At 34.4% G+C, this 115,343-nt stretch carries 116 protein-coding genes and 1 tRNA gene (2 of these 117 only partly in view); 61 read left to right on the top strand and 56 right to left on the bottom strand.

Translation table 11 applies throughout. The features are described 5' to 3' along the window. Window positions 1–61 carry the end of a membrane lipoprotein lipid attachment site-containing protein gene (locus EKM00_RS03935; RefSeq protein WP_126452286.1) on the top strand. Its footprint begins 356 nt before the window's first position, so the window shows 61 of its 417 coding nt (coding positions 357–417); its start codon lies beyond the left edge, outside the window; its stop codon occupies window positions 59–61. 297 nt (window positions 62–358) lie between these two features. Here EKM00_RS03935 and EKM00_RS03930 read toward each other — a convergent pair whose 3' ends face one another. Then, on the bottom strand, window positions 359–1,102 hold the full coding sequence (locus EKM00_RS03930) for a lysophospholipid acyltransferase family protein (protein ID WP_126515306.1): 744 nt from the start codon (window positions 1,100–1,102) through the stop codon (window positions 359–361). A gap of 260 nt (window positions 1,103–1,362) precedes the next feature. On the opposite strand from EKM00_RS03930, the gene trpS reads away from it, so the two are divergent. Beyond that, window positions 1,363–2,337 carry a tryptophan--tRNA ligase gene (gene trpS, locus EKM00_RS03925; protein WP_126515305.1) on the top strand — a complete coding sequence of 325 codons (975 nt, stop codon included), beginning with the start codon at window positions 1,363–1,365 and terminating at the stop codon, window positions 2,335–2,337. An 88-nt stretch (window positions 2,338–2,425) separates the two neighbouring features. Here trpS and dprA read toward each other — a convergent pair whose 3' ends face one another. Further along, window positions 2,426–3,526, bottom strand: a complete 1,101-nt coding sequence (gene dprA, locus EKM00_RS03920) for a DNA-processing protein DprA (RefSeq protein WP_126515304.1) — start codon at window positions 3,524–3,526, stop codon at window positions 2,426–2,428. A 102-nt stretch (window positions 3,527–3,628) separates the two neighbouring features. On the opposite strand from dprA, the gene EKM00_RS03915 reads away from it, so the two are divergent. Next, a complete protein-coding gene (locus EKM00_RS03915) occupies window positions 3,629–4,573 on the top strand; it encodes an SPOR domain-containing protein (RefSeq protein ID WP_126452294.1) in 945 nt (314 codons plus the stop codon). Between the two features lie 55 nt (window positions 4,574–4,628). Here the strand turns inward: EKM00_RS03915 and EKM00_RS03910 are convergent, their stop codons facing one another. The 7 genes from EKM00_RS03910 to EKM00_RS03880 all read right to left on the bottom strand — a co-directional run bounded on the left by EKM00_RS03910 (window position 4,629) and on the right by EKM00_RS03880 (window position 15,363). After that, window positions 4,629–6,896, bottom strand: a complete 2,268-nt coding sequence (locus EKM00_RS03910) for a helix-turn-helix domain-containing protein (RefSeq protein ID WP_126515303.1) — start codon at window positions 6,894–6,896, stop codon at window positions 4,629–4,631. A gap of 285 nt (window positions 6,897–7,181) precedes the next feature. Further along, window positions 7,182–7,748: an OmpH family outer membrane protein gene (locus EKM00_RS03905; protein ID WP_126515393.1), complete on the bottom strand. Its 567-nt coding sequence runs from the start codon at window positions 7,746–7,748 to the stop codon at window positions 7,182–7,184. Between the two features lie 315 nt (window positions 7,749–8,063). Further along, window positions 8,064–8,912 (bottom strand): class I SAM-dependent methyltransferase, encoded by an 849-nt coding sequence (locus EKM00_RS03900; protein WP_126515302.1) that lies wholly within the window; start codon window positions 8,910–8,912, stop codon window positions 8,064–8,066. Between the two features lie 110 nt (window positions 8,913–9,022). Then, entirely contained in the window at window positions 9,023–9,487 is a 465-nt protein-coding gene (locus EKM00_RS03895; RefSeq protein WP_126515301.1) for a hypothetical protein, read from the bottom strand. 144 nt (window positions 9,488–9,631) lie between these two features. Further along, complete coding sequence (mnmG, locus tag EKM00_RS03890; protein WP_126515300.1) at window positions 9,632–11,503, bottom strand: tRNA uridine-5-carboxymethylaminomethyl(34) synthesis enzyme MnmG; 1,872 nt, start codon at window positions 11,501–11,503, stop codon at window positions 9,632–9,634. Between the two features lie 153 nt (window positions 11,504–11,656). Then, window positions 11,657–12,064 carry an rRNA maturation RNase YbeY gene (gene ybeY / locus EKM00_RS03885; protein ID WP_126515299.1) on the bottom strand — a complete coding sequence of 136 codons (408 nt, stop codon included), beginning with the start codon at window positions 12,062–12,064 and terminating at the stop codon, window positions 11,657–11,659. Next, window positions 12,061–15,363: a hypothetical protein gene (locus tag EKM00_RS03880; RefSeq protein ID WP_126515298.1), complete on the bottom strand. Its 3,303-nt coding sequence runs from the start codon at window positions 15,361–15,363 to the stop codon at window positions 12,061–12,063. Before EKM00_RS03880 ends, ybeY begins: the two co-directional genes overlap by 4 nt. Before the next feature lie 308 nt (window positions 15,364–15,671). On the opposite strand from EKM00_RS03880, the gene gltX reads away from it, so the two are divergent. Next, window positions 15,672–17,183 (top strand): glutamate--tRNA ligase, encoded by a 1,512-nt coding sequence (gene gltX / locus EKM00_RS03875; RefSeq protein WP_126515297.1) that lies wholly within the window; start codon window positions 15,672–15,674, stop codon window positions 17,181–17,183. Between the two features lie 309 nt (window positions 17,184–17,492). On the opposite strand, the gene EKM00_RS14695 is transcribed toward gltX, so the two are convergent. Continuing rightward, window positions 17,493–17,630, bottom strand: a complete 138-nt coding sequence (locus tag EKM00_RS14695) for a hypothetical protein (protein ID WP_158614876.1) — start codon at window positions 17,628–17,630, stop codon at window positions 17,493–17,495. A 340-nt stretch (window positions 17,631–17,970) separates the two neighbouring features. On the opposite strand from EKM00_RS14695, the gene EKM00_RS03870 reads away from it, so the two are divergent. Further along, window positions 17,971–18,966 carry an SPFH domain-containing protein gene (locus EKM00_RS03870; RefSeq protein ID WP_233592232.1) on the top strand — a complete coding sequence of 332 codons (996 nt, stop codon included), beginning with the start codon at window positions 17,971–17,973 and terminating at the stop codon, window positions 18,964–18,966. Between the two features lie 30 nt (window positions 18,967–18,996). Here the strand turns inward: EKM00_RS03870 and EKM00_RS03865 are convergent, their stop codons facing one another. From EKM00_RS03865 to EKM00_RS03850, 4 genes are all read right to left on the bottom strand, one after another. Further along, window positions 18,997–19,248 carry a DUF6327 family protein gene (locus EKM00_RS03865; protein ID WP_126452308.1) on the bottom strand — a complete coding sequence of 84 codons (252 nt, stop codon included), beginning with the start codon at window positions 19,246–19,248 and terminating at the stop codon, window positions 18,997–18,999. A gap of 3 nt (window positions 19,249–19,251) precedes the next feature. Further along, a complete protein-coding gene (locus EKM00_RS03860) occupies window positions 19,252–19,602 on the bottom strand; it encodes a competence protein (protein WP_126515296.1) in 351 nt (116 codons plus the stop codon). Window positions 19,603–19,641: 39 nt separating this feature from the next. Then, the gene (locus tag EKM00_RS03855) at window positions 19,642–19,971 is read right to left on the bottom strand and encodes a YtxH domain-containing protein (RefSeq protein ID WP_126515295.1); all 330 of its coding nucleotides are present in this window, start codon (window positions 19,969–19,971) and stop codon (window positions 19,642–19,644) included. A 305-nt stretch (window positions 19,972–20,276) separates the two neighbouring features. After that, window positions 20,277–22,379, bottom strand: coding sequence for a glutamine--tRNA ligase/YqeY domain fusion protein (locus EKM00_RS03850; protein ID WP_126515294.1), 2,103 nt, complete (start codon window positions 22,377–22,379; stop codon window positions 20,277–20,279). 125 nt (window positions 22,380–22,504) lie between these two features. On the opposite strand from EKM00_RS03850, the gene folB reads away from it, so the two are divergent. Both folB and EKM00_RS03840 read left to right on the top strand, forming a co-directional pair. Then, on the top strand, window positions 22,505–22,864 hold the full coding sequence (folB, locus tag EKM00_RS03845) for a dihydroneopterin aldolase (protein ID WP_126515293.1): 360 nt from the start codon (window positions 22,505–22,507) through the stop codon (window positions 22,862–22,864). Window positions 22,865–22,946: 82 nt separating this feature from the next. Then, window positions 22,947–23,017 (top strand) — tRNA-Cys (locus EKM00_RS03840). Between the two features lie 373 nt (window positions 23,018–23,390). On the opposite strand, the gene EKM00_RS03835 is transcribed toward EKM00_RS03840, so the two are convergent. Genes EKM00_RS03835 through rnr form a run of 3 tightly spaced genes read right to left on the bottom strand, consistent with a single transcriptional unit; the run spans window position 23,391 to window position 27,048 of the window. After that, window positions 23,391–24,068, bottom strand: coding sequence for a LysE family translocator (locus tag EKM00_RS03835; RefSeq protein WP_126515292.1), 678 nt, complete (start codon window positions 24,066–24,068; stop codon window positions 23,391–23,393). A gap of 41 nt (window positions 24,069–24,109) precedes the next feature. Continuing rightward, window positions 24,110–24,853: a head GIN domain-containing protein gene (locus EKM00_RS03830; RefSeq protein WP_126515291.1), complete on the bottom strand. Its 744-nt coding sequence runs from the start codon at window positions 24,851–24,853 to the stop codon at window positions 24,110–24,112. Between the two features lie 5 nt (window positions 24,854–24,858). Further along, window positions 24,859–27,048 (bottom strand): ribonuclease R, encoded by a 2,190-nt coding sequence (gene rnr, locus EKM00_RS03825; protein ID WP_126515290.1) that lies wholly within the window; start codon window positions 27,046–27,048, stop codon window positions 24,859–24,861. A gap of 108 nt (window positions 27,049–27,156) precedes the next feature. Here rnr and EKM00_RS03820 point away from each other — a divergent pair, with 108 nt between their 5' ends. Continuing rightward, window positions 27,157–27,390: a DUF2007 domain-containing protein gene (locus tag EKM00_RS03820; protein ID WP_126454931.1), complete on the top strand. Its 234-nt coding sequence runs from the start codon at window positions 27,157–27,159 to the stop codon at window positions 27,388–27,390. A 718-nt stretch (window positions 27,391–28,108) separates the two neighbouring features. Next, window positions 28,109–28,537 carry a ribose 5-phosphate isomerase B gene (gene rpiB, locus EKM00_RS03815; RefSeq protein ID WP_126515289.1) on the top strand — a complete coding sequence of 143 codons (429 nt, stop codon included), beginning with the start codon at window positions 28,109–28,111 and terminating at the stop codon, window positions 28,535–28,537. Here the strand turns inward: rpiB and EKM00_RS03810 are convergent. Next, window positions 28,534–28,812, bottom strand: coding sequence for a DUF1294 domain-containing protein (locus tag EKM00_RS03810; RefSeq protein ID WP_126515288.1), 279 nt, complete (start codon window positions 28,810–28,812; stop codon window positions 28,534–28,536). The two genes, rpiB and EKM00_RS03810, sit on opposite strands and share 4 nt — an antisense overlap. 64 nt (window positions 28,813–28,876) lie before the next feature. Here EKM00_RS03810 and EKM00_RS03805 point away from each other — a divergent pair, with 64 nt between their 5' ends. Further along, window positions 28,877–31,000 carry a Tex family protein gene (locus EKM00_RS03805; RefSeq protein WP_126515287.1) on the top strand — a complete coding sequence of 708 codons (2,124 nt, stop codon included), beginning with the start codon at window positions 28,877–28,879 and terminating at the stop codon, window positions 30,998–31,000. A gap of 39 nt (window positions 31,001–31,039) precedes the next feature. Here the strand turns inward: EKM00_RS03805 and tatA are convergent, their stop codons facing one another. Continuing rightward, on the bottom strand, window positions 31,040–31,213 hold the full coding sequence (gene tatA, locus EKM00_RS03800) for a twin-arginine translocase TatA/TatE family subunit (RefSeq protein ID WP_126515286.1): 174 nt from the start codon (window positions 31,211–31,213) through the stop codon (window positions 31,040–31,042). Window positions 31,214–31,427: 214 nt separating this feature from the next. Between tatA and EKM00_RS03795 the strand changes: the two genes are divergently transcribed. The 7 genes from EKM00_RS03795 to rfbD all read left to right on the top strand — a co-directional run bounded on the left by EKM00_RS03795 (window position 31,428) and on the right by rfbD (window position 38,499). Beyond that, window positions 31,428–31,949, top strand: a complete 522-nt coding sequence (locus tag EKM00_RS03795; RefSeq protein WP_126515285.1) for a peptidase — start codon at window positions 31,428–31,430, stop codon at window positions 31,947–31,949. Window positions 31,950–32,016: 67 nt separating this feature from the next. Then, complete coding sequence (locus EKM00_RS03790) at window positions 32,017–33,504, top strand: GH3 family domain-containing protein (protein WP_126515284.1); 1,488 nt, start codon at window positions 32,017–32,019, stop codon at window positions 33,502–33,504. A 36-nt stretch (window positions 33,505–33,540) separates the two neighbouring features. Then, window positions 33,541–35,220 (top strand): DUF6909 family protein, encoded by a 1,680-nt coding sequence (locus EKM00_RS03785; RefSeq protein ID WP_126515283.1) that lies wholly within the window; start codon window positions 33,541–33,543, stop codon window positions 35,218–35,220. Window positions 35,221–35,228: 8 nt separating this feature from the next. Beyond that, entirely contained in the window at window positions 35,229–36,221 is a 993-nt protein-coding gene (locus EKM00_RS03780; RefSeq protein ID WP_126454948.1) for a hypothetical protein, read from the top strand. A gap of 18 nt (window positions 36,222–36,239) precedes the next feature. Next, entirely contained in the window at window positions 36,240–37,097 is an 858-nt protein-coding gene (gene rfbA, locus EKM00_RS03775; protein ID WP_126454950.1) for a glucose-1-phosphate thymidylyltransferase RfbA, read from the top strand. Window positions 37,098–37,105: 8 nt separating this feature from the next. Next, window positions 37,106–37,657, top strand: a complete 552-nt coding sequence (gene rfbC, locus EKM00_RS03770) for a dTDP-4-dehydrorhamnose 3,5-epimerase (protein WP_126515282.1) — start codon at window positions 37,106–37,108, stop codon at window positions 37,655–37,657. Then, window positions 37,651–38,499 carry a dTDP-4-dehydrorhamnose reductase gene (rfbD, locus tag EKM00_RS03765; RefSeq protein ID WP_126515281.1) on the top strand — a complete coding sequence of 283 codons (849 nt, stop codon included), beginning with the start codon at window positions 37,651–37,653 and terminating at the stop codon, window positions 38,497–38,499. Before rfbC ends, rfbD begins: the two co-directional genes overlap by 7 nt. 11 nt (window positions 38,500–38,510) lie before the next feature. Here the strand turns inward: rfbD and EKM00_RS03760 are convergent, their stop codons facing one another. After that, entirely contained in the window at window positions 38,511–39,746 is a 1,236-nt protein-coding gene (locus EKM00_RS03760; RefSeq protein ID WP_158614875.1) for an O-antigen ligase family protein, read from the bottom strand. Continuing rightward, the gene (locus EKM00_RS03755; protein ID WP_126515279.1) at window positions 39,743–40,978 is read right to left on the bottom strand and encodes a glycosyltransferase family 4 protein; all 1,236 of its coding nucleotides are present in this window, start codon (window positions 40,976–40,978) and stop codon (window positions 39,743–39,745) included. Before EKM00_RS03755 ends, EKM00_RS03760 begins: the two co-directional genes overlap by 4 nt. A 117-nt stretch (window positions 40,979–41,095) precedes the next feature. Here EKM00_RS03755 and EKM00_RS03750 point away from each other — a divergent pair, with 117 nt between their 5' ends. Next, window positions 41,096–41,626, top strand: coding sequence for a hypothetical protein (locus tag EKM00_RS03750; RefSeq protein ID WP_126454960.1), 531 nt, complete (start codon window positions 41,096–41,098; stop codon window positions 41,624–41,626). A gap of 58 nt (window positions 41,627–41,684) precedes the next feature. Then, entirely contained in the window at window positions 41,685–42,776 is a 1,092-nt protein-coding gene (locus tag EKM00_RS03745) for a glycosyltransferase family 4 protein (RefSeq protein ID WP_126515278.1), read from the top strand. Window positions 42,777–42,803: 27 nt separating this feature from the next. Here EKM00_RS03745 and EKM00_RS03740 read toward each other — a convergent pair whose 3' ends face one another. The 3 genes from EKM00_RS03740 to EKM00_RS03730 are packed head-to-tail and all read right to left on the bottom strand — an operon-like array spanning window position 42,804 to window position 45,334. Next, entirely contained in the window at window positions 42,804–43,970 is a 1,167-nt protein-coding gene (locus EKM00_RS03740) for an O-antigen ligase family protein (RefSeq protein WP_126515277.1), read from the bottom strand. A 13-nt stretch (window positions 43,971–43,983) separates the two neighbouring features. Continuing rightward, the gene (locus EKM00_RS03735; RefSeq protein ID WP_126454966.1) at window positions 43,984–44,721 is read right to left on the bottom strand and encodes an FkbM family methyltransferase; all 738 of its coding nucleotides are present in this window, start codon (window positions 44,719–44,721) and stop codon (window positions 43,984–43,986) included. Then, complete coding sequence (locus EKM00_RS03730) at window positions 44,714–45,334, bottom strand: lipopolysaccharide biosynthesis protein (RefSeq protein ID WP_233592231.1); 621 nt, start codon at window positions 45,332–45,334, stop codon at window positions 44,714–44,716. Before EKM00_RS03730 ends, EKM00_RS03735 begins: the two co-directional genes overlap by 8 nt. Window positions 45,335–46,309: 975 nt before the next feature. On the opposite strand from EKM00_RS03730, the gene EKM00_RS03725 reads away from it, so the two are divergent. From EKM00_RS03725 to EKM00_RS03715, 3 genes are all read left to right on the top strand, one after another. After that, window positions 46,310–47,293, top strand: coding sequence for a UDP-glucuronic acid decarboxylase family protein (locus tag EKM00_RS03725; protein ID WP_126454970.1), 984 nt, complete (start codon window positions 46,310–46,312; stop codon window positions 47,291–47,293). Window positions 47,294–47,517: 224 nt separating this feature from the next. Beyond that, window positions 47,518–48,885: an undecaprenyl-phosphate glucose phosphotransferase gene (locus tag EKM00_RS03720; protein WP_126454972.1), complete on the top strand. Its 1,368-nt coding sequence runs from the start codon at window positions 47,518–47,520 to the stop codon at window positions 48,883–48,885. Between the two features lie 2 nt (window positions 48,886–48,887). Beyond that, window positions 48,888–49,670 (top strand): glycosyltransferase family 2 protein, encoded by a 783-nt coding sequence (locus EKM00_RS03715; RefSeq protein ID WP_126515275.1) that lies wholly within the window; start codon window positions 48,888–48,890, stop codon window positions 49,668–49,670. Here the strand turns inward: EKM00_RS03715 and EKM00_RS03710 are convergent. Next, window positions 49,654–50,964 carry a phenylacetate--CoA ligase family protein gene (locus EKM00_RS03710; protein ID WP_126515274.1) on the bottom strand — a complete coding sequence of 437 codons (1,311 nt, stop codon included), beginning with the start codon at window positions 50,962–50,964 and terminating at the stop codon, window positions 49,654–49,656. The genes EKM00_RS03715 and EKM00_RS03710 overlap by 17 nt on opposite strands. A gap of 132 nt (window positions 50,965–51,096) precedes the next feature. Here EKM00_RS03710 and purD point away from each other — a divergent pair, with 132 nt between their 5' ends. After that, the gene (purD, locus tag EKM00_RS03705; RefSeq protein ID WP_126515273.1) at window positions 51,097–52,371 is read left to right on the top strand and encodes a phosphoribosylamine--glycine ligase; all 1,275 of its coding nucleotides are present in this window, start codon (window positions 51,097–51,099) and stop codon (window positions 52,369–52,371) included. Between the two features lie 27 nt (window positions 52,372–52,398). Here the strand turns inward: purD and EKM00_RS03700 are convergent, their stop codons facing one another. Next, window positions 52,399–52,629 (bottom strand): DUF6341 family protein, encoded by a 231-nt coding sequence (locus EKM00_RS03700; RefSeq protein WP_126454980.1) that lies wholly within the window; start codon window positions 52,627–52,629, stop codon window positions 52,399–52,401. A 143-nt stretch (window positions 52,630–52,772) separates the two neighbouring features. Here EKM00_RS03700 and EKM00_RS03695 point away from each other — a divergent pair, with 143 nt between their 5' ends. Beyond that, a complete protein-coding gene (locus EKM00_RS03695) occupies window positions 52,773–53,702 on the top strand; it encodes a DUF6427 family protein (RefSeq protein WP_126515272.1) in 930 nt (309 codons plus the stop codon). On the opposite strand, the gene upp is transcribed toward EKM00_RS03695, so the two are convergent. Then, the gene (upp, locus tag EKM00_RS03690) at window positions 53,697–54,350 is read right to left on the bottom strand and encodes a uracil phosphoribosyltransferase (RefSeq protein ID WP_126454984.1); all 654 of its coding nucleotides are present in this window, start codon (window positions 54,348–54,350) and stop codon (window positions 53,697–53,699) included. The genes EKM00_RS03695 and upp overlap by 6 nt on opposite strands. A gap of 86 nt (window positions 54,351–54,436) precedes the next feature. Between upp and EKM00_RS03685 the strand changes: the two genes are divergently transcribed. Then, the gene (locus tag EKM00_RS03685) at window positions 54,437–55,042 is read left to right on the top strand and encodes a DUF4254 domain-containing protein (protein WP_126457775.1); all 606 of its coding nucleotides are present in this window, start codon (window positions 54,437–54,439) and stop codon (window positions 55,040–55,042) included. Window positions 55,043–55,085: 43 nt separating this feature from the next. Further along, the gene (locus EKM00_RS03680) at window positions 55,086–56,093 is read left to right on the top strand and encodes a glycosyltransferase family 9 protein (protein WP_126515271.1); all 1,008 of its coding nucleotides are present in this window, start codon (window positions 55,086–55,088) and stop codon (window positions 56,091–56,093) included. A 144-nt stretch (window positions 56,094–56,237) separates the two neighbouring features. Here the strand turns inward: EKM00_RS03680 and EKM00_RS03675 are convergent, their stop codons facing one another. The 3 genes from EKM00_RS03675 to EKM00_RS03665 all read right to left on the bottom strand — a co-directional run bounded on the left by EKM00_RS03675 (window position 56,238) and on the right by EKM00_RS03665 (window position 58,235). Further along, the gene (locus EKM00_RS03675; protein ID WP_126515270.1) at window positions 56,238–56,426 is read right to left on the bottom strand and encodes a type II toxin-antitoxin system RelE/ParE family toxin; all 189 of its coding nucleotides are present in this window, start codon (window positions 56,424–56,426) and stop codon (window positions 56,238–56,240) included. Next, window positions 56,419–56,673, bottom strand: a complete 255-nt coding sequence (locus EKM00_RS03670; RefSeq protein WP_126454990.1) for a type II toxin-antitoxin system ParD family antitoxin — start codon at window positions 56,671–56,673, stop codon at window positions 56,419–56,421. The genes EKM00_RS03675 and EKM00_RS03670 overlap by 8 nt, the downstream gene beginning before the upstream one ends. A 509-nt stretch (window positions 56,674–57,182) precedes the next feature. Next, window positions 57,183–58,235 carry a ferredoxin--NADP reductase gene (locus EKM00_RS03665; RefSeq protein ID WP_126454992.1) on the bottom strand — a complete coding sequence of 351 codons (1,053 nt, stop codon included), beginning with the start codon at window positions 58,233–58,235 and terminating at the stop codon, window positions 57,183–57,185. A 150-nt stretch (window positions 58,236–58,385) separates the two neighbouring features. On the opposite strand from EKM00_RS03665, the gene EKM00_RS03660 reads away from it, so the two are divergent. The 22 genes from EKM00_RS03660 to EKM00_RS03555 all read left to right on the top strand — a co-directional run bounded on the left by EKM00_RS03660 (window position 58,386) and on the right by EKM00_RS03555 (window position 79,169). Next, window positions 58,386–58,727 (top strand): PadR family transcriptional regulator, encoded by a 342-nt coding sequence (locus EKM00_RS03660; protein WP_126515269.1) that lies wholly within the window; start codon window positions 58,386–58,388, stop codon window positions 58,725–58,727. A 10-nt stretch (window positions 58,728–58,737) separates the two neighbouring features. Continuing rightward, the gene (locus tag EKM00_RS03655; protein ID WP_126515268.1) at window positions 58,738–59,439 is read left to right on the top strand and encodes a hypothetical protein; all 702 of its coding nucleotides are present in this window, start codon (window positions 58,738–58,740) and stop codon (window positions 59,437–59,439) included. A gap of 47 nt (window positions 59,440–59,486) precedes the next feature. Beyond that, a complete protein-coding gene (locus EKM00_RS03650) occupies window positions 59,487–60,956 on the top strand; it encodes a DUF5687 family protein (RefSeq protein WP_126515267.1) in 1,470 nt (489 codons plus the stop codon). 50 nt (window positions 60,957–61,006) lie between these two features. After that, window positions 61,007–61,702: an ABC transporter ATP-binding protein gene (locus EKM00_RS03645; protein ID WP_126454999.1), complete on the top strand. Its 696-nt coding sequence runs from the start codon at window positions 61,007–61,009 to the stop codon at window positions 61,700–61,702. Window positions 61,703–62,026: 324 nt separating this feature from the next. Then, on the top strand, window positions 62,027–64,651 hold the full coding sequence (porW, locus tag EKM00_RS03640) for a type IX secretion system periplasmic lipoprotein PorW/SprE (RefSeq protein WP_370453917.1): 2,625 nt from the start codon (window positions 62,027–62,029) through the stop codon (window positions 64,649–64,651). Window positions 64,652–64,653: 2 nt separating this feature from the next. After that, window positions 64,654–65,064, top strand: coding sequence for a bactofilin family protein (locus EKM00_RS03635; protein WP_126455001.1), 411 nt, complete (start codon window positions 64,654–64,656; stop codon window positions 65,062–65,064). Next, the gene (locus tag EKM00_RS03630) at window positions 65,030–65,257 is read left to right on the top strand and encodes an AtpZ/AtpI family protein (RefSeq protein WP_126455003.1); all 228 of its coding nucleotides are present in this window, start codon (window positions 65,030–65,032) and stop codon (window positions 65,255–65,257) included. The genes EKM00_RS03635 and EKM00_RS03630 overlap by 35 nt, the downstream gene beginning before the upstream one ends. A 101-nt stretch (window positions 65,258–65,358) precedes the next feature. Continuing rightward, on the top strand, window positions 65,359–65,751 hold the full coding sequence (locus tag EKM00_RS03625) for a hypothetical protein (RefSeq protein ID WP_126515266.1): 393 nt from the start codon (window positions 65,359–65,361) through the stop codon (window positions 65,749–65,751). A gap of 120 nt (window positions 65,752–65,871) precedes the next feature. Then, window positions 65,872–67,008, top strand: coding sequence for a F0F1 ATP synthase subunit A (gene atpB / locus EKM00_RS03620; RefSeq protein WP_126515265.1), 1,137 nt, complete (start codon window positions 65,872–65,874; stop codon window positions 67,006–67,008). 106 nt (window positions 67,009–67,114) lie between these two features. Beyond that, window positions 67,115–67,306 (top strand): ATP synthase F0 subunit C, encoded by a 192-nt coding sequence (gene atpE / locus EKM00_RS03615; protein WP_073353856.1) that lies wholly within the window; start codon window positions 67,115–67,117, stop codon window positions 67,304–67,306. A 117-nt stretch (window positions 67,307–67,423) separates the two neighbouring features. Next, window positions 67,424–67,924, top strand: coding sequence for a F0F1 ATP synthase subunit B (locus EKM00_RS03610; protein WP_126455009.1), 501 nt, complete (start codon window positions 67,424–67,426; stop codon window positions 67,922–67,924). 5 nt (window positions 67,925–67,929) lie between these two features. Then, the gene (gene atpH, locus EKM00_RS03605; RefSeq protein ID WP_126455011.1) at window positions 67,930–68,463 is read left to right on the top strand and encodes an ATP synthase F1 subunit delta; all 534 of its coding nucleotides are present in this window, start codon (window positions 67,930–67,932) and stop codon (window positions 68,461–68,463) included. Window positions 68,464–68,501: 38 nt separating this feature from the next. Next, window positions 68,502–70,079 (top strand): F0F1 ATP synthase subunit alpha, encoded by a 1,578-nt coding sequence (gene atpA / locus EKM00_RS03600; RefSeq protein WP_126457785.1) that lies wholly within the window; start codon window positions 68,502–68,504, stop codon window positions 70,077–70,079. A 98-nt stretch (window positions 70,080–70,177) separates the two neighbouring features. Further along, complete coding sequence (atpG, locus tag EKM00_RS03595; RefSeq protein ID WP_126515264.1) at window positions 70,178–71,038, top strand: ATP synthase F1 subunit gamma; 861 nt, start codon at window positions 70,178–70,180, stop codon at window positions 71,036–71,038. Between the two features lie 89 nt (window positions 71,039–71,127). Beyond that, on the top strand, window positions 71,128–71,571 hold the full coding sequence (locus EKM00_RS03590) for a GNAT family N-acetyltransferase (RefSeq protein WP_126515263.1): 444 nt from the start codon (window positions 71,128–71,130) through the stop codon (window positions 71,569–71,571). A 10-nt stretch (window positions 71,572–71,581) separates the two neighbouring features. Further along, the gene (locus tag EKM00_RS03585; RefSeq protein WP_126515262.1) at window positions 71,582–72,043 is read left to right on the top strand and encodes a hypothetical protein; all 462 of its coding nucleotides are present in this window, start codon (window positions 71,582–71,584) and stop codon (window positions 72,041–72,043) included. A 121-nt stretch (window positions 72,044–72,164) separates the two neighbouring features. Continuing rightward, entirely contained in the window at window positions 72,165–73,631 is a 1,467-nt protein-coding gene (locus EKM00_RS03580; protein WP_126515261.1) for a lipopolysaccharide biosynthesis protein, read from the top strand. A gap of 179 nt (window positions 73,632–73,810) precedes the next feature. Continuing rightward, window positions 73,811–74,245, top strand: coding sequence for a dUTP diphosphatase (gene dut, locus EKM00_RS03575; RefSeq protein ID WP_126515260.1), 435 nt, complete (start codon window positions 73,811–73,813; stop codon window positions 74,243–74,245). A gap of 84 nt (window positions 74,246–74,329) precedes the next feature. Next, window positions 74,330–75,340 (top strand): sugar phosphate nucleotidyltransferase, encoded by a 1,011-nt coding sequence (locus EKM00_RS03570; protein WP_126515259.1) that lies wholly within the window; start codon window positions 74,330–74,332, stop codon window positions 75,338–75,340. Window positions 75,341–75,757: 417 nt separating this feature from the next. Further along, window positions 75,758–77,107, top strand: a complete 1,350-nt coding sequence (locus tag EKM00_RS03565) for a tetratricopeptide repeat protein (protein WP_126515258.1) — start codon at window positions 75,758–75,760, stop codon at window positions 77,105–77,107. Further along, window positions 77,107–77,892, top strand: coding sequence for a DUF4292 domain-containing protein (locus EKM00_RS03560; RefSeq protein WP_126457815.1), 786 nt, complete (start codon window positions 77,107–77,109; stop codon window positions 77,890–77,892). The genes EKM00_RS03565 and EKM00_RS03560 overlap by 1 nt, the downstream gene beginning before the upstream one ends. 23 nt (window positions 77,893–77,915) lie before the next feature. Further along, entirely contained in the window at window positions 77,916–79,169 is a 1,254-nt protein-coding gene (locus EKM00_RS03555; protein ID WP_126455028.1) for a murein hydrolase activator EnvC family protein, read from the top strand. Between the two features lie 202 nt (window positions 79,170–79,371). Here the strand turns inward: EKM00_RS03555 and EKM00_RS03550 are convergent, their stop codons facing one another. Further along, a complete protein-coding gene (locus tag EKM00_RS03550; protein ID WP_126515257.1) occupies window positions 79,372–80,220 on the bottom strand; it encodes a polysaccharide deacetylase family protein in 849 nt (282 codons plus the stop codon). Between the two features lie 15 nt (window positions 80,221–80,235). Next, a complete protein-coding gene (locus EKM00_RS03545; RefSeq protein WP_126455771.1) occupies window positions 80,236–81,264 on the bottom strand; it encodes a hypothetical protein in 1,029 nt (342 codons plus the stop codon). Window positions 81,265–81,604: 340 nt separating this feature from the next. Here EKM00_RS03545 and EKM00_RS03540 point away from each other — a divergent pair, with 340 nt between their 5' ends. After that, window positions 81,605–83,683, top strand: coding sequence for a TonB-dependent receptor family protein (locus EKM00_RS03540; RefSeq protein ID WP_126515256.1), 2,079 nt, complete (start codon window positions 81,605–81,607; stop codon window positions 83,681–83,683). A gap of 19 nt (window positions 83,684–83,702) precedes the next feature. On the opposite strand, the gene EKM00_RS03535 is transcribed toward EKM00_RS03540, so the two are convergent. The 3 genes from EKM00_RS03535 to EKM00_RS03525 form a co-directional block, all read right to left on the bottom strand. Beyond that, window positions 83,703–84,146: a c-type cytochrome gene (locus EKM00_RS03535; protein ID WP_126515255.1), complete on the bottom strand. Its 444-nt coding sequence runs from the start codon at window positions 84,144–84,146 to the stop codon at window positions 83,703–83,705. Window positions 84,147–84,149: 3 nt separating this feature from the next. Continuing rightward, the gene (locus tag EKM00_RS03530; protein ID WP_126515254.1) at window positions 84,150–85,274 is read right to left on the bottom strand and encodes a PQQ-dependent sugar dehydrogenase; all 1,125 of its coding nucleotides are present in this window, start codon (window positions 85,272–85,274) and stop codon (window positions 84,150–84,152) included. 258 nt (window positions 85,275–85,532) lie between these two features. Then, window positions 85,533–86,006: a CHRD domain-containing protein gene (locus EKM00_RS03525; RefSeq protein ID WP_126455780.1), complete on the bottom strand. Its 474-nt coding sequence runs from the start codon at window positions 86,004–86,006 to the stop codon at window positions 85,533–85,535. Window positions 86,007–86,511: 505 nt separating this feature from the next. On the opposite strand from EKM00_RS03525, the gene EKM00_RS03520 reads away from it, so the two are divergent. Further along, window positions 86,512–86,931 carry a DUF2452 domain-containing protein gene (locus EKM00_RS03520; protein ID WP_126515253.1) on the top strand — a complete coding sequence of 140 codons (420 nt, stop codon included), beginning with the start codon at window positions 86,512–86,514 and terminating at the stop codon, window positions 86,929–86,931. A gap of 248 nt (window positions 86,932–87,179) precedes the next feature. Here EKM00_RS03520 and EKM00_RS14880 read toward each other — a convergent pair whose 3' ends face one another. The 8 genes from EKM00_RS14880 to EKM00_RS03485 form a co-directional block, all read right to left on the bottom strand. Continuing rightward, window positions 87,180–87,287 carry a hypothetical protein gene (locus EKM00_RS14880; RefSeq protein WP_233592235.1) on the bottom strand — a complete coding sequence of 36 codons (108 nt, stop codon included), beginning with the start codon at window positions 87,285–87,287 and terminating at the stop codon, window positions 87,180–87,182. Between the two features lie 92 nt (window positions 87,288–87,379). After that, complete coding sequence (locus EKM00_RS14875) at window positions 87,380–87,526, bottom strand: hypothetical protein (protein WP_158614874.1); 147 nt, start codon at window positions 87,524–87,526, stop codon at window positions 87,380–87,382. Between the two features lie 48 nt (window positions 87,527–87,574). Continuing rightward, entirely contained in the window at window positions 87,575–88,084 is a 510-nt protein-coding gene (locus EKM00_RS03510) for a DUF2480 family protein (protein ID WP_126515252.1), read from the bottom strand. A 90-nt stretch (window positions 88,085–88,174) separates the two neighbouring features. After that, complete coding sequence (locus tag EKM00_RS03505) at window positions 88,175–88,498, bottom strand: SUF system Fe-S cluster assembly protein (protein WP_066075681.1); 324 nt, start codon at window positions 88,496–88,498, stop codon at window positions 88,175–88,177. Between the two features lie 127 nt (window positions 88,499–88,625). Further along, on the bottom strand, window positions 88,626–89,033 hold the full coding sequence (locus EKM00_RS03500; protein ID WP_126457831.1) for a GxxExxY protein: 408 nt from the start codon (window positions 89,031–89,033) through the stop codon (window positions 88,626–88,628). A gap of 197 nt (window positions 89,034–89,230) precedes the next feature. Beyond that, entirely contained in the window at window positions 89,231–89,650 is a 420-nt protein-coding gene (locus EKM00_RS03495) for a SufE family protein (protein WP_126515251.1), read from the bottom strand. A gap of 23 nt (window positions 89,651–89,673) precedes the next feature. Then, the gene (locus tag EKM00_RS03490) at window positions 89,674–90,105 is read right to left on the bottom strand and encodes a hypothetical protein (protein WP_126515250.1); all 432 of its coding nucleotides are present in this window, start codon (window positions 90,103–90,105) and stop codon (window positions 89,674–89,676) included. Between the two features lie 106 nt (window positions 90,106–90,211). Further along, window positions 90,212–91,426, bottom strand: a complete 1,215-nt coding sequence (locus tag EKM00_RS03485; RefSeq protein ID WP_126515249.1) for an aminotransferase class V-fold PLP-dependent enzyme — start codon at window positions 91,424–91,426, stop codon at window positions 90,212–90,214. Window positions 91,427–91,663: 237 nt separating this feature from the next. Here EKM00_RS03485 and EKM00_RS03480 point away from each other — a divergent pair, with 237 nt between their 5' ends. After that, window positions 91,664–93,013 carry a serine hydrolase domain-containing protein gene (locus tag EKM00_RS03480; protein WP_126515248.1) on the top strand — a complete coding sequence of 450 codons (1,350 nt, stop codon included), beginning with the start codon at window positions 91,664–91,666 and terminating at the stop codon, window positions 93,011–93,013. A 90-nt stretch (window positions 93,014–93,103) separates the two neighbouring features. On the opposite strand, the gene sufD is transcribed toward EKM00_RS03480, so the two are convergent. From sufD to EKM00_RS03440, 9 genes are all read right to left on the bottom strand, one after another. After that, entirely contained in the window at window positions 93,104–94,420 is a 1,317-nt protein-coding gene (gene sufD / locus EKM00_RS03475) for a Fe-S cluster assembly protein SufD (RefSeq protein WP_126515247.1), read from the bottom strand. A gap of 97 nt (window positions 94,421–94,517) precedes the next feature. Then, window positions 94,518–94,697, bottom strand: a complete 180-nt coding sequence (locus EKM00_RS15050) for a four helix bundle protein (protein ID WP_255416579.1) — start codon at window positions 94,695–94,697, stop codon at window positions 94,518–94,520. After that, complete coding sequence (locus EKM00_RS03470) at window positions 94,637–94,894, bottom strand: four helix bundle protein (RefSeq protein ID WP_255416577.1); 258 nt, start codon at window positions 94,892–94,894, stop codon at window positions 94,637–94,639. The genes EKM00_RS15050 and EKM00_RS03470 overlap by 61 nt, the downstream gene beginning before the upstream one ends. Window positions 94,895–94,943: 49 nt before the next feature. Further along, entirely contained in the window at window positions 94,944–95,696 is a 753-nt protein-coding gene (gene sufC / locus EKM00_RS03465) for a Fe-S cluster assembly ATPase SufC (RefSeq protein WP_126455797.1), read from the bottom strand. A 44-nt stretch (window positions 95,697–95,740) separates the two neighbouring features. Continuing rightward, on the bottom strand, window positions 95,741–95,980 hold the full coding sequence (locus EKM00_RS03460; RefSeq protein ID WP_126457846.1) for a Txe/YoeB family addiction module toxin: 240 nt from the start codon (window positions 95,978–95,980) through the stop codon (window positions 95,741–95,743). After that, on the bottom strand, window positions 95,971–96,174 hold the full coding sequence (locus EKM00_RS03455) for a DUF2683 family protein (RefSeq protein WP_126457848.1): 204 nt from the start codon (window positions 96,172–96,174) through the stop codon (window positions 95,971–95,973). Before EKM00_RS03455 ends, EKM00_RS03460 begins: the two co-directional genes overlap by 10 nt. Window positions 96,175–96,193: 19 nt before the next feature. Next, window positions 96,194–97,642: a Fe-S cluster assembly protein SufB gene (gene sufB / locus EKM00_RS03450; protein ID WP_126457852.1), complete on the bottom strand. Its 1,449-nt coding sequence runs from the start codon at window positions 97,640–97,642 to the stop codon at window positions 96,194–96,196. Between the two features lie 155 nt (window positions 97,643–97,797). Further along, the gene (locus EKM00_RS03445) at window positions 97,798–98,055 is read right to left on the bottom strand and encodes a four helix bundle protein (protein ID WP_126552925.1); all 258 of its coding nucleotides are present in this window, start codon (window positions 98,053–98,055) and stop codon (window positions 97,798–97,800) included. Between the two features lie 43 nt (window positions 98,056–98,098). Beyond that, window positions 98,099–98,428, bottom strand: coding sequence for a HesB/IscA family protein (locus EKM00_RS03440; RefSeq protein WP_126455801.1), 330 nt, complete (start codon window positions 98,426–98,428; stop codon window positions 98,099–98,101). 167 nt (window positions 98,429–98,595) lie between these two features. On the opposite strand from EKM00_RS03440, the gene EKM00_RS03435 reads away from it, so the two are divergent. From EKM00_RS03435 to EKM00_RS03425, 3 genes are all read left to right on the top strand, one after another. Then, window positions 98,596–99,456, top strand: coding sequence for an MBL fold metallo-hydrolase (locus EKM00_RS03435; protein WP_126515246.1), 861 nt, complete (start codon window positions 98,596–98,598; stop codon window positions 99,454–99,456). A 76-nt stretch (window positions 99,457–99,532) separates the two neighbouring features. Continuing rightward, window positions 99,533–101,164, top strand: coding sequence for a S8 family peptidase (locus EKM00_RS03430; protein WP_126515245.1), 1,632 nt, complete (start codon window positions 99,533–99,535; stop codon window positions 101,162–101,164). A 62-nt stretch (window positions 101,165–101,226) separates the two neighbouring features. Beyond that, window positions 101,227–103,101: a M1 family metallopeptidase gene (locus EKM00_RS03425; protein WP_126457856.1), complete on the top strand. Its 1,875-nt coding sequence runs from the start codon at window positions 101,227–101,229 to the stop codon at window positions 103,099–103,101. Window positions 103,102–103,174: 73 nt separating this feature from the next. Here the strand turns inward: EKM00_RS03425 and EKM00_RS03420 are convergent, their stop codons facing one another. After that, window positions 103,175–104,113, bottom strand: a complete 939-nt coding sequence (locus EKM00_RS03420; RefSeq protein ID WP_126515244.1) for an L-threonine 3-dehydrogenase — start codon at window positions 104,111–104,113, stop codon at window positions 103,175–103,177. A 312-nt stretch (window positions 104,114–104,425) separates the two neighbouring features. On the opposite strand from EKM00_RS03420, the gene EKM00_RS03415 reads away from it, so the two are divergent. Both EKM00_RS03415 and mfd read left to right on the top strand, forming a co-directional pair. Next, window positions 104,426–105,031, top strand: coding sequence for a hypothetical protein (locus tag EKM00_RS03415; RefSeq protein ID WP_126515243.1), 606 nt, complete (start codon window positions 104,426–104,428; stop codon window positions 105,029–105,031). Next, window positions 105,024–108,392 (top strand): transcription-repair coupling factor, encoded by a 3,369-nt coding sequence (gene mfd, locus EKM00_RS03410; RefSeq protein ID WP_126515242.1) that lies wholly within the window; start codon window positions 105,024–105,026, stop codon window positions 108,390–108,392. The genes EKM00_RS03415 and mfd overlap by 8 nt, the downstream gene beginning before the upstream one ends. Before the next feature lie 43 nt (window positions 108,393–108,435). Here the strand turns inward: mfd and EKM00_RS03405 are convergent, their stop codons facing one another. The 3 genes from EKM00_RS03405 to EKM00_RS03395 form a co-directional block, all read right to left on the bottom strand. After that, window positions 108,436–109,092 (bottom strand): aspartate kinase, encoded by a 657-nt coding sequence (locus tag EKM00_RS03405; RefSeq protein WP_126451909.1) that lies wholly within the window; start codon window positions 109,090–109,092, stop codon window positions 108,436–108,438. 109 nt (window positions 109,093–109,201) lie between these two features. Then, entirely contained in the window at window positions 109,202–109,561 is a 360-nt protein-coding gene (locus EKM00_RS03400; protein WP_126451910.1) for a YraN family protein, read from the bottom strand. 165 nt (window positions 109,562–109,726) lie between these two features. Beyond that, entirely contained in the window at window positions 109,727–110,728 is a 1,002-nt protein-coding gene (locus tag EKM00_RS03395) for a S66 peptidase family protein (protein ID WP_126457871.1), read from the bottom strand. A gap of 162 nt (window positions 110,729–110,890) precedes the next feature. Between EKM00_RS03395 and EKM00_RS03390 the strand changes: the two genes are divergently transcribed. The 5 genes from EKM00_RS03390 to serS form a co-directional block, all read left to right on the top strand. Next, a complete protein-coding gene (locus tag EKM00_RS03390) occupies window positions 110,891–112,003 on the top strand; it encodes an endonuclease/exonuclease/phosphatase family protein (protein ID WP_126515241.1) in 1,113 nt (370 codons plus the stop codon). A gap of 89 nt (window positions 112,004–112,092) precedes the next feature. Further along, a complete protein-coding gene (locus tag EKM00_RS03385) occupies window positions 112,093–112,632 on the top strand; it encodes a 3-hydroxyanthranilate 3,4-dioxygenase (protein WP_126451913.1) in 540 nt (179 codons plus the stop codon). A gap of 451 nt (window positions 112,633–113,083) precedes the next feature. Further along, window positions 113,084–113,254, top strand: coding sequence for a hypothetical protein (locus EKM00_RS14775; RefSeq protein WP_199734592.1), 171 nt, complete (start codon window positions 113,084–113,086; stop codon window positions 113,252–113,254). Window positions 113,255–113,358: 104 nt separating this feature from the next. Next, a complete protein-coding gene (locus EKM00_RS03380; protein ID WP_126451914.1) occupies window positions 113,359–113,898 on the top strand; it encodes a DMP19 family protein in 540 nt (179 codons plus the stop codon). A gap of 226 nt (window positions 113,899–114,124) precedes the next feature. Next, a protein-coding gene (gene serS / locus EKM00_RS03375; RefSeq protein WP_126451915.1) for a serine--tRNA ligase crosses the window boundary here: on the top strand, window positions 114,125–115,343 show its 5' portion. It continues 53 nt past the right edge of the window; the window shows 1,219 of its 1,272 coding nt (coding positions 1–1,219); it begins with the start codon at window positions 114,125–114,127; the stop codon falls past the right edge of the window.

Here is a 115,343-nt window from a genome sequence, read left to right as displayed (position 1 = left end):
AGAGGATGCTAATGGAGAAAATATCTTTGAAGAAGTAGAAGTTCCAGTCGTTATGAATTAATTCTTGAATAAAATTGTTGCGGTTAGACCAATAAATTATTGACTGTAAAAAGCTATTAGGAGTTTACTTGATACATTCGAGTAGTTATCCGGATGCCGAAGAAAATTTACAGATTTGAAGCAAATCCATTTTAGCACTAATGTGAGTACCGGCTTTAAATACCGAATTGTAAAATCATTTCAGATTAATTTTGAACCTATGGTAAAGTATCAAATAAATACTTTTTCAAACAACTCTAGAGACTTTAAACCGCTATTTATTGAGTTGTATTCCAGGATCAGTTACAGTTTTTAAAATTTATTTAGAGTCGAAAGCAACTAATTGTTCGTAAATGATTTCGCGTACTTCTTCTCGAATTTGTTTCCTGTCTGCCCCTGTTTTTCCCAAAGTTTCCACATGAGAATGTATTTTTACCCGCATAAATCCTGGACTTCCTCCCCAAAAAGCATATGGAAATCTTTTTTTATTGTCTCCAAAAGTAATGGGAACAATGGGTATTTGATGCTCAATTGCCAATCGGAAAGCACCATCTTTGAAAGTGTCCAGCAAGACTGATTCATCACATGGAACGCCACCTTCTGGAAAAATACAGATACTCAGTCCTTGATTAATTCTTTTTTGAGCGCGATTAAAGACTTCCATTTTACTTTTTGAAGAATTTCTATCCACCAAAATACAGGTTCTTTTATAGAAAAAGCCAAACAACGGAATTTTTGAAAGTTCTTTTTTACCTACAAAAACAAACGGATTTCTTGTCAGGACAAGCATCAGCATAATATCAGCCATGGAGGTATGATTCGCAACAATCATGTAACTTTTTTGGTACTCCATTGCTTGTGTTCTATCTATTTTATAATGAAAACCCATGCCAAAAAGAATGAATTTTGCCCAAATACGAGCCATCTTAAAAAAATAAGGATACCCGTTTTCAGTCAAAATAGACAGCACCAGAAAAGGAAACATCACCAATATAGGAATGGTCATCAAAATATAAAACCATATACGCCATAGCGCCCAGAAAATAATTTTTAATGCTCTCATAAGTTCAAAAGTAAGAAATCGGATGTTATGATACTCAAAAAATATTCTTGCGTTTTTCAACATATAAGTATTATAAGTTCTAATTTACTGCTCAATTATAATATCTTCGTTTAACCATCAAGGTTTTATTGACTTAAATGTCTGATATGGTTAAAAGAAATTACTAACACGATTTAAAGTAACTTGATTTTTATAATTTGCAAATTTGCGGTAAAAAATAAAAAACTTTGCGAACTTTGCGGTAATAGTTAAAAATCATAATGGCAAAAATACTTACAGGCGTTCAAAGTACCGGAACTCCGCATTTAGGAAACTTACTTGGTGCAATCATTCCCGCAATAGCACTATCAAATAAACCGGAAAACGAATCGTTTCTTTTCATTGCTGATTTACATTCAATCACGCAAATAAAAAACGGCGAAACTTTAAGAACAAATACTTACAGTACTGCTGCTGCTTGGCTTGCCTGTGGTTTGAATGTAGATAAAGTCGTTTTCTACAGACAATCAGATGTGCCACAAACAGCAGAATTATCCTGGTATTTAAGCTGTTTTTTTCCTTTTCAACGCTTGACATTAGCGCATTCTTTCAAAGATAAAGCGGATAGACTGGAAGATGTCAACGCTGGTTTATTTTCGTATCCAATGCTGATGGCGGCAGATATTTTATTATACGACGCCGAGTTTGTACCCGTAGGAAAAGACCAATTGCAGCACGTTGAAATCACGCGTGATGTAGCGTCCCGTTTCAACCACCAAATGGGAGAGACTTTTGTACTTCCCGTAGCAAAAATTCAGGAAGACAGCATGCTGATTCCCGGAACTAACGGCGGAAAAATGAGTAAATCAGCTAATAATATTATCAATATATTCTTGGATGATAAGTCCTTACGCAAACAAGTTATGAGCATTGAAACCGACAGCACGCCGCTGGAAGATCCTAAAAATCCAGAAACTTGTAATGCATTTGCCATTTATAAATTATTGGCAAATGAAGAACAAATAGCCACTATGACTGCCAATTACTTAAATGGAAATTACGGTTACGGTCACGCCAAACAAGCGTTGTTTGAGTTGATTATAGAAACTTTCAAAACCGAAAGAGAAAAATACAATTACTATATGAATAACCTTCCTGAAGTAGATGCTTTACTTAAGAAAGGAGCCGAAAAAGCAGGAGTTGTTGCTAATGAGGTTTTGGCAAAAGTGAGAGAGAAATTAGGATTTGAGGTTTAAACAATCCATTTTTAAAACATATAAGTCATATAAGTTTCTTTAAGTTTAATACTATTTTATTAAAGCTTTCATGACTTATATGTTAAAATCAAATCGCCTCAAACAATTTCCCTGGCAAAGGTCGAATCACCCCTTTTAATTCCATATTCAAGAGCATTCCTGAGATTTTATAAATAGGGAAATCACAACGCAAAGCAATAATATCCATCAGTTCTTTTCCCGTTTTAAGGAGGTAATCGTATACTTTTTGCTCGTCATCATCTAGGCTTACAAACAATTGTTTCTGTACGGGTTTAGATTCCTTCTGAATGTCCCAATTCAAAATATAAACCAAATCAGCGGCACTAGTCAATACATTTGCTTTTTGAGTCTTTATGAGGTTGTTGCAGCCTTGGCTATACTTATCTGTAACACGACCCGGAACCGCAAAAACATCACGATTGTAATCATTCGCCATGTTTGCAGTGATTAACGATCCACCTCTATCGGCAGATTCAATTACAATGGTCGCTTCAGACATTCCTGCAACGATCCTGTTTCTTCGCACGAAATTTTCTTTATCCGGATTGGAGGAACTCCAAAACTCAGTCATAAAACCACCGTTTTGCTCGACTTTAGCAACATATTTTTTATGGGTTTTCGGGTAAATTTGGTTTAAACCATGAGCAACAACACCAATGGTTTGTAGGTTATTTTCCATTGCCAATTGATGCGCCACAATATCGACACCGTAGGCAAATCCACTTACGATTATAGGATCGAGTGGAGCCAAATCTTCGATCAGTTTTCTACAAAATTCAGTACCGTACGAGGTAATTTGGCGCGTTCCTACAATGCTGATTATTCTTCTGTTTTTTAAATTGATATTTCCAGATGTGAATAATAAAAGTGGTCCGTCAATACAATGTTTCAACCGATCTGGATATTCTTCGTCCTGAAAATAAACCGCATTGATTTCATTTGCTTTTATAAACTCCAGTTCCTGAGTCGCTTTTTCGAAAACTGATTTATCTTTTAAATTTTTCAGCAAAACAGATCCTACTCCATCAATAGCAGCGAGTTGCGATGCTTTTGTATTAAAAACCGCTTCTGCTGTTCCAAAATGGGTAAGCAGTTTTTTGGCTATGATGTCGCCCACGCCCTCTATTCTTTGCAATGCCAATAAATAAAATAAATCCTGCTCTTTCATGCTAATTATTTGAAGGTGAAATGTATAAATTTTTATGCGGATTGTTAATAAAAATTGTAAATAAAATTTTGATACCTATTTTCGTTGTATAACTTTGTGAGTATGAAAATCGAACTATACATCGCGCAGCTTTTATACCGTTATCAATGTGTAACCGTTCCGGGTTTCGGAGCTTTTTTGACCGAAATTCAATCGGCTAAACTAAACGAAAGTACAAATTCATTTTCTCCTCCCAAAAAAAAGATCGCTTTCAATGCTAATTTGAAAAACAATGATGGTTTATTAGCCAATCATATCGCTTTAGCAGAGAAAACGTCTTATGAATATGCCGTTAGTGCCATTCAATATGAAGTTTTTACTTGGAAAAAAACATTAGAAGAAAATGAGCTTTTTTCTATCAAAAATGTAGGTGATCTTCATTTGAACGCGGATAAAAATATAGTTTTCACTCCATACGACCAAACGAATTACTTAACCAGCTCTTTTGGGTTGGCTCCCTTTGTTTCACCACTTGTAAAAAGAGCAATCTTCGAAAAAGAAGTAGAAACAATTGAAGAAAAAGCAACCATCACTATGGTTCCTGAAACCAGAACAGCAAATCCATATTTAAAATACGCCGCTATTTTTGTGTTAGGATTAGGACTTGCGGGAAGTGTTGGTTATCCAATGTATCAAAATCAAATTGCCTCAGAAACGATTCTTGTTGAAACTGCCGTTCAAAAACAAGTTCAAAATAAAATTCAGCAAGCCACATTCTTCATCGAAAGTCCGGTTCCTGCTGTTACACTATCCGTAAAATCGACTATCGAAGCAAAAATGCCGTATCACATTATGGCCGGAGTGTACAGGGAAGAAAAAAATGCGGATAAAACACTGCGGATTTTAAATCGCTTAGGATATGATGCCAAGCGAATCGCTCCTAACCGAAACGGTTATTTTCCGGTTTTGTATGGCAGTTACGCCACATTTTCTGAAGCAGAAAAAGCAAAAAAAGAAATCAATGAAAAGCACAATCCAGAAGCTTGGATATTGATTCAATCACTATAACTAAAAAACCCTATTCTTACCGAATAGGGTTTTTTAGTTTTAAGGCTATTCGTTTTTAATTCAAACTTGCTTTGTACATCCTCGCTTCTTCCCAGGAGAATTTATGACCGTATTTTTCCATCAAAGCATTCAGTGATTCTTCTTTATATCCTGCAAAAGCAGCTGCTAAATACTGCATTTTATCCTCCGATAAAACCTCTGTAATTGAAACTGCTTTGGTTTGTATCAGCTTTATAAAATGGGTGTAAATCGTTTGTTTGGTCAGCACTCTGATAGTTGCAATATCCGCAATTGATTTCTTTTCGACCCACAATTCATAGGTTTCCTGCACCGTTGTTTTTTTAGGTACCGTTGTTTTTGCTTTTTTCGAAGTATAACGCTCTATGTCTTTATCATCGGCAATCAAGGTTATATTTAATTCCTTAAATTGATTTTGTATGGCTTCGGTCTTGCGGATGATGTAATTTTTTATTTCTGAAGAGGTCAATTTTTCTTTCGAAATGGCTTCTCCTGCCACAACGGTTTCTATCAATAATTTGGCCTTCATTAAGCGTAAAACGGCTTTGGTTTGCAATTCTTCCAGCACGATTAATTCATCATAAAACGTTTTTACTTTTTTGATGCGCTTTACTTCTTCAATTTTCCAAAGAATCTCAAAAACCAGCTCGTCCATTGGTTTTAGGAAATAACTGAAAGCGGCTTGAATGCGTTCCGATACATGATTCAAATCGACCGTTTCCTGACCAAAAAGGGTATTCAACTGCGAAATGAATTTTTTGGATGGATCTAAAAGCTGTTCAATGATTTCTGTTTGCTTTTTGGCCCAAACGGCGTGTTTGGATTTCTCTGAAATTTCTGATTTTTCGTTATAACTGAATTTATGATTGCGCCATTCCTGAGCCAAATCGTTCCAATCAAAGGTGTTTGTCAGATAGTTATGGATGAAATTTTTGGTTTCAAAATGCAAGGCATTCTCTAAAAACGAATCCGAAGCTTTATTCAATGAGTAATCCATGACATCCTGATCGTTTGAAATGCCATTCATACGCAACGGAGATAGTAAAATAAGCCCTTCTAGTGAGCGCAAACGAGATAATGCCACATAAGCCTGTCCGGGTAGAAAAACTTGCGAAACATCAAGTGCTGCTTTATCAAAGGTTAGTCCCTGGCTTTTATGCACCGTAATCGCCCATGCTAATTTGATGGGATAGTGCACAAAAGTTCCCAAAACCTCTTCATCAATTTCTTTAGTGGTTTCGTCTACTTTGTATCGAATGTTTTGCCATTCATATCTTTCAACTTCTATAGTTTTATTTTCTTCCGGAAAATGAACCAGAATTTCTTTACTCGAAAGGGATTTGATAACGCCCATTTTTCCGTTGAAATAATGTTTATCAAAGGATAAATCATTTTTTACAAACATGATTTGCGCGCCCACTTTTAACTGCAATTGTTGTTCCACGGGAAATATCTTATCCGGAAAATCTCCGGTAATCTCCGGCTTATAAACCACCAGCTTTCCCTCCAGATCTTGTAAAGCCTGCGCGTTCATCGTATCGGCTTTGTTGTTGTGCGTGGTTAATGTGATGTATCCTTTATTTGCTTTTAAATCGAAATCGGGTTTTACATATTGGTTTAGGGTTTGAATGTCCTGCTGTGAAATCTCATTGTTGCGCAGGTTATTCAAAACTGAAATAAATGTATCGTCAGTCTGGCGAAAAATCTTGGACAATTCAATGTATAAAGGCGGATTTTGTTGCACGACGTGCGAATGAAAAAAAAATTTTCCTTTGTAATAGGTTTTCAGCGTACGCCATTCTTCGTCCCGAATGACCGGCGGTAACTGCAATAAATCACCAATATATAAGACTTGAACACCTCCAAAAGCGGTGTTGCGCTTACGTACTGTTTGCATCATATAATCCATCGCATCCAGCAAATCCGCACGAAGCATACTGACTTCATCGATAATCAATAATTCCATATTGCGAATCACCGATTTCTTCAAACCACTCATTTTGAAATGCCTGCGCAAGGTAGCTTTGGTTTCAAATTTAGTACTTTCGGAAAATTGAGGTGATGAATTATCTGGAATAAATCCTCCAAACGGCAACTGAAACATGGAGTGAATCGTAACACCTCCTGCATTTAGCGCGGCAATTCCTGTTGGTGCCACCACAACGGTGTTTTTGTGCGTGGTTTGGATAATTTCCCGTAAAAGGGTGGTTTTTCCCGTTCCTGCTTTACCGGTCAGGAAAATGGATCGATGGGTTTGATTGATGAATCGTAAGGTATAAGCGGCGGCTTCTGAAATGGTTTGCATTGGGCGTGTGTATATAAAGCTAAAGTATTGAAAATTAAGAACACTATTGGAATAATTGGAAAACAATTACGATTATAACTCGACTGCTTTTTAGCCCGGATAGCAGCGAAAATCGGAGAAATCTAGAAAAAACACTTGCTACACGAGAGATTACTTCACTATACTTTATTTCAATTGGAGTTCAGTGAACTACGTTTATCGCGGATAGCCGGATATGGTTTCAAAAAAAAAGCCTTCAATCTAACTATAGACGAAGGCAATCTTTTGAATTAATAATAAAAAAATTTATTTTTTATCCGCTGCTGTTTCTTCCGTTTTTGCAGGAGCTTTATATTTATCGTTCAAGGCTTTGATAATTTCTTTTGTGATATCAAATTTATCTTCTGCGTATAAAATTGAGGCTGCGTCACCGGTTCCATAGATGTAGGCATATCCTTTTTCTTTACCGTAGGATTTAATAAATTTTTTCACACCACTTACCAGAGAATCCATTTCTTTCCCGCTTTCTTGCTGCAATTCCTGAGACAACGCTTGTTGTGCGTAGCTCAATTGTTGTTCTTTTTTTTGCAGTTCAGCTCCTTTTTGTTGTGCCCAAGCCTGCCCGTTAGCTTGTGCCTGAGCTTGGAAACCTGCTGCTTCTTGCTTGAATCGATTAATTTCAGCCTCTAGCTGTCTTCCTTTTTCTTCTGCTTTTGTCTTGTATTTTGCTTCAAGATCTTTGGCCTCTGTATATTCCTTCATTAATTCAGAAGTATCTACGTAAGCAGTTTTCACTTCCTTAATTTCTGCTGGTTTGTTACAAGCAACAATTGAAATTGATAATGCGATAATTATTAATGCTTTTTTACTCATGTTTTTAATATTTATTTTTTGGTATTGCGTTGCCAGTTCGCTAACGCTCGTGTCGTGAATCTTCGATTTCATTTTGATGGATTTCTAGTTTTGAGTATTGGTGACAAAAATATAAAAAAATAGATAGTATTGACATAAAGTTTGAAAAATGCTGCTTTTTTATGATATAAGATTTTATTATTGTGATTCACAAATGCATAATCTATGACTATTAAAAACGAGCTTCATATCTTTTAAATAAACGAATTAGTTTAAAAATCTGATATCATCTTCGATTTCATTAAAAAACACGCTTAAATACACTTAAAATGATTTTTAGGTATTTTTTAGGATGTAAATGTGTGAAGAATACTCAGAATTCTTCTTCGCTTCCCAATTTGATTGCAATCCAACAAAAAAGGCTTTTATATAATTCATTTTTCCGGTTTTGTATTTTTCCGAAAGCAAAGCAACATAAAACGAATCAAATTTCATGGGAAGCACTTGTACCAATTTCATTTCTTCTTTCTCGAAAAGCATTTTTATAGCCGTTTTAGAAAAATGCCAAAAATGAATTGGCACATCATAAGCGGCCCAAAACGTTCCGTAATGTTTTGCATCGAAGGATTTAAAATTTGGAACAGCAATAATTAAAGTTCCATTAGGTTTTAATAATCGTTTGAGTTCTTTGATTTGGTTTTCCAAATTAGGAACGTGTTCCAAAACATGCCACATCGAAATCACATCCAAAGAATGATTATCTAACTCACTGGTTTCGCCAACAAATGAAACGCCTTTCTTTTTGGCAATTGCTTTTGCTTTTTCACTTGGCTCTACTCCTATGGCATGCCAACCGTTTTCTTTGGCCACAGATAAAAAATCCCCTGTTCCGGCACCTATATCTAAAATACTCCCTTTGTTGGATTGTAATGAATTAATTAAATTCAATTTATTTTTAAGTGCAATAGTTTTTATAAAATGATATGCTTTTTCAAACAGAGATCGTTTGCTATCGGTGTGCGAAATATAATCCACGCTTTCGTAATACTTGCCTAAATTTTCTAAACTGGGTTGTGGAGACGTAATCAGCATATCTAATTTGGCGTCATGATACAAGTCAAAAACCTCCTGAGAAACAGAATAATCTTTAACGGTTAAAAAAGGCTGTTGGTTTGAAATGTTCATTTTAGTTTTCAGTGGTCAGTTTTCAGTATCCAGTTTAATATGATTTCTGAAAATGACAATTATAAATTTAATAATAGTTTAATGCTGGGAAATTAATTTTAGATTTTTCCTTAACGCTTCCAATTTATTTTTACAGCAGATATTTTTTTATTCTCAATTCTTGTTCCGTTGCATATACTAAAGCCATTTTTTATATAAAACAATAAAGGAGATTTATAAGGTTCTTTATTTTTCTTAATATCGTTTTCATGATCAACAACCCAGCCGTTCAAATTATTTTTTCTTTTTTTTAATTCTTTAAGCAACAATGAACCTTTACCCTTTCCCTGAATTTGATCATCTATAATTATTGCAAACCAAACTTCATCCTCTCTCAAAAAGGTAAATGCCCATCCTTTAATTTCATTTGCGTCATCAATTAGCAAATAATGTTTTATATTTAACAAACTATTTAAATAAATGTCAAATTCTTCTGTTTTTTTATAACTTAATTTCTCTGGATATTCATTATTCCAAAGTTGACATAACGCTTCTTTCTGTTCTAATGATAAAACTTCTTTTTCAACAATCTCCATGTATTATAAAAATTTAATTCAAGCACCTCAATAAAAACAGCACTTCCCACCGTAGTTTCACGTGGAACAATTTTTAGTAACCGGTATTCCGTTTTTACCACTACCAAGAAACTGACTACCGAGAAACTGACTACAAATCACTTTCTAACGCCCCATATAAATCAACAATACTGAAACATCACTTGGCGAAACGCCACTGATTCTTGAAGCTTGAGAGATGGTTACAGGGCGAATCTTGCTTAGTTTTTGTCTGGCCTCAATTGACATGGACTTAATTTTATCATAATCAAAATTTTCAGGGATTTTAACATCTTCTAAACGAAGTAACTTATCAGCATTATTTCTTTCTTTTTCTATGTAACCAGAATATTTCACTTGGATTTCGGCTTGTTCTAAAATTTCTTGATCCACATCATTGGCGGCAACATAAGCTGCTACTTTCTCGAATTTCATCATGTCCTCTAAATCAATTTGCGGACGAGAAAACACTTTGAACATCTTATCCCCTTGCGAAATCAGCGCCGTCTCTTTTGCTTCTAAAACTGGATTTGCTTCCGCAACCGAAACACTCGTTTCTTTGAAAAAGGCAACCATTTTTTCAGATTCATTTAGTTTGTGTTCCATTCTGCGCAAACGTGCTTCTGAGGCCAAACCTATTTCATGTGACATGGGAGTTAATCTAAAATCGGCATTGTCCTGACGCAACAGCGTTCTGTATTCTGCTCGAGACGTAAACATTCTGTATGGTTCTTCAGTTCCTTTCGTAATTAAATCATCAATTAAAACTCCGATATAGGCTTCGTCTCTTTTTAAAATTAAGGGTGCTTTTTCATGCACTTTCAAATGCGCATTTATTCCGGCCATCAGTCCTTGAGAAGCTGCTTCCTCATATCCTGTAGTACCGTTTATTTGACCAGCGAAATACAATCCTTCAATAAGTTTTGTTTCCAAAGTATGCTTCAATTGTGTTGGCGGGAAATAATCATATTCAATTGCATACCCCGGACGAAAGAATTTTACTTTTTCAAATCCTACAACAGAACTCAATGCCTTGAATTGAATATCCTCAGGAAGCGACGTTGAAAATCCATTCACATAAACTTCACAGGTATTCCATCCTTCTGGTTCTACAAACAGTTGATGTCTTTCTTTATCCGCAAAACGATTAATTTTATCTTCAATCGACGGACAATATCTTGGCCCAAGACTTTTTATTCTACCGTTAAACATTGGCGAACGATCAAAACCTTCTCTCAAGATATCGTGAACTTCAAGAGAAGTATAGGTCATATGACACGATTTTTGATGAATCAACGGTGAGGTCACATCTGAATAGGAAAATTTATCCGGCTTCGCATCTCCTTTTTCTTCATTCATTTTTGAATAATCCAAAGATCGTCCATCAACTCTTGGAGGCGTTCCTGTTTTCATTCGTCCTGATTGAAACCCAGCAGCAACTAAGTCTTCAGTAATTCCATGTGCAGCACTCTCGCCTGCTCTTCCACCACCAAATTGTTTTTCGCCAATATGAATCAATCCATTCAGGAAAGTACCATTTGTCAACACAACCGACTTAGACCGAATCTCTACTCCAAGCGAAGTTCGGATTCCTTTTATTTTTCCGTTTTCAATAATCAAACCTTTCACCATTTCCTGATAAAAGTCAAGATTTGGAGTTCCTTCAAGCATCATTCTCCACTCCTCGGCAAAACGCATTCGATCACTTTGAACACGCGGAGACCACATTGCAGGGCCTTTGGATTTGTTCAGCATCTTGAACTGGATTGCAGTTCTATCTGAAACAATTCCCGAGTACCCACCAAGCGCATCAATCTCACGCACAATTTGTCCTTTGGCAATTCCGCCCATCGCTGGGTTACATGACATTTGGGCAATATTCTGCAAACTCATTGTTACCAACAAAGTTTTTGAACCCAGATTTGCGGCAGCGGCAGCAGCCTCAGAACCGGCGTGTCCTGCGCCCACAACTATCACATCATATTCATTTAAAAACATCTTCTTTTATAATTTAATCCGTATTAAGGATTGTGATTTTCAAATTCATCATATTGTTCCACGTGAAACATTGCTTCATTAATCTATAGATCTAAACTAAATGTTCCACGTGAAACACTTTAGATTAAAATAAAGAAAACACTATTATTTCACCTAAAACATAGCGATTTTTTCATCTTCTTTACTACGCATTAAAAGCTCCTCCGACTCTCCTTTGTCTTTGTAGCCACAGTAATGTAAAATTCCGTGAACTAAAACGCGCTTTAATTCTTGCTCAAAAGAGACATTGAAATCAGCAGCATTGTCTTTCACTCTTTCGACAGAAACAAAAATGTCACCGTGCAACTCATTACCCATAGAATAATCAAAGCTAATGATGTCCGTAAATGTATCATGATCGAGATACTCAACATTGATTTTGTGCAAATACTCATCATCACAAAAGATATAATTTATCTCTCCTTCTTTCTTGTTCTCGGAGGTAATAACATTTCCCAACCAAGCAACTGTAGCTTCTTCGTTGTCTAAATTAAAGTCGGTTTCGTAATTAAAATTGATCATTTTTTATTAAAATATTCTTGAACTTTTTGATTAAAATTCGAGCGTAAAGGTAAGGATTGTCTATTTAATATTTCTATGCTATTCAAATAATCTAATAAAGCTGCCGGAAGCACATTAGATGGGTTCTTAAACTCCTTTTTATTGGTTTCGGATTGGCGTTTGTTTTCTTCACCTTGTTGCTGAATAGCGGAATTTAATTTCAACAATTCCTGTTTCACATTCAATATCTTTTGAAGCGTTTCGTTCTTAAAACCTTTGTTTAATAATTGCTTTTCAATTTGCTTCATTTGTTCCAAAGCGCTTTGTCCATTACCAACCAATCCTTGTTTATTTAATTCGTTTTGCAATGCTTCCCTTAATTGCTTTTGTTCTTTGTAAATTTCCATTATAGCTTGTGCATCACCTTCTCCGCCCTCACCCTTTTGTCCCGGTTTTCCTTGATTTCCTTGTTTACCATTTTGTCCTTTTGGACCGTCCCTATACTTATCTCCTTTCTTAATTCCGTCTTTCATTTTCTCGCCAAGTCCTTCTTGTTTTTTAATAATATCCGGCAATTGCATTCCTTGTCCTTGACCTGGCTTCGGTTTCCCAGAACCCATTCCTGACATTTGCATTTGCATATTGTAAAGCATGTCACTGAGAAAATCTGCTAGTTTGTTAGCCGATGAAATCGAATATTGTTGGTGAGACAAACCTTTTGGAACTTGAGCGTCGGTTAAACTAGATAACGATTTGTCGACGTTGTAAACTACATTACCAATTTCTTTGGTAATATCCTCCGCAATTTTAGGATTACGCAAGGACATCGCAAATAAACTATCGTCAACATGCTTGAACTGTTGCTTTAAATCCTGTTGAATTTTTATGTTTTTATTGAACGCTGGAGACCCTGATTTATGCCTTTTGAACTGATTCATCAAATCTTCCTGTGACAAAGAAAAAGCTAATAAATTATCTACGATTTGTCGCAACATGACAACATCTTCCTGCAACTGTTCCATATCTCCTTTATCCAAAGTTTGCGCCATTTTTTGCGCCATCTCTTTCATCTTTTTAGAAGCACTTTTTTGGTTTGGTTTGGCTTTATCCTTTTTATCTTTCTTCAATTCCTCAGAAGCTTTCTTTAAATCATCATCAATGCTTTTTTCTATAGCATCATCTTTTGGTAAATCCAATGGTGATTTTAATTCCTTATTTTCTTTTTCCAAATCATTTAAATCTAATTGAATTTTATCAAACTCCGCATTAATATCTTCCTGTTTATCCAGTTTATTTTCATTATCATCATCAGATAATTTGTCTAGTTTTTTAGAAAGCTTGTCCAGTTTTTCACCTAACTGTTCCGCTTTCTTTTCAACATAAAATCTCTTAGTCAACTCTACCAACTGTTCTAAATTCTTAGTCTGGTTTTTACTGTTTTGTTTAAAATTATCCAACTTGGTCAACAACTCTTCATTCTGGATTTTATCGTTCAGTTCTTTCAACTCGTCTAAAAGCTTTTGGTTTTTTTCCAATTCTTTTTCCGATTTGTCCATTCGGTTTTGAAGCACTTCTTTTAATTCATCTTTTTTATCCGTTTTGAATTGCTCCAAATTGTCATTCATTTTTTTTGTAAATTCTTTCATCATCTCGTCCTGTTTCATTTGACGCTTGATAAAATCATTTACTTTTTGCTGATCTTTGAAATCCAAATTTTCTTTCTCTTTTCCGGTTTTTTGCAACTTTTCTATATCGAACATTTGCTTGTCCTGGTTTTTTAAAGACTTCTCTAAACTGTTAATGTTGTCGTTTTGCTGCTGCAAAATTTGATCTTCCTTTTCTTCATCTGTGGAAACACGATTAGAGAAAACCGAAGACTTCGTACTTTTAAAATTGTGAATCGCATCGTTATCAAAAACTTCAAAATAATACTCATAAGAAACCCCTTGCTCCACCGGAAGATTACTTGGAAACGAAAACACGAATTGGTCAAAAGCACTTTTCTTAATAGCAATTGTTCCACGTTTTGCGGTTTGTGGTTTCTCTATTTCGTAGTAAACAATCTGAAGTTTAGACAATCCATAATCATCCGTAATTTGGCCTAAAACATAGTTCTTAGCAATCTTCAAACTGTCCGGCGTATTATTCACATTGATCGTTGGGAACTGATCTTTGATAACTGTAAGCTGATAATTGAGTTTTTCGTGGTTTTTTACCTTATCATTTGAAGTAAATATTTGATAATCTGTATTTTGAAGTATATTTTTGGATAAAATAAAGGAGTTTTCTGTTTTCGAAAAAGAAGATTTGGAAATTCCGCTCATCCACGCAATATTTTGGGTCGCTTGAGTTTCTATTTTCCAAGTTACACGCGTTCCTTCAGGAATAACAGCATTTCCAGTTCCATTTATAGTTTCTGCTTTTTTATTCAAATATGAAGGAAAGTTCAATTGCATTTCGAAATTAGCAATCAAAGGAACGGTTATCACTTTCAATTCATAATCCGGAGAAGAAATAGCATTTCCCTCCACGTGAAACAAAATATTTCCTGAAGGCTTTGCCATCTTAAATTGAAATTCTCCAGCTTTCAATGATTCCATGAAATAACTTTCATCACCAATGAAAATCATTACATTCTCCGGAGCTATCTTTCCTTCAGTTTTAATGCGAAGGATAAAATCCTTTCCTTGCTCGGTTTGTAAATTCGAATTTAAAACTACAAATTTAAAAGCAGCCGGTGGCAGAAAATCCGAATTGAAATGCACTACTCTATTCAAACTTTGAGAAATCATGCTGCTGTTTCCAGAAAAATAAAAGAAAGAAAATGACAAAATTGGAATTAAAGCCAAAGGAAAATACTTTCTGTTAACATTATAATTTATGGCGTTACCAAAAGGAATTGGTTGCAATGCATTGGCTTTTTGTTCAATCGAAGCAGCTAATAACTCCGATTTACTTTGATGAATATCCGAATCCGCCAATTGCAGGAAATTAGTCAACTTATCACTCACTTCCGTAAAATGATTTCCAATAATTTCCGAAGCCTGATTGTAATCGATTCCTTTTTGAAGTTTGAATAATTTAAAAATGGGAAACAAAATAAAACGGAACAGCAAATAGACTTCTACTCCAATGAAAGTCCAAAATAAAATGGTTCTTCCTATTGGCTTGAGCCAAAGAAAATATTCGACAAAAAGCGTAAAAAGGAAATACAACAATCCTAAACCGACAAAGAAAATAGTTCCCCGTATCAATTCGTTGGTATAAAACTTCCTGATGAAAGCTTCTAATTTTAGATAAATAAATTCCTGAGTTTCCAAAATTTATGCTTTGTTTGTTGTAACCAATAAAAGTAATAATTTATATGCTGGCAATTATCCAAATTCCAAAATATCTGAATCAAAGATTGAAGTCTCTTGGCAAACAGAATCAACGTTTTTACCGCTAATTCGCTAATTTTTATAAAAAAATCTATATTAAATAAACCACTTGATGTAGAATTGCACTAATTAACATCCTAAAATACAAAATTTAGTTTTTCTAAAAATAAATTTGCGGATTTGCGGTTCTTTTAAAAACTGATGTGTTTGCCTACTTGAATTTGTATCTTTGCAAAAAAAACACAGCAATGTCTAGACAAGTTCGGGTGCGTTTTGCACCAAGTCCAACGGGACCTTTACATATTGGCGGCGTTCGTACCGCATTATTCAATTATTTGTTTGCCAAAAAAAACAATGGTGTCTTCTTCCTGAGAATTGAAGATACAGACCAAAATCGTTTTGTTCCCGGAGCCGAAGAATATATCATGGAAGCGCTAGAATGGTTAGGAATTGCACCCGATGAGACTATTGGTAAAAATGAAAAATTTGGTCCATACCGTCAAAGCGAAAGAAAAGAATTGTACCAACAATATGCTGCTGAATTAATCAATTCTGAAAATGCGTATTATGCTTTTGATACAGCCGAAGCATTGGATTCAGCAAGAAAATTAGAAGAAGATCAAGGGAAAACTTTTATTTACAATCATACTAACAGAGAAAAACTAGATACTTCTCTAGTAATTTCTGCAGATGAAACTGCTAAAAGAATTGCTGATGGAGAGCATTATGTCATCCGTTTTAAAACTCCAGTGAATGAAACCTTGCATCTGAATGACATAATTCGTGGCGATGTGAAATTTGAAACGAATCTTTTAGACGATAAAGTACTGTTCAAAAGCGACGGAATGCCAACGTACCATTTGGCTAATATTGTCGATGATCATTTAATGGAAACATCACATGTAATTCGCGGTGAAGAATGGTTACCATCAATGCCTTTGCACGTTTTGTTGTACAGAGCATTTGGTTGGGAAGCACCAGAATTTGCACATTTACCATTGATTATGAAACCTGTTGGGAACGGAAAATTATCCAAGCGTGACGGTGACAAAATGGGATTTCCTGTATTTCCATTAGATTGGAAAACTACAGAAGGCATTTCATCGGGTTACAGAGAAAAAGGATTTTTCCCGGAAGCCGTAATCAACTTTTTAGCATTATTAGGTTGGAACGATGGAACGGATAAAGAATTATTCTCGCTGGAAGAATTAGTGGAAGCATTTGACTTGAACAGAGTTCATAAAGCTGGAGCTAAATTTGATCCAGAAAAAAACAAATGGTTCAATCACCAGTATTTAATCAAGCAGGAAGATGCAACTTTGGCGAAAGCCTATACTCCTATTTTAGCTGAAAAAGGTTTCTCGACTACGCTCGAATTGACAAAGTTGACCAAAATAGTTTCTTTAATCAAAGAACGTGCGGATTTCGTTTCAGAATTTTGGGAAATGAGCGATTTCTTTTTTGTGGCTCCAACAGCCTATGATGAGAAAGCAAGCAAAAATTGGAAAGCAGAAACTCCAGCATTGATGCAAGAATTAATTTCTGTTATAGAAGAAATCACCGATTTCACTTCGATGAATATCGAAACGATTGTAAAAGATTGGATGACGAAAAATGAAATTGGAATGGGAAAAGTAATGCAACCGTTTCGTTTGAGTTTGGTTGGCGCACTAAAAGGCCCTCACCTATTTGATATCGTTGAAGTAATAGGAAAAGACGAAACGATTAACAGAATTAAAAAAGCAATTGCTACTCTTTAAAACTAATAAAGCTTCTAGCCTTTTGAAGGCTAGAAGCTTTATATTTTATACAATTCACAAGTAAAAATTTTACAAATAAATTATCATATTTCCATTCAGTATTCCAGTATTTCCTTTAAAATGGACTCCTAAATCTTGTTGTTTAAGTTTTCAAGCTTGTTATTGACTCCATATTGATAAGAAATATTAGCTCTGAAATGACGAATTCCAAAAGTTATTCTAACAATTGGATAACAATTAAAATTTGAAATTTCCCGAATATCTTTAGCTAATAAAGTTATTCCGCAAATAAAATTGTTTTCCTCCGTGTTATTTGTATTTAATTTTCCATTTTCCTTGTAACACGGGTCCAAATTCAATGCTCAAATGATTTTTAATAAGCCTGTAACTCAATTGTAAAGACACTTGAGCTGACGACAATTTATAGGTAACATCTTCATGGGCCATAATCAAAGTTTTCGTAGCAACAGAAAATTATTTTAGCTAAACTAAATTGAATACACCAAGTCCAAATTATTATAGAAAATTCCCCGCATAGAAATTCCCGCATTTTAACTTAATTCAAGTTTAGTTTGAAAGTTATTTGTGTTCAGGGCAAATTGGTTGACTCCAATACTAATCCCTACTCTATTGGAATCCTGTTATTTGTATTAGGCAAAAGTACTTATTGAAATGAAAACACAAACTAAATCAAACAAAATATTTCTTATATTATTTGAAATTTACAAGGCCAAACCTAAAGATTTTTTGTAAATTGTCAACTCTTTATTTAACTAAAAAAAACATTATGAACATTCCATTAATAGTACTCTTAGTAGTTGGATTTTTTATTTTACTTTCCTCTTTTTTTACTGTCAAACAGCAAACGGCTGCAGTAGTAGAACGATTTGGAAGGTTTTTAAACATTAGACAATCAGGTTTACATCTAAAAATTCCTTTAATCGACCGAATTGCAGGTCGCGTTAATCTTAAAATACAGCAATTAGACGTTATAATTGAAACAAAAACCAAAGACAATGTTTTTGTGAAACTAAAAGTTTCGGTTCAATTTATGGTTATCAAAGAAACCGTTTATGATGCTTTTTACAAACTGGAATATCCACACGATCAAATTACGTCTTATGTGTTTGATGTGGTTCGTGCCGAAGTTCCAAAGTTAAGACTGGATGATGTTTTTGAAAGAAAAGACGATATCGCCATTGCCGTAAAAAGAGAATTGAATGAAGCCATGACTACGTATGGTTATACGATTATCAATACATTGGTAACGGATATCGATCCGGATATTCAAGTGAAAAATGCGATGAACAGAATTAATGCAGCCGATAGAGAAAAAACTGTTGCAGGATTTGAAGCCGAAGCCTCCAGAATTAGGATTGTAGCTAAAGCCGAAGCCGAAGCCGAAAGCAAACGATTACAAGGACAAGGTATTGCGAACCAAAGAAGAGAAATTGCCAAAGGTTTGGTAGAGAGTGTAGATGTTTTGAACAGAGTTGGTATCAACTCACAAGAAGCTTCGGCTCTGATTGTAGTAACACAACATTATGATACGCTGCAAGCTATTGGTGCTGACACAAATTCAAATCTAATTTTATTACCAAATTCTCCACAAGCAGGAAGTGACATGCTTAATAATATGATTGCCTCGTTTAGCGCTTCCAATCAAGTGGGTGAAATGATGAAAAAAACTAATAGGAAAGAAGTTGCAAGAAAAGAAAACAAAAGAGATCATCCGTTACCGGAAACTCCTGAAACTCCTGAAACTCCTGAAACGGGAGAATAAATTAAATTTAAATTGTAAAAAAGAGGCTAATCAGCCTCTTTTTATTTTTTTTATCCACTTGATCACAAATGGCAATATAATCGTCAATATGGACCCGTACGAACCTGAAAATGCATTCAAGGATGATCCTATGACACCACTCACAATATTTGAGGGGGTTATACTATCTTTTGTTTTTTGAAAACCATACGCTAATTTTTGATAACTGATTTCTTTTTCAATCCTTAAAATTTCCAGTTCTCTTTCAATTTGAGCATAGGATGAATATTTTTTGATTTCCATAAATTAGTCGTTAAAAAAGATTTCTGAAAATTTCTCTAAAATGGGTCCTTCAATAATTCTATCTTTAATAGTAAATAAAAGCATTGTCAGTACAAGATAAATTCCACCAACTATTAAAAACCCATAGGCATAACTATCTAAAGCTATTCCAATTGCAAATGCTGCAGCAACCGAACAAAACAATAAAACCATACTAAAGCAAAGTAAAATCAAAGATATTTTTATGATCATTGTCGTTGATTTCATTGCAAGCTTAAAGCCTCTTAACTTATAATAAGCAGCTGTAGCTTCCAAATATTCTTTAGCCTGTTCTTGAATATTTTCTGTGTTTTCTTTTAGTTCTTCAAAAGCCATGTACTTATTTTTAGATTTTAATAATAAATTAAATCAAAATTACTTTTGAAGTTTGGCATTTTGAGATTTTAATTCCGCCAATTTTTCTTCTAAGAAAGAAATGACATCATCCGTCTTGTGACTCATATTAGACACCAGCTCCTCATAAGTTCCTTCCAGATCATACTTAGCAAGCGAAAACTTATCTTTCAATTCTAAAGATGCACTATCAAATCTGCTTTTTAATTCATTTTTAGCATCCTCAAAACCATCTTTAAATTTTTCTCTAGTTCTAGATCCTTTATCCGGAGCAAATAAAATTCCTATTCCTGCACCAATGGCTACACCTGTTAAAAGAGCCAATATTGTATTTCCTGTATTATTCGACATGATTCTTACTTTTATATGTTCGTTTTATAAAGATACATATTTATAAACAACAACCCGTTAACAACTCGTTAAAGTGTAGTTATACAAGACCAAAAGCAAATAAAAGCAAGCTCTTGTGTGTTTTTTTAAATTCTATAAAAGATGTTGTTTATGCTATAAAAGACGTTTAAAATCAATATATGGATGTTGTTCCCAATTGGATAAAAATATTAAAAAAAGTATTTCTATAAAAAATTACTATACCAATCAAAAATCCTCTAAAAAGAGGATTTTTGATTGGTAAACTCTATTTTAGCAATATGTTCTTAAAATGTAAGATCATTTAATACCTGTAGCACTTTATCGTTTTTTTCATTATTTTTCATTTCTGAAAGTTGTGATTGAAAAAGACTAAAATTACCGCCGTCCTTTTGTAAGTTTTCGATAACTAAAATTCGAACCGCTGCCAATTGGCTTTTCAATGACATCGAATATAATTTTGTTAAAGACTCTTCGTCAATATCTTTTATATTAACCTTATCAGAATGCAGTAAAATCAAATTAGAAAACAATAACGAGTTATTATCATTCTTAATATTTTTGACAATAGTCTGAATAATTAAACTGTAATTATCTATACTTTTTATATTAGTCACAATGTTGTTTAAAATCAAATTGGCATTGTTTTCATCCTTTTCTTTTACATATTTATTGATTTCTTTTTGCGTGTTCATCAATAAATTTTCTTCTTTTTTGCCTTTTTCTTCCCAAGCATCTTTTAATCCAACGGTTTTATTAAAGACAATTTTGCCTTCAGTTGAATCTTTATCCACATTGAAGTAACCCAATCGTTGAAACTGAAATTTATCCCCGGATTGTACCGTTGCCAAACTTGGTTCTACAAATCCTTTTACAATTTGTAACGAACCAGGATTCATAAATTCCAGGAAATTTTTCTCTTTATGACTGTCTGGCGCTTCATCGATAAACAAGCGATCATAGAGCCGAACTTCCGTCTCTAGAGCATGTTGTATAGAGACCCAATGCAGGGTTCCGGCCACTTTTCGTTGACTGGCTTCGCTCCCGCTCCCGCTCCTGCTGTCTTCATCATACGTTACATGAATTTCAGTAATATTACCCGCAGCATCTTTTACAACACGCTCCCCTTTAATAATATAGGCATTTTTAAGACGTACTTCTCTTCCTAAGCTCAATCGGAAAAATTTGGCAGGAGCCTCTTCTAGAAAGTCTTCTCTTTCAATAAATAATTCTCTTGAAAAAGGAACTTTCCTCAATCCTGCACTTTCATCTTCCTGATTGTTTTCAGCATCAAGCCATTCTTCTTTGTCATCCGGATAATTTGTGATGACTAATTTTATAGGATCTAAAACCGCCATAACTCTTGGAGCCGTTTTATTCAAGTCTTCACGCAGGCAAAATTCCAAAAGTGAAAAATCAATTATATTTTCTCTTTTGGCAACACCAATACTATCACAAAACTTACGAATAGAAGCTGCGGTATATCCTCTTCTTCGCAATCCTGAAATTGTTGGCATTCTAGGATCATCCCAACCGTTTACAATATTTTCTTGTACTAATTGCAACAGTTTTCGTTTGCTCATTACCGTGTAGTTCAAGTTCAAACGGGCAAATTCATATTGTTGTGGTCGTACTTTTGAGTCATCATAAATTTGGTCTAAAAACCAGTTGTATAATTCTCGGTGCATTACAAATTCAAGCGTACAAATAGAATGCGAAATTTGCTCGATATAATCGCTTTCTCCGTGTGCATAATCATACATTGGATAAATATTCCATTGATTGCCTGTCCTGTGATGGTGACGGTGTAAAATACGATACATCAATGGATCTCGCATCAACATATTAGTAGATGCCATATCAATTTTCGCACGTAAAACATGACTTCCTTCCGGAAAATCTCCATTTTTCATTCCTTCAAATAAAATGAGATTTTCTTCTATCGTACGGTTTCTGAAAGGCCCATCTACACCTGCTTGTGTTGGCGTACCTTTTTGCAATGCCATCTTTTCCGAGGATTGGCTGTCTATATATGCTTTTCCCTTTTTAATCATCAAAATTGCCCAGTCATACAATTGCTGAAAATAATCAGAAGAATACAATTCCTCGGTCCAGTCAAATCCCAACCATTTTAAATCTTCTTTGATGGCGTCTACATATTCCTGCTCTTCTTTAGCAGGATTGGTATCATCAAAACGCAAGTTAACCGGTGCATTGTACTTTAATCCTAAACCAAAATTCAAGCAAATTGATTTAGCATGACCAATATGTAAATAGCCATTAGGCTCCGGCGGAAAACGAAAACTTAATTTATCTTTAGGAAAACCGTTAGATAAACTGTCTTCAATGATTTGTTCTATAAAATGGAGCGATTTTTCTTCAGTTGACATTTTTTTGTTTTATTTTAGCAAAGATAAAAAAAGTTTGAGGTTAAAGGTTTAAAGTTTCCATAGAAACCTTTGAAAAATTAGCGATTCCTCTTTACATTATACGCTTTACACAAAAAAATAAAATAATGGGAATTATAAAACTTAAAAATATCCGCACCTACTCCTACCATGGTTGCTTGATCGAGGAAGGAAAAATTGGGTCAGACTATATTGTAAATTTAGAAGTTAAGACTGATTTGAGAAAATCCAGTATTACAGATGATTTGAAAGACACGGTGGATTATGTGCTCTTAAATCATATCGTTGTAGAAGAAATGGCGATTCGTTCAGACTTATTAGAACATGTGGCACACCGAATCTTAACGCGAATCTTTGAAGAAATTCCGGAAATTTCCAGAATTATTGTGGCGGTTTCTAAACTAAACCCTCCTATTGGTGGTGATGTTGAAGCAGTTACTATTGAATTGGAAGAATATAGAAGCTAAATTAAAAATATTTTTTAAAACTTTTAAACTTTAAACTTTTAAACTTTAAACTTTTTGAGTACTTTTGCCGTCCCTTCAACAGGGCGTCGTGGCCGAGTGGCTAGGCTGGGCTCTGCAAAAGCTCCTACTCCGGTTCGAATCCGGACGATGCCTCTAAAACCTTCAAAGCAATTTGGAGGTTTTTTTTATGTCTAATTTTTAAGAAAAATTAAATAAATATAGGGTTCGAATCCGTCCTGAAGCTTCGAGAAATGCCTCTAAAACCTTCAAAGCAATTTGGAGGTTTTTTTTATGTCTAATTTTTAGGAAAAATTAAAGAAGTTTTCATTTTTAAACCATTAAGAAATTAAGAAAAATTAAGTGTACAGTATTTATGCAACTTAATTTATTAATTGTTTTAAAATAATTTCAGTTAATAATTTAGTGACTATAAACTTAAATGGCTTATGTGTTTAAAATAAAAAAAGCCCTGAATCTAAATCAATTAGAGTTAAGGATTTTACTGTTTTATAAAATTAAAAATTACTTAATTATCTATTTTATCAAATGCTTTTTTTACTAATTCTTTTTCTTCCGGAAACCAACCTTGGGTGATCAAAACCATCCCAAAAACCATCATTACAATACTAATTCCTTTTTTAATTGTAAGAATGTTATTAGGGGTAAGTTTTGTTTTTAACTGTTTTGCTAATGCAATTTTGATACAATCTATAAATAAATACGTTCCAATAACTGCAATAAAAAAAGTTATCATTCTGGATGTTTGCATTTCTAGTTTTGGCCCCACTGAAATAATGATAGCCAACCAAAAACCAAGTACACCTATATTGATAATATTTAACAAAAAACCTTTTATAAAAAGACTTAAATAATTTTTTTTGACTATTTCCTTATCTATAATATCTGTATTTATTTTCTCTTCTTTTTTTAATTGCAGGAAAGAAACTATACCATAAGCAAGCATCAACACACCTCCAAAAATAAAAAGTGCCGGTTGGTCTTTTAAACTTTGAATCAGCCGGTAGCTTCCCAAATAAGCAATTCCTATAAAAATAATATCTCCTAAAATCACGCCTAAATCAAATACTAAAGCCGCCCTAAATCCTTTTATAATACTTGTTTCCAGTAAAATAAAAAAAACAGGACCAATCATAAAACTTAAAAAAATTCCCCAAGGAATACCCGCTAGAATGTCATTTATCATTAAACATCTAAATTTATTAGTATTAAAAGTAAACCAAAATACTAATTCTTTTCTAAGATAGTGCCACCTATGAAAACATTTTTATTAATCTGTTTTGGTTTTCCATAAATAAAAATAGAACCACCTGCTTTTACTTTTGCATCCACTAAGGTTGAGGCATGAATTTCTGATTGTCCACCTGCAGCAACGCTTATCGTTGTTTGTGAAGTCAGTAAATCCTTAGCATTAAGAATTCCACCAGAAGTAATAGTTACATCTTGATTTTTGGCTCTTCCTGATACTGAAACTATTCCTCCAGCGAATGCTTTTATAACTAGTTTTTCAGTATCAATTTCTAACTTTATTTCACCTCCGGATTTTGCATTCAAATCTAATACTGTTTGTTTAAAATCAGAGTCACTTGATACATAACTTCCTTCGCTTACAGCAATACTCTGCAAAGTTTTAAAATATAACTTAACTTTAATATCATCTCCAGATAATAATTTAGGGAAAGGCATTCTGATTTTTAATTCACCGTTTTTATTCACCGTTTCCACTTCATCTGCGCGAGCACCGGTTATGATAATTTTGTTTTCTGAGGCTGCAATTAATTTGACACTAATTTTATCAAATACTTTTACTTCATCAAAATCTCCTAAATTTCTGGTTATCTGAGCATTTGTTATTTGACTTAAAAATACAAAAGCAATAATCACTAATTTTTTACTCCTATTTCTAATATTTATTTTTTGGTATTGCTTCGCCAGTTCGTTAGCACTCGTGTCGTGAATCTTTGATTTCATTTCTTTTATTTTAATGGTTCTTCAATTCTTCTTAAAAAATTAAAATCCAGTTGTTTTTTAACTAAATCAGCATTTTTTACTTTAACGTAAATTTCATCTCCTAATTGTAACAATTTTCCAGAAGTTGCACCAGTTAGTGCATATTGTTTTTCATCAAAGGTGTAATAATCGTCTTTTATATCCCTGATTCTACACATTCCTTCACATTTATTTTCGATAATTTCTACATAAATTCCCCATTCTGTCACACCGGAAATTACACCCAAAAATTCCTCGTCCTGATGATCTTGCATGTATTTGACCTGCATGTACTTAATAGAATCACGTTCAGCATTAGTTGCTAAACCTTCCATTGTGGACGAATGAACGCATTTTGTTTCATACGTTTCTTCATCTACTGATTTACCTCCGTCCAGATAATGTTGCAACAAACGATGCACCATCACATCCGGATAACGACGAATTGGTGATGTAAAATGTGAATAATAATCAAAAGCTAAACCGTAATGTCCTATGTTATCCGTTGAATATTTAGCTTTACTCATACTTCTAATTGCAAGGGTATCAATTAAATTTTGTTCTTTTTTACCATTTACATCTTCCATTAATTTATTCAAAGCTTGTGAAATAGAACCTTGTTTAAAATCAATTTTATGTCCAAACTTAGCAATAACAGCTTGCATTGCAAAAAGTTTATCCTCATTGGGTTCATCGTGAATTCTGTAAATAAACGTTTTCTTTTGTTTTCCAATGTATTCTGCCACTTTTCTGTTGGCCAAAAGCATGAATTCTTCAATCAGATGATTGGCATCTTTCGAAACTTTAAAATAAACGCCTTGCGGTTCACCGGCTTCATCTAAATTAAATTTCACTTCCACTTTATCAAAAGTAATAGCTCCTTCAGCCATTCTTCTTTTTCTAAGAATTTTAGCTAATTCATCCATTTTTAGCGTCGCAGCGACAATTTCTTTGGAAACTTGATACGAACTTGCCGTGATCGAAATTTCTGATGGAATTGTATCATCTTTAGTTTCTATGATGTACTGCGCTTCTTCATACGCAAAACGTTGATCAGAGTAAATTACCGTTCGACCAAACCATTGGTTGATAACCTCGGATGTTTCGTTAATTTCGAATATAGCCGAAAACGTATATTTTTCTTCATTTGGTCGCAACGAACACGCAAAGTTTGATAATACTTCGGGTAACATTGGAACTACTCGATCTACTAAATAAACTGATGTCGCTCTTTGATAGGCTTCATCATCCAGGATTGTTCCTTCCTGAAGATAATGGGAAACATCAGCAATGTGAATACCAATTTCGTAATTACCATTTTCTAGTTTTTTAAATGAAAGTGCATCATCAAAATCCTTCGCATCTTTTGGATCAATCGTAAAAGTCAACGTATCTCGCATATCGCGACGTTTAGCAATTTCATTTTCTTCTATTGAGGTATCAATTTTTTGTGCAAACGTTTCTACTTCAATAGGAAATTCTGACGGTAAACCATATTCAGCAAGAATGGCATGAATTTCTGTATCGTGTTCCCCTGGTTTTCCTAAAACTTTTATTACGGAACCAAAAGGACTATCCGCTCTGGCCGGCCAATCTTCAACGTGTACCAAAACTACATCACCTTGCTCGGCCTCGCCTATTTTATCCTTTGGAATAAAAATATCGGTATACATTTTTGGATTTGCAGTAGAAACAAAAGCAAAATTGGCTTGAATGTCAATTACGCCCACAAAATCTGTTTTATTTCTTTCAAGTACTTCAATCACTTCACCTTCTGGTCTTTTCCCTTTTCTACGATTGTAGACATAGACTTTGACAATATCTTTATCTAAAGCGTGGTTCAAATTATTAGTTGGGATAAAAACATCTTCTTCCATTTCAGCACAAACAAAATAAGCTGTTTTGCGGCTTGTCATATCAATTTTACCCTCGTAATACTCCTTACTTTCGGCTTTTACTAAGTATTTACCCGGCTCTGATTCTATGATTTTGTTTTGCGAAGCCAGAATCTTCAAATCCTTTATAATTTGATTTCTGCTTTCGGTATCATCAAGCTCAAGTTTTGATCCTATCTGTTTATAATTGAATGCTTTATTAGCACTTTGCGATAATATTTTTAGTATTTTTTCAGAGAAATCTTTCTCTTTTTTTATCGGCTTTCTTAGTCTTTTACTCATAAATCGGTTCTTAAAAGTCTAAAATTACAAAGAAGATATCATATTACAGATTTTACGGATTATATTTATTAAAAAAATAACTTTCGTATCTTTATAAAAATTGAAAAAATGGAAGATTTCAAAATAATTAGAACCTTTAATTATTCACATGAAATTGTGGTACTAAAGCATTTATTAGAACAGGAAAAAATCAACTATTTTTTCGAAAATGAAACGTTGGTTTCCATTGATCCATTTGGCAGTTTTGCTTATGGTGGAATTAAACTTAAAGTTCACATTAATGATTTTGAAAAGGTTCAGGAATTATTAGATAACCTGAATACAAAACTGACTATTGTTTAAATCTAAAACAGTACTTTTTTTGAAAGTTGTCAACATCTATTATTTTAAATAAAAAGAAAAATTAAATTTAAATTATTTTTTGATTGTTATTATAGCTTGTTAATAGTAGCAATAAATTTATTTTAAAAAAGGTTTAAATTAAGTTTAAAAATGTTATTGGGACTTATCAACATTCTTTTTTATATATAAAGTATTAATTATAAAGTCTTTTTATATTTTAATTAACAATGGTTGATAATATAAAAACTAGTGGTTTTGTAAATAACTCACACAATACTATTTTGTTGATAACCCACTTTTTAATATTAATAACTATTCTAAAAATTAAGGAAACTAAATTAGGATTTAAAAACTGGGTTTTGGATTACTTATTTTTTAGATAGCACCCAAAAATACTTCTAAAATTCTATTTTAAGTTATCAACATTGTATGTTAATTTAAAGTTAACTGAATATCAAGCAATTGTATTTCGTTATTAACAATGTAATATTTTAACATTTATAATACAAAATTTATATTGATTTACAGCTATTTATATATTAAACGGAATTGTTAATAACCGTTAATTGAATAAGAATCTGATAGTTACAAAATAAATTATTAAATTCAATTTTAAAGGTATATTTAAATTGAATCTATCAAATAAATAGGACTTATTTAATTCATCAGAATAGATTACTTTATTTAAATTTGCACAACATTATTTAATACATAGTATATGAAAATCTCCATAGGAAACGATCATGCAGGTCCGGAATACAAAAAAGCAATTGTGGAAATGCTTCAAGCAAAAGGACATGAAGTAACTAATTACGGAACAGATTCAGCAGCAAGTGTAGATTATCCAGATTTTGGTCATCCTGTTGCTACAGATGTTGCAGAGGGAAAAGCTGATTTTGGAATTGTTATTTGCGGGAGTGGCAACGGAATTTCTATGACAGTCAATAAACAATCTAAAATTCGTGCGGCTTTATGCTGGATGAAAGAAATAGCAGTTTTAGCTCGTCAACATAATGATGCTAATATTATTAGTATTCCCGCTCGGTACACTTCAATTCCACAAGCAGTAGAAATGGTTGAAGCATTTTTAAGTACTGAATTTGAAGGTGGAAGACACCAAAATAGAGTAGATAAAATTTCTTGCTAGAATTTAATTATTCCAAAATTATACAGTCCAAAAAGGATTAAAATTTGAATTACTATTATTGCGTAAAACCTCAAAAGGAAGCTTTCCTTTGAGGTTTTATGTCTAAATAAAAGCATTGCTAACCCGGAACCAAGTGCACCGCCAATAACGCTTGGCAGCAACAAATTAAGTTCTGAAATGCGTCTTTTTTGATTTACAGCTAGCTGTTTGTCAACTGCTATTATTGAAAAAGTAACCAAATTAATGAGTGCAAAATACCAGAATAAAAAAGACATAAATAAGAAATTTTGACTCAAAGATACTATTTTAGCAAAATGATTTTATAATCTTAAATTTAAAATGACCAACATACAATTCATATCAAAAGTCGTTGCCACTGCAGCAATAAACATTCAAAAAACAGTACAATTGTTACAAGAAGATTGTACTATTCCTTTCATTTCTCGCTATCGAAAAGATACAACAGGAAATCTGGATGAGGTACAAATAGAACAAATTGCAAAGCTTCAAAAAGAATACGAAGTGATTGTAAAACGTAAAGAAGCGATTTTAAAATCGATTCAGGAACAAAATGTGCTCAGTCCAGAATTAGAAAAAAAAATACAACAAAGTTTCGATTTACAGGAATTGGAGGATTTTTATCTGCCATTCAAAAAGAAGAAAAAAACCAAAGCCGATGTGGCTAGAGAAAACGGATTAGAACCTCTGGCTAAAATCATTATGGCGCAAAATAATGATGATGTCAATTTTATTTCGACAAAATATTTGAACGACAAAGTAAGCAATCAAGCAGCAGCTCTGCAAGGCGCCAGAGATATTATTGCCGAATGGATTAATGAAAATAGTTATGTTCGAAAGCAACTCCGACGATTGTACGAACGCAAAGCCATTATTACGACTAAAGTGGTAAAAACAAAGAAAGAAGATGAAAAAGCACAAAAATTTAATCAATATTTCGATTGGTCTGAGCCGTTGACTAAAACACCTTCACACAGATTATTAGCCATGCTCCGTGCCGAAAATGAAGGTTTTATTAAGGTTAAAGTAGAAGTTGATATTGATGAAGCGTATGTTATTATTGATGCGTTAGTTTTAAAAAGTGAAAATAAAACCACACCGCACGTTCAATTAGCTATCGAAGATAGTTACAAACGATTGCTGAATCCGGCGATTTCAAATGAAACTTTGCAAGAAGCTAAAGTGAAGGCTGATGCCAATTCTATTCAGGTTTTTGCGAACAATCTTGGACAGTTATTACTGGCGCCGCCGTTGGGTGAAAAACGAATTCTGGCGATTGATCCCGGTTTTAGAAGCGGATGTAAAATTGTTTGCTTGGACGAAAAAGGAGATTTGTTATACAATGAAACTATTTATCCGCATGCGCCTCAAAAAGAGGAAGCGATGGCGATGAAAAAAATTCGTTCGATGGTAAATTCGTATAAAATTGATGCTATTTCAATAGGAAACGGAACGGCTTCACGTGAAACCGAATTCTTCATCAAGAAAATAGCTTTCGACAAACCGGTCCAGGTTTTTATCGTTTCAGAAGCGGGAGCATCGGTGTATTCTGCCTCAAAAATTGCTAGAGATGAATTTCCGAATTATGATGTCACCGTTCGAGGTTCGGTTTCTATAGGTAGACGACTAAGTGATCCATTGGCCGAATTAGTAAAAATTGACCCGAAAGCCATTGGCGTAGGCCAATACCAACATGATGTGGACCAAAACAAGTTGAAAGAAGAATTGGATAATACAGTGGTTCGTTGCGTGAATTCAGTTGGGATAAACATAAACACTGCGAGCAAGCATTTATTGAGTTACGTGAGTGGAATAGGAGAGAAGCTGGCTGAAAATATAATACAATACCGCTCGGATAATGGTCCTTTTACAGATAGAAAACAACTTAAAAAAGTACCGCGTTTGGGTGAAAAAGCGTACCAACAAGGCGTTGCTTTTATCCGAATTTCGAATGCAAAAAACCCATTGGATAATTCAGCGGTTCATCCGGAAGCCTATGGAATTGTAGAAAAAATGGCTAAAGATTTGAAATTGACGGTACATGATTTGATTGCCAACAAAGAGAAAATCGCTTTGATAAAACCAGAAAACTATAGTACACCAGAAATAGGTTTATTGGGATTGAAAGACATTATCAAGGAATTAGAGAAACCAGGATTAGACCCCAGACAATCAGCTAAAGTATTTGAATTTGATCCGAATGTAAAAATGATAAAAGATATAAAAACAGGAATGATTTTGCCGGGAATTGTCAATAACATTACTAATTTTGGTTGTTTTGTGGATATTGGAGTCAAAGAAAGCGGGTTGGTTCACATCTCGCAACTCAAAGCCGGTTTTGTTAGTGATGTAAATGAAGTGGTTAAATTGCACCAACATGTTCAAGTCAAAGTGACCGAAGTAGATGAGGAAAGAAAGAGAATTCAGTTGACGATGGTCATTTAAATCATAAAAAAAGGCTTTTCAAGTATGAAAAGCCTTTTTTTATTTTGTTTCTCCTTCTTTTTTATCAGCTGACGGATCTTCTTTAGCTGCGTTTTTGAATTCTTTGATTCCGCTTCCTAAGCCTTTCATCAGTTCCGGGATTTTTTTACCTCCAAAAAGTAATAAAACAACCGCCAATATAATAAGGATTTCTGTAACACCTATACTACTCATAATACGATAATTTATTGCCGAAGCAAATTTGTAATAAACCTATCAGCAAAGGTATAGAGAATTAATTAATAGAAACTCATTTAAATTCATTTATTTTAATTTTAAAAACGTTAAAAATTTATTAAAAACGAATGCAAGATTAAGAAATATGATCCTAGAAAAGCGAATACAATCAACGACAATAATTGTTATATTTGTTAAATAATCAAAAAAGATGCCCGACAAAGGATTAAAAAGACAGAAATTAAAGGAAAATTTATTTAATAAAAGGCGTTTAATCATACTAAACGAAGATACTTTTGAAGAAACTTTTTCATTGAAACTTACCCTAATGAACGTTTTTGTGGTAGCGACTTTAGGCGCTATAATCATTACATTTGTCACCACCTTTATCATTGCATTCACTCCTTTACGAGAATTTATACCGGGCTATTCTTCTTCAAAATTGAAAAAGGATGCAATGGAATTGTCTTTAAAATCGGATTCTTTGTCACGTGCATTAAAACAAAACGAAGCCTATATCCAATCGATTCAAAAAGTGCTGACCGGAGAATTAGAATATGCAAAATTCAATAAAGATTCAATACTCGCGGAGACAGAGGAAGCGCCTTCACAGGTTGATATGTCTGCATCAAAACAAGAATTAGAATTGAGGCAACAGGTTGCGCAGGAAGAGAAAAATGTAAATTCCTTGCGATCCTCTAACAAAGGTAAGAGTCAACCTCCAGTAAAGTAAAATAGTTTTTATTACAATAAAATGGAGTGCGCCCAGCGGCTCAAACAATTAAAATCAGAAGGAAGAAATGTCAATAAAATCAATTGCAGCAAAATTATTTGCAAAAAAAATTTACAATACCACACAAGCTTGGTCTACTGATCCTATTGAAACTCAAAAAAAAGTTTTTTTACAATTAATAAAAGACGCAAAGAAAACCCAATTTGGCGTAGACCATCATTTTGACCAAATTAAAAATTACGATGATTTTACGAATCAGGTTCCTATTCGAGATTATGAAGGGTTAAAGCCTTATATTGATAAGGCGGTCAAGGGGTTAGTTGATGTGCTTTGGAAAGGAAAGCCACTTTATTTTGCCAAGACTTCTGGAACAACATCTGGGGCTAAGTACATTCCTTTGACAAAAGAATCCATGCCGTTTCACATTACAGCAGCCAGAAACGCTATTTTGCATTATATTCATGAAACCGGTAACGCTGATTTTGTAGATGGAAATATGATTTTCTTGCAGGGAAGCCCACTTCTGGAGGTGAATAATGGAATAAAATTTGGTCGTTTATCTGGAATTGTAGCGCATTTTGTTCCAAAATATTTACAAAAAAACCGAATGCCCTCTTGGGAAACCAATTGCATTGAAGACTGGGATACTAAAGTGAATGCAATTGTGGAGGAAACAATCAACGAGAACATGGCTGTGATTTCTGGAATTCCTTCCTGGGTGCAAATGTATTTTGAGAAATTGCATCAAAAAGCAGGGAAGCCTGTTGGGGAAATCTTCAAAAACTTCAATTTGTTTATTTACGGCGGTGTAAATTATGAACCGTACCGTGCCAAATTTGAAAATTTGATAGGCAGGAAAGTCGATAGTATTGAGCTGTTTCCGGCTTCGGAAGGTTTTTTTGCGTACCAAGATTCACAAAAAGAAAAAGGAATGTTACTACTTTTAAACTCGGGAATTTTTTATGAATTTATTAAATCGGACGAATTTTATACTGAAAATCCAAGACGTTTTACGATTGGTGAAGTGGAACTGGGCGTCAATTACGTTTTAATCATTTCTACTAATGCAGGACTTTGGGGATATGATTTAGGCGATACCGTTCAGTTTACCAGTTTAAAACCCTATAGAATTATAGTATCCGGAAGAATTAAACATTACATTTCGGCTTTTGGCGAGCATGTAATTAGCAAAGAGGTAGAAAGTGCGCTGCAGGAAGCAATTCTTGGAACCACTATTCGCATCAATGAGTTTACTGTAGCACCACAAATTACTCCCGCAGACGGATCGCCGTATCATGAGTGGTGTATTGAATTTGAAAACGAACCGGAAGACAGCGTATCTTTTGCGGAAGCGCTGGACAATGCCATGCGAAAACAAAACATGTATTATGATGATTTGATTGTTGGTAAAGTGTTGCGAAAAGTGGTGATTACCAAAGTGGCTAAAAATGGCTTTCAGGACTATATGAAATCGATAGGCAAACTGGGCGGACAAAATAAAATCCCGAGGCTTTCCAATGATAGAAGTATAGTGGATTTGTTAAGAAGTAAATAAATATCTTACCTTTGAAAGTTAGAAAATAAGTAGAAAATGAAAGAAACAAAAAATATATCACGCTCCAGAGCACAAGAATCATCGGCAGCTATTGAAAAAATGTACATCACGATGCGCCACCTTTTCAACAGGGGATTTTACAAGCCGATGGGAATTTCAGGCGATACGTTGCGCGAAGCATTATTAGCATTACGACCAGAAATATATGGAAATATTGCCGAAGAAAAAGTAGAATTGAACGGACTTTTATATGTAATTGAACGTCTGCCGGTAGGAATAGAAGAATGTAGATTTATCAATTTAACTTCGGATGAAGGGTATTCTAAATCGCATTTTCAGGCGATTGTACCGCCAAAAAGACGTCGTAATTGTTACCGAATCGACGAGGAACAAATGAACGTGGAGATTACCCGCGGACGCTCAGATATTTATGATATTCTGACGCATTTGACGTTTATTTTCATAGAATCGCACAAAATTAGAAACCGAGTTTTACTGGATGATGCCGGTGAAGTTTCCCGCGACTGGTTCAAACTGGAACAAGCAGTTTCCCAAAAGAAGAAACTGACTCTTGTAGAAAAAGAGAAAGCTATTTCGCATGCCGCTAATATTCTGGGAAGAACATTTGAGGAAGTATTGGATATTTATGACGCATTTGGTTCAGCTGCTGCGCCAGATCGTTTCTTGCATGTCATCTTTTGGTTGGGAAAACTCGCCATTGAAGAAATTGTAGACGATAATAAGAGAACAATCACCTTTAGTCCTATTTTAAGAGAACGATTGGGACACCACATTCACGGAGAAATTTGGGCTACAAAAATTAAAGAAGTGCTAGAAGAAAACCAACTTTTAGACCGTCCAATTCATGTGATTAGTGCGAACATGCACAGTGTGATGAATTCTATTTTTGCTACGGAAGTGTTGAAAACCAAGTTCAAAGAAAAATCGGATTTCTTTATTTATGAGGAATTGAGTAAATCAGGAGCAGATGCTGTGCGAAATCAAGTGGAAGAAGTTGCGTTGAAATGCGGAATGATTTCGTTGCCGGATACCTCAGGAACAAATATTGATGTTCAGATTTTTGATACCGCCAAGATGGATTGGGCAAAAACCTCATTTCAAAAGGCAAATACCGGGGATAAAAAGCCAGTATTAATTGTTATGGATTACGCATTTGGGGAACAGGCGTATGAAACAATTGATGAGTTGCTGAAACCGTTTAAAAAAGATACTTTATTGAATGTGGAATCGGTTTCTATCATGGGTAAAGCTGGGATTCTGGAAGGAGGAAAAGGGGATATTATGATTCCGAATGCACACATTAACGAAGGAACGGCAGATAATTATTTTTTCCATAATGAATTGTCGGCTGAGATGTTTGAAGGCAATGATATTGCTGTTTTTGCCGGACCCATGGTTACTGTTTTAGGAACTTCATTGCAGAACAGGGATTTATTGAAGTTTTTCCATGAGTCGACCTGGGGTGTTATCGGCCTGGAAATGGAAGGTTCTTATTACCAGAAAGCCATTCAATCAGCTTCAAAAATCAGAAAGAGTGTTCCACATGATGTGAAGGTCAGATATGCGTATTATGCCTCGGATAATCCACTGGAAACAGGAAGCACATTAGCTTCAGGCGGACTAGGAACAACAGGTGTTAAACCTACCTATTTGATTACAATTAAAATATTGGAACAAATTTTCAACGTAAAATAAAAATAAAAATGAGTGCAAATGTGCCTAATAATCCTCAAGATCAAGAAATTGATTTGATGCAAATTTCTAAAAGAATAGGAATTTTTTTTCAGAAATTGAACATGTCATTATTTAAATGCATTCGTTTTTTTATAACAAATGCCCTTATAATTTCAATTTTAGTAGTTGTTGGAGTTTCAATGGGATTTTTTTTTGATAAAACACTCAAAACATATAATCACAAGATTATTGTTACTCCAAATTTTGGAAGTACGGATTATTTATATTCAAAAATTGATTTGATCAATTCAAAAATCATTTCAAATGATACTCTTTTTATAAAAGAAGTTTTAGGTATCAAATCAACAAAAGTATTGAAGAAGATAGAAATTGACCCGATAATTGATATTTATAAATTTATTGAAGATAAAGCAGAAAATTTCGAATTACTTAAATTGATGTCTGAAGATGAAGATGTTAATAAAATAATTGAAAACAACATGACTAGTAAAAACTATACTTTTCATAAGATTTTTTTTAAGACAAATAAATTAATTACCGAAGAAGAAGTTGTTCTGCCGATATTAGATTTTTTAAATAGCACAGAATATTACAGTAAAGTTCAAAAAGCAGCTATAAATAATATTCAAATAAAGATGAACCAGAATGACACTATTATTTCACAAATTAATGAAGTTTTAAATGGGTTTTCAAATAAAGCGAATGGTTCTCAAAAAAGTGATAAATTAGTGTATTACAATGAAAACACACAGCTAAATGATGTTATTAAAACCAAAGATGCTTTGATTAACGAACAAGGAGCTCATAGGGTAGGCTTAATAAGCCTTGATAGAATTATAAAAGAAAATAGTACAATACTGAATATTGAAAACACAACTTCGATCAATGGTAAACTAAAATTTGTTTTACCAATATTGTTAATTTCTATTTTCATTCTGATTCGTTTTTTTATTGCCTTTTATAAAAAGCAATCGCTAAAAGCGCAAGTAATAGAATCTTAATTTTTTACAAATATATTTATGAAAGGAATAATATTAGCAGGAGGTTCAGGAACACGATTGCATCCGCTGACACTTGCAGTGAGTAAACAGTTGATGCCAATTTATGATAAACCGATGATTTATTATCCGTTATCTTCATTGATGTGGGCGGGAATCAGAGAGATTTTAATCATTTCGACACCACACGACCTACCATTATTCAGACAATTACTTGGGGATGGAACTAAATTAGGCTGTCGTTTTGAGTATGCGGTTCAAGAATACCCCAATGGTTTGGCGGAAGCTTTTATTATAGGCAAGGAATTTATCGGAAAAGATAAAGTCGCGCTGGTTTTGGGAGACAATATTTTTTACGGAACCGGTTTGTCTAATTTGTTACAGGCAAACAATAATCCGGACGGCGGTATTATTTATGCTTATCACGTAAATGATCCGGAGCGTTATGGCGTAGTCGATTTTGATGCCAACGGAAAAGTGCTTTCTATTGAAGAAAAACCTTTGGTGCCTAAATCAAATTACGCCGTTCCGGGAATTTATTTTTATGACAATGATGTGGTCGAAATTGCGGCCAACATACAACCGAGCCACCGAGGAGAAATAGAAATTACCGATGTTAATAAGGAATACCTGCGAAGAGGGAAGTTAAAAGTGAGTATTCTGGATCGCGGAACGGCCTGGTTTGATACAGGAACGTTCAACTCTTTGATGCAAGCTTCTCAATTTGTTCAGGTGATTGAAGAGCGTCAAGGTTTAAAAATTGGCTCTATTGAGGAAGTCGCATATAGAATGGGTTATATTGATGCCGAACAATTAAAAGCAATTGCACAGCCGTTGCTAAAAAGTGGTTACGGTACACATTTATTAGATATTATTTAAATTAAAGTATGAATTTTATACCTACTGCATTAGAGGGATGTTACATTATAGAACCTAAAATCATCAATGATGAAAGGGGTTACTTTATGGAAAGTTTCAACGAGAATACCTTTCAAAAAGGAGTTCATCAAGACGTTCATTTTGTGCAGGACAATCAATCTTTTTCGACAAAAGGAGTGCTTCGCGGATTGCATTATCAAACAGGAATTCACGCTCAAGCAAAGCTGGTGCGGGTATTACAAGGGGAAGTATTGGATATTGCAGTCGATATAAGACCCAATTCAAAAACATTTGGTGAACATATTGCCATTGTACTTTCGGCTGATAATCAAAAACAGTTTTTTGTACCAAGAGGTTTTGCCCATGGTTTTTTAGTACTGAGCGAAACAGCCACTTTTTTTTATAAATGTGATAATTTTTATAACAAAGATTCTGAAGGAGGAATTATTTATAATGATCCTCAATTAACTATAAATTGGCAATTCCCTGAAATAGAGTTGCTTATTTCCTATAAAGATAACGTATTACCAACTTTAGAAAACGCCAAAAAAGTATGGTAGTGCTTGTAACAGGGGCTAATGGACAAGTTGGGCAATCCTTGCAGTTTATCGCTACAGTTTATCCTGAAATTGAATTTGTTTTTTGTGATTCTAAAACGGTAGACATTACTCAAAAAGAAACTATTGAGCTCGTTTTCGCAAAAGTAAAACCTAATTTTTGCATCAATACTGCGGCATACACTGCAGTTGATAAAGCAGAAAGTGAACCTGATAAAGCTTTTGAAATTAATGTGAATGGGACACGAAATTTGGCAGAAGTGTGTCGGGATTTTAAAACCACATTAATTCATACTTCTACGGATTTTGTTTTTGATGGGACAAAAAAAACACCTTATACAGAAGAAGATATTCCGAATCCGCAGAGCACCTACGGTCAAACTAAATTAGATGGAGAAAAAGCCATTCAAAAAGTCCTAAAGGAACATTTTATCGTTAGGACTTCCTGGGTATATTCGCAATTCGCCAATAATTTTATGAAAACCATGTTGCGATTGGGAACTGAAAGAGATTGTTTATCCGTTGTGGATGATCAGATAGGAACACCAACGAATGCGGTCGATTTAGCGCATTTTTTGGTGCAAATTATGATACAGACTTCTCTAAATCCTCAATCAAACACCTATGGTATTTACAATTTCAGTAATGAAGGTTCTTGCAGCTGGTTTGATTTTGCCAAAAAAATATTTGAATATAATGACATAAACATTGATTTACAGCCTATTCCTACAAGTAGTTATCCAACACCTGCAGAACGACCAAAATATAGTGTTCTGGAAAAAAGTAAGATCAAAATAATTTTTGGAGTTGAGGTAAAAAATTGGGTGAATAGCCTAAAGGGATAATTTATTTTAAATCAGGTTAATTTATTGGAGTTATAGTTTTTGTGGTATTGAATAAAACAGATCAGTAGCAAGTTAAAATATAAAACACCATAGTGCCTGTATAAATAATCTTCAATAAGGCATACAATCAGAGTACTAAAAAGAAAAATTTTAAAAAGAAATACATTTGTTTTCAAACAGGTTTGTATCACGAAAATTAAGTAACAGATATAGAATAAGAATCCTATAATGCCGCTTGAAACGAGTATATAGAAATAATAATTATGAGTCAGATAATTTTGAGACTTATAAAAACTCGAGTCATAATGTTCGCCATAGCATTCATTTAATTTAGCCTGAAGGTTTTCGAAACCAATACCGTATAAAAAATTTTCTTTGGATATAGTAATGGAACAATCTAAAATTGCTTTTCTGATATTTGTTGAATCATAACTTACATTCACGGGAGGTTTATTGTAACTGTTATAAAGTTCAATAAATCGCGTTTTAATTCCAGGAGTCAGCAGTGAAAGCGCAGTAATGAGCCCTATAGTAATAGCTGTAAGAACGACCCTTTGTTTTGTTTCTATTTTTCCTCTAAACAACAACATTCCTATTAATACTAATACGAACAGGATAATAGTAAGTCGGGTTAATAGCAAAAAAGAGATTAATAAAAAGAACAGTATGTATAAAAGTTCAATATATTTTTTATCGTTTAAAACGCGATTAAAAGAATGTGCTGCACATAGGATTAATATTGTCGTGTAATAAGTAGGATGGATGGTAAAAAGAGTAAAATCATAATAAATATAATTTCTAAAACTAGAAACATTCTGAAAAACAACAAAAAATTCTGAAGAAGGGCGATTGATGAAAAAGCTAAAAATATAGATTACAGCAATTAATAAACAGGTTTTTTTTAAAATTGTAAGGTATGAATTAATTTTTTCTAGCGTAAAGAACTGTTTTGGAATCAAAGAAAAAAAAACGGGAATAATCAGAAAAAAAAGAGCGTGTCGTAGTGGAGTAATACTTTTTCCAAAAGTATTGACAAAAACACTATTGACTAAGATAATCCAAAAAGGAATTGTGAGCAGCGCTGTTTTATAGTCTATAAACGAATACTCTTTGGACGCTATTTTATAGCAAATGGTATTTATACAAATAAGAATGATTATAAAACTGGAAATACTTTCCTTTAGCAAAGGAAAGATAAACAGCAGGGATAACAATACAGGAAATAATTTTAAAGTTAAGTTTTTCACGATAGGACGCTTTTTATTTTAGAATTGAAATTCTCAAGTATTTCCTGTTCAGAAAACGTATTCAAAACAAAACTTCGGGCTTTTTGTCCAATATCTTCGCAAAGAGTTGAATTGTTTTTTAATTTTAGAATTGTTTTGTAAACACCTTTGACATCATTTTCAAAGAAATAGAAACCACCTCCAGATTGATTTATAATAGTTAACACTTCAGAATTTTCATTTCCGGAAATTAGTGAAGGTTTTTTGCTTGCCATCATTCCAAGAATTTTTGAAGGCATAATAGTGTCAACAACATCTATTTTTTGAAATAAAAAATGAACGTTTGCGGAACAAAGTAAATCGTTTAGTTCCAGATAAGGGACAGGATCAAAGTAGCGAACAAAGGGAAATGATTTTAATTTCTCTTTTAGATTATTTTTATAGGCACCGTCACCAACGATTACAATTTCAATATTTTCATCTGGGAGTATTAGAACACATAATTTTTTTAAAAAATCCCAGTCTTGTTTCTCTCCAATATTTCCGGAATACAGCAAGGTGAATTTATCGTAATTTAGTATGGAATGTTTTGTACTGGTTTCAGGATTGATTATTTCTGATGACACCCAATTTGGAAAATAAAAAGAGTCAGTTTTAATTGATTTTTGCTTGATTTTATCTATCATACTTGCGCTGATGCTGCTAACTATAGCGGCTGAATTCATCATTTTTTTTTCAAATGCCATCACGCTTTTTTTAAATAGCATAAAGAATAAAGTATTGTTTTTTATTATTCCGGAATCTAGGGCTAAATCAAACTCAAAGTCTTGAATATGGATCCAAAGTTTTGCTTTTTTTACTTTCGATAAAAGTAATGCTGGTAAAATACAAATTGTGAATGGAACTATACAAATTACTAAATCAGTGTTTTTGATTTTTCGTAAGTTTATACAGGTTCCATAAAATAAATCAAACATCATCATTAATCGGCCCTTTAGATTCACTATTTCAGGAACGTATTGTTTGTATCTAATAATTTCGATGTTATCAACAGTTTCTGTAAAGAAAGAAGGGAAATTGACGTAGTTTTGATGGATTTTCCACTGAGGATAATTAGGAAAACCAGTGATAATTACAACACGATATCCTTTTTTTTCAAGAAAACGAGCAAATTGAGTTGTATAGAGTCCTATGGCAGTATCCTCTGGATAAAAAAAAGCTGTAATTACAGTAATAGTTTTAATTTTAGTCATTAGCCCCACGCTTTTTAAGGATGTAAATATATACTATTAGAATATTTTTAGTAATTAAAAATATTTAAAAATATATAAAAAAAAATAATACATTTGCATCATAAAAAAAGTATAAAAATGAAAAAAGTAGTTCTATTGTTTTTAAGTAGTATTGTGTTATTGTCTTGTGGAGGTGATAAGAAAAAAGAAAATGTAGAAACAACGAATGAAGAAGTAATTTCTGATAAAGGAAATTTTTCTGTAGTTATGGATGCGGTTTATAAAAAAAATGATTCTATAGTTTTTTACTACACTCAAAATGGTTTTGAATGCACTAATGAACAAGCTATTAAGCAAGCCATTACTGGATCAGACTCGATTCAAAATATTACGATACAATTACCAGGCAATGTTATTCTTGAAAACTTTAGGATCAACTTGAGCAATAATCCTGATCAAGAAACGGTTTTATTAAGTAAATTCAGAATAAAGCGAAACGAGAATATTTTTGATATTCAACAAGTTGATTTTTCAAAATATTTAAATTTTAATGAAAATGTTTCTTGGGACGATACCTTAAAAGGGTTTAAATTTATTTCTGTAAAAGACAGTTATACTCCTAGAGTATTAGGAAATCAAGGGTTAGAGTCTAAACTTACAGAAATGTAATTTGAACTATATTCAAATCACACACTTAAAGACATTTTTAGAATGTCTTTTTTTATTTATGAAAATAACCCTAGATAATATAATTTATTCCAATGTTACCCAAGGCGGTGTTTCTAATTATTGGTTTGAATTGTCAAAATATCTTTTAGAAAATCAAGAAGATCAAGTCTCGTTTTATGAGGAATACAATTGTAAATTAAATTTTCATAGACAACAACTCTTAATCCCAGAGAACAAAATAATCCTTAATAACTCACTTATAAAGTCTTCCATAAAAAGAAGGTTATCCCCGGTTGAGATAAAGACTAAAGATTATTTTTTGTATCATTCCAGTTATTACAGGCCAGTAACTGGGAGTGTTTTTTTTTCTGAGATTACTACTTTACACGACTTTACCCATAATTATTATTCCAGTTTTATTAAAAGACTAGTGCATAATAAGATGAAATATAGTGCTATTAAAAGATCAAAAGGAATAATTTGTATTTCAGGAAACACATACCAGGATTTAAAAAAATTCTGTAGCCCAAGTAAGAATCAAAAAGTTGCGATTATCTATAATGGAGTAAGTAATGACTATTATCCACTTATTGAGGAACGATATGCATCAGAGAAGTATTTAAATGCTATTGGTATTGATGACCCTTATGTGTTATTTGTGGGAGGTAGAATAAATTATAAAAACTTCTCCTTTGTAATCAAACTTTTAAAAGAAATACCCGCGATTAAACTTGTTATAGTGGGCCCTAGTTTGACTAGAAGTGAGCTGAATTTATTTGACAAAGAAACGTTAAAACGAACCTGTGTTGTAAGTGACGTAAAAAATTCAGAATTAAACATACTGTATAACTTTGCGCATGCCTTACTTTATCCTTCAAGTTACGAAGGTTTTGGTATTCCTATAATTGAGGCAATGAAAGCGGGTTGCCCAGTACTTGCTCTGCAAAACTCCTCTATTATGGAAGTTTCTGGAGAGGCCGCCATTTTATTCAAGGAGTTAAACATAGGGTTATTTAAAAAAGCATTGGCTAGACTGTCTGAATCAAACTTTAGAAAAGAAATAACAGAAAAAGGCTTTCTTCAAGCGGAATTTTTTAGTTGGGACAAATGCTGTAAAGAAACCTATGAGTTTTATAAAGAGATTTATTAATAACCCGATTCCTTAAAAAAGAAAAAATTAATGAATTTTTGTTTTTTTATTATCTTTATAATAAATATAAAACAACCAGATAAACATAAAGAATTCAGGAGGAAAATAGGTTCCATCTCTCAAAAGCTTGAGCAATATATAAATAAAAATTCCCTGAGCGAAGTATAATTCTTCTGATTGAAAACACTTTGAGGCTTTATAAAGGACAAATACTAAAAAAAGAAAACCTAAAATTCCAAACTCAGAACAAATTCTTGTAAATAAAGAATTAGCGTCAAAGGAATTAGCCGTTTCTTTTTTTTGCGTTCTCAGATACTCCGGGGGCCTCATTTCTTTTAAATATCGTTTCGTGTGCATATAATGATGGCTTCCTATTCCACTTCCTAAAGGGTGATCCGTAGTGTTCTTTTTGGCGATGTATAAATTACTGATTAAAACATAAGAACTTAGATTAGTATCTTCGTTAAATTTCCCGGTATTAATCACATTCAATGAATTATACGTATCATCGACGCGGAGTTTGAAAAAAGGGAATTCTCTATAAACAAAGAAAAAGATCATGGCAACTACAGGTATTAATGTCATGAAAATCCCCGCTCTTTTCATGGTTAAATTAGGGATTATAAACATTAATGCACAACCAATATATCCTAATGAAGAATTAGAGAGTATAAGAGTGCCAAATACGATTGAAAAATTTATATAATTTTTATCTTTCAAATAATAATAACAAGCCGGAATAATTACGATTACATAATGAGCAGGTTCCTTGAAAATACTTTGCAAACGGCCGTCATTTAAATTGATATTTAAAAAGTATAGCGGATAGCCAATGACAGCAACAAAAAAAGCAATTTTGAGATACATATTCATTATTTCTTCTTTTTTGTAAAGAGAAATAAAATTGTAATAATAAGTTCCAATGATTGTGATGCCAATAATTTGTGAAACCATATAATTGTATGGAATACCAATAATGGAATACATTAGAAAACCATGGAATAAAAAAAATAAAAGTAATACTGCAAAATAAAGGTTTAAAGCAATTTTTTTTATTTTAAATAATAAATAATAATTTACAAGTAAGATCAAATAGAGGAATTTCCAATCGATAACAAAATTAAAGAAGAACGCTTCTGTAAAAATGGCAAATACGGAAGAGAAAAGTAGGTATTTCTTTATTGAAATTTTCATTACACAATAGTTCTTATTTATAAAAGATGCCGTCGACTTCTAGCTGTTTTCCTGTTTCCTTGTCATAAAAACCATTTTCTAAGGCAAGTAATTCATACCCCAGTACATTCAATTTGTTTTTCATCTTGTCAAAAGTGACTGCGCCATCATAAGATGGAATAAAAGCCATTTCTATTTGAATTCCCTTAACATGCTTCAATGAATCCTTAGCTCCAAGTAATACCATTTCTTCGTATCCTTGGGTATCTATTTTCATATAGATATTTTTATGTTTTAAATTCAAAGTATCAAAAACAGTATCTAATTTATGAATACCTATAATTTCTACAGCAATAGACCTTGCTGCAGGAGCACTTAAGGTAAGCTGCGGAAGCGGATTAAGAAGAGAACTGCTTACAGAGTTTTTAGCAATGTTTATGCTAGTTTGTCCGTCTCTTTCTCCGATGGAGTAATTGAATACCGTCCACTTAGGATCATTAGACGAAATTTTTTTAAGCGCATCAAATGCTTTTTTCATAGGCTCAAAAGAAATAATTTCACCATTGAAGCCCAAATTTCTCATCTCGGCACCATATTGTCCAATATTAGCCCCAATATCGATAATAACATTGATATCATGATGTTGTAATAATGCGATCCTTCTTGAAAGCTCGTCAGTTGGATATTTTATGATTTCAATTCTAAAGAAGGAATTTAAAAAGCGTTTTAATTGTAATAAAAAACTTTTATTCTCGTAGATAAACTTATTCATTTTTTTTAATGTTTGAAACTATTTTATAGGCTTCTAGGGGCTGTACGATACACCATACTAAAAGACACGTTACTGACGATAAAACAACACTTGAAAGCCCAAAATTTAGTTTTATAAATAGATAAGAGAGTGGAACTTTCAAAACAACACTTAAGGCTAAAAGTACTAAATAACTCTTTAAATTTCCAATGCCGTTAAAAAAGTAACTGTAGAAAGTGGTAAATATTCGTAATGCTGTCATTATTGCAACGACGATTAGTAAAAAATGTGGTACAATAAAATCGTTAGATATCCAAATTTTCATAATTGGATTTGCAAGCACTAAACACAAAGCAATGCCCAAAAGCAATAACGGATAAATAGTATTAAATTTTCTGAAACTTTTTTCCAGCCAAATTTTGTTTTTCTCTAAATATTTGTTTGCAAATAAGGACCATAAAGGAGCCATTCCCGCTGTTAAAATCATTAAAGGAAACTGAAAATATTTAGTAACAATTTCATAAAGCACAATTTCTTTGGGACCAAAAAAATAAGCCAGAATATAATTATCAGATGAAAACAGGAATAAAGTTCCCACTTGAATAAGCATATATTTAGAACCTAAAGAGTACATACTTTTTCTATATTGTTTTGGGGTTTTTTGAGTACTAAAAAGACTGAAGTTTTCGGTTTTGAAAAAATAGACTGAATAGATACTATTTATCACTATGCACACTATTCCATTAATACAACTGATTAAATAAAGTTTAGATTCTGCTTTTAATGATGGAAAAAAAACAAAAGGAACAACTAAAAAAAGCAAAAAAACAATTTGGTTCACGGCTATGGATTGCTCTGCAAACTTTCCTTTATGCACACTAATGAACAATGCTTTATGGGTGTTTAGTACAAAATTGACACAAAAGAAAAATATATTAATCAGAAATAACTTGATTACAAAAGTGCGTTCAAATGAAATATTTAATAGGTTATGAATATCAAAGAGGAGAAATAGTGCAGTAAATAATAAAAACACGACGAGAGAAATATAACAACAAATTAGATAAGTCGATTTTATATACGCATTGATTAATGGTGTATTACCGGTATGTTGTAATTTGGGAATTTCCGTTTTTAGAACACTCGACAGACCAAAATCCATCAATAAAATCCATTGAAATAATGTGAAAACTAAGATCCAAACGCCATAATTAGTACTGCCTAAATATAGAATTAGTAATGGTATGGAAATAAATAGACATAAGCCTGAGATTGCTTTATAAAAAGCACTCATAAAAAGATGGTTATTTAGCAAGAATCGTAATTGATTCATTTTTATTTTTGAGTAATTAAGAGTTTCCTTGAGGGGACATTTTTTTCTATTTTTCTAACTTTAGGGTATTCGTTAGTATTGTTCTCAATATTTTGTATTAATTAAAAATAGCCTTACAAAGGATAAAAAAGCTATTCGATTAGTTTTTTATTTTTGAGTGGATGTAGTCTTTTTTAAAAAGAGCTTGCAAATTATATTTTTAGATGATGAAATCCTATTATTATCATAAGAATTTGTTAATTGTTTTTTTATACCTTGCACGCATAAATTTGACTTATGAAAAGAATACTTATTACAGGAGCAGCTGGGTTTTTAGGGTCACATCTTTGTGATCGTTTTATAAAAGAAGGTTATTTTGTTATTGGTATGGATAATCTTATAACGGGAGATCTGAAAAACATAGCACATTTATTCAAACTTGAAAACTTTGAATTTTACCACCATGACATCACTAAATTTGTTTATGTTCCGGGTGATTTAGATTATATCCTACATTTTGCTTCACCAGCAAGTCCCATAGATTACTTAAAAATTCCAATACAAACTTTAAAAGTGGGTTCTTTAGGAACACATAATCTTTTAGGTTTGGCACGTGTGAAAAAATCAAGAATTCTTATCGCATCGACTTCTGAAGTTTATGGAGATCCTTTAGTGCATCCCCAAACTGAGGAATATTACGGCAATGTAAATACCATAGGCCCAAGAGGGGTTTACGATGAAGCCAAACGGTTTCAGGAATCAATAACTATGGCATATCATACGTTTCATGCTGTAGAAACCAGAATCGTTCGAATCTTTAATACCTACGGGCCCAGAATGAGATTAAATGACGGTAGGGTTATCCCCGCCTTTATTGGGCAGGCACTTCGTGGCGAAGACCTGACCATTTTTGGAGACGGAATGCAAACCCGCTCCTTTTGTTATGTCGATGATCAAGTTGAAGGAATCTATAGATTGCTACATTCGGATTATACGCTTCCTGTAAATATTGGTAATCCGGATGAAATTACGATCAAAGATTTTGCATCGGAGATCATTAAGTTAACAGGAACAAATCAGAAAGTTGTTTATTTTCCATTACCCATTAATGATCCTTTACAAAGACAGCCGGATATCACAAAAGCTAAAAACTTGTTAGGTTGGGAAGCAAAAGTGAATCGTGCCGAAGGAATGAAAATAACCTATGATTATTTTAAATCATTATCAAAAGAAGAACTCTCGAAAGAGGAACACAAAGATTTTACTAGCTATATAAAATAGTAGTATGCTCTATCTCTGTTTGTATCTACAAAGTGTATACTAAAAGATATAAAAAATTGTGCAAATAATTGAGTACTCATAAATAAAGAGATCGAAAATAAGTTAATAAGGGAAATAATTCTTATGATTTAGGAAAAAATAGCCTGAGAAAAACTTCATTATTAATACAATCAGTTTTTAAAAAATAGCATATAATAAATCAATTAGGATATATTCGTTAAATTATGACTGCATCTAAAATAGGAAGGTATTCAAAATACATACGACCCTTCAGCATTTTTATAGACTTAATGGTAATCACCTTAATGAGTTTATTTTTCCTAAACATTTCTAATACAAATGTCAGCTACTTTATTATTTATCAAATTTTGGGTTGGCTTTTAGTTTCTTTTTTTATGAAATTTTATGAAATCTATCGTTTTACGCCACCCCCTGACATTATTTCAAAAATTGTTAAACAAGGTGTCGTGTTCCTTTTAGTTATTATTGCTTTTTTTCCATTTTCCAAAGAAGTTATTTTTAACGGAAAAGCTATTGTCCTTTTTATTATTTCCAGTCTGTTATTAATTACATTGTCAAAATTTTTATTGTTTTATTATTTAAAAGAATATAGAATAATCACCGGACTCAATTTTAGGAGCGCCATAATAATAGGGTATTCTCCGGAGGCCATTCGCCTCAAAGAACTTTTTGAAACTAGAAACGATTACGGATATCGCTTTTTAGGATATTTTTCGGATAAAAATTCCAATAAAAACATAACTGGAAAGATAATAGATATAAAGTCCTTTGTCCTGGAAAATCAAGTGGATGAAATCTATTGCTCCTTAAATGAAATGCCTAATGAAAGTGTAGAAGATCTGATTGATTTTGCGGATGAGAATAATAAAACAATTAAATTTATTCCAGATACAAAAGAAATTTTCTCTAAAAGTTTAAAGATAGATTTTTATGAAATTTTCCCCGTTCTCTCCCTACAGAAAACAACCCTTCACGAACCGGTAAATAAAATAGTTAAAAGACTTTTTGATATTATTTTTTCACTGATTATTATTTTTGGACTCCTGTCTTGGATAATTCCCATTCTGGCTATTTTAATTAAATTAGAGTCAAGAGGGCCTGTTTTTTTTAAACAGGGTCGGCCGGGCATTGACGCAAATGAATTTTTTTGTTATAAGTTTCGTTCTATGAAAATCAATAAAACAACAGAAAAAGAGGCTTCTAAAAATGATCCACGTGTTACTAGGATTGGTAAGTTTATAAGAAAAACAAGTATTGATGAAATGCCTCAGTTTTTAAATGTACTTCTTGGTGAGATGTCCGTCGTGGGTCCCAGACCACATCTTTGGTCTCAAAATATTGTATATGGGAATAAGATAAAAAAATATATGGTTCGTCATTGTGTAAAACCCGGAATTACGGGCTTAGCTCAAGTGAGTGGTTTTAGAGGAGAAATTGAAACGGACAATGATATGATAAACAGAATAAAATTCGATATTTTTTACATAGAAAATTGGTCTTTAGTGCTGGATTTGAAAATAATTATTCAAACTATTTTCAATATATTTAAAGGCGAAGAAAAAGCATATTAATAATGGGAAAACCATTGGTATCCATAATTACGCCGTCATTCAACTCCGAAAAATTCATTGTGGAATCGATTCAATCTGTTCAGAATCAAACCTATAAAAACTGGGAAATGATTATTGTAGACGACTGCTCTACGGATAAAACGGTATCTATAGTTGAAGAAATCAAAAAAAAAGACAGCAGAATCCACCTTTTTAAACTTATAAAAAACTCAGGAACCGGAATTGCCAGAAGTACCGCTTTGGCTCAAGCTAATGGGAAATTTATTGCTTTTTTAGACGCGGATGATTTGTGGAAACCCGAAAAACTAGACAAACAACTTAATTTTATGAAAGTGAATAAGCTTCCTTTCACATTTTCATTTTATGATTGCATAAACGAAAGGGGAAACTCTTTAAACAAAAGAATTGAAGCGCCATTGCATCTTTCCTACCAACAGTTATTTTTTTGTAATTATATAGGGAATCTTACGGGAATCTATGAAGCTAATTACTTTGGAAAAATCGCTGTTTCCTCGATTCGAAAACGCCAGGACTGGATACAATGGCTTACAGTACTCAAAAAAATAAAAACGGCACAGCCCGTTCCGGAAAGTTTAGCTTATTATCGCATCCGGGAAAATTCTATTTCGGCTTCTAAAATAGAGTTAGTAAAGCATAATTTTGCCGTGTACAGAACGCATCATCGTTTGAATTTAATTAGCGCAACACTTTGCATGATTGGGTTTTTATTTACGCAGTTAATTCTCAAACCACGTTATTCCAAGACCATTAAAGCATCGATTTAAATTGCTTCAATTTGCCTCGATTGCTTCTTTCTAAACTATTTTTTTGGATAAAAATAAATTTTAAATTCGGTTCGAGATATTGTTCAATGGCCTTTTCAATTTTTTCAATTTGTTCCAAATTTAATTCGGTTTCACTGACATATTCAATTTCAAAAGTATCTATTTTGGTTTGTTTTATCAGAAATTCTTTCACGTTTCCGTCGTCTTCGATGATGCTTTTTGTCACATAATAAAAGGTAAGTCCAGGTGATTTTTTCCCGCTGGGTAAAATGGCAACATCATTGGTCCGGCCTATTAATTTCTTGAGAATGGGTTTCTGTAATGTGCTTTTTTCGTCTAGAATTCCAAGATCGCCAATGTCATAGCGAATAAAAGGATGTGCTTTATTGAACAAGGAAGTAATCACGATTCGGCCTGAAGTACCATTTGGAACAACTCGATTATTTTCATCCAAAATTTCCACAAATAACGTTTCTGAATTCACTTGCCATTTTCCTTCCTTATTCTGAAAAGCAATCAAATCAAGTTCTGATGCACCGTATTCATTGACAATAGGAATGCCAAATTGTTTTTCCAATAGGAGTTTGTCTTCTTCAAAAAGCATTTCAGAAGTTACCATACACACTTTCAAACTCGGACAAATTGCAGATAATACGATGTTTTTCTTTTGTAAAAATTTAGCAAACAAAACAATGGAACTTGTATACCCATTGATATAATCGAATTTTTTTGTTCGAAAATGATTCAAAAATCCTTCTAAAACAGCATCTGATAAATCAAAAATGGAGAACCGAAACCGATGGCTCAAAAAATCCTTGAAACGTTCTTTTTTGTTGCCAATAAAGTCCAACGGAATTCCATAAAAACGCGCTTGATAGGAAGTATTAAAATCAATTTCATACCAGCCAAAACGATACATGTTTGACGCCCAAGTCAACGCATGACAAAATTTATCTTGTGCAAAAATAAAAGGAGTACCGCTGGAACCGGACGTTTTATTGATGTAACTGTTTTTCGCGGAATAGCCTTCCGAAAGCCGTTCCTTTAAAGGTTTTTGTAAGTTTTTTTTATTTAAAGTCGGTAAGTCTTCCCAGTTTGTAAAAGTTGTATTTCCAACTAAATCTTTGTAAAAAGCATTATTTTGCAAATGAAAATGGACAATTTCCACTTTTTTATTTGCAACGAAAACTTCAAGTTCTGTTTCAGAAAAGGCTACAATTTTTTGCAATTCGGCTTTAGCCTCCTTCATTGGAAAACCATTTAGCTGTAGCGATAAGTCGAAAAGTGGGAGCATTTTAAAGTGATAATTCATCAAAAATAATATTTACCAACAACTAATGACAGACAACGAACAACTTTTTAAAAATTAATTATTTTTTACGTACAAAAGCAATTATTTTTGCACTATAACTAAACACAACTACACATGACAATTTTACTACTGGGTTCGGGCGGAAGAGAACATGCTTTTGCGTGGAAAATGATTCAAAGTCCGCTTTGTGACACACTTTTTGTAGCACCAGGAAATGCTGGAACAGCTTCAATAGCTACTAATGTGGCTATTAGCCCAACTGATTTTGAAGCTATAAAAACGTTTGTTCTTCAGGAAAAAGTAGCAATGGTTGTGGTAGGACCAGAAGATCCTTTGGTAAAAGGGATTTATGATTTCTTTCTAAACGATGCTACATTAAGTCATATTCCGGTTATCGGTCCATCAAAAATGGGGGCACAACTGGAAGGAAGTAAAGAATTTGCCAAAGAATTTCTAATAAAACATAATATTCCAACGGCTGCTTACGATAGTTTTACTGCTGAAACAGTAGAAAAAGGATGTAAATTCCTAGAAACATTGGAACCGCCGTATGTTTTGAAAGCAGATGGTTTAGCTGCCGGAAAAGGGGTGTTGATTATTCAAGATTTGGCAGAAGCCAAAGAAGAATTAAGAAATATGCTCGTGCATCAAAAATTTGGTGCCGCCAGTTCTAAAGTCGTTATCGAAGAATTTCTGGATGGTATAGAATTAAGCTGTTTCGTTCTTACGGATGGAAAAAACTATAAAATCCTGCCAACTGCCAAAGATTATAAGCGTATAGGTGATGGTGATACAGGTTTAAATACAGGCGGAATGGGAGCCGTTTCTCCAGTTCCTTATGTTGATGCTGTTTTGATGGAAAAAATAGAAACACGCATTGTAAAACCTACAATTGACGGTTTCCAGAAAGACGGAATTGCATATAAAGGCTTTGTTTTTATTGGATTGATTAATGTAAAAAATGAGCCAATCGTAATAGAATATAATGTGAGAATGGGTGATCCGGAAACTGAGGTGGTTATACCGAGATTGAAAACGGATTTAGTAGAATTATTTTTGGCTGTAGCCAATGAAAAACTAAACGAAATTAATCTGGAAATTGATGAAAGAAGTGCTACTACCATTATGGTTGTTTCCGGTGGATATCCGGAGGAATTCGAAAAAGGAAAAGTAATTTCAGGATTAGAAACCATTGAAGATTCGATTGTTTTTCACGCAGGAACTACACTCGATAACGGAAATGTGGTTTCTAACGGAGGAAGGGTTTTGACTGTAACTTCGTATGGAAATGATTTTGAAGAAGCCATAAAAAAATCCTACCAAAACATAGACAAGCTACATTTTGATAAGATGTATTTTAGAAAAGATATTGGAAACGACTTAAAATAGTTTCCAGTTATCGCTCATTTTTAATTCTTATTTTAAGAAAGAGTGAGCGGTAGTATCTTGTTTTTCTGTTCCTGCTTCTTCAAAAATTTTCAATTGTTTGATCCAATATACCATTGCTGAGGCACAAATAATCATGAAAATCCAGTTAATTGTGTTTGCAGCAAACCAAGAGGTAAGCTCTAGTGAGCGTAAAAAGTCTAGAGGAGCAAATAAAATATTTACAAATAAGTATTGTATTCCTTCGAAAAATGCTTTCATAATGTATAAAATTAATTTTAGTAGTTGTCTTTTGGGAACTCTGACAGGTAAAAATTCTTATTTAGAAGAATCTTTTTGAACTTGCAGGGTTTGCTTTTTAAACAAGTATTATATTTACGAACACAAAAGTATAAAATATCCGTATGATAACAAGTATTTTTAGAAAATCTACACCATTAAATTTTTCATTGGTCGTAATTTTGATGCTGGTTTTCTTTTCTATATACCAATTTCAAGATTTATCGTGGGTGAATTCCTTTTTTTCGATCCTAAATAAAGCAGGATTGTTCTGTTTTGTAGTGGCTTCAGTTTTTATTACCGATTTTGTGGCCAAAAAAAATGGATTGAGCAAAGACAGTACCTACACGATTTTTTTTTACTTTTTGTTGTTGCTTTTTTCCCCAACTATATTCGACAATACAAATCTGATTATTTCGAATTTCTTCATTTTATTAGCCCTACGTCGATTGATTTCATTGCAGTCCCTGAAAGCTTCTAAAGAAAAAATATTTGATGCCTCATTGTGGGTTTTTCTGGCTGCTTTATTTCATTTTTGGAGCATAATCTTTATCGTATTGGTTTTTATATCTATAATTTTTCATGTTTCCAGAGATTATAGAAACTGGATGTTGCCTTTTATTGCTTTTTTTATTGCAGGAATTATGTTTCTGCTTTTTGCAACAGTTTTCAACCTGAATGTGGTTGATTACGTTTTGAAAAGTGTAAAAATTAATTTTAAAATTGATTATTTCACTACCAATTATCAAAACGGCGCCTTGTCTATTTATGCAACAATCGCGCTATTTTTTCTGGTTTCGATGTTTGCCACATTATCTAACAGGCCACAAGTGGTGCACACTTCTTTCAAAAAAATTGTTGCTTCGTTTTTTATTGGGGTACTTATTTTTCTGATTTCATCAAATAAAAGCAGTGACTTATTAGTGTTTACATTTGCTCCTTTGGCCATTATGGCAACCAGTCACATTGAACTGCCTCAACTTAAACTAAAACAGGAAATGGTACTATTTGTGCTTATTGCCTGCAGCTTGTTTGCTTTTTTTACGCAATTATAGCTTTTCACCGTAGGCTAAATCACCTGCATCTCCTAAACCGGGAACAATATAACTGTGCTCATTTAGCTTTTCATCTAATGTAGCGACCCAAAGATGACAATTTTCCGGTAAATGTGCTTCCAGATGCGCGATGCCTTCCGGAGCAGCAATAACGACCGCAATGTGAATCTCTTTAGGTGTGCCTCTCTCCATCAATTTATTGTAAACCGCAACGATAGATTGACCGGTGGCAAGCATAGGATCTACTAGTACTAAATTTTTGTTGTTGATGTCAGAAATGGCCTCGTATTGCACAAGTATATCAAAGGAATCATCATGGTTTGGATGGTGCCTAAAAGCAGAAACGAAACCATTTTCGGCATAGTCAAAATAATTCAGAAAACCCAAATGTAATGGCAATCCGGCCCGTAGAATGGAACATAAAACCAATTGATCCTTGATTTCAGTGGTTTTTTTAAGGCCTAATGGTGTTTTGATTTCTACACTTTTATACTGTAATTCTTTACTCAATTCATACGCCATTATTTCACCAATACGTTCAATGTTTCTTCGGAAGCGCATGCTGTCATTGTGAACGTTCACATTTCTAATCTGCCCTAAAAAATGATTTAGGACGCTGTTTTCCTCTGATAAATAATGGATTTGCATGATCGTATTTTTGTATTTAAACTTATAGTTATTTTTATATGGTATAAAAGTATAAAAAGTATCTTTGTCTTTTAATATATAAAGATATGTTTTCAAAATTAGCGTACTCCGTATTCGAACAAAGTATCAACGATTATCATCAATTTGATAATGTGGATCAGCCCATAAATAATCCTTTCCCAAAGGATAAATTTGAACATTTGTTGTATCACAAAAACTGGATTGACACCGTGCAATGGCATTTTGAGGATATTATTCGGGATCCAAATATTGATCCGGTTGCCGCTTTGACCTTAAAAAGAAGAATCGATGCTTCTAATCAGGAACGTACCGATATGGTGGAATATATTGACAGTTATTTTCTTCAAAAATACAGTGCTGTAAAAGTAAAAGACCAAGCAAAAATCAACTCCGAAAGTCCGGCTTGGGCTTTTGATCGATTGTCGATTTTAGCCTTAAAAATTTATCACATGAATGAAGAAGCTACTCGTACAGAAGCTTCACAAGAGCACAGAGATAAATGTCAGGCTAAGTTGAATATTTTATTGGAACAAAGAACAGATTTGTCAACTGCCATTGATGATTTATTAACAGACATTGAAAATGGCAATAAATTCATGAAAGTGTACAAACAAATGAAAATGTACAACGATGATGATTTGAATCCTGTTTTGTACCAAAACAAGAAGTAATTTAAACCCTCTTTTGTCAAAAAAAATCCAACATATAGCCGTCATGAGGCTTTCCGCAATGGGAGATGTCGCCATGACGGTTCCTGTTTTACGCGCTTTTGTAAACCAGCATCCGAATGTTAAAATCACAGTGATTTCCAGACCGTTTTTCGAACCTTTTTTTGAAGGAATTCCGAATCTTTCTTTTTTTGCTTTCGATGAAAAAGTACGACACAAAGGGGTTGCAGGATTGTTGCGTTTGTTCCAAGATTTAAAAGGTTTAAACATTGATGCTTTTGCCGATTTACACAATGTCTTGCGCTCTAAAATCATCCGAAACCTTTTTGCTTTAAGCGGAAAAAAAGTAGCTTCTGCGGATAAAGGAAGAGCCGAGAAAAAAGCGCTGACCCAGCCAGAAAACAAAGTGTTCCAGCAACTCCCTACGATGTTCGAAAGACACGTTAAAGTATTTGAACAACTCGGTTTTACAATTAATTTATCACAACCTGAATTTCCTCAAAAAGCAATTTTGAGCCTAGAAATTCTTGCGATAATTGGAGAAAAAAACCAGAAATGGATTGGAATTGCTCCTTTTGCACAATACGATTCTAAAGTGTATCCGTTGGATTTAATGCAGGAAGTAATTGACAAATTAGCTCTGGACACAACCAATACCATTTTGCTTTTTGGCGGTGGAAAAAAGGAAATCGAAATCTTAGATTCGCTTGCTGCTAATAAAGAAAACATGATTGTTGTTGCGGGGCAACTCAAATTGCGACAGGAATTACAACTCATTAGCAATCTTGATGTAATGCTTTCCATGGATTCTGGGAATGCACATATTGCAGCAATGCTAGGCGTAAAAGTGATTACACTTTGGGGCGCGACGCATCCGTATGCAGGATTTTCACCGTTTAATCAGCCATTGGAAAATTCTTTGGTTTCCGATCGAAATATGTTTCCAAAATTACCGACTTCGGTTTACGGGAATAAAAAAGTAGCTGGTTATGAAGATGCGATGCGTACGATTTTGCCGGGGACAGTAGTTTTAAAAATAAAAATGTTTTTTTGAACCATTAAGGGATTAAGAGATTTAAGATTTAATGAAAATTAATTCTTTAATGTTTCAAGAATTCAAAGCCAAATTTTTTCGTCTTGACATCGCTTCAAAACATATCTTTTTAAATTCGAAATGGTTTCCTGATAATTTGGAGCATCATACCCAAAACGTTTGTGCTCGGCTTGTTCTTTTTCGAAAGTTGGGATAGTTGGCTAATTCCTGACAAGATTCTAATAGTTGTTTATAATATTTATTAGCTTGTTTTTCTGAACATTCTTCATAAGTATACTCCCAGATTTCAGCTAAATCATTTACAGCTAAATTTGTCAAATAATATTTAGCCATTTGCTCTTTTCTTTGCTTGTAACGTTTCTAGGTGATTTTTTGGGTCAAAGTCTTTTGCAAGTCCACTATCGATTCCTTCCTGAATGGCATTTTTTAATAGTAGAACTTTATCTTCTTCTTCTTCTTCTAGCATACGAAGACCAGCCCGAATTACCTCACTTGCATTTTGAAACCGACCTTTTGAAATACTTTTTTCGACAAAAATTTCAAAATGATTTCCTAAAGAGACGGATGTATTCTTTCCCATGATTTTTTAATTTTTTACTAAAGTACCAAAAATTGGTAACAATTGAAATGTTAGTTCTGAAAATTTAACTTAACATCAAAGAGAATTAATCATTTGAGCGATTCCAATTAGGATCATTCCAATTCCAGCAAGATTTCCTTGCCATGTTTTTGTATTCTTCGAAAAAAACTTGGACAAATGCAAATCTGTACTAATGTCTTTTCTCAAATATACCAAAATTACCATTCCTAAAATAATAAAGCCTATTCACCAAAACATAGCATTCAATTTTAAGTTAATCAATGATTTCCAGTTTCTTTTAGCACAATTTTTGAGCGTTACCTGCTGACTTTTATATGTGTTTAAGGTCATACATGGGTACTCTAAATTATATGTACTACTTTGTGATAATAATTTATCGAAATATCGTGTGGATTTTGACCGTACTATTATACTACAAATCAAAACCTCCCTTAAAATAAAAAAACTTCCCTTTTCAGAGAAGTTTTCGTTATCATTTAGACTATTTCCTAAACATCATCATAATCCACATAAATAGTTTCAGAAGTTGGATGTGCTTGACAGGTAAGAATCAAACCATCGGCGATTTCTTTATCGGTTAGGATGGAGTTTTTCGTCATTTCGGCAGTTCCGGAGGTAATGCGAGCCAGACAGCTGCTGCAAATTCCGCCTTGGCAGGAGTACGGAGCATCAAGGCCTTGTTTTAAAGCGGCATCAAGAACGGTTTGTTTTTGTGACATTTCAAAAGTCGTTTCCTCATCATCTACCATAATGGTGATTTTGGTATGTCCACCCAATGATTTTTTTATTTGATTTTCTTCGGCAGACGGAGTGAAAAGTTCAAATTTTATAGCCGATTCCTTGACATTATTTTCTTTTAAAACATCCGAAACCGTATTGATCATTGTTTCCGGACCACACAAATAGAATTTTTCGAATTCTAATTCTTTGTGTTTATTTTTCAAAATGAAGTTGACGGTTGATTTTTCAATTCTGCCGAATAATTCACCTTCAATTTTGGACTGACTGTATACATAGTGAACAAAGAAACGAGCTACATATTTTTGTTGTAAATCATGTAATAGTTGGTGAAACATGGTTTCTTCTGGAGTTTTATTTCCGTAAACCAAGATAAAACTGCTTTTAGGTTCGCTGCTGAGAACACTTTGAATGATGGATAAAACCGGAGTAATTCCGCTTCCGGCTACAAAAGCTGCATAATTTCTGGCGCGATCCGCATCAGCAACAAAGGTAAATTTTCCTTCTGGAGTTCCTACTTCCAGGGTATCTCCCGCTTTTAGTTTTGTATTAGCCAATTGAGAAAATGCACCACCTTTTACGGCTTTTACCGCAATTCGCAATTCGCCGCTTTCCGGAGAAGAACAAATGGAATACGCACGACGGATCTCTTCACCGTCAAGTTTCAATTTTAAGGTTGTGTATTGACCAGCCAGATAGGTATAAAAAGCTTTAAATTCTAATGGGACGTTAAATAAGACCGAAACCGAGTCTGTGGTTTCTCGTTTAACTTCTTTAATGTTTAATTTATAGAATGACGACATGATGTTTTTTTTGCAAATATAGTAAACAGAATAGGTTTTTTGAATTCAAAATATTTGAAATTTAACATACATCACTAAGTTATGTATAAGTTTCTTATGTATATTTGATTTTCAAAATGAGATTGCTTCGTGCCTCGCAATGACAAAAAAATGAAAAACTCACAATTATACAAAGGAAGTCTGAATACGATTATCATGAAATTGCTCGAAGAAAACGGCAAGATGTACGGATATGAAATCACTCAGAAAGTAAAGTTAATTACCCAAGGCGAACTCAACATCACCGAAGGTGCTTTGTATCCGGCCTTGCACAAACTGGAAGCCGAAGGTTTGCTGGATGTGGAAATTGAAAAAGTGGATAACCGCATGCGTAAATATTACAAACTCACGGAAAGCGGCCAGAAAGAAACCGTAAACCGACTCTCAGAACTTGAAGATTTCATCCGGAATATGCAGAGTTTAGTGAGTACAAAACCGAATTTAGAATTTTAATTTTTTGAAGATGAAACTAACCGCCGAACAAATAGACCAACTTTACCTTTTTACCCGTCAGCATTATGTAGAATATTACGATTTGCAAACGGAATTAGTCGATCATTTGGCAAATGCCATTGAAACTGAATGGCAGCAGAATCCCAAGCTTACTTTTGACGAAGTTCTACATAAAGAGTTCAGGAAGTTTGGCGTTTTTGGTTTTATGGATGTGGTAGAAAGTCGGCAAACAGCTCTAGGGAAAAAATACAATCGTATTGTATGGAGTCATTTCAAAGGGTTTTTTACCATACCTAAAATTATATTAACTGGGTTTTTGATTTTAGCAGTGTTTTATTTTCTTAAAGAATATTATACAAAAGAGATTTTTACCGCAACGATGCTTTTTTTAATTAGTAGTATGCTGCCTTTTTTGTTTTTTGAAAACAGAAAAATGAAGAAGCGCAAGCAGGAAACGGGAAAAATTTGGCTTTTTGAAAAGATAATATCTAATTATGGAACTTTTCCGTGGTTAATGATTTTGCCCATTCATTTTTTTAATATCATTAGAATTGATCGAATTTCAAATCCAAGTGACTTGGCACTATTTTGCATGACCTTGTTTATAGTCTCAATGTCTTTGGCGATTTTCATTGTATTAAAAATAATCCCATCTAAAGCTGAGGCCTATTTAAAACAAACCTATCCGGAATATAAATTAGAAAATTTGTAACGTTTTCTCATTTTGACTACCTACTATAAAACCAAAAGAACCAAACTATGATTCAAAAATTTCTTTATCTCGAATGGAAAGCATTTTTTAGGTCAGCTTCCTTCGCAACTAATTTGGCTTTGAAAATCCTGATGGGTTTTGTTGCCATTTATTTCATTTTAATTTTCTTGGCATTAGGAGTCGGGGCTTTTTATATTCTGAAGAAAATGAATCTGGATCCAATTGTTACCGTAAATCAATTCCTGATTTATTATGTGTTGATGGATTTAATCATCCGATTGCTGTTGCAAAAAATTCCTGTAATGAACATTCGCCCCATGTTAATTTTCCCCATAAAAAAATCCACGATTGTTCATTTCTCACTAGGGAAGACGGTTTTGTCCTTCTTCAATTTGGTGCACTGTTTTTTCCTGATTCCGTTTTGTGTTGTTTTAATTATCGAAGGCTATGATGTAGTTTCCGTAATGCTTTGGTACACTGCAATCTTTTCTTTGCTATTTACCAACAATTTTCTGAATATTCTACTGAGTAATAAAGACAATTTATTTGCCATTTTCTTAGCACTAGCTGCTATTTTAGGAGGATTACACTATTACGGACTCTTTAATATTACGGAGTTTACAGCGCCATTTTTTAATGCTATTTTCAATACGTATTGGGCTTTTGCCATTCCGGTTTTGGTTTTAATCGTGCTATATTATATTACTTTTCAGTATTTCAAAAAGAATTTATACCTCGATGCGGGGTTGTCAAACAAACATGATGAAGCCAAAACAGAAGAGCTGACTTGGTTAAACCAATTTGGAACCATAGGAACCTTCTTGAAAAACGACATAAAATTAATCAAAAGAAACAAACGTTCTAAAACCACTGTGGGATTGAGCGTCATGTTCCTTTTTTATGGCTTTCTTTTCTTTACTAATGGGATTGAAGCGTATAATAATCCTATAATGCATATTTTTGCAGGGATATTCGTTTCGGGTGGATTCTTAATCACTTTCGGACAATTTGTACCGAGTTGGGACAGCGCGTATTATCCATTAATGATGACGCAAAACATTCCGTACAAAGGCTATTTGAGTTCGAAGTGGTGGCTGATGGTAATTGCTACAATTGTGACTACAACCATTGCTTCGTTTTATCTTTACTTTGGATGGCAGGTATATTTAACCATTGTTGTGGGTGCCATTTATAACATTGGAGTCAATTCTCATTTAGTTTTATTGGGTGGCGCGTACACTAAAACACCAATCGATTTGAGTTCCGGGAAAGGCGCTTTTGGAGATAAAAAAGCATTCAATGTAAAAACGATGCTAATTTCACTGCCGCAATTAGGATTGCCCGTTTTACTGTATTGGGCCGGTTCTACTCTAGCCGGTGCTAATGTGGGATTAGCCATAGTGGCTTCGGCAGGAGTAATAGGTTTTGCATTCAAAGACAAAGTTTTTACCTTGATTGAAAAAATCTATAAATCAGAGAAATACGCAACCATTGCGGCTTACAAACAAAAAGGATAAATAGCAATCACATTATCCAAACAACCAGTTAACCGACTAAACTTCAAAAAATGATACAAGTAAACAACCTTTCGAAAACATACAACGGAACAACCGTATTAAAAATAGATACTTTAGAAATAAAAAAAGGCGAAAGCTTTGGATTAGTAGGGAATAACGGAGCCGGAAAAACCACTTTTTTCAGTCTTTTATTAGATTTAATTCAGCCATCAACGGGAAATATTATCAACAATGACATTCAGGTAAACACCAGCGAAAACTGGAAACCGTTCACCGCTTCTTTCTTGGACGAAAGCTTTCTCATTGGGTACTTGACGCCCGAAGAATATTTTTATTTCATTGGCGATTTACGCGGACAAAACAAAGCCGATGTGGATGCTTTACTGGCAACACACGAAGAGTTTTTCAACGGAGAAATCCTCAATAACAAGAAATATTTACGCGATTTATCCAAGGGGAACCAGAAAAAAGTAGGCATCATCGCCACTTTAATTGGGAATCCGGAAGTCATTATTCTGGATGAGCCGTTTGCCAATTTAGATCCCACGACCCAATTTCGATTAAAAAAAATCATCAAGGATTTAGCGGATAATCCGGAAGTAACCGTTCTGGTTTCTAGCCACGATTTACTGCACACCGTTGAGGTCAGCAACAGGATTGTTGCGCTGCACAAAGGCGAAGTGGTCAAAGACATTCAAACTTCGGAGGAAACCTTAAAGGAATTAGAACTATTTTTTGCCGTTTAAAATTCAACGCAACAGTCGTAGACTAAACTTTTACCGCTAATTTGCTAATTGCATTTATTAATTTAAATGTTCAGTTTGCGAATTAGCGGTTTTTTTTGGGCGTAACCCTCCGTGATTGCTTCGTCGTTCCTCCTCGCAACTTCGGGTCGGGCTGTACGCTGTATCCACGCTAAAAAGCGAGGGATGCCGCTTCCATCCCTTACGCACGATAGGAAAACCGAAATATAACACCATAATTTTCACGATAGCAAAAAGAAATGTATTTTTACCACTAAATATACTAAAACGGGTATTTACTAGTTAATTGATAAAAAACGTTTTCCATTGAAAATCAATAGATTCAAGCAGTTATTTTTCTTTTTCTTTTTTTCTTTTTTGGTAGCCTGTTCTACCAAGAGAGATACTTTTATGGCAAGAAATTCACACGCGTTAAGTACCAAGTATAATATTTTATATAACGGTCAAGTAGGATTGGATAAAGGAGTTCTGGCGGTAAATGCCAATAGCGATGATGATTTTTGGCAACTTCTGCCGGTAGAAAAAATGCAAATTGTAGAAGATTTTACTTCCACAACAAAACCTAAAAATACCGATTTTGAATTGGCAGAAGCCAAAGCGACCAAAGCCATTCAAAAACATTCGATGAACATTGGTGGCAGAGAAAAAAACAGTCAAATAGACGAAGCGTATCTGATGCTTGGAAAAGCCAGGTATTACGACCAGCGATTTGTTCCGGCACTCGATGCTTTCAATTACATTCTCTACAAATATCCAAACAGCAGCAAGATTTATGAAGCCAAAATTTGGCGGGAAAAAACAAACATGCGTCTGGGAAATGATGCTTTGGTCATAAAAAACATTAGTAAATTAGTAGAAGATCACGACCTTAAAAATCAAGTTTTTGCGGATGCAAATGCCCTTTTGGCCGCTTCTTTTTTTAATTTAGAAGAAAAAGACAGCGCTGTTGCTAAGATCAAAAACGCGATTGAATACACTAAAATAAATCAGGAAAAAGCACGATACCGTTTTGTTTTGGGACAACTGTATCAGGGATTAGGATACAAAGACAGCGCGGTTGCTTCCTATCAATCCGTGATTGACATGAACCGAAAATCCGAAAGAAGATTTGTCATTCAGGCGCATGCCAAAAAAGCCGAATTGTTTGATTATGAAAAGGGAGATTTTAATTCTTTTGTTGAAACTTACGATGAATTAATAGAAGACAGAGAAAACAGGCCTTATAAAGATATGATTTTTCATCAAATGGCAGTGTTTTATGATAAACAAAACAGACAGGAACAAGCCTTAGATTTTTATAACGCCTCGTTAAAGACCAGTTCAAAAGACACCTATTTAGTAGCTTCAAATTATAGAAATTTAGGAAACCTGTATTTTAGAAATGCGGATTATCCTGTGGCGGCAAAATATTATGACAGTACCTTGGTTAAATTGAATACAAAATCAAGGGAGTTTAATAAAATACAAAAAATAAGAAGCAATCTCGATGAGGTGATTTTGTATGAAGCGCTTGCAAAGCGAAATGACAGCATTCTGAATGTGGTGGCGATGAACCCTGTGGATCGTCAAACTTATTTTGAAAAGTATATCGTTCAACTAAAAGAAAAAGAGGAAGTCAAAAGACTTTTAGCGGAGCAAAATAAAGCAAAACAGGAAAATATAGAGCGGAATAATTCGATTGGATCGGGAGATCCGGCTTCAGATCAAGAGTCCGCAAAACCCATTCGGATATCACCCATGATGCCACCAACCATTCCCAGCGAGACGACCCAATCAGCGGGTAGTTTCTATTTTTATAATCCTACAACAGTTGCTTTTGGAAAAGTAGACTTCAAGAAAAATTGGGGAGAAAGGACTTTAAATGGGAATTGGAGACTTTCATCAGGAAATGCTAACCCAACTTTGGGTGCTGCTTCGGTTGAGGACAGTCAATCCGTTGAAAAGAAAACGGAATCAAATAAAATTATAGAAGAACATACACCAGATTTTTACCTGAAACAGCTTCCTACGGCACAAATCGAGGTAGACAGTATAGCCAAAGAACGTAATTTTGCTTACTATCAATTGGGTATTATTTATAAGGAAAAATTCAAAGAAAATAGTTTGGCTATTGCAAAATTGGAACAATTATTAAACAATAATCCAGAGGAAAAACTGGTGCTTCCAGCGATGTATAATTTGTATAAATTATATCAAATCACCGATGTAAACATGGCAACTACGATGAAAAAGGAGATAACAATTCGGTTTCCGGATTCGCGTTATGCACAAATAATTAACAACACCAATCCGGATGCAATTTCTCAAACCGAAACCCCGGAAAGCGTCTATGCTAAGTGGTATAAAGCATTCCAAGAAGAGCAATTTATTGCCGTTATAGAGCATTCAGACAGCTTGATTACTCAATTTTCAGGCGAGGATATTGTATCTAAATTCGAATTGCTCAAAGCAAGTGCCATTGGAAAACTAAAAGGTGTGACGGCCTACAAAAACGCATTACAAGAGGTGGCTGATAATTATCCAAATAGCGAAGAAGGCAAAGGAGCACAGGTTATTTTGAATGACCAAATCCCGTTTTTAGAGAAAATGGAGTTGAATACAACGGATTCAAATAATTGGAAAATTCTATATCAAGTAGGTTCTCGTGACGATAAAAATACAAAAGCAGTGGAAGAAAAAATCAAAATGTTCATAGCCAGTGAAAATCTTCAGAAACTATATTATTCCTATGATATTTATACGGAGAAAGAAAATTTCATTACCATTCACGGTATAAAATCACGGGTTTATGCAACTGACATAACATTGGTTTTAGCAGAGAACATAAAATATAAAATCACGGATGCCGCAATAGTGGTTTCAGGTGAAAACTACAAAGTAATCCAAATCAAGAAAAATCTCGAAACGTATTTGGTACCAAAAAAGCAATAATTATGTTTGATAAAAAAGCAAAATCCTATACCGATCTTTTAGGAAAAACGAATCGGATTGTTGAAGGAACTACGATAAAAGGCGATATTATTTCGCAGGCTGATTTTAGATTAGACGGAAATTTAATTGGTAATTTTCAGTCAGAAGGAAAAATAGTGATTGGACCCGCAGGAAGTGTCACTGGAGATATTGTATGCAAAAATGCGGACATCGAAGGAAAATTTGAAGGTAAAATTCAGGTAACCGAAGTATTGAATGTAAAATCAAAGGCCAGTATTCATGGAGAAGTTATTGTAGGGAAATTAGCAGTAGAGCCAGGCGCTGATTTTAGTGCATCTTGTGCCATGAAAACAAATATTAAAAATGTAATGCAAAACGATGGACAACAAACCACCTCCGAAAAGAGCGAATAAATGGCTGCAGTTCATTAATATTCCAATTCAAATGGGAGTTATCATATTTTTGTTTTCCTATCTTGGGGACTGGTTAGACGAGAATTATCCCCATCCAAGAGTATATTACAGTAAAATTGTAGTGATGGTTGGCGTGGTTTTGGCATTGTACAATGTAATCCGTCAGGTAAACGAAATCAATAAAACGCAGTAATTTTTCAAAATAAAAAGCGTAAAACCAATCGTAACACGTTCCGATTTTACAAATTAAAATAACGTTGCGCCTGAGTGCCTTTGCGGCAAAAAACAAATACAATGAATTTAAAAAAATACAAACCACTGCTGCCTTTATTGGTGCTTGCGGGATTGGCTTACGGTATTCATAGAGTTGTTTTTTATGTTTTGCACATAAATGACACCACTTTTTACTATTCGATAGAAACCCTATACCTGCTGTTCTTGGCGTTGTCAATTATGGTATTTGTGGTTTTGCTGAAAGTGAAAGAACGAAGTTTTGATAATGTAGGCATGTCATTTCTTTTGAGCACCAGTATCAAAATGATAGTTTGTTATTTGATTTTAAAGCCTATATTGCGGGTTACAATTGAAATTAAATCAGTAGAGAAAATTAATTTTTTTATGATGTTTATTCTCTTTTTGGCAATCGAAACGATATTAACAATACGTATCTTAAACGAAAAGCAATAAATATATTTTTTAAGGAACAAATCCATCAAAAATAATTTTTTATATTCTTTTGCATATTAATAAAAGATGTACATTTGCACCAAATTTCAGAAACGTAATAAATTAAGATAATTAACTGTTATGGTGATTTCAAACAAACCACTTAGATTCATAGTAGCGACTTTAGTAGCGTGTCTTCCTTTAATTAGTTTTGCAAATCCGGAACAGGATTCTGTGAAAGTAAAAACAGAAGTTGCTCATGAGGCAGCTGAAGGAGCTCATGCTGAACCAACAGATGTAAAATCTGAAATTAAGGAATTTATCAATCATCACCTTTTAGATTCACATTCTTTTACCTTTAATGCGGATAAAGAATCAGGATCACATAATGGTTTCTCATTGCCTGTTATCCTTTGGGACAATGGTTTGCAAGTATTTTCTTCTTCAAAATTTCATTATGGTGAAGAAACAGCAGAACACAATGGAAACTTCTACGTATTGCACCACGAAAAAATATACAAAACAGCTGCGGACGGAACTTTAACAGAAGGCGAACATGGTCATCCTACTAATGTAACGCCACTTGATTTATCCATCACTAAAAGTGTGGTTGGTATTTTGTTTGTCGCCATTTTAATGTTTATCTTGTTTAAAGGTTTAGCAAAATCATATACTAAAAACGGAGGAATTGCTTCAGGAGCCGGACGCATATTTGAACCGATTGTTTTGTATGTCAGAGACGAAATTGCTATACCAAATATTGGAGAAAAAAATTATAAGAAATACATGAGTTACTTGTTAACGATATTTTTCTTTATTTTATTTCTAAACATTTTAGGGTTAACGCCACTGGGATTCAATATAACGGGAAATATTGCTATAACAGCATCGCTGGCTATTTTGACGTATGTAATTACCACTTTCTCAGCCAATAAAAATTACTGGGCACACATTTTCTGGATGCCAGGGGTGCCAACTCCAATGAAATTTATTTTGGCGCCAATTGAATTATTGGGAACCATCATCAAACCATTTTCATTAATGATCCGTTTGTACGCTAATATTTTAGCAGGACACGTAGTTTTGATGAGTATCATTGGTTTAATGTTTATTTTTAAAAGTTGGATTGGAAGCAGTTTGTCATTTGGATTGGCATTTGTGCTTATGATTCTTGAAATATTAGTAGCTTTTTTACAAGCGTATATTTTCACTATGTTATCCGCACTTTATTTTGGAGCAGGAAACGAAGAGCATCATCACGAAGAGGCTCACCATTAAGTCGAAAGTCAAACGTTGAAAGTTTAAAAGTCACCTTAACTTTATGACATTCGACCTTACAACTTTAGACTATTAATAAAAATGTTTAATTTTTAATTTATATATTATGGAAATTCCAACTATTGTAGGAGCAGGTTTAATCGTTATCGGAGCGGGTTTAGGTATTGGTAGAATTGGTGGTTCAGCAATGGACGCTATTGCTCGTCAACCAGAAGCTTCTGGAAAAATCCAAACAGCTATGCTTATCGCAGCTGCACTTATTGAAGGTATTGGTTTTGCTGCGTTATTCGCATCTTAATTAAAACTAAAAAAAACAATAGTTACAACGGTTGGTTGTAACTATTGTTTTTAAAATTAAAACATTACAAATTGCGATTAAAAGCAATTCATACTTTAAAATTTATAATTAGATATAATGGATAAGTTAATAAATGATTTTTCGTTTGGTTTGTTTATTTGGCAAATAGTAATATTTGTAGGATTGATATTCTTGTTAAAAAAATTCGCTTGGAAACCAATTCTGGATGCAGTTAATGATAGAGAAGAAGGAATCAAAAATGCCTTACTATCTGCTGAAAACGCTAGAAAAGAAATGCAAAATCTTCAAGCTGACAACCAACGTATTTTACAAGAAGCAAGATTAGAGCGTGACAACATGCTTAAAGACGCTCGTGAAATAAAAGAGAAAATGGTTGCTGATGCAAAAAATGAAGCACAGGCTCAAGGATTAAAAATGATCGAGCAAGCGAAAGCAGCAATTGAAAGTGAAAAAAATGCAGCCATGGCCGAATTGAAATTACAAGTTTCAACATTGTCATTGAATATCGCAGAAAAAATATTGAAAGACGAATTATCTAACAAAGAAGCTCAAACTAAATTAGTTGAGAAAATGTTAGGTGATGTAAAGTTAAACTAACAATTATGGCAAGTACAAGAGCAGCAATTCGCTATGCAAAAGCAATTCTAGACTTAGCAAACTCAAAAGGTGTTGCCGAAGTTGTAAATAACGACATGAAATTGATTGCTTCGACAATTAAGGGTAATTTAGAATTGAGTACTTTTATTCAAAACCCGACCATGAAAGTGGAGGTAAAAGAAAAAGCACTGTTAGAAGTTTTTGCCGGTATAAATGGCGTAACTCAAGGGTTGTTTCATTTATTATTTGAAAACAAAAGATTCGAAATTCTAGAAGCAATTGCCATAGAGTACAGTAAATTATCGGATATTATGAATGGTATTGAAGTAGCGCAGGTTACTACAGCGATTCTTATGGATGCAGCATTAGAAGCTAAAGTTTTGGCTAAAATTGCAACCCTTTCGGATAAAAAAATCACAATAGAAAATATAGTAGATGCTTCAATCATTGGAGGATTTATTCTTAGAATAGGCGACAAGCAATACAATGCTTCAGTAGCCAACAGATTACAAGTATTAAAAAGAGAGTTAAGTAATTAGTTTTATTGCACATTTAAGTGTCTAAATTATAAATTAAGATGGCGGAAATCAAACCTGCTGAAATTTCAGCAATATTAAGAAAGCAAGTAGAAGGTTTTGAATCTGGTGCTACACTAGAAGAAGTAGGAACAGTACTTCAAGTTGGAGATGGTATTGCTCGTGTTTACGGGCTTTCGAATGTTCAATATGGAGAGTTAGTTGAATTTGACAATGGATTAGAAGCTATTGTTTTGAATCTTGAAGAAGATAATGTAGGTGTGGTACTTTTAGGACCATCTACAGGAATCAAAGAAGGTTCAACTGCTAAAAGAACACAACGTATTGCTTCTCTTAAAGTAGGAGAACAAATGGTAGGTCGTGTAGTAAACACACTTGGTTTTCCTATTGATGGAAAAGGACCAATCGGTGGAGACTTATACGAAATGCCGTTAGAAAGAAAAGCTCCTGGAGTTATCTTCCGTCAACCCGTTACTGAGCCATTACAAACAGGAATAAAAGCAGTAGATGCTATGATTCCAGTAGGTCGTGGACAACGTGAGCTAGTTATTGGTGACCGTCAAACAGGTAAATCAACTGTTTGTATCGATACTATCTTAAATCAAAAAGAATTTTACGATGCTGGGAAACCAGTATTTTGTATCTATGTTGCTATTGGACAAAAAGCTTCGACTGTAGCAGGAATTGCTAAAATGTTAGAAGAAAAAGGCGCAATGGCATATACCATTATTGTTGCTGCAAATGCTTCTGATCCAGCTCCAATGCAAGTGTATGCTCCTTTCGCAGGTGCTGCAATTGGAGAATATTTTAGAGATTCAGGTCGTCCGGCTTTAATTGTTTATGATGATTTATCTAAACAAGCGGTTGCATACCGTGAGGTATCTCTGTTATTGAGAAGACCACCGGGACGCGAAGCATATCCTGGAGACGTTTTCTACCTTCACAGTAGATTATTAGAACGTGCTTGTAAAGTAATTGCTGATGATGGAATTGCTAAAGACATGAACGATTTACCAGATTCATTGAAATCAATTGTAAAAGGTGGTGGTTCATTGACTGCGCTGCCAATTATTGAAACTCAAGCTGGTGACGTTTCTGCATACATCCCAACAAACGTAATTTCTATTACAGATGGTCAAATTTTCCTTGATGGAGATTTGTTTAACTCTGGGGTTCGTCCGGCAATTAACGTAGGTATTTCGGTATCTCGTGTTGGAGGAAATGCCCAAATTAAATCAATGAAAAAAGTAGCAGGTACATTGAAATTGGATCAAGCACAATTCCGTGAATTAGAAGCGTTTGCTAAATTTGGTTCTGATCTTGATGCCGTTACTTTAAACGTAATTGAAAAAGGAAGAAGAAACGTTGAAATCTTGAAACAAGGTTTGAACGATCCATATACTGTTGAAGATCAAGTTGCGATTATCTATGCTGGTTCTAAAAACTTATTGAGAAATGTTCCTGTGAACAAAGTAAGAGAATTTGAGAAAGATTTCTTGGAATTCTTGAACAACAAACACAGAGCAACTCTTGACGCTTTAAAAGCAGGAAAATTAACAGACGAAATTACAGATGTAATTGAATCTGTGGCAAAAGAATTATCAGCAAAATATAACTAAAACTAGTCAAAAGTTGTAAAGTCGAAAGTCTTAAAGTCAGTTTATCTGCTTTTGAGGACTTTAGACTTTATGACTTTACGACATTAGACTAATATAAAATGGCAAATTTAAAGGAAATCCGTAATAGAATTACTTCCGTTTCATCTACGATGCAAATTACATCGGCAATGAAAATGGTTTCTGCAGCAAAGCTAAAGAAAGCACAAGATGCAATCACAGCAATGCGCCCTTATGCCGAAAAATTAACGGAATTATTGCAAAATCTTTCTGCCACGCTTGATGGTGAGATAGGAGGAGAGTTTACTACACAACGAGAGATCAAGAAAGTATTATTAGTTGTAATAACTTCTAACAGAGGTTTAGCGGGTGCTTTTAATACGAATGCAATCAAAGAAGCAAAAAGTCGTGTTGAATTTTATACAGGGAAGCAAGTGGATATTTTTGCTATTGGCAAAAAAGGAAATGATGTTTTGAGTAAAACACATTCAGTGGTTGATAATCAAAGCGTTGTTTTTGATGACTTGACTTTTGATGCTGTAGCTAAAATTGCGGATAGATTAACTGAGAAATTCGTTTCAGGAGAATATGATAAAATTGAGTTGATTTATAACCAATTTAAAAATGCCGCAACACAAATCGTTCAAACCGAACAATTTTTGCCATTGGCACCTATAAAATCTGATCTTACAGTTTCAACTGGTGATTATATTTTTGAACCTTCAAAAGAAGAAATCGTGTTGACTTTAATTCCAAAATCATTAAAAACACAATTGTATAAAGGAATTCGGGATTCATTTGCTTCAGAGCACGGAGCGCGTATGACTGCGATGCATAAAGCAACTGATAATGCGACGGAAATGAGAAATCAATTGAAATTAACATATAATAAAGCGCGTCAGGCTTCTATTACTAACGAAATCTTAGAGATTGTTGGTGGTGCTGAAGCGTTGAATGGATAATAGATTATTGATTCAAAATATATAAAGAGTCACGCATAGCGTGACTCTTTTTTTGTTTAATTTTATAGTTTAAAATAATACTAGGAAGAATGCAATTAAAAATTAGAGAACTCAGCACAGTAGAAGAAATGCTTGAAAACATTGAAGTAATGCGATTTTTATACCCCACATTTACGGTAAAAAAATACCAATCGTATCTTACGGAGATGATTCCTCATAATTACAAACAGGTAGCCGTTTTTGAAGGCGATGTATGTGTAGGACTCTCCGGATTATGGTCTGGGACTAAATTATGGTCTGGCAAGTACCTGGAAATTGATAATTTTATTGTGCATCCAGAACACCGCAAGAAAGGAATTGGCAAAATGTTGACGGATTATGTCGATGCTAAAGCAAAAGAACTCGGCTGTACCATGATCGTTTTAGATGCTTTTACAGGAAACTATACTGCGCATCGCTTTTATTACAATCAAGGGTATATCCCAAAAGGATTTCATTTTCTCAAAATTTTAAACGAAGAAGGACTAAGTTAAATAGAAAATTATGAAAGGATATAAAACAATTTTTTTCTCAGCGATTACCGCTATCAGCCTTACTTTTTGTGCCATGAAGCACGAACTTCAAACGGAATTTCCTCAAGAAATACAATCAGTATTCTACCAAAAAGTCAAAAAAGGTACGGAAAGCAGCGTGATCAATTTTTATATCGAATTCAAAAAACCGCTTGCAAACAACATCAAATTGGAGAAAATCTATTTTCACAATGAAGAATCCCCGGTGAGTGAAATTACTAAAAATACTTTTGTATCACATTTTTATCAAAGTAATAAAAAAGAAGATTTAATTTTGAATAGGAATCCCGCCAAAGAATATGGCAATAAGGCACCAGTCGTTCAAAAATCTAAATTTGATTTAAAATTCAATGAAGTAGTTTTGGAATATACGAAAGACGGTAAAACCCTTTTTTATAAAATATCGAATGTCCTAGAAAAACCCTTGCGATAATTTTTTGCAATTGAAAAGCTTTTGTAATTGATTTTTCTCTTTCAAAACAAACATTCACTTCAGTGTATTTAACCAAAGAATTAGTTATTTTTGGCTCTTTAATTTTAATAAAAACACCATTTTGGGATTATATAAAAATCTTTTTAAACAGACCGCGATTTACGGATTAGCAACGGTTGTCCCGCGAATGTTTAGTTTCTTATTGGTGCCTTTATATACGGATCTACTTCCTAAAGCGGAGTATGGGAAGGTTTCCATAATTTTTGCCTCCATGATTTTCTTTAATGTCATTCTTGCATACGGAATGGAAACCGCGTTTTTTAGGTTTTACAATAAAGAAACAAACAAGAATTCAGTAGTTGAAACAACCTCAGTGTCGATCTTCTGGACTTCACTTACCTTTTTATTCATAGCATTACTTTTTCGAAACACATTAGCGCTTTGGTCAGGAATTGATGAACAATATATTACATACACCATTTGGATTTTAGTGCTTGATGCATTGGTTATTGTTCCGTTCTCTAAATTAAGGGTCAACCAGCAACCCGTAAGATACGCCATAATCAAAATAGGAAATGTAGCCGTCAATCTTTTTCTGAACCTTTTCTTTTTGAGTTATTTACCCGCGATTGCAGAATCAAATCCGGACAGTATCTTACGTTCTTTATATCTGGAAGATTTTCAAATAGGTTATATTTTTGTGTCCAATATCGCGGCGAGCTTACTTACATTTATACTGCTGTCCCCCAATTATTTCAAACTCAAATGGCAGTTTGATTATTCGCTTTGGAAACGCATGATGCAATACGGTATGCCAATAATGGTCGCTGGAATCGCATTTGCCATCAACGAACAATTCGACAAAATTTTACTGGGATACTTATTGCCTCCTGACATTGCTGATGCCGAAGTCGGCGTTTATTCCGCCTGTTACAAGCTTGGTTTGTTCATGGTTTTGTACCGAACTGCCTATACTTTGGGAATCGAACCCTTCTTTTTTAGCCATTCTAATAGTAAAGATGCGCCACAAACCTACGCTACAATTACCAAATATTTTGTCATTTTTGGGTCGTTTATATTACTGTCCGTCATCGTTTTTGCCGATGTGCTCAAAGTTATTATGATCCGAGATGATTCCTATTGGGAAGCCATGAAAGTAGTACCATTAATTATTTTGGCTAATTTTTTCCTAGGCATTTACACCAACCTTTCCGTTTGGTACAAACTCATTGACAAAACGCATATTGGTGCATACATTTCTATAGTGGGAGCCATCATTACCTTAGCATTAAACTTTCTTTTAATTCCTACAATGAGTTATTACGGTTCTGCAATTGCCACCATTTCGGCTTATGGGAGCATGATGTGTATCTCCTACTATTTTGGGAATAAATATTACCCCATACCGTACGAAACCAATAAAATTGCCATGTATTTAGTGATTTCCATAGGTTTTTCAGCAGTTTCATTTTATGGCTTTAGAGAAAATTATTTAGTTGGAGTGCCGCTATTGTTAGCATTCCTATATTTTATTTACTACAACGAGAAAGAATTATTAATCAAAATATTGAACCGAAAAAAGAATTAGAATCTAGTTTTTAGGAGCTATTTCCTGCTTTTTGCTGTATCTTTTCTTTTTTAAAGAAAAAAAGAAAAGGATGCCGCTTCAATCAGGGCTAAAAAATCGAAAACAATACAAAAGAACATATACGGACAAGTAGGGACAAGTCGCGACTTGTCCCTACAGCACATCAAAATAAAAAAACAATGACAATAAACATCATCAACAAATCACAACATGCCTTGCCTAACTATGAAACCATAGCCTCAGCAGGAATGGACTTACGAGCCAACTTATCGGAATCCATAACACTAAAACCACTGGAAAGAGCCATTGTAAAAACAGGTCTTTTTATAGAATTACCTATAGGGTACGAAGCGCAAGTAAGACCTCGAAGCGGTCTCGCTGCTAAAAACGGAATTACGGTGTTGAACGCTCCTGGAACAGTAGATGCTGATTATCGGGGTGAAATCGGAGTTATTTTAGTAAATTTATCCAATGAAGATTTTGTTATCCAAAACGGAGAACGCATTGCGCAACTCATCATCGCAAAACACGAACGTGCAGAGTGGATTCAAGTACAAGAGCTGACAGAAACCTCCAGAGGAGAAGGCGGTTTTGGAAGTACTGGAGTGAAATAAATTTAATAATTTAAAGATTGAAAAATTTAAAGATTTGCGATAATCTTTAAATTTTTCAATCGTTTAATCTTTCAATAAAAAAACATGAAAATAATTGTCCCAATGGCCGGCCGTGGTTCACGCCTTCGCCCACATACATTAACCATTCCTAAACCTTTAATTCCTATTGCAGGAAAACCGATTGTTCACCGTTTAGTAGAGGATATTGCAGGCGTATTAAATCAAGCGATCGAAGAAGTAGCCTTTATTATTCATGAAAGTTTTGGCAAAAAAGTAGAAGAGGAACTAATTGCTATCGCACAAAAATTAGGCGCCAAAGGCACTATTTATTACCAAAACGAAGCTTTAGGAACCGGTCACGCCATTATGTGTGCCAAAGATTCTTTGAGTGGACCAGCAGTTATCGCTTACGCAGATACGTTGATTCGGGCTGATTTCGATTTGGACCAAAATGCCGACAGCGTGATTTGGGTGAAACAAGTAGATCAGCCGGAAGCTTTTGGTGTTGTAAAACTGAATGAAGCAAATGAAATAGTAGAATTAGTAGAGAAACCGGTAACTTTTGTCTCAGATCTTGCCGTTATCGGAATTTACTATTTTAAAGATGTGGCCGTGCTGAAAAACGAATTACAATTAGTATTAGATAACAATATTATCCACGGTGGCGAATATCAAATAAATGATGGTATCAAACAAATGATGGCTAAAGGCATGAAATTTGTTCCCGGTAAAGTGGACGAATGGATGGATTGTGGCAACAAGAATGTAACCGTGGAAACCAATTCCAGAATGTTAGGATTCTTGCACAATGATGGCGAACATTTAGTGGATTTTGATGTCAAATTAGAGAATTCGACTATAATTCCGCCTTGTTATATCGGTAAAAATGTAATTTTGATAAACGCAACTGTTGGACCGAATGTATCTTTAGGTGATGGATGTCATGTTCAAAACAGCACGATAAAAAACAGTTTAGTACAAACGCACTCTCATATCAAAAACGCGAATTTAGACAATGCAATGATTGGGAATCACGTTAGTTTTGATGGGAATTTTTCCAGTATTAGCATTGGGGATTATTCGGTATTGGAGTAAAAGGATTCAATTAATGCACTAAGCAATAAGAATAAAACAATGTTGCATTTTTTTACCATATAAGTCATGTAAGTTTAAGTTTCAATTGTGTTAGCCTTGTGTAACTTAAACAATCATAAGGTCATTTAAGGTTTAATTCTTATATGACTTATATATCAAATAGTATTTCACTCATTTTTTAGTATGACATTAAATAAGTCCAACTACTTAAATGCTATAATCAAAAATAAAAATATTTAATTTTAAACATACGAGTCTTGCAAGGCTATGTGGCTTCGCTTAAATGAACTATTGGTTTTACTTGAATTAATTCAAAACTTATATGACTTATATGTTTAAACAAGTATGCGACGAAATGTTATTATTTGTAATGTTAAGTGGTATTATATAAAAAAGATTCAGGATTAAAAATACAGCATGAAAAAAAGCGCTTTCATAATTTTATTTCTCGTTTTGCAATGCAATTCGGCTTTGCTGTGGGCGCAAACAGTACCTGAGGAAATAAAGCTCGATACGGATCAGTTTCAGGAACTTTTTTATGAATCGTTGTTGCAAAAAGGGATTGAGAACTATGATAAAGCGATAGTGGCTTTGGATAAAGCCAATAAAATTAAACCCAATGATGCCGCCGTATATTATGAGTTAGGGAAGAATTATTTAGCATTAAAAGAGTATAAAAGTGCTTATAATTACTTTGAAAACGCCACTAAAATTGATCCTAAAAACAAGTGGTTCTGGATAGGAATGTATGATGTGAATTACGAAACTAAAAATTTTACTCAGGGAATTACCGTCATCAATAAGTTGATTGAATTTGATCCCAAGTACAAAGAAGATTTGACCTCACTTTATATGGGGACTAATCAGTATGAGAAAGCTTTGGCACTGATTCAGGAACTTAATGAAACCATCGGAAAAACAGATAGAAGGGAACTATACAAAAGCCAGATTCTGTCTGTAGGAAAATTTCAGAATATGGAGATTACCAATCTGGAAGATCTGATTGCTAAAAACCCACAGGATGAGTTCAATTATATCAGTTTAATTTTTTTGTATTCGAAAAATAATGAAGAGTCAAAAGCGTTTGAAACCGTCAAAAAACTCGAAAAAGCAATCCCAGATTCGGAGTGGGCACAAGTAAGTGTATTCAAAAATTACTTGGATGCTAATGACGCACCAAAAGCCATTAAAGCAATGAATATTGTTTTGGCCAGTGCCAAAATTGATTCGAAAATTAAACACCGAATTCTGAATGAGTTTCTGGTTTTTACCGATAAAAATCCGCAATATTCGGCTGATTTAGAGAAGGCTGTTGGCTATTTTGACAAGGATACTTCCGTTGATGTTGCCAAAGAAATTGGGAAGTTTTTCCATGCTAAAAAACAATGGAACAAAGCAATTATGTATTATGAAAAATCAGCAAATAAGGAATCTGATGATGCCGTCGGAACGAATTTACTTTTGCTTCAAGCGCATACGGAGATGAAACAATTTGATACAGTAGCTAGGAAAGCTTCGGCACTTATGGAGACTTTTCCAACGCAGCCTCAGTTTTATTATTATGCGGGTTTAGCCAACAATCAGCTGCAACAATTTAAAAAGGCGAAGGGTTTTTTAGAAATGGGCATGGATTATGTAGTGGAGAATAAAGAGTTGGAAATCAATTTCAATATTCAACTTGGAGAAGCGTATAATGGTTTGGGAGATTTCAAGAAAAAAGACTTGTTTTTCTCTAAAGCCAATCAATTATTAAAAGAAAAAAAATAATGAAAAAAATTTCAATAGTAGTTCTACTTACTGTTTTTATGATTTCTTGTAAATCTAAAGCCATTGTGGTTGCTGCCAGTAATGAGCCCGTTGCTGAAGCGGGGTATATGTCAGCCAAAAAAATAATAGAAAATCATTATAACAATAAAAATGAATTTTCTACATTATACATTAAGTCAAGCGCGCGTTATGCGGATGACAAGCAGACCCAAAACGTTACCGCAGAAATTAAAATCAAGAAAGACGAACAAATTTTAGTAAGCATTCGTTTTCTTGGAATTACAATGGCAAAAGCATTGATTACGCCTTCCACGGTGAGCTATTACGAAAAAATCAACGGAAACTATTTTGAAGGGGATTTCAGCAGTTTAAGCCAGTGGTTAGGAACGGATTTGGATTATAATAAAATCCAGAACATGTTATTAGGTCAGGCTATTGATGATTTGACTAAAGGAAAATATCTAGAAACATTATTGGAACAAACCTATCGATTAGATGATACATCGAACAAAAACACGAAAAAATCATTCTTTTTAGATGCCGATAAATTTTTAGTTCAAAAGCAAGAAATTACACAAACTGCCGAAGAGCGAACGATCAAAGTTACATACACAGACAACAAAGTGTACAACGAGACAACATTGCCTACAAGTGTTTTAATTAATACGTTTCAGAAGAAAGGAACTACCGAAATCAGTTTAGATTACAATACGGTAACTTTCAATGAAGAACTTTCTTTTCCTTATAGTGTTCCAAATGGGTACAAAAGAATTATAATTAAGTAAATTAGCAAAAATATTTTTCCGATATGCCAAAATTTCTCCTAAGCCTAATTTTAATTTGTACCACTTCATTACTATGGAGTCAGGAATCCCAACAAGAAAAATTAGAAGAACGTAAAGCTCAAATTCAAAAAGAAATTCGAGAAAATGAAAGATTACTGCAGAATGTAAAGAAAAAAGAGAAATCCGCTCTCAATGTGGTGATTATTCAAAGTACTAAAATAAGGCTTAAAGAAAAATTAATAAATACCACTGAAAAGCAAACCAAGTTGCTTAACAACGATATGTACATTAATCAGGTTCAGATCAATAAATTAAAAAAAGAATTGGGGGAACTGAAGGAGGATTATGCCGAAATGATTTTAAAATCATATAAAAGCCGTTCGTCAGAAAGTAGAGCGATGTTTTTATTGTCTTCTGAAAACTTTTTACAGGCATACAAAAGAGCGCAGTACATGAAGCAGTACACCAGTTATAGAAAAGCACAGGGCGAGGAAATTAAATCTAAGTCGACCAAGTTATTGGACTATAATGATAAATTAAACATTCAAAAAAAGGAAAAACAAAAACTGATTGCCGAAAACGAAAAGGAACGATTGGCTCTGGAAAAGGAAAAGAAAGAACAGCAAAAGGTAGTAAATTTTATCAAAAAAGATAAAAATATGATTGCCAAAGAGCTTAAGAAAAGACAACAAGAGTACAAATCAATTGACAGACAAATCAATAAATTAATTCGGGAAGCCATTGCGGCAGCTAATAGGAAAGCCGCCTTAGAAAAAGCGAAAGCCAATCCAAGTGCCCCGGTTTCCAGAGGTGCAGTGTCATCCTCTAAAATTGAGTTAACTCCTGAAGCTAAAATAGTTGCTGATAATTTTAGAGCGAATAGAGGAAGATTGCCGTATCCTGTTGAAAAAGGATATATATCATTAGGATATGGAAACCAAACCCATCCTTTGTTCAATACAATTACGGTTCACAACAGCGGTGTAGAAATCACTACGGACAATGGCGCAAGTGCCAGAGCTGTTTTTGGAGGAGAAGTAACCAGTGTCATCGTTTTGTCACCAGTAAACAAAGCGGTAATGATACAGCACGGAGATTTCTTTACGGTCTATCAAAATTTAAGTTCAGTGTCAGTCAATAAAGGAGATAAAGTGAGTATAAAGCAAAGTCTTGGAAAAGTAAGAACGAATGGCGAGACCGGAAAAACGATAATTAAATTTTTAATCCTACAAAATACAACCTATAATAATCCTTCAAGCTGGTTGTCCCCAAGATAGAAAATAGTTGTCTGATAAAAAAAGCACTATCAATTCAATCGAATTGATAGTGCTTTTTTTAGTTAAGGAATTCTTTAGTATTAATGGATAAAAGGTCTGTTGACGAAACCTTTTTGACGGTTGCGCTCCATTGCTGTAGTGTTAGGTATAGATAGCTGTTTGATTTTTGAATAAATTAACGAATTTAGAACCTTTTAATGGGTTATTCTGCTTTGTTAAAAGAAGAATGTACAGCTTTCATCATTCCTTCAGTAGACCAGGTTCCGGAAACTATAATACGTCTGATAGTATACAATGGATCTGCAGGATCTCTTTTGGTTGATAAAATATAAGCCATTTCATAACCACTTTTCTTAATTTCAGGAATAGCTGGCGCATTCCATAATCCAAACGGATAGGCAAAATCCGTCACCGGTTTTCCTATGATTTCCTCCAGTTTTGCTTTTGGTTTTACCAATTGTAAATTCCAGTCGTCGCCCGTATATTTTGTAACCATGTGGTGATCCCAAGTATGCGCACCTACCACATGTCCGTCATCAGATAAGCTTTTAATTTGCTCTTTGCTCATATATCCGGGACGATTAATTGAGACTGTCATAATAAAAAACACCCCTTTGAAACCGTGTTTTTTCATTTCGGCTGCGCCAATGCTAAATTGTTCTTCTCTGGTATCATCAAAAGTAATCATGATTGGTTTTTCCGGTAAGGGACCATCAAATACTAAATAGTCGTAGAGCTGTTGTGGCAAAACGGTTTTATATCCGGCATCGGCTAAGGCTTTCATTTGTGCTGCAAAAGCATCAGGTTTTACGGTGTACACTTTCATGTTTCCGCTCGCACTGGCACTAAAATCTCGGATATTATGATAACATAAAACGGGTACTTCTTTTTTTGAAAGAATAGTCGCAGCATCAGTCGCTATTTTTTTTGGTTCAATAATTTTTGCAGGAACAGTTATAAGCGGAACTTTCGGTATTATTTTACGAGGTTCTGATTGGCATCCAACTACTAAAAAAAACCCAACAGAAAGGGAATAAAGAATATTCTTCATAAATCAATTGGTAAATTATTGGTACTGAATATAAATTGGTTTTGGAGTAAATTTTACTAATTCCTCTGGGCTGTACATCTTCCAATCGTTTTTATTGTCATTTTTATAAAATAATTTAAAACCAGTGAATTGTACCGGTTCTCTATAAATATAACTCATATACGTGGACTTTTTTAGAATTTTACTTCCAAAACCATCCATGTCCATAACGATTTGAACTTCAGGAACGGTCTTGATTTCTTTATAGTTTTTTACCATGCCCTGAGTAAAACGGTGTATTACAAGCACTTTTGGAGTCAGTTTATTTTTGCGCACAATATTTGCCAATATGTCAATGGCATCGTTAATATCAGCGGCAGTGAAATGCCCGATTTTTGAACCTGGGCGCTCTCCATTTTTCATAGAAAATTCCGGATCAATTCCAAGGTGTACATTAGGCATGGAAAGGTATTGTTCCAGTTCTGCCACTTCTGCCTTAACGGTGCTGTGTCCCACCTGAATGTCTAGAAATACGAGTGCATTTATAGGTTTTGCCCAACTTATAATAGTGTCTATTTGCTTAAATGGCATACGCATACGGTGCATATTATTTTTTCCCGGAGCGCCTTGAGCGGTAACGGCAATATAATGCAAAGCCGGAATTGCTTTGACAGTAGAATCCGCTGCTTGCCACTTGGCCACTTCACCTTGTAATTTTGCCAACATTTCTTTTCGGGGAATTTCACCTAATATTCCCATTCTGGTGGAATATAAGTTACCGTAATAAGCAATGATTCTATTGTAGGGCAAGAGTGCGCCAGGTAAAGGATAAGGGGCTTTTACAGGCCATCTGCCCGTGGTGTCATTGTTGCTTAAGGCAATCATTCTGGTATTAAAATCAAGCGTGTCAATGGTAAGGGATATTTTCTTTTCTATCGAATTTACTTTTACGGTGGCCGGTTTTTCTGTTTCTCTTTCATTATCAGCGGCTTTATTCCGATTACAGGCTAGCGTACTTAACAATAATACGGGAAGTGTGATATATGCAATTGTTGATTTTTTCATAGGTAGCTACTACTTTTTATTTAAAATGAAGGTCCAAGTTTAAAGATAATTTAATTCTCGAATTAATCACAAAGATATGATTTTTTAAGAAGGTCATTTTGGTTAAACTAGTGTTTTTAAAATGGTGCTTTTTATATAATTTCCGTTTAAACTAGACTTTTGTGTAATTTTACAATAATCTTTAATGGAATTCAAAACAATATGAAACAGAATATAAGTTGCAACTTATAATTGTGGGGAGCATTTTTATTTAATCCATATTTTATTTAAAAGGGTTTTTTGGAACAAAAAGAAAATGCTAACTTTATAAACGTTTTCATTCCCTTTAACACGACAAAAATTGTTCAAAAATAGCCTTTCCTTTCTTCTTTTTTTATGCAGTGTTTTCACTGTTTTTGGACAAATAAAAAAAGATACCATAGCCCTTTCAGAAATCACTTTGAAGGGTTCGCCAATCAAAAATGCACCTCAAAACACTGCCTCTTCCGTTTCAGTGATTACTACTGCCGACATCAATAAAAGTGATGGCATTATACTGACTCCTGTGCTAAACAAAATTCCCGGGGTTACCATGCAACAAGGTGCATTGAACACCAACAGGATTACGATTCGTGGCATTGGCGCCAGATCTCAATACGGAACCAATAAAATAAAAGCCTATTTTGATGGTATACCATTGAGTTCAGGTGAAGGTGAAACCACTATTGACGATATTGATTTAGCGTCAATCGAAAAAATAGAAATCATAAAAGGACCAAATTCTACGAGTTTTGGATCCGGTTTGGGTGGCGTGATTCACTTGTTTTCAAGAGAAACTCCATTATTGGAATCGTTTGGAAAATCAACAGTTACTTTTGGGAGTTTTGGGTTGCTACAAAACCGACTCTCGGCAGGATACAGCGATTCCAAAACGAATGTATTTGCGAGTTTTACGGATTTACAAAGTGACGGATTCAGGGAAAATAGTTCCTATGACAGAAAATCATTTAACCTGCATGCCAAACAAAAAATTAATTCCAAGGGTAGTTTTTCCTTTTTGGGAACATTCACCCGATTGAAAGCTTTTATTCCAAGTTCTATCAATGAGACGGATTTAAAAAATAATCCAGAGAAAGCAGCCGCTACATGGGCAGCCGCACAAGGTTTTGAGTCGTATGATAAATTCATGCTGGGTTTAGGATACGACCATCAATTTTCTGAAAAATGGTCGCTGCAAACCAGTATTTTTTCTAATTTTAAAGATGCTTACGAACCCAGACCTTTTGACATTTTGGACGAAAAAACAAGTTCGCTAGGCCTTCGTTCGAATGTGAATTACAAAGACCAATTGTTTTCTTTGCCCTTTGAACTGAGTTTTGGCACCGAATTATTAACGGAAAAATACGCGTATTCCCTTTTTAAAAATTTGTACAAATCGCAACCTGGTCAAGGTAGTTTAAAAGGCGACGAATTCAGCTCCATCGAACAAAACCGGAACTACAGCAACTACTTTTTACAAATGGAATTTTGGATTTCAGATAAACTGCATCTGGAAACCGGAGTAGCATTTAACACAACCAAATATTCGTTAAAAGATATTTTCGAAAATAATTCTGGGGCTCAAAAAATGCCCTTTGCTTTTGGAAATGTGTGGTCACCAAGAATTGGTTTCTCGTATAAAGTAAGCAAAGGAAAAAATATATTTACATCGGTGAGTAAAGGATTTTCGGTGCCATCAGTTGCTGAAACACTGACTCCAGAAGGGCAAATAAACACCGATTTGAAACCAGAAGTGGGGTGGAATTATGAATTGGGTTTCAAAGGAAACTGGCTTGAAAATAAAATATACACCGAAGTAACGTTTTATAGCACACAAATTGAAAATTTATTAGTGGCACGACGCACCGCCAATGATCAATTTGTTGGGATTAATGCAGGAAGCAGTTCGCATTCAGGATTAGAATTCTTGGTTAATTACAAACTTTTCGAACTTACCCAATTTCAAATGACTTCTTATTTTTCAGGTGCGGTGAATACCTTTAAATTCAAAGAATTCTTGGATGGTGATGCTGATTATTCGGGAAATCAATTGACGGGCGTTCCTGAAAAGCAATTTAATTTTGGAGTAGATTTAACCACAAAAAATGGATTTGGTGTCAACACTTCTTTCCGAACGATGAGTAAAATTCCGTTAAATGATTCCAATACAAAATACAGTGAGCGGTATTCGTTGCTTGATATTAAAACGACCTATGTTTTCACGATTTTTAAAATTCTGAAAACAGAGCTGAATGCTGGAATCAATAACGCTTTAGGTACTAAATATGCGGCTAATATTTTGCCAAACGCAGTTGGTTTCGGCACTGCCGCGCCACGTTATTTTTATCCAGGAAATCCCGTCAATTTTTACGGTGGTTTTTCGGTAGCGTTTCTTTTTTAGATAGGAATCAGTCGATATTTTATTTTTTAATGGCAGCGACCTCTTTCTCGGTAACGATTTTGGTTTGTTTATTACTCCAGGAAGTCATAATGTAATTCATCACATCAGCCACTTCCTGATCCGTAAGTCCCATGGCCGGCATGCTGCTATTGTACTTGATTTTATTGACAACAATTTCGCCACTTTGTCCAAATTTTACGGCAGCGATACTTTGATTTCTCTTAGTTTTCAACCAGTCCGAACCGTCTAGAGGCGGGAAGTTCTTACCATCTCCTTTTCCATTTGCGCCATGGCATTGCATGCAAAAATCTGCATAAATTTCTTTTCCGGGTGACTGAAGTTTTGCAGCAACTTCGGTTTCAGTATTCAAGTCAATATAGTTGTCTGCGGAAAATGGATTTGCAAAAGAGAAGCTTCCCAATACAAACACTCCAAATCCTAAAAATAATTTCGTTATCAACATCGTTTAATTTGGTATAATTTTAATAATTCCTTTTCCTTCCACGCCCATATAAATATAGCCATCCGGACCTTGTGCCACATTACGCACGCGACCAATTCCGGTTGCAATTTTTTGTCTGCCGATCACTTCATTTCCTTTTAACTTTAGCAATTCAAGATATTGGAATTTCAAAGAGCCCACCAATAAATGTCCTTTCCAGTCTGGATATTTGTCGCTGGTGACAAAAGCCATTCCGCTTGGAGCGATGGACGGCAACCAATAATAAATAGGTTTTTGGATGCCTGGTTTTTCGTTTTCTTTACTAATGGTGGTTCCGTCATAATCGATACCATAAGTCACCACAGGCCATCCATAATTGATTCCTTTTTTTATGATATTGATTTCATCTCCACCTTGTGGACCATGTTCATGTTCCCAAATGGCGCCTGTTACTGGGTTTTTTGCCATTCCTTGCGGATTGCGATTTCCATAAGTGTAAATTGCTTCTTTGGCTCCGGTTTGACCTACAAATGGATTGTCTTTAGGGATGCTTCCATCATCATTTAGTCGGTATATTTTTCCGCCATCACGCTTTATGTCTTGCGGATTGACAAAATGTTCGCCCCGCTCTCCGATGGAGAAATACAAATAACCGTCGTTGTCAAATAGAATTCGGGAACCAAAATGTTGTCCTTTTGTAGTGTTTGGAGTGGCTTTGTAAAGTGATTCAATTTGTGTCAGCGCTTCGTCCAATATTTTGGCTCGAATGAGTTTTGTGTGACCGCCAGTACCTTCCCCTTCATCGGAAGCGAAGGTCATATAAATCCAACCATTTTTAGCATAATCAGGGTGTAAAGCGATGTCTAATAACCCACCTTGTCCACGTGCGTATACTTTTGGAACATTTTTGATTTCTGTTCTTGTTCCGTTTTTGATATGGTATAAAACACCACTTTTTTCGGTAACTAACATGCTGCCGTCTGGCAACCAAGTCATCCCCCACGGAACAGCAATATCTGCAACCACGGTTTCAAGCGTATAGTTTTTTACCTCGTCTTTGATAGGAATGTCATCAGATTTAACCTGTGCGTTACAACTAAAAGAAAGAAAGGATATAATTGAAAGTGAAACTAATTTGATTTTTTTCATAGGAATACGATTTAAAATGTGAACCGTATAACAAAGATACGTAAACCGTAGCTAAAAGAAAAATACGCTCCAATGATTAAATTAAAACAATTGATTTTATAGCCCTTAAGTAAATGTTTTGAAATAACAATTGTGCGTTAGAAGTTTAAGATGTTATGTATTTAAATTACAAATATTAACATGATACCACAAACAAAATAAGTCTTACGTTCTTTAGTTAGAAGTAAGACTTATAAATTTATTGGAAATAATATGAACTTAGTAACCCCCACCAGTACTAGGAGTTGTTGTAGTTCCCTTAATCAATTGACCTCTTATTTCACCTGCAGTAAATGTAGAAGAGTGCAGATTTACATAATAAAGATTAGCCATAAGATCTGCCTCTTGTTCTGCAGTTAGAGCAACACTCGTATAACTAATTGAAGACGCAAGAGTAGTGAACGGAAAAACCACGCTTCCATTTGTTCCCGAAGCTCCTTTATGGATGTGTCCAGCAGTAATAGATGACAGGTTATGTGTTACCGTGATTGTAAATACTTTTGTGGTATTGTTAAATTTAAGTGTTGCGTTACCCATTGCAGTAGAGTTGTTTGCTGGAACCTCGTTTGATCCCATTAACATATCAGCTGAGAAAGTCGTAATGCTTTGTCCTGGAATCTCTTGATCATCATTACATGATGATGAACTTACGAAAAGAAATAATGCTGTAAATAAACCAATTAATTTTTTCATGACTGTATTTTTTTTGTTTAGTAAATTTACAAAAATGTTAAACAATAATAAGTATTTAACAAAATATTAACTTCTAATAGCGCTTTTATGTCTCTTCAAGTGAAAGATGACGCTTGACTTGTAGTGGAAGTAGTTCATCTAAGACTGAATCGTTAAAAATACAACAATAGATTTATTCATATTCGCAATAGCACATTGTTATTTGATTTGCCATTGGTACTTTTATGAAATGTAAAAATTTAATTTATACCGTTTATTATTCAACTCGTTTTGGTTTCTGTGAAACATCTCTTTTTCTATTGAATAGTTGTAGATTATTTTACATATTTTTGTTTAACTTTGTAACCAAATTTATAAACAAAATAACTGTCGTATAAATTTTAGACGTTTGTATTCGTGTTGGCGCAAGCCAAGATATTTATAATCAGAGCTAATTTTAAAAATCGAATGGTAAGGTGCATTTTTAAAACAAGTAAAGCTGTGCCCAAAATTAAAATAAAATCACATGGAAAGTAAAAAACCAGACAATGTCGTATATTCAGTTGAAAAAGGATTTAATGCTAATCTTTTGCCTTATGCTACAAGTGTAGGAGCGCCAGTAATCCGTGTTGATGATGTGGTTTCCTGGAAAAGTAGAGGGATTGATAATGTGAATAAAGAGCTTGGCAATAAATTTAACGAGCTCAAGATTCAATATGAAAAATTGATGCAAGAATACGAATGGAATGAATTAGTGTACAGTGCTAAATTTTCATTTGAACCCGTTATTGGCGAAATTTATCATTTGTATCGAGATACTGATGGCATAAATTTTCTTTCGTTGATAGGGCCAGATGAATGGAACAAAGAACACATTGGTACTTTTAAATTGAATAGTGATAAAAAATGGTTACTTCTGAATGCAAAAGATTTGCCTCATTATTAAATTAAAAACGGTTCTCGATACAAGTCACTTCGACTGCGAGGCGTATCGAGAAGTTTTGTTCCGTTTTACTACACAAAAAACACGCTAACTAACCTTTTTTCTAATTAAACCCGTTGATTAAATTAAAATAAAGTTGAATGTAGTTTTCAATTTAATTGAAATTGCACTAAATTTTGTGTTATTTACGTTTGCGATTGTAACCCTTATATTCGTTCTGGAGTTTTAAAATTGAAAAACATATTATAATACTATTTTCCTTTGGCTTTTTTACCCCAAAGGGAATTCAGTTTTAGACGAACATCCGTATTTACGGTTTTTTCATCCCCTTTTATTTTTCTTAAACCGTATGCTAAAATGAATTTATTATCCCAAATAACAGCTCTTTTTTGTAATTGAAATCGTAATTCAATCCAAAACTCACCGCAAAATTCGAAGTTCCGCCACTCTGCTATTGTTTGTTATATGCGGATTGATTAAAAAGAAGTGCGATGTTTCCTTTTTTGCTCCCAAATCTTGCAGGGTCTGTCGCTGTTTCTTGTACAGTGACAGCTATCAGGGAAAAAAATAATTCCACAGAAAAGACTGTTTTGTTCATGTCTTTATTTTTTAAATACACGGTGTTCCTGTTCCTAAACGTACTATTTTATCCTTTTTTAGGCGCTTTGTATAATGGAACGGCAGAGCAGGCTTCACCATACATGATACTTCGTGCAAAAGGTTGTAGGTAATGCGCTGCTAAAACATAAGCCCGCATCGGAACCGGTTTTCTGGAGCATCCTTTTATAATAACAGGCTTATTTTCATAAACCGAATAATCAATTTTAGACAATAACTCTTCATAGAGTGAAGCGTCTAAATCTTCCAAAGTTCCATTGATAATTTTCTTTGCAAATGGCGCTACTTGAATGGCAACCAAAATCGAAGCCCAGGCAGGAACAATAGCATCAGTGCTGCAGTGAATTGCCACATAGTGATTTTGGTATTGTGACCAATCGTGATTTTTCAGTTCCTCTCTAAAGTCTTTTTCTTTCAATAAAAATCCTTCTAAAAGCCATTTTGAAATATCGATTTGCGTACGAATCCCTTTTGGATAATAGTCTTCAAGATCGAAAACTTCCAAAACACTATTCGCAACTTTATTTATTATTTCCATTTTTAAAAGTCTTAAAGTCTTAAAGTCGAATGTCTAAAGTCATAAGGTCAAATACTTAGCGACTTTATGACTTTCGACATTAGGACTAATTTAAAGCATTCCCAATTCTAATTTAGCTTCTTCGCTCATTAAATCTTTGCTCCAAGGCGGATCAAAAGTAATTTCTACTTCAGCGTCTTTTACATGTTCTATCGATTTCACTTTTTCTTCCACTTCTCTTGGTAAGCTTTCTGCAACGGGGCAGTTGGGTGAAGTAAGGGTCATCAGGATTTTTACTTCATAATCCGTATTGACCATCACGTCATATATTAATCCTAATTCGTAAATGTCTACAGGAATCTCCGGATCGTAAATAGTCTTTAATATTTTTACGATCGATTCTCCTAATTCAGTGGTGTCTATTTCTTGTTCCATTATTTGAGTGTTTTAACCATATAAGACATTGAAGGTCATTTAAGGTTTTTGTTTTGAATATTATATTTGTACTTTTTTTATTATTTAGCTTGATTAAATCATATTTAAAGTCTGCTATGTTTGTTTTTTATTCTTCCAGATATCTATATCTTTCGTTGACATATGTTTTTTGTCCTTCTTTAAAAATATGTGTTACATTGAAATTTATCATTAATCCTATAGGAATTTCTAAAAGGTTCATATAGGTTAAAATTTGAGCTTCATGTATTGGTAAAACTTTTTCTATTGCTTTCAGTTCAACAACCAAACTTTTTTCAACCAATAAGTCACATCTTAATCCTGTTTCAAGTTCTAAACCTTTATAATAAACAGGAATTGTAAGTTCAGTTTGAAATTCAAAACCTCTTATTGTCAATTCTTTTTTTAAACAAGTATGATAAACACTTTCTAAAAGACCGGGACCAAGATGTTTATGTACTTCTATGGCACAACCATTAACCTGATAAATTAAATCTTTTAAATATGTTTTGGTCATAAATTTCCATTTTTTATTCTCACTTAAGTAAGTCGAAAGTTTAAAAGTCGTAAAGTCAAAAGAATTAACTTTAAGTAAAACATTTTTAAATCAGATTGTTATGTAATTTTATCTTGATTTAAAAATACGACATTATACCATGGTTATTACTTATATGACCTTAAATATCTTATATGGTTAAACGAATTAGTTCGCAATTAATTCTGTGCATTGAACGCCAAAGCATACATTTTTATATTTTTTATCATCGATACCAATCCGTTGGCGCGAGTGGGCGATAAGTGCTCTTTCAATCCTATTTCGTCAATAAAATGTAGATCTGCTTCCAGAATATCAGATGCTTTTTGATTGGAAAAAGTACGAATTAATATTGCAATAATTCCTTTGGTCAAAATGGCATCACTGTCAGCAGTGAAAATAATTTTATCATCCGTTTGCTCCCCTTGCAACCACACTTTGGACTGGCAGCCTTTGATAATATTGTTTTCGGTTTTGAATTCTTCTTTGATTAAAGGGAGTTTTTTTCCTAATTCGATGATGTATTCATAACGCTCCATCCAGTCGTCAAACATGGAGAACTCATCAACAATTTCATCTTGTATTTCTTTAATTTTCATACTCTGCTGAATTTATTTCAGTTTTATTTTTTAGCTAATGAAGTTATCATATTCACAAACTTCTTAATTTCTTTTGGTGGAAAACCGTGATCAAAACTAGTGGTTTCATAGGCTTTCTCCTTAAGGGTAATTTTCAGTTTGGCTATAGCGGCACCGTCATGAAAACGTTTCTCGGTTATTGCTTTTAACTTGGATAAATTATCTAATTCTACTGTTTTAAAACAACCTACTAATTCTTTCCAGTCGGCATCCGATACTTTTTTGGGTATTGGTTTGTCATTTCCGTCTCTGTCTTTTGAAACCGTCAGCATCTGATTTTTCACCGTTATTTTTTGATAAAAACCTCTGGTGTTGGCCGTGTATTCAATAACAGTAGTTTCCATATCTTGCGCTTTGGCACTATTGCAACCGTTGCCCATAAAAATAGTCAGGAATATAATAGATAGTATTTTCATATGAAGATAATATTTGTTTTTTATAGGAATATGGTATCGCCAGATCTTCATTGGTGTTTGATACAGCTTCTGTCATGGCGATTTCATATGAAGATAATTTTAAATTTTAGGACAGCATGACTTTTGCTTTTTTAATAGCTTCAACCATAACATCAATTTCTTCCGTGGTATTATAAAAAGCAAATGATGCTCGTATCGTACCGGGAATCTTAAAGAAATCCATGATGGGTTGCGCACAATGATGGCCTGTTCGTACCGCTATTCCTAGCTTGTCAATTATAGTGCCAATATCGTACGGATGAATGCCTTCAATATTAAAGGATATTACGGAAGTCTTTGCTGCTGCGGTGCCAAAAATTTTCAACCCTTCAATTTCCAATAACCGTTTGGTTCCATATTCCAATAATTCTAATTCCTGTTGTTGAATGTTGTCAAAACCCACTTCGTTCATATAATCAACCGCAGTTCCCAGAACAATTCCTCCGGCAATATTTGGTGTTCCGGCCTCAAATTTATGGGGCAATTCCGCATAAGTAGTTTTTTCGAAAGTTACTTCTTTGATCATTTCGCCTCCGCCTTGATACGGGGGTAATTTATTCAACCACGCTTCTTTTCCGTATAAAATTCCGATGCCTGTTGGACCACATATTTTATGTCCTGAAAAAACATAAAAATCACAATTTAATTCTTGTACATCTGGTTTCAGGTGTGGAACGGCTTGTGCGCCATCAATCAAAATTGCGGCTCCTGCCTCATGTGCTTTGTCAATCATGTATTTGATAGGATTGACAGTTCCAAGAGCATTCGAAATATGATTTACTGTTACAATCTTCGTTTTTTCCGAAAGTAATTTGTCATATTCGGACATGATCAGTTCGCCATCCAGATTCATTGGAATGACCCGCAAAATTGCTCCGGTTTTCTCACACAACATTTGCCAAGGCACAATATTGCTGTGGTGTTCCATTGCCGAAACTAAAATTTCATCACCGGGTTTCAAAATCGAAGCAAATCCATTGGCCACTAAATTAATTCCATGAGTAGTCCCCGAAGTAAAAAGCACTTCATGGGGAAATTTTGCATTGATGTGATTTTGTAATTTACCGCGTGAAATCTCATACGCATCGGTGGCCAGTTGGCTCAACGTATGAACACCACGATGAATATTAGCATTGATTTCCTGGTAGTATTTAGAGATCGCATCAATCACAACTTGTGGCTTTTGCGAAGTGGCTCCGTTGTCAAAATAAACCAATGCTTTCCCGTTTACTTTCTGAGAAAGAATAGGGAAGTCGGCTCTAATTTTATTTACATCTAACATTTTATCTGCTTGTTTTAATTGTTTTTATTGGTAAGATAGAACGCCAATAGTCAACAATTTTTTAGACAATCCAATTTAGTATTGGTCTTTTCTTATTTAGAATTTTTCTACATACAAAAGTAGTGAAATTGGAATTAATTTATAGCAAACACTTGTTAATAATACCTCATTTTCTCAATCCGATACTGTTCCAATAATGTGGTTCTTTTTTATTAAATTGCTTCAAATTAAGCCTCTATGAAAAAAGTATTCAAGTTCGTTGGTTTTGTCTCTTTTATCGGAATCTTTTACGTTGGTTTCACGTCTTATGCAAAATTGGATTTAATTTCTGGCTTTTCAGCCAAAAGTATAGCCTCGGGGCATTTTATTGATAATCGTTCGCAGAAAATGATAGAAAAAGGCGACAATGACATCGATATGATTGACTTAGCCAGAAACAAAATAGAAGCTACCGGAAAATTTGCGGTTGCTTCGGTTTATGGTTTGAAAGAACGAAAAGCGATTTATCGTGAAGGCTTGGGGGCCACTTTAATCAACGATGATTTTGATGTTTCAAAGCCGTATTTGGTTCCTAAAAGAACGAGATTGAATATCAATTTGCCTTTTCCATACGGGAATAACGAGCCAAAAGACACTGTTTTTTCAGATGTTGATTACACTAAATTGAATGCAGCTGTTGCCAATGCTTTTGATGAAAAAGAGGCAATCAAAAAAAGAACCCGCTCCCTTTTAGTGATTTATAAAGATAAAATTATTGCCGAAAAATACGATAGCGGTTTTGATAAAAATAGTAAAATATTGGGTTGGTCGATGACAAAAAGTATTACCAGCGCCATGTTTGGAATTTTGGAAAAACAAGGCAAATACGATATTTACAAACCTGTTCCAATCCCAGAATGGAAAAATGATCATCGAAAAGGTATTACTACCAATGATTTATTGCACATGAATTCCGGTTTAGAATGGGAGGAGCAATACGATAAAATTTCTGATGCCACCAAAATGCTTTTCCAAGCCGAAGACATGACTCTTTCGCAAAAGGAAAAACCAATTGTATTCCGTGCGAATACGCATTGGAATTATTCTTCGGGGACCACGAATTTGCTTTCGGGAATTTTACGGAAGCAGTTCAAAACGCATCAGGAATATTTAGATTTCTGGTACAGTGCCTTGATAGATAAAATAGGAATGTACTCGATGGTAATCGAAACGGATATGGCAGGAAATTATGTGGGTTCATCTTACGGTTGGGCTACCACACGTGATTGGTCTAAATTCGGGTTGTTGTATTTGCATAAAGGCAAGTGGAATGGTGAACAAATTTTCAACGAAAGTTGGGCAAAATACACCGCAACTCCTACAAACACTTCCAATGGAAGATATGGTGGACACTTTTGGCTCAATGCAAGTGGACATTTCCCTGATGTTCCGCGGGATATGTATTATTGCAGCGGTTTTCAGGGGCAAATGGTGGCGATTATTCCGTCACTTGATCTAGTGATTGTCCGAATGGGTTTAAAAGAAGATCCTGATTTTTATTTTAATGGAATGTTGAGTGAGATTGTGGAGAGTTTTAAAAAAAATTAAGCACAACAGACAAAAAAACTATAAAGGGCGCAAAGTTTTGTTAAACTATGCGCCCTTTGCGTATTTATTAGAAAACCATAAAGAGGTAGTTTACAAATCAAATCCCATTTTCACGCCTAACTTGGTTGCGATGATTTTGGCAATTCGCTGTTTAAGTTCAGGGATCTTAACGCTTTCGATAACTTTGTTAGAAAACGCAAACATCAATAACGCTTTTGCTTCTTTTTTAGGAATTCCGCGTTGTTGCATGTAGAACATTGCCGTTTCGTCTAATTGTCCTATGGTGCAACCGTGCGAACATTTTACATCATCAGCAAAAATTTCTAGTTGCGGTTTGGCGTTGATTGTTGCTTTATCACTCAATAGTATATTATTGCTTTTCTGAAAGGCATTGGTTTTCTGGGCTTCTCTTTCTACAAAAATCTTTCCGTTAAAAACGCCTGTCGAGCGATCGGAATAGATTCCTTTATAATCCTGATGGCTTTCGCAATTTGGGGTTGAATGTTGCACCAAAGTATAATGATCCACATGTTGTTTTTCTCCAATGATGGTAATTCCGTTCAGATAGCTTACTATATGTTCCCCAAAATGGTAAAAATTTAAGTTGTTTCTGGTGAGGTTTCCGCCAAAACAAAACGTATTAACGGATACACTGCTTTCTTGTTTTTGAGAAACGTAGGTATTGTCAATGAGATTGGCTTCAAGCGTATCGTTTTGAATTTTATAATAATCAACGATGGCGCGTTTTTGAGCAAAAATCTCAGTCACAGAATTCGTTAACACGGGATTTTCGGTTAAGCTTTGATGCCGTTCAATAATTTGTACATGGGAATTCTCTCCTACAATAATCAAATTTCTAGGTTGAACCATTAGTGCTGCTTCATTCCCTGTTGAGAAATACATTATTTCAACAGGTTTATCTGCTACTTTGCTTTTTGGGATGTTAATGTACGCTCCTTCATTGGCGAAAGCCGTATTCAATGATGTTAGACTTTCATCCTTGCTGGCAATTTGATTAAAATAAGTATCAATAACCATTTTATATTTTGGTTTGGTCAATGCCGATGACATTAAGCAAACATCAATTCCTTCGTGTGTGGTTGACGATAAATTAGAACTGAAAACACCGTCGATAAATACTACTTTGTAGGTGTCTATTTCGTGTAAGAAATATTTTTTTACATGGTTGAATTCAACTGCATTTTCCTGTTTTGAAAAAACGGTAAAGTCATTTTTCAGGATGGCGTTTAGCGATGTGTATTTCCAAGACTCCTCTTTTTTTGTTGGGAAACCTTTATTTTCGAAGTTTTTTATGGCAGCAGTTCTCACGTCATGAAGTTCAGAATGTACATCAATGCGTTCTTCGAAAGCCATAAAAGACGATAGTAATTTTTCTTTTAATTCCATTTTTATTTAAGTCTTAAAGTCGAAAGTCAAATGTCTTAAAGTCGGTATAAGCATAAAATAGCTGATTCAACTATTTTAGACTTTCGACTTTCGATTTTTAAACTTTACGACTAGATTCTAGGTATTTAATAAAACCACTTAACAATTTTGATATTTCTGTTACTGATTCTAAAAGTTTTTCAAATTCTTCTTTAGTAATATAATCTAAATCAAATGCTAAATATAATTGAGAACGAACTTCTCCGGCGGAAGCTTTAGCAACATATAAAAAGTAAATAAACTCTTTGTCTGTATTTCTCTCAAAGCCTTCAGCGCGATATTTGATGATATAGAAATTGATGCTCGCCTAATTTGTCTAGTGAAATCAAAGTCTTTCTTGAAATTTGTATTTTCGGTAACTAAGTAAACTTTTTTGTTAAAAACTCTTGCTTTTTGCCAAGAATTAATTTCTTCGAAAGAATTAAATTTTCCCATTACTTTTTTCTTTTGACTTTATGACCTTCGACTTTAGACTATTTTAATTTTAAGCTTCTTGTTCTTGTTTAATCCAGTCGTATCCTTTTTCTTCCAGTTCGTGTGCCAGTTCTTTTCCACCAGATTTTACAATTTTTCCATTGTACAATACGTGAACAAAATCAGGAACGATATAGTCTAACAATCTTTGGTAGTGTGTGATCACTACAATTGCATTTTTGTCGCTTTTTAGTTTGTTTACCCCATTTGCAACAATACGCAAGGCATCAATATCAAGTCCAGAATCAGTTTCATCAAGAATAGCCAATTTTGGTTCTAGCATTGCCATTTGGAAAATTTCATTCCTTTTTTTCTCACCACCAGAAAAACCTTCGTTTAAAGAGCGAGACAAAAATTTACGGTCAATTTCTAATAATTCTGATTTCTCCCGAATCACTTTTAGCATTTCATTAGAAGGCATTTCTTCTAATCCTTTAGCTTTACGGGTTTCGTTGATTGCTGTTCTCATGAAGTTGGTAACTGAAACTCCTGGAATTTCCACTGGATATTGGAACGAAAGAAAAACGCCTTTGTGCGCTCTTTCTTCTGGTGCCAATTCCGAAAGGTCTTCTCCGTCTAAAGTGATTTCGCCTTCGGTTACTTCGTAGTTTTCGTTTCCTGCAATGATGGAGGCTAACGTACTTTTTCCGGCACCGTTTGGTCCCATTATCGCGTGAATTTCTCCCGCTTTTACTTCAAGGTTGATTCCTTTTAATATTTCTTTGTCCCCAATGGAGGCGTGTAAATTTTTTATACTTAACATTTGTTTCTTTGTTTATTCGTAATGACCTTTTAGTGATAAAATGTCTAATATTTCAATTGTATTTTCTCGGTAACTTTATATATAATACGATGTTCTTGATTTATTCTTCTTGACCATTTTCCAGAAAGCTGGTATTTCAATTGTTCAGGCTTTCCAATTCCTTCAAAAGGATGTAGTTGAATGTCTTCTATTAAATCTGTAATTTTATTTAAAATATTTTTATTTCCAGATTTAATCCAAAAATCTAAATCTTTTCTAGCTTTAGTCGTAAATACTATTTGCATAAAGCACGTATTTCTTCCATCGTCATTTTTATCCCTTTCCCGTTTTTAATACTTTGTTCTGCTTCCAAAATTTCTTTTACAAACTCAGGGTTATATGGATTTTCTTCTTTTACAATTTCAAATCCAAGTGATTTCGCCAACGATTTTAACACTGGAAAATCTTTTTTCTTTACATTTTTTAAAATTATATCCATAATATTTAGATTTAAAAAATTACCCTACAGAACCTTCTAACGAAATTTCTAATAATTTTTGTGCTTCTACGGCGAATTCCATTGGTAACTTATTCAATACATCTTTACTGAAACCGTTTACGATTAAAGCAATAGCTTTTTCGGTTGGAATTCCACGTTGGTTGCAATAGAAAACTTGGTCTTCGCCAATTTTACTTGTCGTAGCCTCATGTTCGATTTTTGCCGATGGATTTTTGCTTTCGATATAAGGAAAGGTATGCGCGCCACAATTGTTTCCCATTAATAAGGAATCACATTGTGAAAAGTTTCTAGCGTTCTCTGCGTTTGCTGAAATGCGCACCAAACCTCTGTAACTATTTTGTGATCTTCCGGCAGAAATCCCTTTAGATATAATAGTAGATTTAGTGTTTTTACCTAGATGCACCATCTTAGTTCCTGTATCGGCTTGTTGGAAATTATTGGTCACCGCAATCGAATAAAATTCGCCGGTTGAATTGTCTCCTTTTAAAATAACCGAAGGATATTTCCATGTTATTGCAGAGCCGGTCTCCACTTGTGTCCAGGAAATTTTTGCGTTTTTCTCGCAAATTCCTCTTTTGGTTACAAAGTTGAAAACGCCGCCTTTTCCTTCTTTGTTTCCCGGATACCAGTTTTGTACGGTTGAATATTTTATTTCGGCATCGTCCAAAGCGATTAATTCTACTACTGCAGCGTGCAATTGATTTTCATCACGACTTGGAGCGGTGCAACCTTCTAAGTAAGACACATAGCTACCTTCGTCAGCAATTAATAATGTTCTTTCAAATTGTCCTGTTCCTGCTTGATTAATTCTAAAATAGGTCGAAAGTTCCATTGGACAACGAATGCCTTTTGGAATATAACAGAAAGATCCATCCGAGAAAACTGCCGAATTCAGCGCTGCATAAAAGTTGTCTTTTTGCGGTACAACTGTCCCTAAATATTTACGAACTAATTCGGGATGTTCTTTGATGGCTTCAGAAATACTCATGAAGATAATTCCTTTTTCGCCTAATGTTTTTTTGAAAGTCGTTGCTACTGAAACGGAATCCACAACGATATCCATAGCTACATTATTCATCATCTTTTGCTCATCGACAGAGATGCCTAACTTTTTGTACATTTCTAAAAGTTCCGGATCTACATCATCCAATGTTTTATTTGGATCTACCGCTTTTGGAGCTGAATAATAGGAAATAGCCTGAAAATCAGGTTTGGTATAATGCACATTTGCCCATTCTGGCTCTGTCATTTGCTCCCAAGCACGAAAAGCCTCAAGACGCCAATCAGTCATCCATTGTGGTTCTCCTTTTTTGTGCGAAATAGCACGAACGATATCTTCATTTAAACCTATAGGAAACGTTTCTGATTCTAATTCAGTGTAAAATCCGTATTCGTATTCTTTATTTTCGAGTTCGATTTTTAAGTCGTCTTCTGTATATTTGCTCATTCTGATTTAAAGATTTAAAGATTTAAAGATTCAATTATTGAATATTAAACTTTATTATTTGTGTCTAAATATTTAATAAAATTAGAAAGGTTTTGAGAAATCTCAATAGTTAAATTATAACTTTTTTGAATTTCTTCGTGATTGCAAAAACCTAACTATCTGGATAATACCAACATATTTCTAACCTCAGCACAACTGCCTTTGGAGATTTTTAAATATCTTGTAAATTGTCTATTACTGTTGTATTCTGAACCTTCGGCAATATTATTTGTAATTGAAACTACTGCTCTTTTTATTTGGTCCTTAAAACCAAATTCTTTTTCCAAGGATTTATTATTTAATAATTCAAAAACTAATTTAGTTAAGACAATACCTTTTTTATGGACATCAAATTCTTCAAATGATTTTGTCATACTATCATTAATCTTTTAATTTTTAAATTTTTCAATCTTTAAATTAAAGAGAGAAACTCTCACCGCAACCACATGTTCTATTGGCATTAGGATTATTAAAAACAAATCCTTTGCCATTTATTCCTCCTGAAAATTCTAATACTGTTCCGGCTAGGTACAGAAAGGATTTTTTTTCGACAGCAATAGTGATATCGTTGTCAATAAAAATCTTATCGTCGTCGCTTTTTGTTTTATCAAATTTTAAATCATAAGACAATCCAGAACATCCGCCGCTTTTCACACCTACTCTCACGTAGTCTATGGAGGCGTCAAAACCATCATCTTGCATTAAATCGATGATTTTTTTTCTTGCTGTGTCAGAAACTTTTATCATAGCTTATATTGATTTTGTCTAAATTAAAGACAAAGATAGTATATAAAAAGCTTTTTACATAGTTGATAACATTTTTATAACCAATACAAAAATAGAAAAAAGCTATTTTAAACAACTAAAAGCATTTGAATTCCTTAACTTTGAAACTTCTCAAAAAACACAAAAACATGAAATTATACCCCATAGAAACTGGAAACTTTAAATTAGATGGAGGTGCAATGTTTGGCGTAGTGCCAAAAACCATTTGGAACAAAACCAATCCCGCAGATGAGAATAACCTGATTGACATTGCCGCTCGTTGTTTACTAATTGAAGAGGGAAATCGATTGATTTTGATTGATACCGGAATGGGAAACAAACAATCCGATAAATTTTTTGGGTATTACTCGCTTTGGGGTACCCATTCGATGGACAACTCATTAGCTAAACACGGTTTTCATCGGGATGATGTCACGGATGTTTTTATGACGCATTTGCATTTTGACCATTGTGGGGGCAGTGTACAATGGAATAAGGGCAAAACGGGGTATGAACCGGCTTTTAAAAACGCTAAATTCTGGAGTAACGAAAATCACTGGGAATGGGCAACCAAACCAAATCTCAGAGAGAAAGCATCGTTCTTGTCTGAAAACATTTTGCCGATACAGGAAAGCGGTCAGTTGCATTTCATCCAAAGACCGGAAGGCGATTTTCTGGCAAAATCGGAATTGGGTTTTGGCATCTTCTTTGCTGATGGACATACGGAAAAGCAAATGATTCCGCACATACAATACAAGGACAAAACAATCGTTTTTTGCGCTGATTTATTGGCAACAGCCGGACACGTTCCCATTGCGTATGTCATGGGTTATGACACCAGACCTTTGTTAACGATGCCTGAAAAAGCGAAATTTCTAAATGCTGCAGCAGAAAATAATTACTATTTATTTTTAGAACATGATGCGCATAACGAAATCATAACGGTTGAAAAAACGGAAAAAGGGGTGCGTTTGAAAGAACGGTTTTCATGTGATGAAGTCTTAACGTAGTGTTAAGTATAGTTTCAGTTGTAACAAAAAAAATTATTTTAGACAAATATTTTAAAATTAACAAAAAACATTTTCGATGAATACCATTAAACCCATTTGCATTTCTGCTTTTGCTTTATTAGCATTAGCAGGTTGTGGCGCTTCAAGACAAGTTTCAAATACTTCAATTTCTGGACTGGTTGCCATAAGCGCTCCTTTGAATATTACAAAAAAAGCACCAATAACTGAAAATGACTTGAAACGTTGGAGCCATTTAGATATTGTTACTGACACGATTCCCGGAATGAGCGTAGATAAAGCGTATGCTGAATTATTGAAGGGTAAAAAAGGCGTGCCTGTTATTGTTGGGATTGTAGATTCGGGAGTGGATATTGAACATGAGGATTTAAAATCGGCACTTTGGACTAATACCAAAGAAATTCCCGGAAACGGAATTGACGATGACAAAAATGGATATATTGATGATATTCACGGTTGGAATTTTCTTGGAGATAGTACCAAAGAGAATCTGGAATACGAAAGGATTATCAAAGATAAAACCCTGGTAGATGACGTTACCTATCAAGCTGCAAAAGCGTTGAATGACAAAAAAGTGGCTGATGCTGCAGCAGGAAAAACACGTTCCGAGCAAATGTTAGCGGCTCTTATGACCAGCGATGCTACTTTAGTAAAACATTTTGGTAAGTCAGTTTATACCATTGAAGAGGTAAATGCGATTGTTTCGCAAGAACTGGAAATACAAAAGAGCAAAGCGGCTATGCAACAAATGCTTTCTTATGGATTGCCAATTGCGGAACTAAAAGTGGCTATTCAAAAACAATTAGACGATCAGGTTGCCCTTATAAACGGAGACAATCTAAAAACAGACTACCGTAAAGTGGTAGGAGATAATCCAAATGATATTACGGATACTAAATACGGAAACAATAATGTGATGGGACCAGACAAGAATGAAATTCTTCATGGGACTCACGTTGCCGGAATTGTTGCTCAAACCAGAAATAATACTTTGGGGGGTGATGGTGTGGCTAATAATGTTCAAATTCTGACCGTTCGCGCTGTGCCGGATGGAGATGAGTATGATAAAGATATTGCACTTGGAATTCGTTACGCAGTAGATAATGGAGCCAAAGTAATCAACGGAAGTTTTGGAAAAGGCTTTTCTCCTCACAAGCAATGGGTGTACGATGCTATAAAATATGCAGAGAAAAAAGACGTCTTGATTGTACATGCAGCCGGAAATGACGCAAAAGACATCGATTATGCAGACAATTTTCCAAATGACTCTGAGGATAAAATAACAGAGTTTGCAGATAATTTTATCACAATTGGGGCTTTAAATTTTGAATATGGAAACAAAGTGGTGGCTCGTTTTTCTAACATTGGAAAAATTAATGTAGATGTTTTTGCGCCTGGCGTAAAAATCTATGCTACAACTCCAAACGATACTTATAAATACTTGCAAGGAACTTCAATGGCTGCGCCAAACGTTGCCGGAGTAGCGGCTTTGATCCGTTCGTATTACCCAAAATTATCCGCGCAACAAGTAAAACACATCTTGATGGATTCCGGAATTGCAATTACAACAGCTGTTATTGTGGGAGGAAAACCAAATGACACGCGTCCCTTTTCGGCACTTTCTAAATCTGGTAAAATAGTAAATGCATACAATGCTTTACTCATGGCAGAAAAAATGTCTAAAAAATAATATTTTAAGAATTTAGTACTTGGAAGGGCAGTTTGTCCTTCCATTTTTATTTAAACCTACCTATGAAAAAATTACTTTTATTTTCTTTTGTTGTTTTTGGTCTCGGAACTGTTTTTGCCCAAAACTCCTCGTATTGGCAACAACATGTCGATTACAAAATGGATGTTACCTTGGATGTAAAAACATACCAGTACACCGGGAAGCAGGAATTGGTATACACCAATAATTCTTCGGATACTTTGAGAAAAGTATATTATCACCTATTTAATAATGCCTTTCAGCCCGGAAGCGAAATGGATGCCAGAATCCAAAGTATCAAAGATCCTGACGGCAGAATGGTCACCAAAATAAAAGTAGACGGTAAAGAAGTGAAGGAAAGCCGCATTAAAAACCTGAAACCAAATGAAATTGGTTTTTTGCGAATTTCAAATTTCAAACAAGATGGAGCAGTTGCTACTGCAAAAGAGGTTGGAACTATTCTTGAAGTGACTTTGGCCAAGCCAATATTACCGAATACTAAAACTACATTTACATTAGATTTTGAGGGTCAGGTTCCCATTCAGATTCGTCGTTCCGGAAGAAATAATGCTGAAGGTGTAGCATTATCCATGTCGCAATGGTATCCAAAAATGGCTGAATTTGATTTTGAAGGTTGGCATGCTGATCCTTACATTGCCAGAGAATTTCATGGTGTTTGGGGAAATTTTGACGTAAATATTACTATTGACAAGGATTACGTTTTAGGTGGTACCGGTTATTTGCAAAACAAAAATGAAATTGGTCACGGCTATCAAGACCAAGGTGTTGTTGTGTCTGTTCCAAAGAAAACAAAAATGTTGACTTGGCATTTTAATGCACCAATGGTTCATGATTTTACATGGGCTGCTGATCCGGATTACATTCACGATGTAGTAAAAGGGCCTAACGGTGTTGATTTGCATTTTTTGTATAAAAACAACCCTAAATACATTCAAAACTGGAAAAACCTGCAACCAAAAACGGTCCAGTTAATGGAAATTTACAACAAAACGGTAGGGGATTATCCATACAAACAATATTCTGTGATTCAGGGTGGCGATGGTGGTATGGAATATGCCATGTGTACACTGATTTTAGGACAAGGTAGTTTTGAAGGATTGCTTGGAGTAACTGCACACGAAATGGCGCACTCTTGGTTCCAACATGTTTTGGCTTCCAATGAATCAAAACACGGATGGATGGACGAAGGTTTTACCTCATTTCTGGAAGATTTTGGACTGAATGAAATTGCAAATAAAAAAGTAGAAAACCCTTATACAGGAGCCTATACCGGTTATTTTTCTATGGCAAATTCGGGAAAAGAATTACCACAAGGAACGCATGCAGATCGTTTTGATGAAAACAGAGTCTACAGCATCACATCGTATAGTAAAGGGGAAATTTTCTTGACTCAATTGATGTATTTGATTGGAAAAGATAATGTCATGAAAACATTGAAGAAATATTACAGCGATTTTAAATTCAAGCACCCTACGCCAAATGACATTAAAAGATCTGCAGAACGAATTTCTGGAGCAAATCTCGATTGGTACTTAGTGGATTGGACAGAAACCACCAATACTATTGATTATGGTATTAAGGATATAAAAGAAAATGGAGACAAAACAACCGTTACTTTAGAAAGAATTGGTAGAATGCCAATGCCAATTGATTTATTAGTGGAGTACACAGATGGAACAACGGAAAGTTTCTACATTCCGTTGCGCATGATGAGTTTCGAAAAAGAAAATCCAAATCCCGCCATAAAAAGAACGGTTTTGAATGATTGGGCGTGGGCGTACCCAACCTTTGAATTTGATATTTCTAAATCGAAAACTTCCATCAAAAAAATTACCATTGACCCAAGCGGATTAATGGCTGATTTGAAAAAGGAAAACAATACGTACGAGATAAAGTAACTACTATTGAAACGTTATAAAAAAAGTCTAGTTCAACAACTAGACTTTTTTTTGGTTTATATTGTTAAATGATTTACTTCAAATGCTCCAACATATCCACGGTCATGCCTTCCAAATCAAATTCATGTTTCCATCCCCAGTCCTTTCTAGCTTCGGCGTCATCAATACTTGCTGGCCAACTATCGGCTATTTTTTGACGGAAGTCCGGCTCATAAGTAACGGTAAATTCCGGAATATGTTTCTTGATTTCGGCAGCAATCTGCGTTGGTGTAAAGCTCATTGCCGCCAAATTATACGAAGAATGAATTTTTATTTGTTCTACCGGCGCCTGCATAATTTGGATGGTCGCAGCAATGGCATCGTCCATGTACATCATCGGCATTTTAGTTTCGGAGGATAAAAAACATTCGTATGTTTTATCCGAAATCGCCTTGTGAAAAATATCTACCGCATAATCCGTTGTTCCGCCACCAGGAGGCGATGACCAGCTAATTAAACCAGGATAACGAATGCTTCTTACATCTACACCAAAAATATTATGGTAGTATTCGCACCATCTTTCGCCAGCTTGTTTACTGATTCCGTAAACCGTTGAAGGTTCCATGATTGTGTATTGCGGCGTATTTTCTCTGGGTGTTGTTGGACCAAAAACGGCAATACTCGAAGGCCAGAATATTTTTTTTATTTTTCCGGCTTTCGCCAAATTCAAAACGTGAAATAACGAATTCATATTCAAATCCCAAGCAAAAGCAGGGTTTTTTTCTGCTGTAGCTGATAAAAGTGCTGCCATCAAATAGACCTCGTCAATCTGATGCAATTCCACCAGATGTTCAATTTGATTGAAATCCAAGGCATTTACCACTTCAAATGGACCGGAATTGACAACGTCAATATTTAACTTTCGAATATCCGAAGCAATTACATTTTCTGTTCCGTATATTTTTCGTAATTTTTGGGTAAGTTCCGTTCCTATCTGGCCGCAAGCGCCAATAATTAATATTTTAGTACTCATTTTTGTCTGTTTTAAAAAACAAAGATAACGTTTTCGTAAATAACATAATTTTGATAAAAAATACTGTTAAATTCTTAAAGTTGTAATTAAAAACAAGCTATGTTTCTTAATTTTATAGGTTTTAAATATAAAAACTGCTTTAGGGATATTAGATAGTTATTCCGATGCCGTAATTCGTAATTGTAAATTTACTTTGTAACTTTGCACCTAAATTAATGGCGATTTTTAAACGAGCATAATGGGTTTTCGTTTGCAAAAGTAAGAGCGTATAGCGATTGCATTCAGCCAGTAAAAAACAACAAATTGCCACACATGAAATATAAAACAGCAATCTTCTTTGCTCTTGCTTTGCTCTTGTTTTCCTGTCAGGATAATAATCAAAAACGCCTTTCCGAAAATAAAAAAGAGATGCAGCGAAGAGAAATTATTTTTAAAAACATAGAAAAGGGTTGGGTTTTTTATGATACTCCAGTTACGGAGGCTTCTGAAAAAAGTTTGGCTACTTGGAATGCCTGGCGTATTTTTTTGGCTGAATTAGCGCTGAAACCCAGAAAATCAATTAAAGCGTTCCAACAAAAATCAAAAGCACTTTCTAAAAAAGTAATGGATTTAAACGAAAATATCCCTTATGAATACAGTAAACCTCAAATAAAAAGCAGAATTTCGACCTTAATTACTAAGGTACGATTGTTGGATTTATTTATTAATTTAGATGCTATTCCAGATAAAAAAGTAACGCAGCTAGTGTCAGAAATCAATTTAGAATTGGTTTCGCTTCAAAGACAGATGGACAAAATCACCGAGAAAAGTAAGATTCCCATCGAGGAAGGGGAATCTGAGTTAATGAAAATGATGGATACTACAAGAGCCATTCCCAATACACCTATAATCGACCCAAATATTCCACGCGTTGAGTAAAACAGCCTTATACAACACCTACGATAATTCGCCAAAAACCCAGCAAATCGTTGCTCGTTTATTAGAAAACAAGCAAATCAAAATACAGCTGTCGGGACTTTTGGGCTCTGCACTTTCATTTGTAATTCGATCCGTTTTTAAGAAAGCCGAACTTCCTCTTCTAATTGTTCTAAACAATAAAGAAGAAGCAGCGTATTACTTGAACGATCTGGAACAAATGATTGGCGAACAAGATGTACTCTTTTATCCCGGTTCATTCCGTCGTCCATACGAGATTGAAGATACGGATAATGCGAATGTTTTGCTTCGCGCCGAAGTCCCCAACCGGATCAATTCCCGCAAGAAACCAGCCGTTATTGTCACCTATCCCGAAGCCTTATTCGAGAAAGTGGTCACCCGGAAAGAATTAGATAAAAACACGTTGAAGGTTGCTGTTGGTGACAAAATTTCTATCGATTTTATCAATGAAGTATTGTTCGAATACGAGTTCAAAAGAGTCGATTTTATTACTGAACCCGGAGAATTTTCGGTTCGTGGCGGCATTGTCGACGTCTTTTCGTTTTCGAATGATAATCCGTACCGAATTGAGTTTTTTGGAGATGAAGTGGAGAGCATTCGTACCTTTGATGTTGCGACCCAATTGTCAATGGTACAACAGAAGAAAATTACGATAATCCCTAATGTGGAAAACAAAGTTTTTCAGGAAAACAGAGAAAGTTTCTTGGATTATATTTCAGAGAAAACGGTGATTTTCATCCAGAATACTGAAGATTTTTTATCACAATTAAACAAACAATTTGGCAAAGCCGAAGAAGCTTTCGCAAAATTATCGCAAGAAATAAAGCGGTCATCTCCGGAGCAATTGTTCTTGAATCAAGCCGAATTTATAAAACGAGCCTTGGATTTCTCGATTGTAGAATTGAGTTCAAAGCCTATTTTTAGAACCACCAAAAAATTCGAATTTCATATTCAACCACAGCCGTCGTTCAACAAACAATTTGATTTGTTGTTGAATAATCTGAACGAAAATCATTTTAATGGCTATAAAAATCATTTGTTTTGTTCCAATGACGCCCAAGCCAAACGATTTCATGATATTTTCAAAACTTTGGATGAAGCCAATTCCGAGAATATCCGCAAGCAGTATCACGCGGTTGTTTTGCCTTTGTACCAAGGATTTATTGATGAGGAAAACCAAATTACCTGTTACACGGACCATCAGATTTTTGAACGCTATCATAAATTCAACATCAAAAATGGGTACTCGAAAAAACAGAATATCACTTTAAAAGAGCTTACGACACTTTCTGTTGGGGATTATGTGACGCATATCGATCACGGAATTGGACGTTTTGGAGGTTTGCAAAAAATACAAGTCGAAGGCAAAACGCAAGAAGCCATCAAGCTCGTGTATGCCGATAATGATATTGTGTATGTGAGTATTCATTCGCTGCACAAAATTTCAAAATACAACGGAAAAGACGGAACGCCACCCAAAATTTACAAATTGGGTTCGAATGCCTGGAAGATTTTAAAACAAAAAACCAAGGCGCGTGTTAAACATATTGCTTTCAATTTGATTCAGTTGTATGCAAAAAGAAGACTCGAAAAAGGATTCCAGTTTGCGCCCGACAGTTATTTACAAAATGAACTGGAAAGTTCGTTCATTTATGAAGATACGCCGGACCAAACTAAATCAACGGCAGAAGTAAAAGCGGATATGGAAAGTGACCGTCCAATGGATCGCTTGGTTTGTGGTGATGTAGGTTTTGGTAAAACCGAAGTCGCCATTCGTGCGGCTTTCAAAGCTGTGGATAATAGCAAACAAGTGGCGATATTAGTGCCTACAACTATTTTGGCCTACCAGCATTACCGAACTTTTACGGAACGATTGAAAGACATGCCGGTTTCTGTGGGGTATTTAAACCGTTTTAGAACTGCCAAACAAAAAGCAGAAACCTTAAAATTACTAGCCGAAGGAAAACTCGATATTGTCATTGGAACGCACCAATTAGTCAGTAAAAATGTTGTTTTCAAAGACCTTGGATTATTGATTGTGGATGAAGAACAAAAATTTGGGGTTAATGTAAAAGACAAACTCAAAACTATTGCTGCTAATGTGGATACGCTGACATTGACCGCAACTCCAATACCACGAACATTACAATTTTCGTTGATGGCAGCACGTGATTTATCCGTAATTACAACACCACCGCCCAATCGTTATCCTATTGAAACCAATGTAGTCGGTTTTAGCGAAGAGTTGATTCGGGATGCGATTTCGTATGAAATTCAGCGTAACGGACAGGTGTTTTTCATCAATAACAGAATAGAAAACATCAAAGAAGTGGCCGGAATGATCCAGCGTTTGGTACCCAATGCCAAAGTTGGAATTGGTCACGGCCAAATGGAAGGACGAAAACTGGAGGAACTAATGTTGGCTTTTATGAATGGCGAATTTGATGTTTTGGTGGCAACGACCATCATCGAAAGCGGTTTGGATGTTCCTAATGCGAACACGATTTTCATCAATAATGCGAATAATTTTGGATTGTCTGATTTACATCAAATGCGCGGTCGTGTAGGACGTAGCAACAAGAAAGCGTTTTGCTATTTTATTTGCCCGCCGTATTCCGCAATGACAGACGATGCTAGAAAACGAATTCAGGCTTTGGAACAATTTAGTGAATTGGGAAGTGGATTTAATATTGCGATGAAAGATCTTGAGATTCGTGGTGCCGGAGATTTATTGGGCGGTGAACAAAGCGGTTTTATCAACGAAATTGGTTTTGATACGTACCAAAAAATTATGAATGAAGCCCTTGATGAATTGAAAGAAAATGAATTCAAGGATTTGTATCCGGAGGAAAATAATTTGGAAACCAAAGAATATGTCAAGGACCTTCAAATCGATACTGATTTTGAGTTATTATTTTCGGATGAATACATCAATAATGTATCGGAACGATTGAGTTTGTACAATGAATTAGGCGCTGTAAAAAACGAAGAAGAACTCATCATTTTCCAAAATAAATTGATTGATCGTTTTGGCCCAATGCCGCCACGTGCCAAAGCATTAATGAACAGTATTCGTATCAAATGGATCGCTACCCGCATTGGAATCGAAAAATTAGTAATGAAACAAGGCAAGATGATTGGGTATTTCATTTCGGATCAACAATCCGATTATTACCAATCGAAACGTTTTAATCAAGTCCTACTGTTTGTGCAAAAAAACAGTTCTATTTGTAAAATGAAAGAAAAACAAACGCCGGCTGGTTTGCGATTACTGTTGACTTTTGACAATGTAAAGAACACCAGGAGAGCTTTGGAATTGATGGAGCTATTGGGTGGGGAATAAGACATTTCTAAAGCTTCCAGCCTTCAAAAGGCTAGAAGCTTTTCTAATTCTTCAAATCCTTAATTACTTTGAAAGCCACATCTACTTGTTCTTCACTTACTAAAATTGTGAATTCATTAGAAGTCGAAATTACTTCGTTTATGATGATTCCTTCCCAAGCCAAACGCTGGAAAATAAAATAGTAAATCCCAGGAACAACGATGTTTTCTTTCGGTAATTTCACGGTAATCGAAGCCAGATTATCCAGTTTTTGAATTAATTTCTCAGAAGCAAAATGCTTGTCAACCAAATTGTTGATGCTGTTGCTGACCACAATATTTGTTTCATTCACACCTCTAGACGAAGTGTAAAAAATATCCGGCAGCGTATTAATATCGGTAATTAAATCTGCTTGTTTATTTAAAACAGTGTCAGAAGCAGCAAAAGTATAATCCGTCAAAGCAGAACGAACGGTAATTTCTCCAATGTTTTTAATTACTTTATTGATCTTGTGATTCAGTCTGAAATCCAGTTCTTCAGTGAGTCTTTTTAAAGCCATAACCACTGCGCCTTGTTTTACTTCCTTGCCAAATTCACTTTCTAATTCAGTCATTATATTCCGGGATAATGAGGTCAGATTAATGATCCCTAATGATAATGCATTCAACAAAAATGGCTTTGTTTTGATGTAGTTCTCTACAATGGAAGAAACAGTTTTCATAATTCAATTTTTTTAGTGGTTGTAAATATACGGGTAGTCAGTGTGTACATATAAGGCAAATGTAAATAAAAAAAACAATTTGTTACAATTATAACATTAAAAAAACGAATTAAAAATGATAAAACGCATCGATAAGATGCTCAATGACATAAGATTTGCCTTCTTTATGTATTGCAATAATGTCAAAACGGACATCTATATCTAAATTTCTTTTGTTGACAAAGGCATGAACGGCCTTTACAAGGAGCTGGATTTTTTTTGGTTTTACAAAATCTTGTGGTAAGCCAAATTCTAATGAGGAACGCGTTTTGACTTCAACAACAGCAAGTGTGTTTCCTTTTTGGGCGAGAATATCTATTTCGGCTTTTTGGAAGGTCCAATTGGTTTGCAAAATCGTGTAGCCGTCTTTCCGTAGAAATTCGACTGCCATTTCTTCTCCTAGTTTTCCAAGTTCATTATGTGCAGCCATAAAAAAATTTTCAGTTAATAAACCTGTGAAATTAATTCCTACAATTCAGAATGGTAATTTATAACCAAAAACCCAAAATGATATGTAATATTACAAACAATTATCCTGAGTCTATTTCCGTTTAGTTTCTCCCTCCTTCGGAGGGGAGCCGGAGGGAGGATTTCTTTATTCAAAAACCAGTGTGCTGCTTTTCTCGCTGACATTGATCGTTACAGTATTGCCTAAAATTAAGGCTCTGTTATCTTGTATGTGTCCCGCCGGGAAATTATACAAAATAGGAATAGAGTATTTTTTGGTTACATCCTCGATAATTTCGATGGCATTTTTCCCCCACGGAATATCATTATCCTTCATCTTTGTCATCGAACCTACCACAATTCCCTTGACGCTTTCCAGGCAACCATTTCGTTTTAAATTCATCATCATGCGGTCAATGTGATACAAATATTCGTCTAAATCTTCTAGAAACAAGATTTTATCGGAACAATCAATCGCGGAGGGTGAACCCAACAAACTGTATAGAATGGATAAATTCCCACCCACTAATTCTCCGGTAGCTTTCCCGGGTCTATTCATTACAAAAGGCGTTATGTTGTAGGATAGTTTTTCACCAAATAAAGCAGTCCGCATAGTTTTTATAGCTTCAGGAGTGGCTCTTGGAGCGGTTATCGGCATGATTCCGTGAATGGATTTGAAACCCATAGTGTTCAAATGATTGTGTAAAACAGTCACATCACTAAAGCCAATAATCCATTTCGGATTTTTTCTGAACGCAGTAAAATCTAACAAATCAATCATACGCACGGTTCCGTATCCGCCTTTTACGCACCAAATGGCTTTGATGTTTGGATTGTCCAGTTGCTGCTGAAAATCAGTTGCTCGCTGTTCGTCAGTCCCGGCTAATTGGTTGTTGTCTAAACCTATTGTGCTGCCTATGACCACTTCCAGGCCCCAACTGTGCAGTAAATCAATAGCGGGTTTCAGGTTATCATCTGTGTTTTTTCGGGCTGTTGCCAAAATAGCTACGGTATCTCCTTTTTGTAAACTAGGGGGTGTAATCATATTGTATTGGGCTTGACTGTTGAAAGATTGTAACACAAAAATAAGCAATAGCAATTGATATAAAATAGAATAACGGGATGTAAAAGTAAATTGATTTTGATTCATGCGGTATTGCTTTTCTGAGAAATTCTAATGATAAAGGCGTTAAATGACAAAAACAAAGATAGACATTTAGAAAATAATTCTAAGTTCACACTCAAATGACTATTTTTACAATAACCAGATTCTAAAAGGGATCTCAGCAACAGCGGTAAATAAATGATATTTATGAGAATTACGTACTGGATTCCTATTCTTTTTTTATTCTTTCCAATTGCAAAATCTACTGCGCAACCAAAAAAATATGTTATTCATACCGTTGCGTTTTATAATTTTGAAAATCTTTTTGACACCATAAACGATCCGGATACTTTTGACGAAGAGTGGACTCCAAAAGGGTTGCAACGGTGGAATTATGGGAAGTACCAAAAAAAATTAGGAAACTTAGCCCGAGTGTTAGCTGAAATTGGTTCAGCTGAAAACACGGATTCGCCCACATTTATTGGCGGTTGTGAAATAGAAAACAGAGGCGTTTTAGAAGATTTAGTAAAACAGCCCAAACTTATTGATAAAGACTACGGAATCATCCATTTTGATTCACCAGACAAAAGAGGAATTGACGTGGCGCTGTTGTATCAAAAAAAGAAATTTCAGCCCACGAGTTATAGTAACATTCCGTTGTACATTTATAAAGAAGGAACCACCACAAACGAAAATTCTAAAGCCAATTCCGAAGAAAAAACAGATGACGAATTGCAAATAAGCACCAAAAATTATCGGGTTTACACACGAGATCAGCTATTGGTAACCGGATTTCTGGACGGAGAGGAAATCAATATTATAGTCAATCACTGGCCGTCGCGTTCTGGCGGCGAGAAAAAATCAAGTCCGTTCCGGGAAGCCGCTGGAGCATTAAACCGAAAAATAATCGATTCTTTGCAACGCATAAATTCAGAAGCAAAAGTGATTACTTTAGGTGATTTAAATGACGGACCATATAATAAAAGTGTCAAATTTGGGCTTGGCGCCAAAGCAAAAAAAGCAGATGTGCTACCGTTTGGGATTTATAATCCCTTCGAGGAAATGGCCAAGAAAGGATTTGGAACCATTGCATTTCGTGATGCATGGGATGTTTTTGACCAAATAATGGTTTCCGAAACCTTACTGCAATCAGACTATTCTAGCTTTCGGTATTGGAAAGCCGGAATTTACAACAAATCTTTTTTGATACAAACCAGCGGACAATACAAAGGGTATCCGTTGCGGCATTCCCCCACCGAAATAGGATTTAGCGACCATTTTCCCGTGTATATTTATTTGATTAAAGAAAAACGGAACTAAAGTGCTTGTGCTTTTAAAGAGAATTAATAGGTTCTATCATTTAAAATCTTAGTACCTTGGTACCTTAAAAACTTTGACCTTCAGAAAAAATGGCAATTGCAAAACCTTTCAACCTCAATAAATGGATTGACGAAAACCGTCATCTGCTGAAACCACCCGTTGGCAATAAAAATTTATACACGGAATCCGGTGATTATATCGTCATGGTTGTTGCCGGCCCAAATGCCAGAAAAGACTATCATTACAACGAAACTGAAGAATTGTTTTACCAGCTTGAAGGCTCCATCAAAGTGATTATTCAAGAAGATGGGGAACGCAAAGAAATGGAATTACATGCGGGTGATATGTATCTTCATCCTGCTAAAATCCCCCATTCTCCAGTGCGTTCCGAGGGTTCTATAGGACTTGTCATCGAAAGAAAAAGAGCTGGAAAAGGATTCACGGACGGATTACTTTGGTTTTGTGATACTTGTAATCATAAGCTGCACGAAGTCTACTTTGAACTTCATAATATCGAGAAAGATTTCCTGCCTCATTTTGAACAGTTCTATACTTCTACAAAGATGCGAACCTGTGAAAAATGTGGAACCATAATGGAAACCGACACCAGATTTGTAGCCAAAAAATAATTTTAAGTCGCTGCTTAGCATCAGTTCGCTTCCTTCATGTCCCAATATTTCTGAAAATTATATGTTTTTGGCAGCAAAAAACAAAATATTTTTTAGGATAAGAACAGCTCGTGACTTGTCTGTACTACGGAGGAATTGTTTGTGTTTTTTGGAGCTATTTCCCGCTATTCGTTGCAATCCACGCCCAAAAGCGTGGGATTTCCACTGCTATCGGGGCTAGGGGATTTGGGATTTTCAGTCACAGCAGAACCAAAAGCATAAATATTTTTAACATTATGACTTTTGCATAATGTTAAAAATTCCGCTAATCTCATTTGTATAGACTCTTTTATTTTCATAAAGTTAAGATAGTTTATTTTTTTAAAGATATTTTCTGTTTTATAGATAACAAATCCAGAAAGAGTGGTCTCTTTTATATCTTTGTAACCGTAATTAACAAAGCTTCTACATTATGGCAAAAGGACCCGAAAAAAACACCAAAAATAAGGCGTTGCATACCAAATTGCTCAATCGGAAAAAGACAAAACTTCAAGAAGAAAAAAAAGAAAAAGCCATGCGTTTGAAAGCGTTGGTTACCAAAATGAATCAGAAAAAGCGTAGTGACGAATCTGATGTCAGTTAAATGGTTGCGCTAATCAATCGGTGCTAATCTGTGGCTAAAAAATAACATTTCGATTCTTCACTATTTTGCCCGAAATTTGTAGCACATATTCAAATACAAAACCTATGGAATTCGGTAGAATAATTATTTCAGAAACAGCAATGAACAGTGGAAATCTCCAAGATGTAATTCACTCTAATATATCGGTAATCAACTTAATGCGTGAGGAAGGCGTGAACGATGATTTGATTCATGAAGATGCTATAATGAGTTATTATTTAGACTATTACACGTCGCAATATACCGAAGGAAATTTTGCTCAATTTGTTCACAATTCGGGTTGGGATAAAGAACTAAACGAATTGATCGAAGAAGGTTTGGCTTTGATTGGTGCTGAAAAGCATTTGGAATTGTTTCAACAACAATCCAAAAAAGTGAAATTAATGAGCAGTGTCAAGCTGAATAAATTTCTGAAAGGAAAACTCGAAGGCGTAAATCCTACTCGAGATTTGCTTAACAACGACACTTTTTTCGAAATTGAAGAAAACTTGATTACGTTGAATGCTACTTTCTTAAAAACACACCCAGATTTCGAAGTCCTTTCAGTAGACGACATGTTTGCAACCTTAGAAGAATTTGTGGGTCATGAGATTAAAAGAGCCTAAAGTAAGTCAAAAGTCCAATGTCATAAAGTTTTTAAAGTCCTGTTTTTATTTGTTTTTTTTGAAGTTCTGTTGTCAATGTAAATTAAACATTAGGGCATTTGAATCATACATTAGTATTGGACTTTATGACTTTCGACTTTTGACTAATTTTTTCCCTCATTTCTACCAAACATTTCCCTAAATTTGCTTCCATAATTATAAAAGTTAGCGTTAAAAAAATCAAGCTATGTTACAAATCGCATTTATTAGAGAGAATCAGGAAAAAGTAATCACCGCTTTGGCAAAGAGAAACATCGATGCTACAAGTGTTGTTGAAGAAGTGGTACAACTGGATGAAAAACGTCGCGCTACGCAAGTGGAGCTAGACAGCATTTTGTCCGAATCTAATAAATTATCCAAGGATATTGGCGAATTGATGAAAGCGGGAGAGAAATCTAAAGCCGCAATCTTAAAAGAAAAAACTGTTTTAAATAAAGAGAAAAGCAAGAAATTAGCCGAAACTGCTGATGCACTTGCCGCTGAACTTTTAGAAAAATTATATACCTTACCCAATCTTCCTGCTGATATTGTTCCTATTGGAAAAACACCGGAGGAAAACCTGAACGTTTTTGAAGAAGGGGAAATCCCAGTTTTGCATGAAGGCGCGCAACCACACTGGGAATTGGTAAAAAAATACGACATTATCGATTTTGAATTGGGAGTAAAAATCACAGGCGCAGGATTTCCGGTTTATAAAGGAAAAGGAGCAAAATTACAACGTGCTTTGATCAATTATTTTCTGGACAAAAATACCGCTGCAGGATATAACGAAGTTCAGGTGCCACACATGGTAAACGAAGCATCTGCTTATGGAACGGGACAATTGCCCGACAAAGAAGGGCAAATGTACCATGATAAAACCGATGATTTATACTTAATTCCAACTGCTGAGGTTCCAGTAACGAATTTGTTTCGGGATGTAATTTTAAACGAAAGTGAATTACCGGTTTTGACTACGGCTTACACGCCTTGTTTTCGTCGTGAAGCAGGTTCTTATGGTGCGCACGTACGTGGATTGAACCGTTTACATCAATTTGACAAAGTCGAGATTGTTCGTGTAGAGCATCCCGATAAATCGTATGAAGCCTTGGACGGAATGGTGGAGCATGTAAAAAGTATTTTGCAGGAATTGAAATTACCCTACAGAATATTGCGTCTTTGTGGCGGCGATATGGGATTCACAGCAGCGTTAACCTATGATTTCGAAGTGTTTTCTACTGCACAAGACCGTTGGTTAGAAATCAGTTCGGTTTCTAATTTTGAGACTTTTCAAGCAAATCGGTTGAAATTACGTTTTAGAGATAAAGATGGAAAAAATCAATTAGCACACACCTTAAACGGAAGTTCATTGGCTTTGCCAAGAGTTTTGGCAGCACTTTTAGAAAATTACCAAACTCCGGAAGGAA

Source organism: Flavobacterium sp. RSP15, assembly GCF_003968755.1.
Taxonomy (GTDB): domain Bacteria; phylum Bacteroidota; class Bacteroidia; order Flavobacteriales; family Flavobacteriaceae; genus Flavobacterium.
This window is presented reverse-complemented; position numbering and strand designations above follow the sequence as displayed.

What these genes read in the sequence shown, in the direction of transcription:
- EKM00_RS03930 (WP_126515306.1), bottom strand. Translation starts at nt 1,102, where the DNA reads ATGAGAGCATTAAAAATTATTTTCTGGGCGCTATGGCGTATATGGTTT.
- trpS (WP_126515305.1), top strand. Translation starts at nt 1,363, where the DNA reads ATGGCAAAAATACTTACAGGCGTTCAAAGTACCGGAACTCCGCATTTA.
- dprA (WP_126515304.1), bottom strand. Translation starts at nt 3,526, where the DNA reads ATGAAAGAGCAGGATTTATTTTATTTATTGGCATTGCAAAGAATAGAG.
- EKM00_RS03915 (WP_126452294.1), top strand. Translation starts at nt 3,629, where the DNA reads ATGAAAATCGAACTATACATCGCGCAGCTTTTATACCGTTATCAATGT.
- EKM00_RS03910 (WP_126515303.1), bottom strand. Translation starts at nt 6,896, where the DNA reads ATGCAAACCATTTCAGAAGCCGCCGCTTATACCTTACGATTCATCAAT.
- EKM00_RS03905 (WP_126515393.1), bottom strand. Translation starts at nt 7,748, where the DNA reads ATGAGTAAAAAAGCATTAATAATTATCGCATTATCAATTTCAATTGTT.
- EKM00_RS03900 (WP_126515302.1), bottom strand. Translation starts at nt 8,912, where the DNA reads ATGAACATTTCAAACCAACAGCCTTTTTTAACCGTTAAAGATTATTCT.
- EKM00_RS03895 (WP_126515301.1), bottom strand. Translation starts at nt 9,487, where the DNA reads ATGGAGATTGTTGAAAAAGAAGTTTTATCATTAGAACAGAAAGAAGCG.
- mnmG (WP_126515300.1), bottom strand. Translation starts at nt 11,503, where the DNA reads ATGTTTTTAAATGAATATGATGTGATAGTTGTGGGCGCAGGACACGCC.
- ybeY (WP_126515299.1), bottom strand. Translation starts at nt 12,064, where the DNA reads ATGATCAATTTTAATTACGAAACCGACTTTAATTTAGACAACGAAGAA.
- gltX (WP_126515297.1), top strand. Translation starts at nt 15,672, where the DNA reads ATGTCTAGACAAGTTCGGGTGCGTTTTGCACCAAGTCCAACGGGACCT.
- EKM00_RS14695 (WP_158614876.1), bottom strand. Translation starts at nt 17,630, where the DNA reads ATGGCCCATGAAGATGTTACCTATAAATTGTCGTCAGCTCAAGTGTCT.
- EKM00_RS03870 (WP_233592232.1), top strand. Translation starts at nt 17,971, where the DNA reads ATGAACATTCCATTAATAGTACTCTTAGTAGTTGGATTTTTTATTTTA.
- EKM00_RS03865 (WP_126452308.1), bottom strand. Translation starts at nt 19,248, where the DNA reads ATGGAAATCAAAAAATATTCATCCTATGCTCAAATTGAAAGAGAACTG.
- EKM00_RS03860 (WP_126515296.1), bottom strand. Translation starts at nt 19,602, where the DNA reads ATGGCTTTTGAAGAACTAAAAGAAAACACAGAAAATATTCAAGAACAG.
- EKM00_RS03855 (WP_126515295.1), bottom strand. Translation starts at nt 19,971, where the DNA reads ATGTCGAATAATACAGGAAATACAATATTGGCTCTTTTAACAGGTGTA.
- EKM00_RS03850 (WP_126515294.1), bottom strand. Translation starts at nt 22,379, where the DNA reads ATGTCAACTGAAGAAAAATCGCTCCATTTTATAGAACAAATCATTGAA.
- folB (WP_126515293.1), top strand. Translation starts at nt 22,505, where the DNA reads ATGGGAATTATAAAACTTAAAAATATCCGCACCTACTCCTACCATGGT.
- EKM00_RS03835 (WP_126515292.1), bottom strand. Translation starts at nt 24,068, where the DNA reads ATGATAAATGACATTCTAGCGGGTATTCCTTGGGGAATTTTTTTAAGT.
- EKM00_RS03830 (WP_126515291.1), bottom strand. Translation starts at nt 24,853, where the DNA reads ATGAAATCAAAGATTCACGACACGAGTGCTAACGAACTGGCGAAGCAA.
- rnr (WP_126515290.1), bottom strand. Translation starts at nt 27,048, where the DNA reads ATGAGTAAAAGACTAAGAAAGCCGATAAAAAAAGAGAAAGATTTCTCT.
- EKM00_RS03820 (WP_126454931.1), top strand. Translation starts at nt 27,157, where the DNA reads ATGGAAGATTTCAAAATAATTAGAACCTTTAATTATTCACATGAAATT.
- rpiB (WP_126515289.1), top strand. Translation starts at nt 28,109, where the DNA reads ATGAAAATCTCCATAGGAAACGATCATGCAGGTCCGGAATACAAAAAA.
- EKM00_RS03810 (WP_126515288.1), bottom strand. Translation starts at nt 28,812, where the DNA reads ATGTCTTTTTTATTCTGGTATTTTGCACTCATTAATTTGGTTACTTTT.
- EKM00_RS03805 (WP_126515287.1), top strand. Translation starts at nt 28,877, where the DNA reads ATGACCAACATACAATTCATATCAAAAGTCGTTGCCACTGCAGCAATA.
- tatA (WP_126515286.1), bottom strand. Translation starts at nt 31,213, where the DNA reads ATGAGTAGTATAGGTGTTACAGAAATCCTTATTATATTGGCGGTTGTT.
- EKM00_RS03795 (WP_126515285.1), top strand. Translation starts at nt 31,428, where the DNA reads ATGCCCGACAAAGGATTAAAAAGACAGAAATTAAAGGAAAATTTATTT.
- EKM00_RS03790 (WP_126515284.1), top strand. Translation starts at nt 32,017, where the DNA reads ATGTCAATAAAATCAATTGCAGCAAAATTATTTGCAAAAAAAATTTAC.
- EKM00_RS03785 (WP_126515283.1), top strand. Translation starts at nt 33,541, where the DNA reads ATGAAAGAAACAAAAAATATATCACGCTCCAGAGCACAAGAATCATCG.
- EKM00_RS03780 (WP_126454948.1), top strand. Translation starts at nt 35,229, where the DNA reads ATGAGTGCAAATGTGCCTAATAATCCTCAAGATCAAGAAATTGATTTG.
- rfbA (WP_126454950.1), top strand. Translation starts at nt 36,240, where the DNA reads ATGAAAGGAATAATATTAGCAGGAGGTTCAGGAACACGATTGCATCCG.
- rfbC (WP_126515282.1), top strand. Translation starts at nt 37,106, where the DNA reads ATGAATTTTATACCTACTGCATTAGAGGGATGTTACATTATAGAACCT.
- rfbD (WP_126515281.1), top strand. Translation starts at nt 37,651, where the DNA reads ATGGTAGTGCTTGTAACAGGGGCTAATGGACAAGTTGGGCAATCCTTG.
- EKM00_RS03755 (WP_126515279.1), bottom strand. Translation starts at nt 40,978, where the DNA reads ATGACTAAAATTAAAACTATTACTGTAATTACAGCTTTTTTTTATCCA.
- EKM00_RS03750 (WP_126454960.1), top strand. Translation starts at nt 41,096, where the DNA reads ATGAAAAAAGTAGTTCTATTGTTTTTAAGTAGTATTGTGTTATTGTCT.
- EKM00_RS03745 (WP_126515278.1), top strand. Translation starts at nt 41,685, where the DNA reads ATGAAAATAACCCTAGATAATATAATTTATTCCAATGTTACCCAAGGC.
- EKM00_RS03740 (WP_126515277.1), bottom strand. Translation starts at nt 43,970, where the DNA reads ATGAAAATTTCAATAAAGAAATACCTACTTTTCTCTTCCGTATTTGCC.
- EKM00_RS03735 (WP_126454966.1), bottom strand. Translation starts at nt 44,721, where the DNA reads ATGAATAAGTTTATCTACGAGAATAAAAGTTTTTTATTACAATTAAAA.
- EKM00_RS03730 (WP_233592231.1), bottom strand. Translation starts at nt 45,334, where the DNA reads ATGTACTCTTTAGGTTCTAAATATATGCTTATTCAAGTGGGAACTTTA.
- EKM00_RS03725 (WP_126454970.1), top strand. Translation starts at nt 46,310, where the DNA reads ATGAAAAGAATACTTATTACAGGAGCAGCTGGGTTTTTAGGGTCACAT.
- EKM00_RS03720 (WP_126454972.1), top strand. Translation starts at nt 47,518, where the DNA reads ATGACTGCATCTAAAATAGGAAGGTATTCAAAATACATACGACCCTTC.
- EKM00_RS03715 (WP_126515275.1), top strand. Translation starts at nt 48,888, where the DNA reads ATGGGAAAACCATTGGTATCCATAATTACGCCGTCATTCAACTCCGAA.
- EKM00_RS03710 (WP_126515274.1), bottom strand. Translation starts at nt 50,964, where the DNA reads ATGCTCCCACTTTTCGACTTATCGCTACAGCTAAATGGTTTTCCAATG.
- purD (WP_126515273.1), top strand. Translation starts at nt 51,097, where the DNA reads ATGACAATTTTACTACTGGGTTCGGGCGGAAGAGAACATGCTTTTGCG.
- EKM00_RS03700 (WP_126454980.1), bottom strand. Translation starts at nt 52,629, where the DNA reads ATGAAAGCATTTTTCGAAGGAATACAATACTTATTTGTAAATATTTTA.
- EKM00_RS03695 (WP_126515272.1), top strand. Translation starts at nt 52,773, where the DNA reads ATGATAACAAGTATTTTTAGAAAATCTACACCATTAAATTTTTCATTG.
- upp (WP_126454984.1), bottom strand. Translation starts at nt 54,350, where the DNA reads ATGCAAATCCATTATTTATCAGAGGAAAACAGCGTCCTAAATCATTTT.
- EKM00_RS03685 (WP_126457775.1), top strand. Translation starts at nt 54,437, where the DNA reads ATGTTTTCAAAATTAGCGTACTCCGTATTCGAACAAAGTATCAACGAT.
- EKM00_RS03680 (WP_126515271.1), top strand. Translation starts at nt 55,086, where the DNA reads ATGAGGCTTTCCGCAATGGGAGATGTCGCCATGACGGTTCCTGTTTTA.
- EKM00_RS03675 (WP_126515270.1), bottom strand. Translation starts at nt 56,426, where the DNA reads ATGGCTAAATATTATTTGACAAATTTAGCTGTAAATGATTTAGCTGAA.
- EKM00_RS03670 (WP_126454990.1), bottom strand. Translation starts at nt 56,673, where the DNA reads ATGGGAAAGAATACATCCGTCTCTTTAGGAAATCATTTTGAAATTTTT.
- EKM00_RS03665 (WP_126454992.1), bottom strand. Translation starts at nt 58,235, where the DNA reads ATGTCGTCATTCTATAAATTAAACATTAAAGAAGTTAAACGAGAAACC.
- EKM00_RS03660 (WP_126515269.1), top strand. Translation starts at nt 58,386, where the DNA reads ATGAAAAACTCACAATTATACAAAGGAAGTCTGAATACGATTATCATG.
- EKM00_RS03655 (WP_126515268.1), top strand. Translation starts at nt 58,738, where the DNA reads ATGAAACTAACCGCCGAACAAATAGACCAACTTTACCTTTTTACCCGT.
- EKM00_RS03650 (WP_126515267.1), top strand. Translation starts at nt 59,487, where the DNA reads ATGATTCAAAAATTTCTTTATCTCGAATGGAAAGCATTTTTTAGGTCA.
- EKM00_RS03645 (WP_126454999.1), top strand. Translation starts at nt 61,007, where the DNA reads ATGATACAAGTAAACAACCTTTCGAAAACATACAACGGAACAACCGTA.
- EKM00_RS03635 (WP_126455001.1), top strand. Translation starts at nt 64,654, where the DNA reads ATGTTTGATAAAAAAGCAAAATCCTATACCGATCTTTTAGGAAAAACG.
- EKM00_RS03630 (WP_126455003.1), top strand. Translation starts at nt 65,030, where the DNA reads ATGGACAACAAACCACCTCCGAAAAGAGCGAATAAATGGCTGCAGTTC.
- EKM00_RS03625 (WP_126515266.1), top strand. Translation starts at nt 65,359, where the DNA reads ATGAATTTAAAAAAATACAAACCACTGCTGCCTTTATTGGTGCTTGCG.
- atpB (WP_126515265.1), top strand. Translation starts at nt 65,872, where the DNA reads ATGGTGATTTCAAACAAACCACTTAGATTCATAGTAGCGACTTTAGTA.
- atpE (WP_073353856.1), top strand. Translation starts at nt 67,115, where the DNA reads ATGGAAATTCCAACTATTGTAGGAGCAGGTTTAATCGTTATCGGAGCG.
- EKM00_RS03610 (WP_126455009.1), top strand. Translation starts at nt 67,424, where the DNA reads ATGGATAAGTTAATAAATGATTTTTCGTTTGGTTTGTTTATTTGGCAA.
- atpH (WP_126455011.1), top strand. Translation starts at nt 67,930, where the DNA reads ATGGCAAGTACAAGAGCAGCAATTCGCTATGCAAAAGCAATTCTAGAC.
- atpA (WP_126457785.1), top strand. Translation starts at nt 68,502, where the DNA reads ATGGCGGAAATCAAACCTGCTGAAATTTCAGCAATATTAAGAAAGCAA.
- atpG (WP_126515264.1), top strand. Translation starts at nt 70,178, where the DNA reads ATGGCAAATTTAAAGGAAATCCGTAATAGAATTACTTCCGTTTCATCT.
- EKM00_RS03590 (WP_126515263.1), top strand. Translation starts at nt 71,128, where the DNA reads ATGCAATTAAAAATTAGAGAACTCAGCACAGTAGAAGAAATGCTTGAA.
- EKM00_RS03585 (WP_126515262.1), top strand. Translation starts at nt 71,582, where the DNA reads ATGAAAGGATATAAAACAATTTTTTTCTCAGCGATTACCGCTATCAGC.
- dut (WP_126515260.1), top strand. Translation starts at nt 73,811, where the DNA reads ATGACAATAAACATCATCAACAAATCACAACATGCCTTGCCTAACTAT.
- EKM00_RS03570 (WP_126515259.1), top strand. Translation starts at nt 74,330, where the DNA reads ATGAAAATAATTGTCCCAATGGCCGGCCGTGGTTCACGCCTTCGCCCA.
- EKM00_RS03565 (WP_126515258.1), top strand. Translation starts at nt 75,758, where the DNA reads ATGAAAAAAAGCGCTTTCATAATTTTATTTCTCGTTTTGCAATGCAAT.
- EKM00_RS03560 (WP_126457815.1), top strand. Translation starts at nt 77,107, where the DNA reads ATGAAAAAAATTTCAATAGTAGTTCTACTTACTGTTTTTATGATTTCT.
- EKM00_RS03555 (WP_126455028.1), top strand. Translation starts at nt 77,916, where the DNA reads ATGCCAAAATTTCTCCTAAGCCTAATTTTAATTTGTACCACTTCATTA.
- EKM00_RS03550 (WP_126515257.1), bottom strand. Translation starts at nt 80,220, where the DNA reads ATGAAGAATATTCTTTATTCCCTTTCTGTTGGGTTTTTTTTAGTAGTT.
- EKM00_RS03545 (WP_126455771.1), bottom strand. Translation starts at nt 81,264, where the DNA reads ATGAAAAAATCAACAATTGCATATATCACACTTCCCGTATTATTGTTA.
- EKM00_RS03535 (WP_126515255.1), bottom strand. Translation starts at nt 84,146, where the DNA reads ATGTTGATAACGAAATTATTTTTAGGATTTGGAGTGTTTGTATTGGGA.
- EKM00_RS03530 (WP_126515254.1), bottom strand. Translation starts at nt 85,274, where the DNA reads ATGAAAAAAATCAAATTAGTTTCACTTTCAATTATATCCTTTCTTTCT.
- EKM00_RS03525 (WP_126455780.1), bottom strand. Translation starts at nt 86,006, where the DNA reads ATGAAAAAATTAATTGGTTTATTTACAGCATTATTTCTTTTCGTAAGT.
- EKM00_RS03520 (WP_126515253.1), top strand. Translation starts at nt 86,512, where the DNA reads ATGGAAAGTAAAAAACCAGACAATGTCGTATATTCAGTTGAAAAAGGA.
- EKM00_RS14875 (WP_158614874.1), bottom strand. Translation starts at nt 87,526, where the DNA reads ATGAACAAAACAGTCTTTTCTGTGGAATTATTTTTTTCCCTGATAGCT.
- EKM00_RS03510 (WP_126515252.1), bottom strand. Translation starts at nt 88,084, where the DNA reads ATGGAAATAATAAATAAAGTTGCGAATAGTGTTTTGGAAGTTTTCGAT.
- EKM00_RS03505 (WP_066075681.1), bottom strand. Translation starts at nt 88,498, where the DNA reads ATGGAACAAGAAATAGACACCACTGAATTAGGAGAATCGATCGTAAAA.
- EKM00_RS03500 (WP_126457831.1), bottom strand. Translation starts at nt 89,033, where the DNA reads ATGACCAAAACATATTTAAAAGATTTAATTTATCAGGTTAATGGTTGT.
- EKM00_RS03495 (WP_126515251.1), bottom strand. Translation starts at nt 89,650, where the DNA reads ATGAAAATTAAAGAAATACAAGATGAAATTGTTGATGAGTTCTCCATG.
- EKM00_RS03490 (WP_126515250.1), bottom strand. Translation starts at nt 90,105, where the DNA reads ATGAAAATACTATCTATTATATTCCTGACTATTTTTATGGGCAACGGT.
- EKM00_RS03485 (WP_126515249.1), bottom strand. Translation starts at nt 91,426, where the DNA reads ATGTTAGATGTAAATAAAATTAGAGCCGACTTCCCTATTCTTTCTCAG.
- EKM00_RS03480 (WP_126515248.1), top strand. Translation starts at nt 91,664, where the DNA reads ATGAAAAAAGTATTCAAGTTCGTTGGTTTTGTCTCTTTTATCGGAATC.
- sufD (WP_126515247.1), bottom strand. Translation starts at nt 94,420, where the DNA reads ATGGAATTAAAAGAAAAATTACTATCGTCTTTTATGGCTTTCGAAGAA.
- EKM00_RS03470 (WP_255416577.1), bottom strand. Translation starts at nt 94,894, where the DNA reads ATGGGAAAATTTAATTCTTTCGAAGAAATTAATTCTTGGCAAAAAGCA.
- sufC (WP_126455797.1), bottom strand. Translation starts at nt 95,696, where the DNA reads ATGTTAAGTATAAAAAATTTACACGCCTCCATTGGGGACAAAGAAATA.
- EKM00_RS03460 (WP_126457846.1), bottom strand. Translation starts at nt 95,980, where the DNA reads ATGCAAATAGTATTTACGACTAAAGCTAGAAAAGATTTAGATTTTTGG.
- EKM00_RS03455 (WP_126457848.1), bottom strand. Translation starts at nt 96,174, where the DNA reads ATGGATATAATTTTAAAAAATGTAAAGAAAAAAGATTTTCCAGTGTTA.
- sufB (WP_126457852.1), bottom strand. Translation starts at nt 97,642, where the DNA reads ATGAGCAAATATACAGAAGACGACTTAAAAATCGAACTCGAAAATAAA.
- EKM00_RS03445 (WP_126552925.1), bottom strand. Translation starts at nt 98,055, where the DNA reads ATGACAAAATCATTTGAAGAATTTGATGTCCATAAAAAAGGTATTGTC.
- EKM00_RS03440 (WP_126455801.1), bottom strand. Translation starts at nt 98,428, where the DNA reads ATGATAAAAGTTTCTGACACAGCAAGAAAAAAAATCATCGATTTAATG.
- EKM00_RS03435 (WP_126515246.1), top strand. Translation starts at nt 98,596, where the DNA reads ATGAAATTATACCCCATAGAAACTGGAAACTTTAAATTAGATGGAGGT.
- EKM00_RS03430 (WP_126515245.1), top strand. Translation starts at nt 99,533, where the DNA reads ATGAATACCATTAAACCCATTTGCATTTCTGCTTTTGCTTTATTAGCA.
- EKM00_RS03425 (WP_126457856.1), top strand. Translation starts at nt 101,227, where the DNA reads ATGAAAAAATTACTTTTATTTTCTTTTGTTGTTTTTGGTCTCGGAACT.
- EKM00_RS03420 (WP_126515244.1), bottom strand. Translation starts at nt 104,113, where the DNA reads ATGAGTACTAAAATATTAATTATTGGCGCTTGCGGCCAGATAGGAACG.
- EKM00_RS03415 (WP_126515243.1), top strand. Translation starts at nt 104,426, where the DNA reads ATGAAATATAAAACAGCAATCTTCTTTGCTCTTGCTTTGCTCTTGTTT.
- EKM00_RS03405 (WP_126451909.1), bottom strand. Translation starts at nt 109,092, where the DNA reads ATGAAAACTGTTTCTTCCATTGTAGAGAACTACATCAAAACAAAGCCA.
- EKM00_RS03400 (WP_126451910.1), bottom strand. Translation starts at nt 109,561, where the DNA reads ATGGCTGCACATAATGAACTTGGAAAACTAGGAGAAGAAATGGCAGTC.
- EKM00_RS03395 (WP_126457871.1), bottom strand. Translation starts at nt 110,728, where the DNA reads ATGAATCAAAATCAATTTACTTTTACATCCCGTTATTCTATTTTATAT.
- EKM00_RS03390 (WP_126515241.1), top strand. Translation starts at nt 110,891, where the DNA reads ATGAGAATTACGTACTGGATTCCTATTCTTTTTTTATTCTTTCCAATT.
- EKM00_RS03385 (WP_126451913.1), top strand. Translation starts at nt 112,093, where the DNA reads ATGGCAATTGCAAAACCTTTCAACCTCAATAAATGGATTGACGAAAAC.
- EKM00_RS14775 (WP_199734592.1), top strand. Translation starts at nt 113,084, where the DNA reads ATGGCAAAAGGACCCGAAAAAAACACCAAAAATAAGGCGTTGCATACC.
- EKM00_RS03380 (WP_126451914.1), top strand. Translation starts at nt 113,359, where the DNA reads ATGGAATTCGGTAGAATAATTATTTCAGAAACAGCAATGAACAGTGGA.